At 71.8% G+C, this 114,264-nt stretch carries 102 protein-coding genes, 1 pseudogene and 1 riboswitch (1 of these 104 running past the window's edge); of the genes and pseudogenes, 37 read left to right on the top strand and 66 right to left on the bottom strand.

The window, feature by feature from the left end:
- Together ACFY0K_RS09000 and ACFY0K_RS08995 are read right to left on the bottom strand one after the other, a co-directional pair.
- On the bottom strand, positions 1 to 297 hold the 5' portion of the coding sequence (locus tag ACFY0K_RS09000; protein ID WP_382732666.1) for a TetR/AcrR family transcriptional regulator. The gene continues 315 nt to the left of window position 1, outside the view; the window shows 297 of its 612 coding nt (coding positions 1–297); its start codon is at positions 295 to 297; the stop codon falls past the left edge of the window.
- Positions 298 to 312: 15 nt separating this feature from the next.
- On the bottom strand, positions 313 to 1,101 hold the full coding sequence (locus ACFY0K_RS08995) for an SDR family oxidoreductase (protein ID WP_390639251.1): 789 nt from the start codon (positions 1,099 to 1,101) through the stop codon (positions 313 to 315).
- A gap of 53 nt (positions 1,102 to 1,154) precedes the next feature.
- On the opposite strand from ACFY0K_RS08995, the gene ACFY0K_RS08990 reads away from it, so the two are divergent.
- Both ACFY0K_RS08990 and ACFY0K_RS08985 read left to right on the top strand, forming a co-directional pair.
- On the top strand, positions 1,155 to 2,294 hold the full coding sequence (locus ACFY0K_RS08990; RefSeq protein WP_390639469.1) for an acyl-CoA dehydrogenase family protein: 1,140 nt from the start codon (positions 1,155 to 1,157) through the stop codon (positions 2,292 to 2,294).
- A 1-nt stretch (position 2,295) separates the two neighbouring features.
- Entirely contained in the window at positions 2,296 to 3,255 is a 960-nt protein-coding gene (locus ACFY0K_RS08985; RefSeq protein ID WP_390639250.1) for an acyl-CoA dehydrogenase family protein, read from the top strand.
- A 56-nt stretch (positions 3,256 to 3,311) separates the two neighbouring features.
- Here the strand turns inward: ACFY0K_RS08985 and ACFY0K_RS08980 are convergent, their stop codons facing one another.
- From ACFY0K_RS08980 to ACFY0K_RS08960, 5 genes are all read right to left on the bottom strand, one after another.
- The gene (locus tag ACFY0K_RS08980; protein WP_390639249.1) at positions 3,312 to 4,970 is read right to left on the bottom strand and encodes a cytochrome bc complex cytochrome b subunit; all 1,659 of its coding nucleotides are present in this window, start codon (positions 4,968 to 4,970) and stop codon (positions 3,312 to 3,314) included.
- A gap of 77 nt (positions 4,971 to 5,047) precedes the next feature.
- The gene (locus ACFY0K_RS08975; RefSeq protein WP_390639248.1) at positions 5,048 to 5,785 is read right to left on the bottom strand and encodes a vWA domain-containing protein; all 738 of its coding nucleotides are present in this window, start codon (positions 5,783 to 5,785) and stop codon (positions 5,048 to 5,050) included.
- 152 nt (positions 5,786 to 5,937) lie between these two features.
- Positions 5,938 to 7,398: a glutamate synthase subunit beta gene (locus tag ACFY0K_RS08970; RefSeq protein WP_390639247.1), complete on the bottom strand. Its 1,461-nt coding sequence runs from the start codon at positions 7,396 to 7,398 to the stop codon at positions 5,938 to 5,940.
- Positions 7,391 to 11,929 carry a glutamate synthase large subunit gene (gene gltB / locus ACFY0K_RS08965; RefSeq protein ID WP_390639246.1) on the bottom strand — a complete coding sequence of 1,513 codons (4,539 nt, stop codon included), beginning with the start codon at positions 11,927 to 11,929 and terminating at the stop codon, positions 7,391 to 7,393. Before gltB ends, ACFY0K_RS08970 begins: the two co-directional genes overlap by 8 nt.
- A 431-nt stretch (positions 11,930 to 12,360) precedes the next feature.
- On the bottom strand, positions 12,361 to 13,092 hold the full coding sequence (locus ACFY0K_RS08960; RefSeq protein ID WP_352355340.1) for a VIT1/CCC1 transporter family protein: 732 nt from the start codon (positions 13,090 to 13,092) through the stop codon (positions 12,361 to 12,363).
- Positions 13,093 to 13,389: 297 nt separating this feature from the next.
- Between ACFY0K_RS08960 and ACFY0K_RS08955 the strand changes: the two genes are divergently transcribed.
- The 7 genes from ACFY0K_RS08955 to ACFY0K_RS08925 are packed head-to-tail and all read left to right on the top strand — an operon-like array spanning position 13,390 to position 21,675.
- Positions 13,390 to 14,829, top strand: coding sequence for an ADP-ribosylglycohydrolase family protein (locus ACFY0K_RS08955; RefSeq protein ID WP_390639245.1), 1,440 nt, complete (start codon positions 13,390 to 13,392; stop codon positions 14,827 to 14,829).
- Positions 14,826 to 15,944 carry an ADP-ribosylglycohydrolase family protein gene (locus tag ACFY0K_RS08950; RefSeq protein WP_390639244.1) on the top strand — a complete coding sequence of 373 codons (1,119 nt, stop codon included), beginning with the start codon at positions 14,826 to 14,828 and terminating at the stop codon, positions 15,942 to 15,944. The genes ACFY0K_RS08955 and ACFY0K_RS08950 overlap by 4 nt, the downstream gene beginning before the upstream one ends.
- Before the next feature lie 8 nt (positions 15,945 to 15,952).
- Complete coding sequence (locus ACFY0K_RS08945) at positions 15,953 to 17,128, top strand: ADP-ribosylglycohydrolase family protein (protein ID WP_390639243.1); 1,176 nt, start codon at positions 15,953 to 15,955, stop codon at positions 17,126 to 17,128.
- Entirely contained in the window at positions 17,116 to 18,732 is a 1,617-nt protein-coding gene (locus ACFY0K_RS08940; RefSeq protein WP_390639242.1) for an ADP-ribosylglycohydrolase family protein, read from the top strand. The genes ACFY0K_RS08945 and ACFY0K_RS08940 overlap by 13 nt, the downstream gene beginning before the upstream one ends.
- Positions 18,729 to 19,622: a ribokinase gene (gene rbsK / locus ACFY0K_RS08935; protein ID WP_390639241.1), complete on the top strand. Its 894-nt coding sequence runs from the start codon at positions 18,729 to 18,731 to the stop codon at positions 19,620 to 19,622. The genes ACFY0K_RS08940 and rbsK overlap by 4 nt, the downstream gene beginning before the upstream one ends.
- Positions 19,619 to 20,857 (top strand): CaiB/BaiF CoA transferase family protein, encoded by a 1,239-nt coding sequence (locus ACFY0K_RS08930; protein ID WP_390639240.1) that lies wholly within the window; start codon positions 19,619 to 19,621, stop codon positions 20,855 to 20,857. The genes rbsK and ACFY0K_RS08930 overlap by 4 nt, the downstream gene beginning before the upstream one ends.
- Positions 20,854 to 21,675, top strand: coding sequence for an HpcH/HpaI aldolase/citrate lyase family protein (locus tag ACFY0K_RS08925; RefSeq protein ID WP_390639239.1), 822 nt, complete (start codon positions 20,854 to 20,856; stop codon positions 21,673 to 21,675). The genes ACFY0K_RS08930 and ACFY0K_RS08925 overlap by 4 nt, the downstream gene beginning before the upstream one ends.
- 388 nt (positions 21,676 to 22,063) lie before the next feature.
- On the opposite strand, the gene lgt is transcribed toward ACFY0K_RS08925, so the two are convergent.
- The 11 genes from lgt to hisI form a co-directional block, all read right to left on the bottom strand.
- Positions 22,064 to 23,077 (bottom strand): prolipoprotein diacylglyceryl transferase, encoded by a 1,014-nt coding sequence (lgt, locus tag ACFY0K_RS08920; RefSeq protein WP_390639238.1) that lies wholly within the window; start codon positions 23,075 to 23,077, stop codon positions 22,064 to 22,066.
- A gap of 92 nt (positions 23,078 to 23,169) precedes the next feature.
- Positions 23,170 to 23,946, bottom strand: coding sequence for a thioredoxin domain-containing protein (locus ACFY0K_RS08915; protein WP_351954432.1), 777 nt, complete (start codon positions 23,944 to 23,946; stop codon positions 23,170 to 23,172).
- A gap of 117 nt (positions 23,947 to 24,063) precedes the next feature.
- On the bottom strand, positions 24,064 to 24,882 hold the full coding sequence (trpA, locus tag ACFY0K_RS08910) for a tryptophan synthase subunit alpha (protein WP_388710767.1): 819 nt from the start codon (positions 24,880 to 24,882) through the stop codon (positions 24,064 to 24,066).
- Positions 24,879 to 26,162 (bottom strand): tryptophan synthase subunit beta, encoded by a 1,284-nt coding sequence (gene trpB, locus ACFY0K_RS08905; protein ID WP_351954434.1) that lies wholly within the window; start codon positions 26,160 to 26,162, stop codon positions 24,879 to 24,881. Before trpB ends, trpA begins: the two co-directional genes overlap by 4 nt.
- 70 nt (positions 26,163 to 26,232) lie before the next feature.
- Positions 26,233 to 26,457, bottom strand: a complete 225-nt coding sequence (gene trpM / locus ACFY0K_RS08900) for a tryptophan biosynthesis modulator TrpM (RefSeq protein ID WP_390639468.1) — start codon at positions 26,455 to 26,457, stop codon at positions 26,233 to 26,235.
- A 33-nt stretch (positions 26,458 to 26,490) separates the two neighbouring features.
- Positions 26,491 to 27,300: an indole-3-glycerol phosphate synthase TrpC gene (trpC, locus tag ACFY0K_RS08895; RefSeq protein ID WP_351954435.1), complete on the bottom strand. Its 810-nt coding sequence runs from the start codon at positions 27,298 to 27,300 to the stop codon at positions 26,491 to 26,493.
- A gap of 147 nt (positions 27,301 to 27,447) precedes the next feature.
- The gene (locus ACFY0K_RS08890) at positions 27,448 to 27,897 is read right to left on the bottom strand and encodes a DUF2752 domain-containing protein (protein ID WP_382725575.1); all 450 of its coding nucleotides are present in this window, start codon (positions 27,895 to 27,897) and stop codon (positions 27,448 to 27,450) included.
- Between the two features lie 76 nt (positions 27,898 to 27,973).
- Positions 27,974 to 28,237: an HGxxPAAW family protein gene (locus ACFY0K_RS08885; protein ID WP_351954437.1), complete on the bottom strand. Its 264-nt coding sequence runs from the start codon at positions 28,235 to 28,237 to the stop codon at positions 27,974 to 27,976.
- 226 nt (positions 28,238 to 28,463) lie between these two features.
- Positions 28,464 to 29,108: a TIGR02234 family membrane protein gene (locus ACFY0K_RS08880; protein WP_390639237.1), complete on the bottom strand. Its 645-nt coding sequence runs from the start codon at positions 29,106 to 29,108 to the stop codon at positions 28,464 to 28,466.
- Positions 29,109 to 29,159: 51 nt separating this feature from the next.
- Positions 29,160 to 30,638 carry an anthranilate synthase component I gene (locus ACFY0K_RS08875; protein ID WP_390639236.1) on the bottom strand — a complete coding sequence of 493 codons (1,479 nt, stop codon included), beginning with the start codon at positions 30,636 to 30,638 and terminating at the stop codon, positions 29,160 to 29,162.
- Positions 30,639 to 30,649: 11 nt separating this feature from the next.
- Positions 30,650 to 31,090: a phosphoribosyl-AMP cyclohydrolase gene (gene hisI, locus ACFY0K_RS08870; RefSeq protein WP_382725617.1), complete on the bottom strand. Its 441-nt coding sequence runs from the start codon at positions 31,088 to 31,090 to the stop codon at positions 30,650 to 30,652.
- Positions 31,091 to 31,163: 73 nt separating this feature from the next.
- Here hisI and ACFY0K_RS08865 point away from each other — a divergent pair, with 73 nt between their 5' ends.
- Together ACFY0K_RS08865 and ACFY0K_RS08860 are read left to right on the top strand one after the other, a co-directional pair.
- On the top strand, positions 31,164 to 31,799 hold the full coding sequence (locus ACFY0K_RS08865) for a TIGR03085 family metal-binding protein (protein WP_351954440.1): 636 nt from the start codon (positions 31,164 to 31,166) through the stop codon (positions 31,797 to 31,799).
- Between the two features lie 10 nt (positions 31,800 to 31,809).
- Positions 31,810 to 32,209: pseudogene (locus ACFY0K_RS08860) on the top strand (VOC family protein).
- Between the two features lie 5 nt (positions 32,210 to 32,214).
- Here the strand turns inward: ACFY0K_RS08860 and ACFY0K_RS08855 are convergent.
- From ACFY0K_RS08855 to hisD, 10 genes are all read right to left on the bottom strand, one after another.
- Positions 32,215 to 33,465: an MFS transporter gene (locus tag ACFY0K_RS08855; RefSeq protein WP_390639235.1), complete on the bottom strand. Its 1,251-nt coding sequence runs from the start codon at positions 33,463 to 33,465 to the stop codon at positions 32,215 to 32,217.
- Between the two features lie 38 nt (positions 33,466 to 33,503).
- Positions 33,504 to 34,094 carry an ArsR/SmtB family transcription factor gene (locus ACFY0K_RS08850; protein WP_390639234.1) on the bottom strand — a complete coding sequence of 197 codons (591 nt, stop codon included), beginning with the start codon at positions 34,092 to 34,094 and terminating at the stop codon, positions 33,504 to 33,506.
- A gap of 122 nt (positions 34,095 to 34,216) precedes the next feature.
- On the bottom strand, positions 34,217 to 34,972 hold the full coding sequence (gene hisF / locus ACFY0K_RS08845; RefSeq protein ID WP_390639233.1) for an imidazole glycerol phosphate synthase subunit HisF: 756 nt from the start codon (positions 34,970 to 34,972) through the stop codon (positions 34,217 to 34,219).
- Entirely contained in the window at positions 34,969 to 35,373 is a 405-nt protein-coding gene (locus ACFY0K_RS08840) for a RidA family protein (protein WP_390639232.1), read from the bottom strand. Before ACFY0K_RS08840 ends, hisF begins: the two co-directional genes overlap by 4 nt.
- Entirely contained in the window at positions 35,370 to 36,095 is a 726-nt protein-coding gene (priA, locus tag ACFY0K_RS08835) for a bifunctional 1-(5-phosphoribosyl)-5-((5-phosphoribosylamino)methylideneamino)imidazole-4-carboxamide isomerase/phosphoribosylanthranilate isomerase PriA (protein ID WP_351954444.1), read from the bottom strand. The genes ACFY0K_RS08840 and priA overlap by 4 nt, the downstream gene beginning before the upstream one ends.
- Positions 36,092 to 36,742, bottom strand: a complete 651-nt coding sequence (gene hisH / locus ACFY0K_RS08830; protein WP_390639231.1) for an imidazole glycerol phosphate synthase subunit HisH — start codon at positions 36,740 to 36,742, stop codon at positions 36,092 to 36,094. Before hisH ends, priA begins: the two co-directional genes overlap by 4 nt.
- Entirely contained in the window at positions 36,739 to 36,903 is a 165-nt protein-coding gene (locus tag ACFY0K_RS08825) for a hypothetical protein (RefSeq protein ID WP_351704898.1), read from the bottom strand. The genes hisH and ACFY0K_RS08825 overlap by 4 nt, the downstream gene beginning before the upstream one ends.
- Positions 36,904 to 36,906: 3 nt before the next feature.
- Positions 36,907 to 37,500, bottom strand: coding sequence for an imidazoleglycerol-phosphate dehydratase HisB (gene hisB / locus ACFY0K_RS08820; RefSeq protein WP_028422551.1), 594 nt, complete (start codon positions 37,498 to 37,500; stop codon positions 36,907 to 36,909).
- On the bottom strand, positions 37,497 to 38,606 hold the full coding sequence (locus tag ACFY0K_RS08815) for a histidinol-phosphate transaminase (RefSeq protein WP_390639230.1): 1,110 nt from the start codon (positions 38,604 to 38,606) through the stop codon (positions 37,497 to 37,499). The genes hisB and ACFY0K_RS08815 overlap by 4 nt, the downstream gene beginning before the upstream one ends.
- A complete protein-coding gene (hisD, locus tag ACFY0K_RS08810; RefSeq protein WP_390639229.1) occupies positions 38,603 to 39,928 on the bottom strand; it encodes a histidinol dehydrogenase in 1,326 nt (441 codons plus the stop codon). The genes ACFY0K_RS08815 and hisD overlap by 4 nt, the downstream gene beginning before the upstream one ends.
- A gap of 248 nt (positions 39,929 to 40,176) precedes the next feature.
- Between hisD and ACFY0K_RS08805 the strand changes: the two genes are divergently transcribed.
- The 4 genes from ACFY0K_RS08805 (at position 40,177) to ybaK (ending at position 44,252) form a co-directional block, all read left to right on the top strand.
- A complete protein-coding gene (locus tag ACFY0K_RS08805) occupies positions 40,177 to 41,754 on the top strand; it encodes an oxidoreductase (RefSeq protein WP_390639228.1) in 1,578 nt (525 codons plus the stop codon).
- Between the two features lie 155 nt (positions 41,755 to 41,909).
- Positions 41,910 to 42,974, top strand: coding sequence for a hypothetical protein (locus ACFY0K_RS08800; RefSeq protein WP_390639227.1), 1,065 nt, complete (start codon positions 41,910 to 41,912; stop codon positions 42,972 to 42,974).
- An 11-nt stretch (positions 42,975 to 42,985) separates the two neighbouring features.
- Complete coding sequence (locus ACFY0K_RS08795; protein ID WP_390639226.1) at positions 42,986 to 43,726, top strand: LON peptidase substrate-binding domain-containing protein; 741 nt, start codon at positions 42,986 to 42,988, stop codon at positions 43,724 to 43,726.
- Positions 43,727 to 43,742: 16 nt separating this feature from the next.
- The gene (gene ybaK, locus ACFY0K_RS08790; protein WP_390639225.1) at positions 43,743 to 44,252 is read left to right on the top strand and encodes a Cys-tRNA(Pro) deacylase; all 510 of its coding nucleotides are present in this window, start codon (positions 43,743 to 43,745) and stop codon (positions 44,250 to 44,252) included.
- Positions 44,253 to 44,499: 247 nt separating this feature from the next.
- Here ybaK and ACFY0K_RS08785 read toward each other — a convergent pair whose 3' ends face one another.
- The 4 genes from ACFY0K_RS08785 to ACFY0K_RS08770 form a co-directional block, all read right to left on the bottom strand.
- A complete protein-coding gene (locus ACFY0K_RS08785) occupies positions 44,500 to 45,156 on the bottom strand; it encodes an AAA family ATPase (RefSeq protein ID WP_390639224.1) in 657 nt (218 codons plus the stop codon).
- A gap of 34 nt (positions 45,157 to 45,190) precedes the next feature.
- Complete coding sequence (locus ACFY0K_RS08780; protein ID WP_351954454.1) at positions 45,191 to 46,018, bottom strand: ABC transporter permease; 828 nt, start codon at positions 46,016 to 46,018, stop codon at positions 45,191 to 45,193.
- Positions 46,019 to 46,118: 100 nt separating this feature from the next.
- Positions 46,119 to 47,138 carry an ABC transporter ATP-binding protein gene (locus ACFY0K_RS08775; protein ID WP_390639223.1) on the bottom strand — a complete coding sequence of 340 codons (1,020 nt, stop codon included), beginning with the start codon at positions 47,136 to 47,138 and terminating at the stop codon, positions 46,119 to 46,121.
- 179 nt (positions 47,139 to 47,317) lie between these two features.
- On the bottom strand, positions 47,318 to 48,541 hold the full coding sequence (locus ACFY0K_RS08770) for an NYN domain-containing protein (RefSeq protein ID WP_390639222.1): 1,224 nt from the start codon (positions 48,539 to 48,541) through the stop codon (positions 47,318 to 47,320).
- Positions 48,542 to 48,762: 221 nt separating this feature from the next.
- On the opposite strand from ACFY0K_RS08770, the gene ACFY0K_RS08765 reads away from it, so the two are divergent.
- Positions 48,763 to 48,942, top strand: a complete 180-nt coding sequence (locus ACFY0K_RS08765; RefSeq protein ID WP_390639221.1) for a hypothetical protein — start codon at positions 48,763 to 48,765, stop codon at positions 48,940 to 48,942.
- Positions 48,943 to 49,055: 113 nt separating this feature from the next.
- Here ACFY0K_RS08765 and dnaE read toward each other — a convergent pair whose 3' ends face one another.
- Positions 49,056 to 52,595, bottom strand: a complete 3,540-nt coding sequence (dnaE, locus tag ACFY0K_RS08760) for a DNA polymerase III subunit alpha (protein WP_390639220.1) — start codon at positions 52,593 to 52,595, stop codon at positions 49,056 to 49,058.
- A 223-nt stretch (positions 52,596 to 52,818) separates the two neighbouring features.
- Here dnaE and ACFY0K_RS08755 point away from each other — a divergent pair, with 223 nt between their 5' ends.
- The 4 genes from ACFY0K_RS08755 (at position 52,819) to ACFY0K_RS08740 (ending at position 57,660) form a co-directional block, all read left to right on the top strand.
- Positions 52,819 to 54,168, top strand: a complete 1,350-nt coding sequence (locus tag ACFY0K_RS08755; protein ID WP_390639219.1) for a DUF2252 domain-containing protein — start codon at positions 52,819 to 52,821, stop codon at positions 54,166 to 54,168.
- Positions 54,169 to 54,235: 67 nt separating this feature from the next.
- Complete coding sequence (locus tag ACFY0K_RS08750; protein ID WP_351954459.1) at positions 54,236 to 54,928, top strand: hypothetical protein; 693 nt, start codon at positions 54,236 to 54,238, stop codon at positions 54,926 to 54,928.
- 154 nt (positions 54,929 to 55,082) lie between these two features.
- Positions 55,083 to 55,892 carry a thioredoxin domain-containing protein gene (locus ACFY0K_RS08745; protein ID WP_390639218.1) on the top strand — a complete coding sequence of 270 codons (810 nt, stop codon included), beginning with the start codon at positions 55,083 to 55,085 and terminating at the stop codon, positions 55,890 to 55,892.
- A 106-nt stretch (positions 55,893 to 55,998) separates the two neighbouring features.
- Positions 55,999 to 57,660 (top strand): alkaline phosphatase D family protein, encoded by a 1,662-nt coding sequence (locus ACFY0K_RS08740; RefSeq protein ID WP_390639217.1) that lies wholly within the window; start codon positions 55,999 to 56,001, stop codon positions 57,658 to 57,660.
- 7 nt (positions 57,661 to 57,667) lie between these two features.
- On the opposite strand, the gene ACFY0K_RS08735 is transcribed toward ACFY0K_RS08740, so the two are convergent.
- The gene (locus tag ACFY0K_RS08735) at positions 57,668 to 58,237 is read right to left on the bottom strand and encodes a dienelactone hydrolase family protein (protein WP_390639216.1); all 570 of its coding nucleotides are present in this window, start codon (positions 58,235 to 58,237) and stop codon (positions 57,668 to 57,670) included.
- 101 nt (positions 58,238 to 58,338) lie between these two features.
- Here ACFY0K_RS08735 and ACFY0K_RS08730 point away from each other — a divergent pair, with 101 nt between their 5' ends.
- Positions 58,339 to 59,460 (top strand): mechanosensitive ion channel family protein, encoded by a 1,122-nt coding sequence (locus ACFY0K_RS08730; protein WP_390639467.1) that lies wholly within the window; start codon positions 58,339 to 58,341, stop codon positions 59,458 to 59,460.
- Between the two features lie 25 nt (positions 59,461 to 59,485).
- Here the strand turns inward: ACFY0K_RS08730 and ACFY0K_RS08725 are convergent, their stop codons facing one another.
- From ACFY0K_RS08725 to ACFY0K_RS08700, 6 genes are all read right to left on the bottom strand, one after another.
- Entirely contained in the window at positions 59,486 to 60,226 is a 741-nt protein-coding gene (locus ACFY0K_RS08725; RefSeq protein ID WP_390639215.1) for an SDR family NAD(P)-dependent oxidoreductase, read from the bottom strand.
- Between the two features lie 181 nt (positions 60,227 to 60,407).
- Positions 60,408 to 61,994, bottom strand: coding sequence for a Na+/H+ antiporter (locus ACFY0K_RS08720; protein WP_382725510.1), 1,587 nt, complete (start codon positions 61,992 to 61,994; stop codon positions 60,408 to 60,410).
- A 56-nt stretch (positions 61,995 to 62,050) separates the two neighbouring features.
- Positions 62,051 to 62,521, bottom strand: a complete 471-nt coding sequence (locus ACFY0K_RS08715) for a GNAT family N-acetyltransferase (RefSeq protein WP_390639214.1) — start codon at positions 62,519 to 62,521, stop codon at positions 62,051 to 62,053.
- Positions 62,518 to 63,462 carry an RluA family pseudouridine synthase gene (locus ACFY0K_RS08710; RefSeq protein WP_390639213.1) on the bottom strand — a complete coding sequence of 315 codons (945 nt, stop codon included), beginning with the start codon at positions 63,460 to 63,462 and terminating at the stop codon, positions 62,518 to 62,520. The genes ACFY0K_RS08715 and ACFY0K_RS08710 overlap by 4 nt, the downstream gene beginning before the upstream one ends.
- Positions 63,463 to 63,550: 88 nt before the next feature.
- Entirely contained in the window at positions 63,551 to 64,165 is a 615-nt protein-coding gene (lspA, locus tag ACFY0K_RS08705; protein ID WP_390639212.1) for a signal peptidase II, read from the bottom strand.
- A gap of 67 nt (positions 64,166 to 64,232) precedes the next feature.
- Positions 64,233 to 65,096, bottom strand: coding sequence for a TraR/DksA C4-type zinc finger protein (locus ACFY0K_RS08700; protein WP_390639211.1), 864 nt, complete (start codon positions 65,094 to 65,096; stop codon positions 64,233 to 64,235).
- 593 nt (positions 65,097 to 65,689) lie between these two features.
- Between ACFY0K_RS08700 and ileS the strand changes: the two genes are divergently transcribed.
- Positions 65,690 to 68,827: an isoleucine--tRNA ligase gene (ileS, locus tag ACFY0K_RS08695; protein ID WP_390639210.1), complete on the top strand. Its 3,138-nt coding sequence runs from the start codon at positions 65,690 to 65,692 to the stop codon at positions 68,825 to 68,827.
- Between the two features lie 289 nt (positions 68,828 to 69,116).
- Here the strand turns inward: ileS and ACFY0K_RS08690 are convergent, their stop codons facing one another.
- The 16 genes from ACFY0K_RS08690 to rsmH all read right to left on the bottom strand — a co-directional run bounded on the left by ACFY0K_RS08690 (position 69,117) and on the right by rsmH (position 87,166).
- Positions 69,117 to 70,376: a DivIVA domain-containing protein gene (locus tag ACFY0K_RS08690; RefSeq protein ID WP_390639209.1), complete on the bottom strand. Its 1,260-nt coding sequence runs from the start codon at positions 70,374 to 70,376 to the stop codon at positions 69,117 to 69,119.
- A 55-nt stretch (positions 70,377 to 70,431) separates the two neighbouring features.
- Entirely contained in the window at positions 70,432 to 70,716 is a 285-nt protein-coding gene (locus ACFY0K_RS08685) for a YggT family protein (protein ID WP_046729537.1), read from the bottom strand.
- Positions 70,717 to 70,768: 52 nt separating this feature from the next.
- A complete protein-coding gene (locus ACFY0K_RS08680) occupies positions 70,769 to 71,410 on the bottom strand; it encodes a cell division protein SepF (RefSeq protein ID WP_352365951.1) in 642 nt (213 codons plus the stop codon).
- 126 nt (positions 71,411 to 71,536) lie between these two features.
- Positions 71,537 to 72,256 (bottom strand): YggS family pyridoxal phosphate-dependent enzyme, encoded by a 720-nt coding sequence (locus ACFY0K_RS08675; RefSeq protein WP_390639208.1) that lies wholly within the window; start codon positions 72,254 to 72,256, stop codon positions 71,537 to 71,539.
- A 6-nt stretch (positions 72,257 to 72,262) separates the two neighbouring features.
- Entirely contained in the window at positions 72,263 to 72,991 is a 729-nt protein-coding gene (gene pgeF, locus ACFY0K_RS08670; protein WP_390639207.1) for a peptidoglycan editing factor PgeF, read from the bottom strand.
- 10 nt (positions 72,992 to 73,001) lie between these two features.
- Entirely contained in the window at positions 73,002 to 74,198 is a 1,197-nt protein-coding gene (ftsZ, locus tag ACFY0K_RS08665) for a cell division protein FtsZ (protein WP_390639206.1), read from the bottom strand.
- A 278-nt stretch (positions 74,199 to 74,476) separates the two neighbouring features.
- Entirely contained in the window at positions 74,477 to 75,274 is a 798-nt protein-coding gene (locus ACFY0K_RS08660; RefSeq protein WP_388597500.1) for a cell division protein FtsQ/DivIB, read from the bottom strand.
- A 29-nt stretch (positions 75,275 to 75,303) separates the two neighbouring features.
- Positions 75,304 to 76,392, bottom strand: a complete 1,089-nt coding sequence (murG, locus tag ACFY0K_RS08655; RefSeq protein WP_093504093.1) for an undecaprenyldiphospho-muramoylpentapeptide beta-N-acetylglucosaminyltransferase — start codon at positions 76,390 to 76,392, stop codon at positions 75,304 to 75,306.
- Between the two features lie 6 nt (positions 76,393 to 76,398).
- On the bottom strand, positions 76,399 to 77,754 hold the full coding sequence (gene ftsW / locus ACFY0K_RS08650) for a putative lipid II flippase FtsW (RefSeq protein ID WP_390639205.1): 1,356 nt from the start codon (positions 77,752 to 77,754) through the stop codon (positions 76,399 to 76,401).
- Between the two features lie 249 nt (positions 77,755 to 78,003).
- Complete coding sequence (murD, locus tag ACFY0K_RS08645) at positions 78,004 to 79,422, bottom strand: UDP-N-acetylmuramoyl-L-alanine--D-glutamate ligase (protein ID WP_390639204.1); 1,419 nt, start codon at positions 79,420 to 79,422, stop codon at positions 78,004 to 78,006.
- Entirely contained in the window at positions 79,404 to 80,474 is a 1,071-nt protein-coding gene (gene mraY / locus ACFY0K_RS08640; RefSeq protein WP_093504086.1) for a phospho-N-acetylmuramoyl-pentapeptide-transferase, read from the bottom strand. Before mraY ends, murD begins: the two co-directional genes overlap by 19 nt.
- The gene (gene murF, locus ACFY0K_RS08635; RefSeq protein WP_390639203.1) at positions 80,474 to 81,886 is read right to left on the bottom strand and encodes a UDP-N-acetylmuramoyl-tripeptide--D-alanyl-D-alanine ligase; all 1,413 of its coding nucleotides are present in this window, start codon (positions 81,884 to 81,886) and stop codon (positions 80,474 to 80,476) included. The genes mraY and murF overlap by 1 nt, the downstream gene beginning before the upstream one ends.
- Positions 81,887 to 81,914: 28 nt before the next feature.
- The gene (locus ACFY0K_RS08630) at positions 81,915 to 83,579 is read right to left on the bottom strand and encodes a UDP-N-acetylmuramoyl-L-alanyl-D-glutamate--2,6-diaminopimelate ligase (protein ID WP_390639202.1); all 1,665 of its coding nucleotides are present in this window, start codon (positions 83,577 to 83,579) and stop codon (positions 81,915 to 81,917) included.
- A gap of 42 nt (positions 83,580 to 83,621) precedes the next feature.
- Entirely contained in the window at positions 83,622 to 85,622 is a 2,001-nt protein-coding gene (locus ACFY0K_RS08625) for a peptidoglycan D,D-transpeptidase FtsI family protein (protein ID WP_390639201.1), read from the bottom strand.
- Positions 85,619 to 86,176 (bottom strand): septum formation initiator family protein, encoded by a 558-nt coding sequence (locus ACFY0K_RS08620; RefSeq protein ID WP_390639200.1) that lies wholly within the window; start codon positions 86,174 to 86,176, stop codon positions 85,619 to 85,621. Before ACFY0K_RS08620 ends, ACFY0K_RS08625 begins: the two co-directional genes overlap by 4 nt.
- Positions 86,177 to 86,209: 33 nt before the next feature.
- On the bottom strand, positions 86,210 to 87,166 hold the full coding sequence (gene rsmH / locus ACFY0K_RS08615) for a 16S rRNA (cytosine(1402)-N(4))-methyltransferase RsmH (protein ID WP_390639199.1): 957 nt from the start codon (positions 87,164 to 87,166) through the stop codon (positions 86,210 to 86,212).
- 354 nt (positions 87,167 to 87,520) lie between these two features.
- On the opposite strand from rsmH, the gene ACFY0K_RS08610 reads away from it, so the two are divergent.
- The 4 genes from ACFY0K_RS08610 to ACFY0K_RS08595 all read left to right on the top strand — a co-directional run bounded on the left by ACFY0K_RS08610 (position 87,521) and on the right by ACFY0K_RS08595 (position 93,462).
- A complete protein-coding gene (locus tag ACFY0K_RS08610) occupies positions 87,521 to 88,069 on the top strand; it encodes a beta-class carbonic anhydrase (RefSeq protein ID WP_390639198.1) in 549 nt (182 codons plus the stop codon).
- 622 nt (positions 88,070 to 88,691) lie between these two features.
- Complete coding sequence (locus ACFY0K_RS08605) at positions 88,692 to 89,732, top strand: AAA family ATPase (protein WP_390639197.1); 1,041 nt, start codon at positions 88,692 to 88,694, stop codon at positions 89,730 to 89,732.
- A complete protein-coding gene (locus tag ACFY0K_RS08600) occupies positions 89,732 to 91,081 on the top strand; it encodes a DUF58 domain-containing protein (protein WP_390639196.1) in 1,350 nt (449 codons plus the stop codon). The genes ACFY0K_RS08605 and ACFY0K_RS08600 overlap by 1 nt, the downstream gene beginning before the upstream one ends.
- Positions 91,078 to 93,462, top strand: a complete 2,385-nt coding sequence (locus ACFY0K_RS08595; protein ID WP_390639195.1) for a DUF3488 and DUF4129 domain-containing transglutaminase family protein — start codon at positions 91,078 to 91,080, stop codon at positions 93,460 to 93,462. The genes ACFY0K_RS08600 and ACFY0K_RS08595 overlap by 4 nt, the downstream gene beginning before the upstream one ends.
- Positions 93,463 to 93,733: 271 nt before the next feature.
- Here the strand turns inward: ACFY0K_RS08595 and ACFY0K_RS08590 are convergent, their stop codons facing one another.
- From ACFY0K_RS08590 to ACFY0K_RS08580, 3 genes are all read right to left on the bottom strand, one after another.
- Complete coding sequence (locus ACFY0K_RS08590; RefSeq protein WP_351954486.1) at positions 93,734 to 94,120, bottom strand: DUF3040 domain-containing protein; 387 nt, start codon at positions 94,118 to 94,120, stop codon at positions 93,734 to 93,736.
- Positions 94,121 to 94,398: 278 nt separating this feature from the next.
- Positions 94,399 to 95,169 carry a methyltransferase gene (locus tag ACFY0K_RS08585; protein WP_390639194.1) on the bottom strand — a complete coding sequence of 257 codons (771 nt, stop codon included), beginning with the start codon at positions 95,167 to 95,169 and terminating at the stop codon, positions 94,399 to 94,401.
- A 147-nt stretch (positions 95,170 to 95,316) separates the two neighbouring features.
- Positions 95,317 to 95,880 carry an SAV_6107 family HEPN domain-containing protein gene (locus ACFY0K_RS08580; protein ID WP_390639193.1) on the bottom strand — a complete coding sequence of 188 codons (564 nt, stop codon included), beginning with the start codon at positions 95,878 to 95,880 and terminating at the stop codon, positions 95,317 to 95,319.
- Positions 95,881 to 96,054: 174 nt separating this feature from the next.
- Between ACFY0K_RS08580 and ACFY0K_RS08575 the strand changes: the two genes are divergently transcribed.
- From ACFY0K_RS08575 to ACFY0K_RS08555, 5 genes are all read left to right on the top strand, one after another.
- Complete coding sequence (locus tag ACFY0K_RS08575; protein ID WP_390639192.1) at positions 96,055 to 96,906, top strand: ATP-binding cassette domain-containing protein; 852 nt, start codon at positions 96,055 to 96,057, stop codon at positions 96,904 to 96,906.
- A complete protein-coding gene (locus ACFY0K_RS08570; protein WP_390639191.1) occupies positions 96,878 to 98,962 on the top strand; it encodes a YhgE/Pip family protein in 2,085 nt (694 codons plus the stop codon). Before ACFY0K_RS08575 ends, ACFY0K_RS08570 begins: the two co-directional genes overlap by 29 nt.
- A gap of 62 nt (positions 98,963 to 99,024) precedes the next feature.
- Positions 99,025 to 99,651 carry a TetR/AcrR family transcriptional regulator gene (locus tag ACFY0K_RS08565; protein WP_093504057.1) on the top strand — a complete coding sequence of 209 codons (627 nt, stop codon included), beginning with the start codon at positions 99,025 to 99,027 and terminating at the stop codon, positions 99,649 to 99,651.
- Positions 99,652 to 100,040: 389 nt separating this feature from the next.
- Entirely contained in the window at positions 100,041 to 100,655 is a 615-nt protein-coding gene (locus ACFY0K_RS08560) for a DUF4126 domain-containing protein (RefSeq protein ID WP_390639190.1), read from the top strand.
- A gap of 47 nt (positions 100,656 to 100,702) precedes the next feature.
- Entirely contained in the window at positions 100,703 to 102,241 is a 1,539-nt protein-coding gene (locus ACFY0K_RS08555) for a phytoene desaturase family protein (protein WP_390639189.1), read from the top strand.
- A gap of 19 nt (positions 102,242 to 102,260) precedes the next feature.
- Here the strand turns inward: ACFY0K_RS08555 and ACFY0K_RS08550 are convergent, their stop codons facing one another.
- From ACFY0K_RS08550 to ACFY0K_RS08530, 5 genes are all read right to left on the bottom strand, one after another.
- Positions 102,261 to 103,265: a hypothetical protein gene (locus ACFY0K_RS08550; RefSeq protein ID WP_390639188.1), complete on the bottom strand. Its 1,005-nt coding sequence runs from the start codon at positions 103,263 to 103,265 to the stop codon at positions 102,261 to 102,263.
- 56 nt (positions 103,266 to 103,321) lie between these two features.
- On the bottom strand, positions 103,322 to 104,245 hold the full coding sequence (metF, locus tag ACFY0K_RS08545) for a methylenetetrahydrofolate reductase [NAD(P)H] (RefSeq protein WP_390639187.1): 924 nt from the start codon (positions 104,243 to 104,245) through the stop codon (positions 103,322 to 103,324).
- A 175-nt stretch (positions 104,246 to 104,420) separates the two neighbouring features.
- Positions 104,421 to 105,068 carry a thiamine phosphate synthase gene (gene thiE / locus ACFY0K_RS08540; protein ID WP_390639186.1) on the bottom strand — a complete coding sequence of 216 codons (648 nt, stop codon included), beginning with the start codon at positions 105,066 to 105,068 and terminating at the stop codon, positions 104,421 to 104,423.
- A gap of 33 nt (positions 105,069 to 105,101) precedes the next feature.
- Positions 105,102 to 105,467 carry an Rv2175c family DNA-binding protein gene (locus ACFY0K_RS08535; protein ID WP_093504045.1) on the bottom strand — a complete coding sequence of 122 codons (366 nt, stop codon included), beginning with the start codon at positions 105,465 to 105,467 and terminating at the stop codon, positions 105,102 to 105,104.
- A 122-nt stretch (positions 105,468 to 105,589) separates the two neighbouring features.
- Positions 105,590 to 106,822: an NAD(P)/FAD-dependent oxidoreductase gene (locus ACFY0K_RS08530; RefSeq protein WP_390639185.1), complete on the bottom strand. Its 1,233-nt coding sequence runs from the start codon at positions 106,820 to 106,822 to the stop codon at positions 105,590 to 105,592.
- A 177-nt stretch (positions 106,823 to 106,999) separates the two neighbouring features.
- Positions 107,000 to 107,111: riboswitch (TPP riboswitch) on the top strand.
- Here ACFY0K_RS08530 and thiO point away from each other — a divergent pair.
- From thiO to ACFY0K_RS08505, 5 genes are all read left to right on the top strand, one after another.
- Entirely contained in the window at positions 107,109 to 108,278 is a 1,170-nt protein-coding gene (thiO, locus tag ACFY0K_RS08525) for a glycine oxidase ThiO (protein ID WP_390639184.1), read from the top strand. It overlaps the preceding riboswitch by 3 nt.
- The gene (thiS, locus tag ACFY0K_RS08520; RefSeq protein WP_390639183.1) at positions 108,275 to 108,487 is read left to right on the top strand and encodes a sulfur carrier protein ThiS; all 213 of its coding nucleotides are present in this window, start codon (positions 108,275 to 108,277) and stop codon (positions 108,485 to 108,487) included. Before thiO ends, thiS begins: the two co-directional genes overlap by 4 nt.
- 5 nt (positions 108,488 to 108,492) lie before the next feature.
- Positions 108,493 to 109,287, top strand: coding sequence for a thiazole synthase (locus ACFY0K_RS08515; protein WP_390639182.1), 795 nt, complete (start codon positions 108,493 to 108,495; stop codon positions 109,285 to 109,287).
- Between the two features lie 299 nt (positions 109,288 to 109,586).
- On the top strand, positions 109,587 to 111,509 hold the full coding sequence (pknB, locus tag ACFY0K_RS08510; RefSeq protein WP_390639181.1) for a Stk1 family PASTA domain-containing Ser/Thr kinase: 1,923 nt from the start codon (positions 109,587 to 109,589) through the stop codon (positions 111,507 to 111,509).
- A gap of 34 nt (positions 111,510 to 111,543) precedes the next feature.
- Positions 111,544 to 112,422, top strand: a complete 879-nt coding sequence (locus ACFY0K_RS08505) for a deoxyribonuclease IV (RefSeq protein ID WP_390639180.1) — start codon at positions 111,544 to 111,546, stop codon at positions 112,420 to 112,422.
- Between the two features lie 21 nt (positions 112,423 to 112,443).
- Here the strand turns inward: ACFY0K_RS08505 and ACFY0K_RS08500 are convergent, their stop codons facing one another.
- On the bottom strand, positions 112,444 to 113,076 hold the full coding sequence (locus tag ACFY0K_RS08500; RefSeq protein ID WP_382725414.1) for a sulfite oxidase-like oxidoreductase: 633 nt from the start codon (positions 113,074 to 113,076) through the stop codon (positions 112,444 to 112,446).
- 182 nt (positions 113,077 to 113,258) lie between these two features.
- Between ACFY0K_RS08500 and bfr the strand changes: the two genes are divergently transcribed.
- On the top strand, positions 113,259 to 113,741 hold the full coding sequence (gene bfr, locus ACFY0K_RS08495) for a bacterioferritin (RefSeq protein ID WP_351954501.1): 483 nt from the start codon (positions 113,259 to 113,261) through the stop codon (positions 113,739 to 113,741).
- Here the strand turns inward: bfr and ACFY0K_RS08490 are convergent.
- A complete protein-coding gene (locus ACFY0K_RS08490) occupies positions 113,738 to 114,037 on the bottom strand; it encodes a bacterioferritin-associated ferredoxin (protein WP_390639179.1) in 300 nt (99 codons plus the stop codon). The genes bfr and ACFY0K_RS08490 overlap by 4 nt on opposite strands.
- Positions 114,038 to 114,264 lie beyond the last annotated feature (227 nt).

The following is a 114,264-nucleotide window of genomic DNA, read 5'->3' as shown; positions in this document are numbered from 1 at the left end:
GAAGGACTCGGTGACCAGGGCTTCGAGGGTCTCGCGGGGACCGAGCCCGGCACCCAGGACGGTGTCGTAGCCGTCCCAGAGCTCGTCGAGGAAGGTCCGCAGGATCTCCTCCAGCATCGACTCCTTGGAGTCGAAGTGGTAGTAGAGGCTGCCCGCGAGCATGCCCGCGTGGTCCGCGATCTTGCGCACGGTGGTGGCGTTGTAGCCCTGCTCGGCGAAGACCTCGGCGGCGGTCTCGAGGAGTTCGCGGCGCCGGGCGGGGGCGGCGGTCACCTGGGGCTTCTTCTTGGTCGGCACGGGTACATTCTCGTCCTACGGGTGCTGGCTGCTGACGGAGACGACCTCTCCGGTGAGGTAGGAGGAGTAGCCGGACGCCAGAAAGACGATCGCGTTGGCCACCTCCCAGGGTTCGGCGTACCGCCCGAAGGCCTCGCGGGCGGTGAGCTCCTCCAGCAGTTCGGCCGAGGTCACCTTCACCAGGTGCGGATGCATGGCGAGGCTCGGCGCCACCGCGTTGACCCGCACGCCGTACCCGGCGGCCTCGATCGCCGCGCACCGGGTCAGCGCCATCACCCCGGCCTTGGCGGCGGCGTAGTGGGCCTGTCCGGCCTGGGCGCGCCAGCCGACGACGGAGGAGTTGTTGACGATCACCCCGCCCCGCCCGCTCTCGCGGAAGTGCCGCAGGGCGGCGCGCGAGCACCGGAAGGTGCCGTTGAGGGTGACGTCGAGGACCCGCGTCCACTGGTCGTCCGTCATGTCGACGAGGGCCGAAGTGCCGCCGAGACCGGCGTTGTTGACCACGATGTCCAGCCGCCCGTGCTCCCGCACGGCGGTGTCGAAGAGCCCCTGGACCTGGGCCTCGTCGGTCACGTCGCACGGGACCGCGGTCACGGCGCCCGGATGCTCGCCGGCCAGCTCGGCCGCGTGCTCCTTCAGGCGCCGCGCGTGTGCGTCGCTGATCAGCACGCGGGCACCCTCCTCCAGGAAGCGGCGCGCGGTCGCCCCGCCGATCCCCGCCCCGGCCGCGGCGGTGACGACGGCGGTGCGCCCCTTGAGCAGCCCGTGCCCGGGCACGTACTCCGGACTCTCGACGCCTGTCATGAGCCCACGCTAACCTACCAAACACTTGTTAGGGAAGGACGGTGACGGCGACCGTGGACCTGACCCACAGCCCGGCGGACGAGGAGTTCCGCGCCGAGGCCCGCGCCTGGCTGGCGGAGCACGTGCCCGACCCCCCGCTCCCGTCCCTGGAGACCGCCGCGGGCTTCGCCGCGCACCGCGCCTGGGAGGCCGAACTGGCCGCGGACCGCTGGTCGGTGGTGTCCTGGCCCGAGGAGTACGGCGGCCGGGGCGCGGGACTGACGCGGTGGCTGGTCTTCGAGGAGGAGTACTGGGCGGCGGGCGCGCCGGGCCGGGTCGGCCAGAACGGCATCAGCCTGCTCGCACCGACCCTGTTCGACCACGGCACCGAGGAGCAGCGCGCGCGGGTGCTGCCGCCGATGGCCGGCGGGGAGGTGGTCTGGGCGCAGGCGTGGTCCGAGCCCGGGGCGGGTTCCGACCTGGCCTCCCTCACGTCCAGGGCCGCGCGGACGGCCGGCGGCTGGCTGCTGACCGGCCAGAAGACCTGGTCGTCACGGGCGGCCTTCGCCGACCGCGCGTTCGGCCTGTTCCGCAGTGAGCCCCACACGCCGAAACCGCATCAGGGGCTCACCTACCTGATGTTCGACCTGCGCGCGCCCGGGGTGACCGTGCGCCCGATCGGCCGTCTCGACGGGAAGCCGGCGTTCGCGGAGCTGTTCCTGGACGAGGTGTTCGTGCCCGACGAGGACGTGATCGGCGAGCCGGGCCAGGGCTGGCGGATCGCCATGTCGGCCGCGGGGAACGAGCGGGGGCTGACGCTGCGGTCGCCGGGACGGTTCCTGGCCGCCGCCGGCCGGCTGCGGGACCTCTGGCGGGCGCGGGGTGAACCGGAGTCGGCAGCGGCCGGGGTGGCCGACGCCGTCGTCGGCGCCCGCGCGTACCAGCTGTTCACCTACGCGGCGGCCGCCCGCTTCCTGGACGGCGAGTCGCTCGGCCCCGAGTCCAGCCTGAACAAGGTGTTCTGGTCGGAGCTGGACCTGGCGCTGCACGAGACGGCGCTCGACCTGCTGGGCGCGGAGGGCGAACTGGCCGACACACCCTGGTCGGAGGGCTATGTCTTCTCCCTGGCCGGTCCGGTCTACGCGGGCACCAACGAGATCCAGCGCGACATCGTCGCCGAGCGGCTGCTCGGCCTGCCGAAGGGACGCCGCTGACATGCGTTTCCTCCTGGACACCGGGCAGCGGGACTTCGCCGACGCCCTGCGGGCGCTGCTGACGGCCGCGGACACACCGGCGGTGATACGCGACTGGAGCCGCGGCGAGCAGGCGAGCGGGCGGGCGTTGTGGGGCCGTGTCGGCGCGGCCGGGGTGTTCGGGCTCGCGGTGCCGGAGGCGTACGGCGGGGCGGGGCGCCGGGCCGTCGAACTCGCCGTCGCCTTCGTCGAGCTGGGGCGGTTCGCGGTGCCGGGGCCGCTGGCGGAGACGGTGGCGGCGGCGGTGCTGCTCGACGACGGCGCCGGCCTCGCCAAGCGGTTCCTGCCGGGGATCGCGTCGGGCGGGACGCTGGCGACGGTGGCGTTCGAGCAGCACGGCTACGGGTTGGCGCTGGACGGGGACGCGGCCGATGTGCGGCTCGCGGCCGCGCCGGAGGGCCTGCTGTCGTCCTCCGAAGCCGGGGCGGTGCGCCGGTCCCTGGACCCCGCCCGCCGGCTCGCCCCGCTGTTTCCGGTCGGTGAGCTGCTCAGCGCGGAGCCGCCGTGGGCGGAGGCGCTGACCTGGGCCCGGCTGGCCACGGCCGCGCAGGCGCTGGGGGTGGGGCTGGCCCTGCTCGACAGAACGGTGGCGTATGTCAAGCAGCGGACCCAGTTCGGTGTGCCCGTCGGGTCGTTCCAGGCGGTCAGGCACCGGCTGGCCGACGTGAAGATCGCGCTGGAGTTCGCGCGGCCGATGGTCTTCGGGGCGGCGGTCACGATGAGGCCGGCGGATGTGGCGGCGGCCAAGCTGCGCGCGTGCGAGGCGGCGTATGCCGGGGCTCGGGCCGCGCTGCAGCTGCACGGGGCGATCGGTTACACGGCGGAGTACGACCTGTCGTTGTGGGCGACCAAGGCGCGTGCGCTGCGGGGTGCTTGGGGGGCGCCGGATGAGTGTCGGAGGGTGGTTCTGGAGCGTCGTTAGCCGCGGGTTGTGTGTGGCTTGTCGCGCAGTTCCCCGCGCCCCTGAAGGGGCGCGTCTCAGTGCTCCTTGTTCGATAGTTCCCGGTATTCCTGCCTCGTCGGCTTCTTGATGTGGGTGTCCGGGCCGAACATGCCCTTCGACATGCTCGCCCGTACCCGCTGGGCGAGCGTGACCCTGCGTCGTACGCCGTTCGCGTCCTCCAGGGGACCGATCTCGTACGGCGGGTTCTGTTCGTGCTGGGTCAGGACGAACAGGCGGTCCTGGCTGAGGGGTTCGTGGACCTCGATGTACTCGCCGTGCGGAAGCATCTTGATGAGGCCGGTCTCCCTGCCGTGCAGGACCTTGTCACGGTCCCGGCGCTGCAGGCCCAGGCAGATGCGTTTGGTCACGACGAAGGCCAGGACGGGGACGACGAAGACGGAGATCCGGACGAACCAGGTGATCGAGTTGATGGAGAGGTGCAGGTGGGTGGCGACGATGTCGTTGCCGCCGCCGATCAGCAGCACGAAGTACTCGCTGAGCCAGGCCACGCCGAGGGCGGTGCGGACGGGGACGTTGCGCGGGCGGTCGAGGATGTGGTGCTCGCGCTTGTCGCCGGTGATCCACGCCTCGATGAACGGGTAGACGCCGATGGCCAGGAGGAAGAGCGGGAAGAGCGAGAAGGGGATGAGGACGCCCAGTTCCAGGGTGTGGCCCCAGGCGTTGATCTCCCAGCCGGGCATCACGCGGATCAGTCCCTCGGAGAAGCCCAGGTACCAGTCGGGCTGGGCACCCGTGGTCACCAGGTCGGGGCGGTAGGGGCCGAAGGCCCACACCGGGTTGATGGTGGCGATGCCGCCGATGAGCGCGAGGATCCCGAAGACGAGGAAGAAGAAGCCGCCGGCCTTGGCCATGTAGACCGGCAGGAAGGGCATGCCGATGACGCTCTTCTGGTCGCGTCCTGGCCCGGCGTACTGGGTGTGCTTGTGGTAGAAGACCAGGATCAGGTGGGCGACGACCAGTCCCAGCATGATCCCGGGCAGCAGCAGCACGTGGATCGGGAAGAACCGGGAGATGATGTCGTGGCCCGGGAACTCCCCGCCGAACAGGAAGAACGAGATGTACGAGCCGACGATCGGGATCGACAGGATCGCGCCGTCGGCGAACCGGACGCCGGTGCCGGAGAGCAGGTCGTCGGGGAGCGAGTAGCCGGTCAGGCCGGTGAGGATGGCGAGGAACAGCAGGGTCCAGCCGAACAGCCAGTTGACCTCGCGGGGCTTGCGGAAGGCTCCGGTGAAGAACACCCGCATCATGTGGACGACCATGCCGGCCACGAAGACCAGCGCCGCCCAGTGGTGGATCTGCCGGATCAGCAGGCCGCCGCGCACGTCGAAGCTGATGTGCAGCGTCGACTCGTACGCCTTGGTCATGATGATGCCGTTCAGCGGCTGGTAGGTGCCGTGGTAGACGACCTCGGCGCCGCTGGGCTCGAAGAAGAGGGTGAGGTAGATGCCCGTGAGGATCAGGATGAGGAAGCTGTAGAGGCAGACCTCGCCCAGCATGAAGGACCAGTGGTCCGGGAACACCTTGCGCATGTTCGCCTTGGCCAGGGCGTAGATCCCGAGCCGGCCGTCCGCCCAGTCCGCGAGCTTCTCACCCTTGCCGGGCGGTTCCACGCGGTCCGCGGAACTTCCCACCCGTGCCTGTCCGTTCACCGTTCGTGCCGCGTCGTCCATACGTCGCGTCGCCTCCCCGCCGGATCACCCCTCAGGGTGGCACGACGGAGCGCTACAGCCAACGGGGCGACGTAAACTCAGCCCGCCCCGACGCCCGCCCCGACGATGCCCGCCGCCCGCGCCGCCGCCAGCCACTGCGGGAACTCGCCGACGAGCCGGTCGTACAGCTCGCCGTCCGGCACCTTCCGCGGGTCCGAGCCGGCGTGGAAGAAGCCCGCGTTGTCCACCACGCGCTTGCCCGGCACCGCCAGTTCGTCGAGTTTGCGCAGGAAGTCGAACTGTGTGCTGTGCGGGTCGCCGAAGCCGACGAACTGCCAGAACAGCGGCAGCCTGGCCGCCTTGCACAGGTAGCGTTCCGCGGCGAGCTTGTTGACCGGGCCGCCGTCGGTCTGGAAGACGACCAGGGCGGGCACCGTGGACCCGCTGTCCAGGTAGTGGTCGATCACGGCGTCCATGGCCAGGTGGTAGCTGGTTTTGCCCATGTGACCGAGCCCGGCCGCGATCTTCTCGATCCGGCCCGTGTGGTCGGCGAGCCTGATGTCGGTGACCGCGTCGATGCCGGTGGAGAAGAAGACGACGGGAACCAGGCCGTCGTCGTCCAGGTGCGCGGAGAGGCCGAGGACCCGGTCGGCGAGCGCCTGCACGCTGCCGTCCGCGTAGTAGGGCTTCATCGAGCCGGAGTAGTCGACGACCAGGTAGACGGCGGCCCGCAGTCCGTCGAGGCCGTGTTTGGTGAGGGAGATCCCGGCCGACCTGTACGAGCCGACCAGCGCGGGCGCGGTCTGCTCCAGCTTGCTGAGACTGATCGCGGCCATGTCCCGTTCCCCCTCGCCCGTGGTTCAGGAGGCCGAGGTTACTTGATCGCGGAAAGGCGGCGGCGCCTGCCCAGTCGTCCGGTCGGGGACTGGCGGGCAGGCGCCGTCTTGGTGTTCCGTACGCCTTTGTACGGGACGTTCTTCGGGGTGGGTCAGACCATCAGCGAGCGGTCCGTCGGGCGGATCGGGGCCGGGAGGTCGCTGGCGCCGGTGAGGAAGCGGTCGACGCCCTTGGCGGCCGAGCGGCCCTCGGCGATGGCCCAGACGATCAGGGACTGGCCACGGCCGGCGTCACCGGCGACGAAGACGCCCGGCACGTTGGTCTGGAAGTCGGCGTCGCGGGCGATGTTGCCGCGCTCGTCGAGTTCGAGACCGAACTGGTCCACGACCCCGTTCACCCGGTCGGTGCCGGTGAAGCCCATGGCCAGGGTGACCAGCTGGGCCGGGATCTTCCGCTCGGTGCCCGGCTTCGGGGTCAGCTTGCCGTCGACGAACTCCACCTCGGTGAGGTGCAGCCACTGGACGTTGCCGTCCTCGTCGCCCTCGAAGTGGGTGGTGGAGACGGAGTAGACCCGCTCGCCGCCCTCCTCGTGCGCCGAGGTGACCTTGTAGAGCATCGGGAAGGTCGGCCACGGCTGGTGCGGCGCCCGGTCCTCGCCCGGCCGGGGCATGATCTCCAGCTGGGTGACGGAGGCCGCGCCCTGGCGGTGGGCGGTGCCCACGCAGTCCGCGCCGGTGTCGCCGCCGCCGATCACGACCACGTGCTTGCCCTCGGCCGAGATGGGCGACACCACGTAGTCGCCCTCCTGGACCTTGTTGGACAGCGGCAGGTACTCCATCGCCTGGTGGATGCCCTTGAGCTCGCGGCCGGGGACCGGGAGGTCACGGGCGGTGGTGGCTCCCGCGGCGATGACGACCGCGTCGTACCGCTTCCTCAGGTCGGTCGCCTTGAGGTCGCGGCCGATCTCGATGCCGGTACGGAAGCGGGTGCCCTCCGCGCGCATCTGCTCGATACGGCGGTTGATGTGCCGCTTCTCCATCTTGAACTCGGGGATGCCGTAGCGGAGCAGGCCGCCGATGCGGTCGGCGCGCTCGTAGACGGCGACCGTGTGGCCGGCCCGGGTGAGCTGCTGGGCGGCGGCCAGGCCCGCGGGGCCCGAGCCGATGACGGCGACGGTCTTGCCGGACAGGCGCTCGGGGGCCTGTGGGGCGACGGTCCCGGCCTCCCACGCCTGGTCGATGATGGAGACCTCGACGTTCTTGATGGTGACGGCCGGCTGGTTGATGCCGAGCACGCACGCCGACTCGCACGGGGCCGGGCACAGGCGGCCCGTGAACTCCGGGAAGTTGTTCGTGGCGTGCAGGCGCTCGGACGCGGCGGTCCAGTCCTCGCGGTAGGCGAAGTCGTTCCACTCGGGGATCAGGTTCCCGAGCGGACAGCCGTTGTGGCAGAACGGGATGCCGCAGTCCATGCACCGGCTGGCCTGCTTGCTGATGATCGGCAGCAGCGAGCCCGGGACGTAGACCTCGTTCCAGTCCTTGACGCGCTCGGTGACGGGACGGGTCTTGGCGACCTCACGGCCGTGGTTCAGGAAGCCCTTCGGGTCAGCCATTGATCGCCGCCTCCATCATCTTCTCGTGGGTCTCGGTCTCCGAGAGACCGGCTCGCTCGGCGGCGTCCTTGGCGGCGAGCACTGCCTTGTAGGTGCTGGGGATGATCTTGCTGAACCGCTGCACGGCCGTGTCCCAGTCGGCGAGCAGCTTGTCGGCGACCGTCGAGCCGGTGTCCTCGGCGTGGCGGCGCACCACGTCGTGCAGCCACTGCTTGTCCGCGTCGTCCAAGGCCTCGATCGCGTCCACGTTGCCGGCGTTGACGTTGTCGCGGTTCAGGTCGATCACGTAGGCGACACCGCCGGACATGCCGGCCGCGAAGTTGCGGCCCGTCTCGCCGAGGACCACCGCGTGGCCGCCGGTCATGTACTCGCAGCCGTGGTCGCCCACGCCCTCCGAGACCACCAGCGCACCGGAGTTGCGGACGCAGAACCGCTCACCGGTCCGGCCGCGCAGGAACAGCTCGCCGCCGGTCGCACCGTAGGCGATGGTGTTGCCCGCGATGGTGGAGTACTCGGCGAGGTGGTCGGCCGCCCGGTCCGGACGGACGATGACGCGGCCGCCAGAGAGGCCCTTGCCGACGTAGTCGTTGGCGTCGCCCTCCAGGCGGAGCGTGACACCGCGCGGCAGGAAGGCGCCGAAGGACTGGCCGGCCGAGCCGGTGAAGGTGATGTCGATGGTGTCGTCGGGCAGGCCCGCGCCGCCGAACTTCTTCGTCACCTCGTGGCCGAGCATGGTGCCGACCGTGCGGTTGATGTTGCGGACCTTGATCTGGGCGCGCACCGGCTGGGCGTCGGTGGCGCTGGAGGCGGCCAGGGCGTCCGAGGCGAGCTTGATCAGCTCGTTGTCCAGGGCCTTCTCCAGGCCGTGGTCCTGGGCGACGGTCCGGTGCAGGGCCGCGCCCTCGGGCAGCTCGGGCACGTGGAAGAGCGGGGCCAGGTCCAGGCCCTGCGCCTTCCAGTGGTTCACGGCACGGGTGACGTCGAGCGCCTCGGCGTGGCCGACGGCCTCCTCGATGGAGCGGAAGCCCAGCTCGGCGAGGATCTCGCGGACCTCCTCGGCGATGAACTTGAAGAAGTTCACCACGTACTCGGCCTTGCCGGAGAAGCGGTCGCGCAGCACCGGGTTCTGGGTGGCGACGCCGACCGGGCAGGTGTCGAGGTGGCAGACGCGCATCATGATGCAGCCGGAGACGACGAGCGGCGCGGTCGCGAAACCGAACTCCTCGGCGCCGAGCAGCGCGGCGATGACCACGTCACGGCCGGTCTTCAGCTGGCCGTCGGTCTGCACGACGATGCGGTCCCGCAGGCCGTTGAGCAGCAGGGTCTGCTGGGTCTCGGCGAGACCGAGCTCCCAGGGACCGCCCGCGTGCTTCAGCGAGGTCAGCGGGGAGGCACCCGTACCGCCGTCGTGGCCGGAGATGAGCACGACGTCCGCGTGCGCCTTGGACACACCGGCCGCGACCGTGCCGACGCCGACCTCGGAGACCAGCTTGACGTGAATCCGCGCCTGCGGGTTCGCGTTCTTGAGGTCGTGGATCAGCTGGGCCAGGTCCTCGATGGAGTAGATGTCGTGGTGCGGCGGCGGGGAGATCAGGCCGACGCCCGGGGTGGAGTGCCGGGTCTTGGCGACCCACGGGTAGACCTTGTGGCCGGGCAGCTGGCCGCCCTCGCCGGGCTTGGCGCCCTGGGCCATCTTGATCTGGATGTCGTCGGCGTTGACCAGGTACTCGGAGGTGACGCCGAAGCGGCCGGAGGCGACCTGCTTGATGGCGGACCGGCGGGCCGGGTCGTACAGGCGGTCCGGGTCCTCGCCGCCCTCACCGGTGTTGGACTTGCCGCCCAGCTGGTTCATGGCGATGGCGAGGGTCTCGTGGGCCTCGCGCGAGATGGAGCCGTAGGACATGGCGCCGGTGGAGAACCGCTTGACGATCTCGGAGACCGGCTCGACCTCGTCGATGGAGATCGAGGGACGGTCGCTCTTGAAGCCGAAGAGGCCGCGGAGCGTCATCAGCCGCTCGGACTGCTCGTTCACGCGGTCCGTGTACTTCTTGAAGATGTCGTAGCGGTTGGCCCGCGTCGAGTGCTGGAGGCGGAAGACCGTCTCCGGGTCGAACAGGTGCGGCTCGCCCTCGCGACGCCACTGGTACTCGCCGCCTATGTCGAGGGCGCGGTGCGCCGGGGCGATGCCGGAGGCCGGGTAGGCCTTGGCGTGACGGGCGGCGACCTCCTTGGCGATGACGTCGATGCCGACGCCGCCGATCTTGGAGGCGGTGCCGTTGAAGTACTTCTCGACGAAGCCCTCTTCGAGACCGACGGCCTCGAAGACCTGGGCGCCGCGGTAGGAGGCGACCGTGGAGATGCCCATCTTGGACATGACCTTCAGGACGCCCTTGCCGAGGGCGTAGATCAGGTTGCGGATGGCCTGCTCGGCCTCCATGCCCGGCAGGAAGGTGCCCGCGCGGGTCAGGTCCTCGACGGACTCCATGGCCAGGTACGGGTTGACGGCCGCGGCGCCGAAGCCGATCAGCAGGGCGACGTGGTGGACCTCGCGGACGTCACCGGCCTCGACGAGCAGGCCCACGTGGGTGCGCTGCTTGGTGCGGATGAGGTGGTGGTGGACGGCCGCGGTGAGCAGCAGCGACGGGATCGGCGCGTGCTCGGCGTCCGAGTGCCGGTCCGACAGGACGATCAGGCGGGCGCCGTTCTCGATGGCCGCGTCGGCCTCGGCGCAGATCTCGTCGATGCGCGCGGCGAGCGAGTCGCCGCCGCCGGAGACCCGGTACAGGCCGGACAGGGTCGCGGCCTTGAAGCCGGGCATGTCGCCGTCGGCGTTGATGTGGATGAGCTTGGCCAGCTCGTCGTTGTCGATCACCGGGAAGGGCAGCACGACCGAGCGGCAGGAGGCGGCCGTCGGGTCGAGCAGGTTGCCCGAGGGGCCGAGGGACGAGCGCAGACTCGTCACCAGTTCTTCCCGGATCGCGTCCAGCGGCGGGTTGGTGACCTGCGCGAAGAGCTGGGTGAAGTAGTCGAAGAGCAGGCGCGGGCGCTCGCTCAGCGCGGCGATGGGCGAGTCGGTGCCCATGGAGCCGATCGGCTCGGCGCCGGCCTTGGCCATCGGCGCGAGGATGACGCGCAGCTCTTCCTCGGTGTAGCCGAAGGTCTGCTGGCGGCGGGTGACCGAGGCGTGGGTGTGGACGATGTGCTCACGCTCGGGCAGGTCGCCCAGCTCGATCTCGCCGGCCTCCAGCCACTCCGCGTACGGCTGCGCGGCGGCGAGACCGGCCTTGATCTCGTCGTCCTCGATGATGCGGTGCTCGACGGTGTCGACGAGGAACATCCGGCCGGGCTGCAGCCGGCCCTTGCGGACGACCTTGGCGGGGTCGATGTCGAGGACGCCGACCTCGGAACCGAGGACGACCAGGCCCTCGTCGGTGACCCAGTAGCGGCCGGGACGCAGACCGTTGCGGTCGAGAACGGCACCGACCTGGGAGCCGTCGGTGAAGGTGACGCAGGCGGGGCCGTCCCAGGGCTCCATCATCGTGGAGTGGTAGCCGTAGAAGGCGCGGCGGGCCGGGTCCATGGAGTCGTGGTTCTCCCACGCCTCCGGGATCATCATCAGCACGGAGTGCGGCAGCGAACGCCCGCCCAGGTGCAGGAGCTCAAGCACCTCGTCGAAGGAGGCCGAGTCGGAGGCGTCGGGCGTACAGATCGGGAAGATGCGGTCCAGCTTCTCCTGCGGGCCGAACAGGTCGGAGACCAACTGGGACTCGCGGGCCACCATCCAGTTGCGGTTGCCCTTGACGGTGTTGATCTCACCGTTGTGGGCGACGAACCGGTAGGGGTGCGCGAGCGGCCACGACGGGAAGGTGTTGGTGGAGAATCGGGAGTGCACGAGCGCGATCGCGGATGCGAAGCGGCGGTCGGACAGGTCCGGGAAGAAGGGCTCCAGCTGGCCGGTGGTCAGCATGCCCTTGTAGACGATGGTCCGCGCGGACAGCGAGGGGAAGTAGACGCCCGCCTCGCGCTCGGCGCGCTTGCGCAGCACGAACGCCCTGCGGTCCAGCGCGATGCCCTCGCTGGCCCCGTCGGTGACGAAGATCTGCTTGAAGACCGGCATGGTGGAGCGGGCGGTGGCGCCGAGCAGCTGCGGGGCGACCGGAACCTCGCGCCACCCGAGGACGGTGAGGCCCTCCTCGTCCGCGATCGTCTCGATCTGCGAGACGGCGTCCTGGCTGCCGTCCTCGGGGAGGAAGGCGATGCCGACGGCGTACGAACCGGCGGCAGGCAGCTCGAATCCGGCCACCTCACGGAAGAAGGCGTCGGGCACCTGGGAGAGCAGGCCCGCGCCGTCGCCGGAGTCGGGCTCGGAGCCGGTCGCGCCGCGGTGCTCCAGGTTGCGCAGAACCGTGAGCGCCTGCTCGACCAGCGCATGGCTCGCCTCGCCGGTGAGGGTGGCCACGAAGCCGACGCCGCAGGCGTCGCGCTCGTTGCGGGGGTCGTACATACCCTGCGCAGCAGGGCGAGCATCCATGAACGACCAGTTTCGGCCGTTCGTGGAGTGCTGGGACGGCTGGCGCGGCGTACGCATCGGCTCTCCCGTCGTCGTCAGTGGCGTATAGCAGGTGCCGAGGGACGACGCTGGCCCTCTGCGTTTTTTGTTGCGAAATTTCACGCAGGTTACATGATGGAGCGGTTCTCGGGAACTGGATACACCGTTCCAACATGCGGACGCCGCAGGGGTTTACGGCGGGGTGCCGCTCAAGGCGGTCAAGGTGGTGGGGGACCGATCCGGACAGATCCGTGTCCATCGGTCCGCGGGGCGGGGGTGAGCGTCGCGCCACCCCACAGGTGCATGGCAGGCGTCATTGCCTGCGGCGCTTACGGCTCATGCCCAGCGGTTAAGCATTCGAAACCAGCGAGTAACGGGTACTTATGCGGCCCAACGCATAGCTACCAGTTTTCCTATCCTACGGCCGTCCCGAACAGGGTGCCCAGGGCGTACGTCACACCGGCCGCCGCACCCCCCAGCGCGAGCTGCCGCAGACCGCTGAACCACCAGCTCCGCGCGGTCACCTTGGCCACCACGGCACCGCAGCCGAACAGCCCGGCCAGGGCCAGCAGCAGGGCGGGCCAGAGCGCGGTGGCGCCGAGCAGGAACGGCAGCACGGGCAGCAGCGCACCCAGCGCGAACGACCCGAAGGAGGAGACGGCCGCGACCAGCGGCGAGGGCAGGTCGCCGGGGTCGATGCCCAGCTCTTCCCTGGCGTGTATCTCCAGCGCCTGCTCGGGATCGGCGGACAGCTGCCGGGCGACCTCCCGGGCCAGCCCCGGCTCTACGCCTCGCGCCTCGTACAGCGCGGCCAGCTCGGCCTCCTCGTCCTGCGGGTGCTTGCGCAGCTCCCGCCGCTCGACGTCCAGCTCGGCCTCGACGAGCTCACGCTGCGAGGCGACGGAGGTGTACTCACCGGCGGCCATCGAGAAGGCGCCGGCGGCCAGCCCCGCGAGCCCGGTGATCACGATGGTCTGGTGACCGACGGCCCCGCCGGCCACTCCGGTCATCAGGGCGAGGTTGGAGACGAGTCCGTCCATGGCGCCGAAGACGGCGGGCCGCAGCCAGCCCCCGTTCACATCCCGGTGGGTGTGGTTGTCGCGGTGGGCTTCGTGCAGAGTCGCCTGCGTCTCGATGACGGCCATGAAGGGTCCCCCAAGGGTCTCGCCGCATGCCCCGAATAAGCTGAGGCAAAGCTAAGTTTGGACAAGTTCTATCTTTCGACAACGCTGACGTTACGCCCCCGCATTCCCTGTCGCCAGCAAGGAAAGGCTCGGCTAACCTGCGGTTTTACCTCTTACCGCTCACACGTGCGAGGTGCTGCACAGATGTCGACCGGGTGATGTAGAGGCCGTCCAGGCTGCGGTCAACCGCCGTTGGTGGGACACATCCGCAAACGGCTGCGCGCCCCGGCGCGAAGCCCCTCCCGGAGAGGCCCGCCCATGTCATCGATCGTCTGCACCCCGCCGGTCCCCGCCCCCGACGAGCGCGCCCGGGAGCTGCACGACCGGGCGCGGGGGGCGCTCCTGGGACTGGCCGTGGGAGACGCGCTCGGGGCACCGGCGGAGAACATGAAGCCCTCCGAGATCCGCGCCCGCTGGGGCCGCATCACGGGATACGTGACCGACCGTCCCGCCGGTACGGACGACACCGAGTACGCGATCTTCTCCGGCCTCCTCCTCGCCCGGCACGGCTCGGCGCTCACCCCGGCCCATGTCGAGGCGGCCTGGCACGAGTGGATCGCCGACCGTGCCGAGGGCCCCTTCAAGGGCGCCGGCTTCAGCGAACGCGGCACCCTGGAGAACCTCCGCCGCGGCCTCGCCGCCCCCATCTCCGCCCAGCACCGGCACGCCTGGAGCGACGGCCTCGCCATGCGGGCGGCACCGTTCGGCGTCTTCGCGGCGGGCCGCCCCGCCGAGGCGGCCCGGCTCGTCGCCGTCGACGGCTCGGTGAGCCACGAGGGCGAGGGCATCTACGGCGGCCAGGCGGTGGCGGCGGGGGTCGCGGCGGCGATGGCGGGAGCCCCTCCGACGGCGGTGGTCGCGGCGGCGCTCGCGGTGATCCCGGACGACTCCTGGACGGCCCGCTCCCTGCGCCGGGCCGTCTCGGTGGCCCACCGCGGCGAACGGGCGGTCCGCTCCGCGGTGGTCATCGGCGGCTACCCGTGGACCGACCTGGCCCCGGAGGCGGTGGCCCTCGCCTTCGGCGCGTACGCCGCGGCGGACGGCGACTTCCGCGACGCGGTGCTGACGGCCGTCAACATGGGTCGCGACGCGGACACCACGGCCGCGGTCGCCGGCGCGCTGGCCGGAGCGACGCGGGGGGCGGCGGCGATCCCGCACGAGTGGGGGGCGGCGATCGGCCCGGTACGGGGGAGCTGCCTGCCGTCGATGGCGGGCCACCATGTACTGGAGGTGGCGGAACTGCTGACGGCAGCGGCTGGAGTCGCGACCGGGGCTGGAGCTGCGACTGCGGCTGCGACTGGGGCTGCGGCTGCGGCTGCGGCTGGGGCTGGGGCTTCGACTGGGGCTGCTGCTGCGGGGCAGACGGATCCGCGGTCCGCCACCACGCCGGCGTTCGTGCCGAGCGATCCGCGGTCCGTCACGTCAGCCTTCGTGCCGAGCGATCCGCAGTCCGTCACGTCAGCCTTCGTGCCGACCGAGCCACCCGCCCTCACTCTCACCCTCGCCGAGCCAAAACCCACCACGTCAGCCCTTCTGCCGACCGAGCCACACCCCGAACCTCCCGTCCTCACTCCCTCCGAGCCGCAACCCCCGACGCGCGCCTGTCTGCCGACCGAGTCGGGTGGTGGGTGGGCGAGGTCTCGGGGGTCCAGGGGGCGGAGCCCCCTGGGGGCCGGCTGCGGCGAGGGGGGCCGGTGAACCGGCGGCGCATCGAGGGCCTCCTGCTGGGCCTCGCCGCAGGCGACGCCGCAGGCTGGCCTTCCGCGCGGCACCGCGCATCCCGCATGCCCGAGTGGACCCGCCGCCTCACCCGCGAGCTCGACACCTTCGCCGAGCACAACGCGACCACCACCCTCCCCGTCCCCATCGCCCTCAACCAGCCCCCCGAACCCCTCCGCCTCGGCCCCTCCGACGACGCCGAGTGGGCGGCCTTCGCCGCCGAGGCCGTCCTGCGCGCCGGCGACGACGCCCTGCTCGGCGACCTCAGCCGTGAGCTCCGTACCCGCGCCGCCATCGACCTCACCTGGACCGCCGTCGCCTCCGAGGTCGCCGCCGCGGCCGAACGCGCCCCGGAGATCGAGTCGGCCGTACTCCCCCTGCGCGCCCGCATCTCCGTCCGCGCCGGCCTCGGCAACCTCGCGGCCGGCCTGCGCCCGCCCGCCACCGGCCACGACAACCCGCACTACTTCGACGACGCCGCCTGCGTCCGCGCCTGCGCCCTCGCCGTCGCCCACCCCGGCGACCCCCAACGCGCCGCCGACCTCGCCGAGTTCGACGCCCGCTACACCCAGGACGGCGACGGAGTGCACGGCGCCCGCGCCATGGCCGCCGCCCTCGCCCTCGCCCTCGTCGGCGCCGAGGTCGAGACCTGCGTGGCCGCGGCCCTCGCCGAACTCCCCGAGGCCACCGAGATCGGCCGCAACGCCCGGCACGCCCTCACCCTCGCCGGCACCGCGGACTCCGCGTTCGCCCTGATCCCTCTCCTCGAACACCAAATCGTCGACCACGTCTACAGCTACGGCATCGCCGCCGCGGAAACCGTCCCGGTCGCCCTCGCCCTCGCCACCGCCACGCGCGGCCGGATCGCCGAGGCCGTGCCCGCCGCCGCCTGCCTCTCCCGGGTCGCCGACTCCGCCCCCGCCCTGACCGGCGCGCTCACCGGCGCCCTCGGCGGCGCGACAACGATCCCGCCGTCCTGGCGGGACGCCTGCCGCACCCTCTCCGGCTGTGCCCTCCCCCGCCTCACCGGCACGGACCTCGTGGAACTCGCCGAACTCCTGGAAGCCACACGACCGGCCCGTCCAGGTGGATGATTCGGTGCATGACGCCCAAAGGAGAAGAAAGCGCCGGAGCTTCGCTCGCCGACCGGATCACCGGAGCACTGGTCGGGGCCGCCGTCGGCGACGCCCTCGGCGGTCCGGTCGAGGGCTACTCCCCCGACCAGATCATCGAACGCCACGGTGGCCGCGTCCACGGCATCGTCGGCCCCTGGAACGGCGACGCCTGGCGCACCGCCCGCCCCGTCGCGCCGTACCACAAGGGCGACGGGCACGTCACCGACGACACCTTGATGACGCACGCCCTGGTACGGGTGTACGACCGCGTCCGCGACCACCTCGACGCGTACGCGATCGCCGACCACCTGGTCCCCGACCTGATGACCAACCCCCGCTGGATCCCGGAACTGGAGACGGAGACCATCCCCCTGCACCGGATCTTCCTCGCGGAGAAATGGCTCGCGGCCCGCCTCCACTACGGCCACGTCGATCCCCGGGAGGCCGGCGTCGGCAACATCGTCAACTGCGGTGCGGCGATGTACATGGCCCCGGTCGGCCTGGTCAACGCGGCGAACCCGCGGGCGGCGTACGCCGAGGCCCTGGACATCGCCGGCGCCCACCAGTCGTCGTACGGCAGGGAGGCGGCGGGCGTCTTCGCGGCGGCGGTGGCGGCGGCGACCGCGCCCGGCGCGACACCGGACTCCGTGGTCGGCGTCTGCCTGTCCGTGGCGAAGGACGGCACCCGCGAGGCGATCGAACGCGTCTGTGAAACGGCGGCACACCACTCCGACTTCGAGTCGGCGCTGGTTCCGCTCCGCGAGGCGATCGCCCCCTACGACACGGTGGGCCCCGACTACCGGTCCCCCTCCCTCGGCGCCCGCCGCCCCTCCCGCCTGCACGCCATCGAGGAACTCCCGGTCGCCCTGGGCATGTTGCTGGTGGCCGGCGGCGACTACCGGCACGCCGTCCTCGGTTCCGTCAACTACGGCCGGGACTGCGACTCCATCGCGACGATGGCGGGCGCGATCACCGGGGCGCTGGGCTCACCGGTCCCGGAGGACTGGTCGAAGCGGGTCGCCGAGGCCAGCCGCCTCGACCTCTGGGAACCACCCCGTGTCCTGGCCGACGTGACCCGGGAGGTCTTCGCCCGCGACGTCGAACGCCGCCGCACCCACGAGGAGTCCTTCGCCCGCCTCGGAGGTCCGAGTTGCTCCGGCTGACCTGGGTGCAGCCGGAGGACCTGCTGGGCCACGAGCTGCGCCAGGCCCGGCAGGACGGGCGGGAGCCGTCGGCGATCGCTGCGCGCTGGCGGGCGGCGGGGGGCGCGGACGCGCCGGACCGGGCGGGCGCGTCGCCGGACCGGGCGTCCCGCTATCTCCGCCAGCTGGCGGAGGACCTCCTCGACGAACTCGCGGACCTGCCGAGTCGGTTGACCGAGCCGACGGATCTGGCCGAGATCAAGGCGCTGTGTCCCGAGTGGCCGTCAGCGCCCCGGGGAGGCCGGTGCGGACCGTCGTGCGACTGCGGGTGCGCGGGGGCTGATCGCGCAGTTCCCCGCGCCCCTGACGGGGCGCCGCCCAGCCGCCGCCCTCATCCAGCCGCAGGCATCGCGTCAGCTCACCCAGCCGCGGGCAGTCGTGCCGCTGGGGCGATGGGGGTCCCCCCGCTCGAGCGAAGCCGAGAGTGGGTGAGGGTGGGCGCTGGGGGTACCCCCTCTGGGGGAGGCACCCGGCAAGCGCCGGTGAGCGTCCCTGCCCCCCGGCCCCCGCACCCCCGCGCCTACCACGCCGCCTGGCTCGGCCGGGCCGTCGGCTGTCTGCTCGGGAAACCCGTCGAGAAGCTTCCCCTGCACGCCATCCGCGAACTCGCCCGCGCCACCGGCAACTGGCCGCTGAACCACTACTTCACGGCCCACGGCGTGCCCGCCGAACTCCTCTCCGCCCACCCCTGGAACCGCCGCTCGGCCCCCACCTCCCTCGCCGAGAACATCGACGGCATGCCCGAGGACGACGACCTCAACTACCCCCTCCTCAACCTCCTCCTGCTCCAACGCCACACCAGGAACTTCACCACCGCCGACGTCGCCGCCCTCTGGCTCGACGAACTCCCCGCCGGCCGCACCTTCACCGCCGAGCGCGTCGCCTACCGCAACCTCCTCACCGGCGTCGAACCCCCGCACACCGCCCGCCACCGCAACCCCTTCCGCGAGTGGATCGGCGCCCTCATCCGCGCCGACGCGCACGGCTGGACCAACCCCGGCGACCCGGCCGCGGCCGCCGAACAGGCGCACCGGGACGCCACCCTCACCCACACGGCCAACGGCGTCTACGCGGCGATGTTCACCGCGGCCGTCATCGCCACCGCCGCCACCGGCAGCCACGACGTCCACGCCTGCCTGCGCACCGGCCGGTCCGTGATCCCACCCCACTCACGCCTCGCCCGCGCCGTCGACCACGCCATCCGGCTCGCCGGGGAACACCCCGACTTCGACACCGTCGTCGACGAACTCCACGCCGCCTACTCCCCCACCCACCACTGGGTGCACGCCATTCCCAACACCGCCCTGATCGCCGCCGCCCTCACCCACGCCGACGGCGACTTCACCGGCTCCGTCTGCCGCGCGGTGAGCGGCGGCTGGGACACCGACTCGAACGGCGCGACGGCGGGATCCGTCGCGGGACTGCTCGCCCGTGACCCCGACGCGCTCCCCGACCGCTGGACGATCCCGCTCAAGAACCGGCTCGCCACCTCCGTCGCCCGCTTCGACGGCACCGGCTTCGACACCCTCGCCCACCTCACCCACCTGGAGGCGAACCGCTCATGACCCACATCGCCGTACTCGGCAGCATGAACATGGACCTCGTCGCGTACGCCGAGAAGGCACCACAGCTCGGCGAGACCGTGACGGGACGGGCGTTCCGCACGATCCCCGGCGGCAAGGGCGCCAACCAGGCGATCGCCGCCGCCCGCGCCGGCGCCACCGTCTCGATGATCGGCGCGGTCGGCCACGACGCCTACGGCGCCCGGCTGCGCGAGACCCTTGAACACTCCGGCGTGGACACGGACTCGCTGCGCACGATCGAGTGCCCGTCCGGCACCGCGCACATCGTCGTGGACGACGAGGGCGGCAACGCGATCGTCGTGATCCCCGGGGCCAACGGCACCGTCGACCATCTCTCCCCCGGCGACGAGGGCGTCATCGCCTCCGCCGACATGCTCCTGCTCCAGCTGGAGATCCCGCTCGCGGCGGTCGTGGCCGGCGCGCAGGCCGCCCGCCGCCACGGCATCCGGACGGTCCTCACCCCGTCCCCCGCCCGCCCGCTGCCGTCCGAACTCCTCGACAGCATCGACCTGCTGGTGGCGAACGAACGGGAGGCGGCCACCCTCACCGACCGCACCGACCCGCGCGACGCGGCGACCGCGCTCCTGGACCAGGTGCCGCAGGTCGTCGTCACCCTCGGTGCGGCCGGCAGCCTCTACCTCACCCGCGACGCCGCCCCGCTCGTCATCCCCGCACCCCATGTGACCGCCGTCGACTCGACAGGGGCGGGCGACACCTTCGTCGGCGCCCTCGCGGTGGCCCTGGCCGAGGAGAAACCGATCCGCGAGGCCCTGTCCTGGGCGGCGGCAGCGGCGGCGATCTCCGTCCAGCGGGAAGGGGCGACGGAGTCGATGCCGTACCGCCCGGAGATCGAAACCCAGTACACCGCATGAGTACGACACCCAAGGCACCCACGACGCCGACGACACCCACGACGCCCACGTCCCCGCCCCTCACCGGTCTGCGTGTCCTCGATCTGGCCACCCTCTTCGCCGGTCCCCTCGCCGCCACCCTGCTCGGTGACTTCGGCGCCGAGGTCGTCAAGGTCGAGCACCCCACCAAGCCCGACCCCTCCCGCGGCCACGGCCCGGCCAAGCAGGGCGTCGGACTGTGGTGGAAGCTGCTCGGCCGCAACAAGCGCACCCTCACCCTCGACCTCTCCAAGCCCGGCGGCCGTGCCACGCTGCTCCGGCTGGCCGCCACCGCCGACGTGATCATCGAGAACTTCCGCCCCGGCACCCTGGAGAAGTGGGACCTCGGCTGGGAGGAGCTGTCCGCCGCCAACCCGCGCCTGGTGCTGGCCCGGGTCACCGCCTTCGGCCAGTTCGGCCCCTACGCCCGCCGCCCCGGGTTCGGCACCCTCGCCGAGGCGATGAGCGGCTTCGCGGCGATCACCGGCGAACCGGACGCCCCGCCGACGCTGCCGCCGTTCGGGCTCGCCGACTCCATCGCGGCGCTGGCCACCGCGTACGCCGTGATGACCGCGCTGGCGGCCCGGGACCGCACCGGCGAGGGCCAGGTCGTCGACATGGCGATCATCGAGCCGATCCTGGCCGTCCTCGGCCCACAGCCCCTCTGGTACGACCAGCTCGGCTACGTCCAGACGCGCACCGGCAACCGGTCCGCCAACAACGCCCCGCGCAACACCTACCGCACGGCGGACGGCAGCTGGGTCGCGGTGTCCACCTCGGCCCAGTCGATCGCCGAACGGGTGATGGGCCTGGTCGGGCGCCCGGAGCTGATCGACGAGCCGTGGTTCGCGACCGGAGCCGGCCGGGCCGCGCACGCCGACGTCCTCGACGCGGCCGTCGGCGGCTGGGTCGCCACCCGCTCCCGCGCCGAGGTGCTGGCCGAGTTCGAGAAGGCGGAGGCGGCGGTGGCGCCGATCCAGGACGTGCGGGACGTCATGGAGGACCCCCAGTACCAGGCACTGAACACGATCACGACCGTCCCCGACCCCGACTTGGGCCCCCTGCGCATGCAGAACGTCCTCTTCCGGCTCTCGGCCACCCCCGGCGCGATCCGCTGGACCGGCCGCCCGCACGGCGCCGACACGGAGGAGGTCCTGGCCGAGCTGGGCCTGACCCCGGCCCAGGTACGGGCCCTGCGTGCGGAGGGCGCCGTATGACCACCGCGGCGTTCCCCCTGACCTGGCTGTACGCCCCCGGCGACCGGCCGCACGTCGTCGCCAAGGCGCTGGCATCCGGTACCGACGTGGTGGTGATCGACCTGGAGGACGCGGTCGCCCCGGACCGCAAGGACTACGCCCGCGCCGCCACCGCCGAGCTCCTCGCCCACCCCCAGCCGGTCCCGGTGCACGTCCGGATCAACGCCCTGGACACCCCCTGGGCAGGGACCGACATCCAGGCCCTCCGCGCCCTCCCCGGCCTCGCCGGGGTACGCCTCCCGAAGGTCACGAGCCCCGAGGACGTCCGCCACCTCGCGGCCCGGACCGCGGCCCTCCCCTTGTACGCCCTGCTCGAATCGGCCCTCGGCATCGAACACGCCTACGCCATCGCCGCCGCCCATCCCGCCCTGCGGGGCATCTCCCTGGGCGAGGCGGACCTCCGGGCCGACCTCGGCGTACGGGACGACATCGGCCTCGACTGGTCCCGTTCCCGGATCGTGGTCGCCGCGCGGGCGGCGGGCCTCGCCCCACCGCCCCAGTCGGTCCACCCCGACACCCGTGACCTCAACGGCCTCGCCGCGTCCTGCGCCCACGGGCGCGCCCTGGGCTTCCTGGGCCGCGCCGCGATCCACCCCCGCCAGCTCCCGATCATCGAACGGGCCTACCTCCCCACCGAGGCCGAAATCGAACAGGCGGAGACGGTCATCAAGGCGGCCACCACCGAACAGGGCGCCCAAGCCCTCCCCGACGGCAGCTTCATCGACGCAGCGGTAGTCGCAGCAGCCCGCAGAACCCTGTCCCTACTGAACCGCCGCTGACCCCTCCCACCGGCGGAAAAGGGAGCCGGCGGAAAAGGCGGCCGAGGGAAGGGGAGCGGGCGGAAAAGGCGGCCGACGGAAAGGGAGCCGGCGGAAAAGGCGGCCGAGGGAAGGAGAGCGGGCGGAAAAGGCGGCCGACGGAAGGGGAGCCGACGGAAAAAAGGCGGCCGGCGGGACAAGGGTGCCGGCGGAGGCAGGCTGCGGGTGAGGCCAGGCGCCGGTGAGGGGGGAGGTCAGTGGCGGGGGTGTGATTTCTTTCCGTCGCGACGGCGAGAACCACGACGGTGCTGTCCGGCGGTGCCGCACCCGGCGCAACCCCCAGCGGCCCCGGACACGAAGAGGGCGCCCGGTTCGATCCCGGGCGCCCTCTTCGTCGTACAGCAGCAGGTCAGCTCTTCGTGGTCCCCGACCCGGCCTCGTCCTTGACCTCGTCCTTGGCCTCGTCCCTGACCTCGTCGTCGGCGGCGTCCTCGACCTCGGCCTGTTCGGCGGATGCCTTCGGCTCACCGGTACCGTCGGCCTCACGGTCGGAGACCGCCTCACCGTCGGAGACCGCCTCACCGTCGGAGACGCCCTCGTCGGAGGCGCCCGGCTCGACCACCGCCTCCCGGCCCGGCCGCTTCTTCGCGGAGACCACGATGTACAGCACCGCGAGCAGGAACACGATCATCGCGGTCCAGTCGTTGAGCCGCAGGCCGAGGATGTGGTGGGCGTCGTCGACGCGCATGTACTCGATCCAGCCGCGGCCCACGCAGTACGCCGCGACGTACAGGGCGAACGCCCGCCCGTGCCCGAGCTTGAAGCGGCGGTCGGCCCAGATGACCAGGAAGCCGACGCCGATGCACCACAGCGACTCGTAGAGGAAGGTCGGGTGGTAGTAGCCGGGAACGCGGCCGCCCTCGGAGGAGGTGATGTGCAGGGCCCACGGGAGGTGGGTCTCGCGGCCGTAGAGCTCCTGGTTGAACCAGTTGCCCCAGCGGCCGATCGCCTGGGCGAAGGCGATGCCCGGGGCGATGGCGTCGGCGTAGGCGGGCAGCGGGATGCCCCGGCGCCGGCAGCCGATCCAGGCGCCCACCGCACCGAGCGCGATCGCGCCCCAGATGCCGAGGCCGCCCTGCCAGACCTTGAACGCGTCGACCCAGTCACGGCCTGCGCTGAAGTACAGCTCGTAGTCCGTGATCACGTGGTAGAGACGCCCGCCGACCAGGCCGAACGGCACGGCCCAGACCGCGATGTCGGCCACGGTGCCGGCCCGCCCGCCCCGGGCGAGCCAGCGCTTGTTGCCGAGCCAGACGGCTACGAAGACACCGATGATGATGCAGAACGCGTAGCCGCGCAGCGGGATGGGTCCGAGATGGATCACTCCGCGCGACGGGCTGGGAATGTAGGCAAGTTCTTCCATGGCAGGGTCGACGCTACCGTGCCGGGCCGGGCCGACGGCAACCAGCCCGGCTACGGCTCCATAACGGGGGCGTGAGAAACGCCTACTCCCCTCTACTGCTTGTTCGCGTCCTCGACCAGCTGCTTCAGCTTGGCCGGGGTCATGGTCTGGTCCTGGTAGATGTTCTTGCCGTCGAGCAGGACGGTCGGCGTGCCGTCGAACTTGGCGGCCTGGAAGGCCTGGTTGGACTTGACGACCCAGGAATTGTGCGTGCCGTCCTTGACACACTTCTGGAACGCCGGCGTGTCCAGCCCCTGCACCTTGCCGGCGAGCGCGATCAGCTTGTCGTTGCTCGCGAACGCGTCGTCGGTCTCCTTGGGCTGGTTCTCGTACAGCACGTCGTGGAAGTCGCGGAACTTCCCGGCGTCCTGGGCGCAGGCCGCCGCGTTGGCCGCGTTCCGGGAGCCGGTGCCGCCGAGGTTGCCGTCGATCAGCGTGACCAGGTGGTACTCGATTCTGAGCTGGCCCGCGTCGACGAGCTGGTGGAGCGTCGGGCGGTACGCCGTCTCGAAGGCCTGGCAGGCCGGGCAGCGGAAGTCCTCCCAGACGGTGAGCGTCGCCTTGGCGCCGTCCTTGCCGACCGGGATCGCGAGGCTGTCCTTGCCCTGCGCGCCGGAGGGCGCCACGACCGGGCCGGAACTCGCGCTGCCCTTGTTCTTGCCCGCGTTCGCGGCGACCACGCCGATCACCGCCGCCAGGCCGAGGACGCAGACGACGCTCGCGCCCACGATCAGCGCGCGCCGTCGCTTGTCCGCGGCCCGCTGCTTCTCACGCTCGGCCGCCAGCCGCTCCCGGGCCATCCGCTTTCCGTCACGATTCTTCTCGCTCACACCCCCAGAACGAACCGGGGAGGCGCACCGCGCCTCCCCGGTCTCAGGTCCACCCGTTCGAGTGACCGAATGTTCTGTTGTGTCCGGCGCCGCCCCGGTGGGTCTGCACCTCCCGGCCTACGCCTGTCCGCGCACGCCCTTCGCCAGGTCCCCGGCGAGTTCGCGGACGGCCGCGACGCCGGCCGCGTGGTCCGGCGCGTCCAGCATCCGCTTCACGAAGGCCGAACCGACGATCACGCCGTCGGCGAAGCCGGCGACCTCGGCGGCCTGGGCGGCGTTGGAGACCCCGAGGCCGACGCAGACGGGCAGTCCGGTGCCGGTGGCCCGGGTGCGCCCGACCAGGTCCTGGGCCTGCGCCCCGACCGATTCACGCGTACCGGTGACGCCCATCAGCGAGGCCGCGTAGACGAACCCGCTGCCCGCCGCCGTGATCGTCGCGAGCCGCTCGTCCTTGCTGCTCGGTGCCACGACGAAGACCGTCGCGAGTCCGTGCTTCTCGGCGTGCTCCCGCCACAGGGCCGACTCCTGGACCGGCAGGTCGGGCAGGATGCAGCCCGCGCCGCCGGCCTCGGCGAGCTCCGCGGTGAACCGTTCCACGCCGTAGCGGTCGATGGGGTTCCAGTACGTCATGACGAGGATCGGCTTGCCGGTGGCCTCGTGGGCCTCCCTGACCGTCCGCATGACGTCCGCGATCCTGACGCCGCCGCGCAGGGCGATGTCGTCGGCGGTCTGGATGACCGGGCCGTCCAGGACCGGGTCGCTGTGCGGCAGCCCGACCTCGACGACGTCCGCACCGCCGTCCAGGGCGGCCTTGACCGCCTCGATGCCGCCGTCCACGGTCGGGAACCCGGCCGGGAGGTAGGCGATGAGCGCGGCCCGGCCCTCGGCCCTGGCACCGGCGAGGGTGTCGGACAGCAGCTGAATGTTCCCGCTCACTTGGCGTCCCCCTCGATCTCGGCGGTGTCGGCGGCGTCGGCCGCGACCTCGGCGTCGGTGTCGTACAGCCCGAAGTAGCGCGCGGCGGTGTCCATGTCCTTGTCGCCGCGGCCGGACAGGTTGACGACGATCAGCCCGTCCTTGCCGAGTTCCTTGCCGACGTCCAGGGCGCCGGCGAGGGCGTGGGCGCTCTCGATGGCCGGGATGATGCCCTCGGTGCGGGAGAGCAGGCGCAGGGCCTGCATGGCCGCGTCGTCGGTGACCGCGCGGTACTCGCCGCGGCCGGAGTCCTTGAGGTAGGAGTGCTCGGGACCGATGCCGGGGTAGTCCAGGCCGGCCGAGATCGAGTACGGCTCGGTGATCTGGCCCTCGTCGTCCTGCAGCACGTAGGACCGGGAGCCGTGCAGGATGCCGGGCTCGCCGGCGGTCAGGGTGGCCGCGTGCTCGCCGGTCCCGATGCCGTGCCCCGCCGGCTCGCAGCCGATGAGGCGGACGCCCGCATCGGGGATGAAGGCGTGGAAGAGGCCGATGGCGTTGGAGCCGCCGCCGACGCAGGCGATCGCGGCGTCGGGGAGCCGGCCGGCCCGCTCCAGGAGCTGGCGGCGGGCCTCGACGCCGATGACCCGGTGGAAGTCGCGGACCATGGCCGGGAAGGGGTGCGGGCCCGCGACCGTACCGAAGAGGTAGTGGGTGTGGTCGACGTTGGCGACCCAGTCGCGGAACGCCTCGTTGATGGCGTCCTTGAGGGTGCGGCTGCCGGACTTCACGGCGATGACCTCGGCGCCGAGCATGCGCATCCGGGCCACGTTGAGGGCCTGCCGCTGGGTGTCGATCTCGCCCATGTAGATGGTGCAGTCGAGGCCGAAGAGCGCGCAGGCGGTGGCCGTCGCCACGCCGTGCTGGCCGGCACCGGTCTCCGCGATCACGCGGGTCTTGCCCATGCGCTTGGTGAGCAGGGCCTGGCCGAGCACGTTGTTGATCTTGTGCGAGCCGGTGTGGTTGAGGTCCTCGCGCTTGAGGAAGATCCGGGCGCCGCCTGCGTGTTCCGCGAAGCGGGGGACCTCGGTGAGGGAGCTGGGGCGGCCGGTGTAGTTGACCAGGAGGTCGTCGAGTTCGCGGGCGAACTCGGGGTCGTGCTTGGCCTTGTCGTACTCGACGGCGACCTCGTCCACGGCGGCGACGAGGGCCTCCGGGATGAACTTGCCGCCGAAGGCGCCGAAGTAGCCCTCCGGGGAGGGCACCTGGCCCTCTGGGTCAGGGAAGAAGTAGTCGCTGGGCATGCGGAAACCTCACGGTGAGTGCCGGTGGAAAAACACTATTCGCCGTGGGGGCGGAGTCCGTCGTACGACCTCAGGCCGGGTGTGGCTGGTCGCGCTCACGCGGCGGCAGCCGCAAATCGAACAGAGCCCCGCGCCCCTGAGGGGCGCGCTGCCATCGACGTCCGTTCACCTGACCAGGCTCATCACCGATGACATACCGGACCCGGCGGCCGTGCACCCTGCGCGCCGGTGCACGGCAACCGCGGGGACGGCAGCCGCGCGCCAGGCGGGCGTACCGGTCCACTGCTGTCGTCATCGGGAGAGTCATCGGGATCAGCCTACCGGGCGATCAGCCCCGGCCGTGCCGCAGCGCGGGGTGTTCGCCGGCCGCCACCAGGTCGGCCACCGCCGACTTGGGGTCGCGGCCGGTGACCAGGGACTCGCCGACCAGGACCGCGTCGGCGCCCGAGTTGGCGTACGCGATCAGGTCGTGCGGGCCGCGGACGCCGGACTCGGCGACCTTGACGACGTGGGCCGGGATCTCGGGGGCGACCCGCTCGAAGGTGGCGCGGTCGACCTCCAGGGTCTTCAGGTTGCGCGCGTTGACACCGATCACCTTGGCGCCGGCGTCCACGGCGCGCTCGACCTCGTCCTCGTCGTGGACCTCGACGAGCGGGGTGAGGCCGATGGACTCGGCGCGCTCGATCAGGGACTCCAGGGCCGGCTGGTCGAGGGCGGCGACGATCAGCAGCGCGAGGTCGGCACCGTACGCGCGGGCCTCCCACAGCTGGTACGAGGTGACGATGAAGTCCTTGCGCAGCACCGGGATGTCCACCCGGGCCCGGACCGCCTCCAGGTCGGCCAGCGAGCCACCGAACCGGCGCTGCTCGGTCAGGACCGAGATGACGGCCGCGCCGCCCGCCTCGTAGTCCGCGGCGAGCGCGGCCGGGTCGGCGATCGCGGCCAGCGCGCCCTTGGACGGGCTGGAGCGCTTCACTTCGCAGATGACCTTGACGCCCTCACCGCGCAGCGCGGCCACGCCGTCCTTGGCGGCCGACGCCTTCGCCGCGCGCTCCTTGAGCTCGTCGAGGCTGACGCGCGCCTGCCGTTCCGCGAGGTCGGCACGGACGCCGTCGATGATCTCGTCGAGCACACTCACGAGAGCGGCCCCCTTCCGGACGGTTCTTCCAGGCGGTCACAAACCCATGGGCCGAAAACTCATGGTCACTGCGATGGTATCCGGAGGACGGGGTAGGCCTCACATCCGGTTGACGCCGGTCCCAGTACCTGGACGTCCGCCGGTTGATCAAGGATGCAACCAGCCACCGAAGGGCAGGTTCCGGACAACGGTGAAAACCAGGAGCAGCACGCCAAGGCTCCACATCTGCACCGGCCTGAGCTCGATCCGGGCGGGCCGGCCGCGTGCCGCGCGCACCACCCAGACGGTCCACACCACGGCGAAGGCCAGGTAGGCGAGGACGCCCGCCGCGTTGTCCCGCAGCGCGGCCAGGAAGTCGCCGTGGACGAAGGCGTGCGCACTGCGCAGGCCGCCGCAGCCGGGGCAGTACAGGCCGGTGAGCCGGTAGAGCGGGCAGACCGGGTAGTGGCCGGGCCGGCCGGGGTCGACGGTGCCGACGTAGGCGAAGGCTCCGACGACGGCGCCCAGCACGGAGACGGGCACGGCCAGCCGGCCCCGGAGGGAGGGTGTCACCGGCGGGGCGGCTGCGCTGTGGCTGTCGGCGTTCACGCCTCGCATTGTGCCCCGTACGGTCGGCACACGCGCGCGAGGGGCGCCCCGATGTCTCGGGGCGCCCCTCGGGAGGTGGCGCGGGTCAGCTCTCGGCTGCGGCCGGCTCGCGGGTGGCGGCCGGGGCGGTGGTGGTGTACGCGAGGGCGCCGCTCTGCTTCGGCTGGCCGAGGCCCATGGAGCGCATGATCATGCCGACCACGCCGCCGAGGAGCACGATCGCCATGCCGGCCCAGAAACCCACGGGCTGCGCCATCACCATGAAGGCGCCCGCGACGCAGAAACCGATGAAGGCGATGGTGACGCCGGTCCAGGCGGCCGGGGTGTGACCGTGGCTGCTGCCCGCCATGACTTGCTCCTCGTTGCTGGTACGTGTCGTACGGGCCCGAGCTCGTACGTGTCCTTCCGGACGCTCGCCCTCCATTGTCCCGTACCCGGGTGTGTGCCCGGAGCTGGGGTGGCGTCTGATTCGCCACATCGGCCACAGCGCCCCGTAAGGGGCGCGGGGAACTGCGCGACCAGCCCCCACCGGCCGTCAGCCGACCAACGACCTGTCACGGTGCCCCGGCGAAGCCTCACGCCCCAGTGGGATCCTCGCCCCGGTCCAGCGCCTTCCAGATGTCCTCCGGCCGGTCGGGATCCACCGGCTTCGGCGCCCGCCGCGGCCGCTCCGTCCCCGTACCGCGCTCGTAGCGCCCTGACATGGCGGGCCACAGCCGCCCGTAGCGCAGCGCCAGCAGCCCGGCGACCAGGATGAGCGCGCCGCCGGCCGCGGCGACGTACGGCCAGCCGGTGTGGCTGAGCGCGTCGACGGTGGCGGACGTGTCCCCGCTGGCCTCGGCGGCCTTGTCGTCGAGCGCGGAGCCGTCGGCCGCGCCCAGCAGGGCCGCGGCGACGATGCCGGCGCCGGAGAGCGCGAGGAGGCCGGAGACCAGGAAGCGGCCGGCCTTGCGGACGGCGAAGACGGCGACGAGCGCGGCGAGGCCCACTATGGCGAGGGCCGCGGGGACGCCCGTGACGTCGCTGCCCTTGGCGGTCAGCGGGAAGTTGCCGCCTGCCACCGTCGCGGTGCCCGCCGCCCAGCGCTGCCGGGTGGACAGCAGGGCCACGGCCGCGCCGAGCGCGCCGAAGAGCAGCGCGACGGCGAGGCTGCGGCGGCCGGACCGGGCGGGTTCGCCGGCTTCGGAAGAGGGGTGAGGAACAGCAGTCACGTACTCCACTATCGCCTGAACCGCGCGCGAACGGTCACCCGGGGTCGGGTGATAAGCGCCCTACTTGCCCAGTCTGTTGGCCGTGTGCACCGCCCGCAGGACCGCCGCCGCCTTGTTGCGGCACTCCTGGTCCTCGGCGACCGGGTCGGAGTCGGCGACGATGCCGGCGCCGGCCTGGACGTACGCCGTGCCGTCGCGGAGCAGGGCGGTGCGGATGGCGATGGCGGTGTCGGAGTCGCCGGCGAAGTCGAGGTAGCCGACGCAGCCGCCGTACAGCCCCCTCCGGGACGGCTCCAGCTCGTCGATGATCTGCATCGCGCGGGGCTTGGGGGCGCCGGAGAGGGTGCCGGCCGGGAAGCAGGCGGTGAGGACGTCGAAGGCGGTGCGCCCGTCGGCGACCTTTCCGGTGACCGTCGAGACGATGTGCATGACGTGCGAGTACCGCTCGACGGACATGAAGTCGACGACCTCGACGGAGCCGGGCTCGCAGACCCGCCCCAGGTCGTTGCGCCCGAGGTCGACGAGCATCAGGTGCTCGGCGCGCTCCTTGGGGTCGGCCATCAGCTCGTCGGCGAGGGCCTGGTCCTCCTGCGGGGTGGCCCCGCGCGGCCGGGTGCCGGCGATGGGGTGCACCATGGCCTGCCCGTCCTCGACCTTGACGAGGGCCTCCGGGGAGGATCCCACGACGTCGAAGCCGTCGAAGCGGAAGAGGTACATGTACGGCGACGGGTTGGTGGCCCTCAGGACCCGGTAGACGTCCAGCGCGCTCGCCGTGCACGGGGTCTCGAAGCGCTGGGAGGGGACGACCTGGAAGGCCTCGCCCGCGCGGATGCGCTCCTTGATGTCCTCCACGGCCACCTGGAAGTCGGGGCCGCCCCACAGGGCCGTGTACTCGGGGAGTTCGGAGGGCGGCAGGACGGCGGGCGGCTGGGCGACCGGGCGGGAGAGGTCGGCCTCCATGGCGTCCAGGCGGGCCACGGCGTCCGCGTGGGCCTCGTCGACACCCGTGTCGAGGTCGTTGTGGTTGATCGCGTTGGCGATCAGCAGGACCGAGCCCTCCCAGTGGTCCATGACGGCGAGGTCGCTGGTGAGGAGCATGGTCAGCTCGGGGAGCCGGAGGTCGTCGCGCTCCCCCGGGCCGATCTTCTCCAGGCGGCGCACGATGTCGTAGCCGAGGTAGCCGACCATGCCGCCGGTGAAGGGGGGCAGTTCCTGGTCGTGGGGGGTGTGCAGGGCCTCGATGGTGGCGCGCAGGGCGGCCAGCGGATCGCCGTCGACGGGCACGCCGACGGGCCGGGTGCCGAGCCAGTGGGCCTGGCCGTCGCGGGCGGTGAGGGTGGCGGCGGAGCGGACGCCCACGAAGGAGTACCGGGACCAGGAGCGCCCGTTCTCGGCGGACTCCAGCAGGAAGGTGCCGGGGCGCTCGGCGGCGAGCTTGCGGTAGAGCGCGACCGGGGTGTCGCCGTCGGCGAGGAGCTTGCGGGTGACCGGGATGACGCGCCGGTCGGTCGCGAGCTTGCGGAAGGTCTCGAGGTCCATGGCGGCAGACCTTACTGATCGGAGGCGGGTACGCCGGAATCGGCGGCCTCGTGACCGTGCTCGGCGTCCTTGAGGAGCACGTCGGCGTCGAAGCAGGTTCGGTCGCCGGTGTGGCAGGCGGCGCCCACCTGGTCGACCTTGACCAGCACGGTGTCGGCGTCGCAGTCGAGGGCGACCGACTTCACCCACTGGAAGTGGCCGGAGGTGTCGCCCTTGACCCAGTACTCCCGGCGGCTGCGCGACCAGTAGGTGCAGCGGCCGGTGGTGAGGGTCCGGTGCAGCGCCTCGTCGTCCATCCAGCCGAGCATCAGCACCTCGCCGGTGTCGTACTGCTGGGCGATGGCGGGGAGGAGTCCGTCGGCGCTGCGCTTGAGGCGGGCGGCGATCTCCGGGGCGAGGCCACTGGACGGGGGCGTACCCGTCGTACCGGTCGTACTGGTCATGGGTGCCATTGTGCCGCGCGGCACCGACAGTCACGGTCCGTGTCCACTGTCCGGACGGTGCGGGTGGCCGTAGGCTGGCGGTATGTCGACCTTCGCCAAGCGTGAACGGCTCCTGCTCGCCGACCTCTTGGAGACCGCCGGTCCCGAGGCTCCGACCCTCTGCGAGGGCTGGGTGACCCGTGATCTGGCCGCGCACGTGGTGGTGCGCGAACGCCGGCCGGACGCGGCCGGGGGCACGATGATCAAGCAGCTGGCGCCGCGCCTGGAGAAGGTGACGGCCGAGTTCGCCGCGAAGCCGTACGAGGAGCTGATCCAGCTCATCCGCACCGGTCCGCCGCGGTTCTCGCCGTTCCAGCTCAAGCAGGTGGACGAGGCGGCCAACACCGTCGAGTTCTACGTGCACACCGAGGACGTCCGCCGGGCCCAGCCCGACTGGTCGCCGCGGGAGCTGGACCCGGTCTTCCAGGAGGCCCTGTGGACCCGGCTCGAGCGGACGGCCCGGCTGCTCGGCCGGGGCCTGCCGACGGGCCTGGTGCTGCGCCGCCCGGACGGCCAGACGGCGGTCGCCCATCGCGGCGCCCCCGTGGTGACGGTGACCGGTGAGCCCTCCGAGCTGCTGATGTACGCGTTCGGCCGGCAGAACACGGCGAAGGTCGAGGTGGCCGGCGACGAGAACGCGATCGCCAAGCTGAACGAGTCCAAGAAGCTGGGCATCTGAGGAGCCCGCGGTGATCCGGGTCGCGATGACCAGCGTGTACGTGGACGACGTGCCGAAGGCGCACGCGTTCTACACGGACGTCCTCGGCTTCGAGACCCGCACCCGCCTGGACCTGGGCGACGGCACCCTGTTCGTCACGGTCGGCGCCCCGCAGGGCGCGCAGCCGGACCTCCAGCTCCTGCTGGAGGTCCGGCGAGGGTCCCCTCGCGGACCCGTACCGCAAGGCCGTCTACGAGGCGGGACTGCCGGCCATCGTGTTCTCCGTCGACGACATCCGTTCCGAGTACGACCGCCTGCGCACCCTGGGCGTCCGCTTCCCCCACGAACCCCGGGACCAGGGCCCGGCGATCGCCGCCGTCCTGGACGACACGGTCGGCAACCTGATCCAGCTGACCCAGCCGAAGGGCTGACCGCCTCAGCGGGGCAGTTCGGCCCGGCGCAGCCCCGGTACGGCCAGCGCGACGACCCCGCCGAGTCCGCAGACGGCGGCGCTGACGACGTAGACCGGGCCGAGCCCGAAGGCGCCGATCGCGGCGGCCGTGAACGGCATGCTGAGCGGGGTCAGGCCCAGGCTGATCAGGCCGGAGACGGCGGTGACCCGGCCCAGGTACGCGGGCTCGGCCTGGGTCTGCAGCAGGGCCCCGCACATGGCGCCGCTGAGCCCGGCGAGCAGTCCGATCAGCACGGCGACGCCGACGGCCGCCAGGACGCTCGGGACGTAGACCAGGGCGCCGATGGCGACGGAACCGGCGATGACCGACCAGCCGACGACCTGACCGGCATGCGGCATCCTGCCGCGCACGGCCAGCAGCAGCGAGACGGCCCCCGCACCCGTCCCGAACCCGGCGAGCACCCAGCCCATGCCGGCGGCACCCCAGCCGCGTTCGTCGGCGAGGAGGATCAGGCCCACGTTGAGCGGCGCGACGAACCCCAGGTCACCGAGGGCGATGGCGAGCGTCAGAGGAGCGAGGACACGGTGACCGCGGATGTAGCGGAGACCGGCGACCAGGTCGCGTCGGCCAGTGGTCGAGCCGGCGCCGGCCGTGCCGTCCGGCGGGAGCTCCCGGACGCGCAGGGTCATCAGCAGCGGTATCGACAGCGCGATCAGCAGCCCGGCCGCCCCGAACGCGGCCGCCGCACCTCCGAACGCCACCCCGAGGCCCCCGAGCGGGGCGCCGGCGATCTCGGCGAACCGGTATGCGAGGCCCCGCATGCCCTGGACCCGGGCGAGCTGCCCCTTTCCGGTGAGACGCGCGGGCAGCGCACCCACGGCGGGGACGAAGACGGCGTCCACGATGCCGAAGACCAGGGCAAGCGCGGCGAGCGGCCACAGCCCAGGACCGGTGAGCATCAGCAGGCCCGCCACCGCGAGCACGGCGACGCAGCGCACGGCGTCACTCCCGATGACGACCCTGCGCGGGCCGAAGCGGTCGGCGATCACTCCCCCGCCCAGCATCAAGACCGCGCGCGGCAGCGCGCTGACCGACATCACCAGGCCGGCCTGCGCCGGGGACGCGACCTGGACGGCGGCCCAGGAAAGTGCGACGTAGTAGACGCCGTCGCCGGTCATCGACGCCCCGTAGGCGCCGAGCCAGCGCAGCACGTTGGGATCTCGGTGCGCCGGCCGGTCGTCCGGGCCGGTCTGGAGAGCGAGCGCGGTGGTCACGGCGGACCGTCCTCTCGGACACAGGATCAGGTGCGGGATCAGACCCGGAAGGGGAACCCGTACGTGTGCACCGCGACGTTCTCGCGGCCCTCGGTGTCACCGGCGGCCACGGCGGCCCGGCCGCGCTCCTCGTACCGGCGGACGACCTCGTTCATCTCCTTGGCCAACTCGCCCAGTTCGGCCGGGGTGAGCCGCAGCAGCCACTCGGAGTTGTCGGACGCCGACGTCCACGCGTCGCTCCAGTAGGCACGCTCGTCGAGGTAACGCCGGTACATGTCGACGCGCTGGTCGAAGAACATGCGGCTGGCCGCGGTGTGCGCGGCGGCCTTCTCCGGGGCGTCGCGGAAGTCCTCGTCACGGATGCTCAGCCCGTCCGAGGCGGGCTGCCACCACCGCTCCCGCCCGTCTCCGCTGCGCGGCTCGGCCTCCTCGATGAGCCCGTGCTCGGCCAGCTTGCGCAGGTGGTAGCTGACCAGTGAAACGGCCTCGTCGGCCTGCTCGGCGAGCTGAGAGGCGGTCGCCACCCGGTTGAGGATCAACAGCCGGTACAACTGGGCCCGCAGCGGGTGCGCGATGGCCTTGAGCGTTCCCACATCCTTGATGCGACGGTCTCTTTCCCTGTCAGCCATTCGCCCAGGCTAAATACGAAAGGGAAGTTGCGCAATATATTTTGCGCAACTTCCCTTTCGTATCTGCCCGACAAAAAGCCCCGGCCGCCCTCAGGCGCCCGGGGCTCAAGCCGACCGAGAGGTCACCGCACGGGGTGTCCCGCCCTCCGCAACGTCTCCTTGACCTCGCCGATCCGCAGGTCGCCGAAGTGGAAGACGGAGGCGGCTAGCACCGCGTCCGCGCCCGCGGTGACGGCCGGGGGGAAGTGGGTGAGGGCGCCGGCGCCGCCGGAGGCGATGACCGGCACGGTCACGTGCTTGCGCACCGCCGCGATCATCTCCAGGTCGTAGCCGTCCTTGGTGCCGTCCGCGTCCATCGAGTTCAGCAGGATCTCGCCCGCGCCCAGCTCGGCGGCCCGGTGGGCCCACTCGACGGCGTCGATGCCGGTGCCGCGGCGGCCGCCGTGGGTGGTGACCTCGAAGGAGCCCGACTCGGTGCGACGGGCGTCGACCGAGAGGACCAGGACCTGGCGGCCGAAGCGTTCCGCGATCTCGCGGATCAGGTCCGGCCGGGCGATGGCCGCCGTGTTGACGCCCACCTTGTCGGCGCCGGCGCGCAGCAGCTTGTCGACGTCCTCGGCGGTGCGGACGCCGCCGCCGACCGTCAGGGGGATGAAGACCTGCTCGGCGGTGCGGCGGACCACGTCGTAGGTGGTCTCCCGGTTGCCGGAGGACGCGGTGATGTCCAGGAAGGTCAGCTCGTCGGCGCCCTCCGCGTCGTACACCTTGGCCATCTCGACCGGGTCGCCCGCGTCGCGCAGGTTCTGGAAGTTGACGCCCTTGACGACCCGGCCGTTGTCCACGTCCAGGCAGGGGATGACTCGGACCGCCAGGGTCATGAATCCACGGCTCCTCTGTATGCCTCTAGCTCTGCCTCGACCAGGATGCGCGGGTCGACGAAGCCGGTAACCACGACGAACGTGCTCACCGGGCGCACCGTGTCGAAGACTTCCTTGTGGGCGCGTCCCACCGCGTCCATGTCGCGCGCGTGCGCAAGGAACAGGCGGGTGCGGATCACCGACTCCGGTCCCAGACCGAACTCGGCGATCGCCTCCAGGGCGGTGGTGAAGGCCACCTTGGCCTGCTCGTACGGGTCGCCCTCCCCGTACAGCACGGTGCCCTTGAAGGACGTCGTACCGCCCACCACCACACGGTCGCCCGCCGCGACGGCGCGGGCGAAACCGAAGCTCTCCTCCCAGGGACTTCCGCTCTGCACGCGCCGTACGGCATCGGACGTCATCGTGACACTGCCTCCAGTGCTTCTTCCAAGGTGAACGCCTTGGCGTACAGGGCCTTCCCGACGATGGCGCCCTCGACACCGAGGGGTACCAGGCCGGCCAGCGCGCGGAGGTCGTCCAGCGACGACACGCCGCCGGAGGCCACGACCGGCCGGTCCGTCGCCGCGCACACGTTCTTCAGGAGCTCCAGGTTCGGGCCCTGGAGGGTGCCGTCCTTGGCGATGTCGGTGACGACATAGCGGGCGCAGCCCTCCTTGTCGAGGCGGGCGAGGGTCTCGTAGAGGTCGCCGCCGTCGCGGGTCCAGCCTCGGCCGCGCAGGGTCGTACCGCGTACGTCCAGGCCGACCGCGATCTTGTCGCCGTGCTCGGCGATGACCTTGGCGACCCATTCCGGGGTCTCCAGGGCGGCCGTGCCGAGGTTCACGCGGGTGCAGCCGGTGGCGAGGGCCGCGGCGAGGGTGGCGTCGTCGCGGATGCCGCCGGAGAGTTCGACCTTGATGTCCATGGCCCCGGTGACCTCGGCGACCAGCGCGCGGTTGTCGCCGGTGCCGAACGCCGCGTCCAGGTCGACCAGGTGCAGCCACTCGGCGCCCGAACCCTGCCAGGCGAGGGCCGCCTCCAGCGGGGAGCCGTAGGAGGTCTCGGTCCCGGACTCGCCGTGCACGAGGCGGACGGCCTGGCCGTCGCGGACGTCGACGGCGGGAAGGAGTTCGAGCGTGCTCACAGTGTTCCGATCCAGTTGGTGAGGAGCTGGGCGCCGGCGTCGCCGGACTTCTCGGGGTGGAACTGGGTGGCCCACAGGGCGCCGTTCTCCACGGCGGCCACGAACGGCTTGCCGTGCGTCGACCAGGTCACCCTGGGGGCCTGCATGGCCGCGTTGTGCGTCTCCAGGGCCCAGTCGTGGACGGCGTAGGAGTGCACGAAGTAGAAGCGCGCGTCGGCGTCCAGGCCGGCGAACAGCTCGGAGCCGGCCGGCGCGTCCACGGTGTTCCAGCCCATGTGCGGGACGATCTCGGCCTGGAGCGGCTCGACCGAGCCGGGCCACTCGTCGAGGCCCTCGGTCTCCACGCCGTGCTCGATGCCGCGCGCGAACAGGATCTGCATGCCGACGCAGATGCCCATCACCGGGCGCCCGCCGGACAGCCGGCGGTCGATGATCCAGTCCCCGCGCGCCCCGCGCAGGCCCTCCATGCAGGCGGCGAAGGCGCCGACGCCGGGCACCAGCAGGCCGTCCGCGTTCATGGCCCGGTCGAAGTCACGGGTGATCTCGACGTCGGCCCCGGCGCGGGCGAGGGCGCGCTCGGCGGACCGGACGTTGCCGAAGCCGTAGTCGAAGACGACGACTTTCTTGGAAGCCGCGGATCCGCTCAATTCCACACCTCCAGCCTCATGACGCCCGCCACCAGGCACAGGGCGGCGCTGATCGAGAGCAGCACGATCAGGCTGGTGGGCATCTTCTGCTTGACGAAGGAGATGATTCCGCCGACCAGGAAGAGGCCGACGACGATCAGTATGGTCGAGAGGCTGTTCATCGCTTACAGCGCGCCCTTCGTCGAGGGGAGGATGCCGGCCGCGCGCGGGTCGCGTTCGGAGGCGTAGCGCAGCGCCCTCGCCAGCGCCTTGAACTGGCACTCCACGATGTGGTGCGCGTTACGTCCGTACGGTACGTGCACGTGCAGGGCGACCTGCGCCTGGGCGACGAAGGACTCCAGGATGTGCCGGGTCATGGTGGTGTCGTACTCGCCGATCATCGGCGCCATGTTCTCCGGCTCGGTGTGCACGAGGTACGGGCGGCCGGACAGGTCGACCGTGACCTGGGCGAGCGACTCGTCCAGCGGGACCGTGCAGTTGCCGAAGCGGTAGATGCCGACCTTGTCGCCGAGGGCCTGCTTGAAGGCGGCGCCGAGGGCGAGGGCGGTGTCCTCGATGGTGTGGTGCGAGTCGATGTGCAGGTCGCCGTCGGTCTTCACGGTGAGGTCGAACAGACCGTGCCGGCCGAGCTGGTCGAGCATGTGGTCGTAGAAGCCGACGCCGGTGGCGATGTCGGTCTTGCCGGTGCCGTCGAGGTCGATCTCGACGAGGACCGAGGTCTCCTTGGTGGTGCGCTCCACGCGCCCTACGCGGGTCATGCGTCCAGCTCCTTCTTGACTTCACGTACCGCGTCGAGGAACGCGTCGTTCTCTTCGGGGGTTCCGGCGGACACCCGCAGGAAGCCGGGCACGCCGTTGTCCCGGACGAGGACTCCCCGGTCGAGGATCCGCTGCCACACCGCGTGCGGGTCCTCGAACCGCCCGAACTGCACGAAGTTGGCGTCCGACTCGGTGACCTCCAGGCCCGCCGCCCGCAGCTCGGCTACCAGCCGGTCCCGCTCGGCCTTCAGCTGCTCGACGTACTTCAGCAGCGTGTCGGTGTGCTCCAGGGCGGCCAGCGCGGTCGCCTGGGTGATCGACGACAGGTGGTAAGGCAGCCGGACCAGCTGGACGGCGTCCACCACCGCGGGGTGCGCGGCGAGGTAGCCGAGGCGCAGGCCGGCCGCGCCGAAGGCCTTCGACATGGTCCGGGAGACGACGAGATTCGGCCGACCTTCGAGCAGCGGCAGCAGCGAGGCGCCGTGGCTGAACTCGATGTAGGCCTCGTCGACGACGACCATCGAGGGTTTGGCGGCCTGGGCGGCCGCGTAGAGCGCGAGGACCGTCTCGGCCGGTACCGCGTTGCCCGTGGGGTTGTTGGGGGTGGTGATGAAGACGACGTCCGGCCGGTGCTCGGCGATGGCCGCCGCGGCCGCCGCGACGTCGAGGGTGAAGTCCGCGTTGCGGGGGCCGGAGATCCAGCGGGTGCCGGTGCCGCGCGAGATGAGCGAGTGCATCGAGTACGACGGCTCGAAGCCGATCGCGGTGCGGCCGGGTCCGCCGAAGGTCTGCAGCAGCTGCTGGATGACCTCGTTGGAGCCGTTGGCCGCCCACACGTTCTCGATGGTGAGCGGGTGGTTGCCGGTCTTCGTCAGGTACCTGGCCAGCTCGGTGCGCAGCTGCACCGCGTCCCGGTCGGGGTAGCGGTTCAGGTCCCGGGCGGCCTCGCGCACCCGCTCCGTGATCCGCTCGACCAGCGGCTCGGGCAGCGGGTAGGGGTTCTCGTTCGTGTTCAGCCGTACGGGGACGTCCAACTGGGGCGCGCCGTAGGGGGACTTGCCGCGCAGCTCGTCCCGTACGGGGAGATCGTCGATGCCGAAGCTCACTTGCCCGTCGGTACCTTCCATCCGAACCTTGCCTTGATCGCCGCGCCGTGCGCGGGCAGGTCCTCCGCCTCCGCCAGCGTGACCACGTGGTGCGCGACCTCGGCCAGCGCGTCCCGCGTGTAGTCGACGATGTGGATGCCGCGCAGGAAGGACTGGACGGAGAGCCCGGAGGAGTGGCAGGCGCAGCCGCCGGTGGGCAGCACGTGGTTGGAGCCGGCGGCGTAGTCGCCGAGGGAGACCGGCGCCCAGGGTCCGATGAAGATCGCGCCCGCGTTCCGCACCCGGTCGGCCACGGCGGCGGCGTCGGCCGTCTGGATCTCCAGGTGCTCGGCGCCGTACGCGTCGACGACCCGCAGGCCCTCGTCGATGCCGTCGACCAGGACGATCGCGGACTGCCGGCCCTCGAGTGCGGGCACGATCCGGTCGTCGACGTGCCTGGTCGCCGCGACCTGCGGCGCCAGCTCCTTCTCGACCGCGTCGGCAAGCTCGACGGAGTCGGTGACCAGCACCGCGGCCGCGAGCGGGTCGTGCTCGGCCTGGCTGATCAGGTCGGCGGCGACGTGCACCGGGTCGGCGGTGGCGTCCGCGAGGACGGCGATCTCGGTCGGGCCGGCCTCGGCGTCGATGCCGATCCTGCCGGTGAAGTAGCGCTTGGCGGCGGCCACCCAGATGTTGCCGGGGCCGGTGACCATGGTGGCGGGCGGGCAGGACTCGGTGCCGTACGCGAACATGGCGACGGCCGTGGCGCCGCCGGCCGCGTACACCTCGTCGACGCCGAGCAGGGCGCAGGCGGCGAGGATCGTCGGGTGCGGCAGGCCCCCGAACTCGGCCTGCGCGGGCGAGGCGAGCGCGATCGACTCGACGCCGGCCTCCTGCGCGGGCACCACGTTCATGATCACGGAGGAGGGGTAGACGGAGCGTCCGCCGGGCGCGTACAGCCCGACCCGCTCGACCGGCACCCACTTCTCGGTGACCGAGCCGCCGGGCGCGACCTGCGTGGTGTGCGTCGGACGCCGCTGCTCGCGGTGGACGAGCCGGGCGCGCCTGATGGACTCCTCCAGGGCCGCGCGCACGGCCGGGTCGAGCTGCGCCAGCGCGTCCGTGAGCGCCTGGGCCGGGACCCGTACCGACTCCAGGCGTACGCCGTCGAACCTCTCGGCGAAGTCGATCAGCGCCGCGTCGCCCCGATGATGCACGGCCTCGCAGATCGGACGCACCTTCTCCAGGGCGGCCGAGACGTCGAAGTCGGCTCGGGGCAGCAGGTCGCGCAGAGCGAGGCCCTCGGGGAGGGCGTCGCCGCGCAGATCGATTCGGGAGATCACAGGCTCAATTCTCTCAGACGGCACTCCGAGCCCGTCCGCGCGTATCAATGGCTGATACAGAACGTGAGCCGGCGACCGCACCGACCGCGGCTCCGTGGCTTGATACGGGGCGGGGGGCGGCGCCCGGCACATAGCCTGACCGGAACCCGGAAGATCACCGTCACCAACTGTGTTCGAGGGCTCACGCACCGGGCATCACCGGTTGTACCGAACATGACCCGCGAGTAGTTGAGGAAGAAGGAAAAGCCGTGACCCAGGGGGACGGCGTCCGCGACGGGGATCTGCCGGACGATCTGACCGCGGCCGAGGCCGGTATGTGGCAGGCGTTCCGCAACGGCAGCGTGTACGACCTGAGCAGCGGCGACCTGCACGTGGACGATCCGCACGGCGGCCACCCGTGGGGGCCCGAGCGGACCGTGCGGGCCCGGATCGTGTGCTGGCTGCTGCTCGACGGGCCGCCGGCGCTGGACGGCCGGGTCGCCTCGCTGAAGCTGGCCGGCGTCCGGATCACCGGAACCCTGGACCTGGCGGGCGGCACGGTCCTGCCGTACATGGAGCTGCGCGGCTGCCGGTTCGACGACGAGATCCTGCTGCCGGAGGCGCACTTCACGACGGCGCGGTTCGTGAACTGCGCGGCGCCGCGCCTGGAGGCGGCCCGGCTGCACACGGAGGGTGACCTGCATCTGCCACGCTGCCGGTTCCTCGGCGGGGTCCGGCTGACCGACGCGCACATCGGCACCGATCTGCTCTTGAACCAGGCGGTGGTGTACCGGGACCGCAGCGGGCGGTCGATCGCGGCGGACGGCATGACCGTCGGCCAGGACCTGACGGCGGAGCTCCTGGAGACGCACGGGGAGCTGAGCCTGCGCAGTGCCAAGGTGGGCGTCTCGCTGAGCCTGCGCGGGGCGCGGCTGCGCAACCCCGACGGGCGGTTCGCGCTGAACGCGCCCCAGCTGACCGTCGGCCGGACGCTGTACCTGACCCCGGCCGGGGTGGGCGGCCCCTGGCAGAGCGGGACGACCCCGGCGCGCGGTACGCGGATCCAGCGGTTCGAGTGCCAGGGCGGGGTCCGCCTCGACGACGGGCGGTTCGGGGACGCGGTGGACCTGGAGCGGGCACGGCTGACCTTCACGGACGACCAGGAGCTGTCGCTGCGCCGGGTGCAGGCGCCGGAGCTGCGGTTCCTCGGGGAGGAGCCGCAGCGCGGGCGGGTGGTGCTGTCCGGCGCCCGGGTCGTCAACCTGGTGGACCGGGCGACCAGCTGGCCGGGGCCCGGGCGGCTGCACATGGGCGGCTTCGGCTACGAGAACCTGGTGCCGCAGGGCCCGTTCCCGCTGACCCGGCGCCTGGACTGGGTGGCGGCGGCGACCGCCGAGTACAACCCGGAGCCGTACGAGCGCCTGGCGACCGTGCTGCGGGCCGCCGGCGAGGACGAGGACGCACGCGAGGTGCTGCTCGCCAAGCAGCGGCGGCGCCGCGAGACGCTGCCGCCGGCCGCCAAGCTCTGGGGGTTCGCGCAGGACCTGACGGTGGCCTACGGCTACCGGCCGGGCCGGGCGGCGGTGTGGATGGCGGTGCTGTGGGCGGCGGGCACGCTGGCGTTCGCGCACGCCCCGCATCCGCCGATGAACTCGGGCGGCCACCCGGCCTGGGACCCGGCGCTGTTCGTCCTGGACCTGCTGCTGCCGGTGATCGACCTGGGCCAGGTCGGGCAGTGGCGGCTCACCGGGGGCTGGCAGTGGGCGGCGGCGGCGATGATCCTGCTGGGCTGGATCCTGGCCACGACCGTGGCGGCGGGGGCGACGCGGCTGCTGAGGCGGGGGTGACGGCCGGCGTCTCCCGGGGCAGCCGAGGTGGGTGGCACTGACAGGTACGGAACAGGTGAGCAATAGTCAGCTTTTACCGCTCCTTGACCGGCGACCGTACAACTTTCGTGGAGTTGGCCATACCGTCTGGCGCTGCCCCGACCTGCGGACTTTCAATGGTCAACGCCATGGCTTCGCTGCGCGCGCTCTTCCGTTCCGGACGGAGGGCAACGAACGCTCCGCCTCTCGCCGCCGGACCGCTCCCGGCCGACGACGAGGTGTTCCTCGACGCGCCCGACGACCGGCTCGCCCCCGCGCTGGTCGCGGCCGGCCGGGGCGAGCACGAGGCGGCGGCGGCACTGCTGGCCGGCACCGGGGACGCGGCCGAGTGGGAGGAACGCGACCGGTACGTGCGCCGGCTCGCGCTCTTCGCCCGCTCCCGCGCCGAGTGGCTCGGCCAGTGGGCCGCGGCCGCCCCGCACGACCCGGACCTGCTGCTGGTCCAGGCCCAGCTCGGGGTGGACCAGGCCTGGGACTCGCCCGCCCGCGCGGAGCTCCTGCGCCCGCTCAGCCCGCTGATCACGGCTGCCGCGCGCGGCGACGACCGGGACCCGGTGCCGTGGCGGATCGCCCTCGACCACGCCCGCGGCACGAACGCAGGGCACCGCTACTTCGAGGAGCTGTGGGAGGCGGCGGTCCGCCGCGCCCCGCACCACTACGGCTGCCATGTGGCGGCGCTGCGCTACCTGGGCACGTACTGGCACGGCTCGCACCGCGAGTGCTTCGACTTCGCCGACCTGGCCGCCCAGGACGCCCCGGCCGACTCCCTCGTCCAGGCCCTCCCCGCCCGCGCCGCCTTCGCCTACCTCACCGACGGCTGCGGACCCGAGGTGCCGCGGGCCCGCCTGGACGCGGCGGCCGACCGGGCGATCGCGCTCTCCGCGCGGTTCCCGGCGGCCGACACCTGGCCGGCCGAGATCCGCAACAAGCTGATGTACCTGCTGGTCCGCCTGGAACGCTGGGAGGCCGCCCGCGCCCAGCTGGACCTGATCGGCCCGTACGTCACGTCCTTCCCCTGGGGGCGGCTCTCCGACGACCCGCTGGGCCATTTCGTACGCCTGCGCGCCCACCTGCTGGCCGGTACGGAACCGCCCCCCGAGGCCGTGCTGATCCCCTCACCGAGGGCCACGGGGCGACCACGGGCCGAGCACGGCGGACATGTTCCCGCCGATGACCACTAGGCTGTGGCGCCGTGACCACCGTCCGTCTCCCCCTCTTCCCGCTGAACTCGGTGCTGTTCCCGGGGCTCGTGCTGCCGCTGAACGTCTTCGAGGAGCGCTACCGCGCCATGATGCGCGACCTGCTGAAGACGCCCGAGGAAGAACCACGCCGGTTCGCCGTCGTGGCGATCCGCGACGGCCACGAGGTGGCGCCGAGCGCGCCGGGCATGCCGGACCCGACGGCGCAGCCCGACCGGGGCCCGGCGGCCGGCTTCGGGCCCGACCCCCTCAAGTCCCTGCACCGGGTGGGCTGCGTGGCGGACGCGGCGACGATCCGGGAGCGGGCGAACGGCACGTTCGAGGTGCTGGCCACGGGTACGAACCGGGTGCGGCTGCTCTCCGTCGACGCGTCGGGGCCGTTCCTCACGGCCGAGCTGGAGGAGCTCACGGAGGAGCAGGGCGACGAGGCCGGGGCGCTGGCCGAGGGCGTGCTGCGGGCCTTCCGCCAGTACCAGAAGCGCCTGGCGGGCGCCCGAGAACGCTCCCTCTCCACGGGTGCCGACCTCCCCGACGAACCGTCGGTCGTCTCCTACCTGGTCGCCGCCGCGATGATGCACGACACCCCGACCAAGCAGCGCCTGCTCCAGGCCCCCGACACGGCGTCCCGCCTCCGCGACGAGCTGAAACTCCTTCGCTCCGAGACGGCGATCATCCGTAACCTGCCGTCACTGCCCGCGGCGGAGCTGACGCGGGCACCGACGAGCCTGAACTGACCCGGGGTCTTCCTGAATGCCGAAGAAATCAAAGAAACAGCAGCAGTCCGGCGGCGGTGGCACCCCGGCGACGGTGGCCCTTACCGCGGCAGGCGTGGACTTCACGGTCCACGCCTACGACCACGACCCCGCCCACCCGTCCTACGGCGAGGAGGCGGCGGAGGCGATGGGCGTGTCCCCCGACCGTGTCTTCAAGACCCTGGTCGCGGACGTCGACGGCGCGCTCACGGTCGCGGTCGTGCCGGTGGCCGGCACCCTGGACCTCAAGGCCCTGGCCACGGCGGTCGGCGGCAAGCGGGCGGCGATGGCAGACCCGGCCCTGGCCGAGCGCACGACGGGCTACGTCCGCGGCGGCATCTCCCCGCTGGGCCAGCGCAGGAAACTCCCCACGGTCCTGGACGCCTCCGCCTCGGCCCACGCCACGATCTGCGTCTCGGCGGGCCGCCGCGGCCTGGAGGTGGAACTCGCCCCGACCGCCCTCGCGAGTCTGACGAACGCGACACTGGCCCCGATCGGACGTGCGTGACCCCTCGACGAAGTCTCGGCACTGCGTTAAGTACGGAAGACATGTCGAAGAAGACACGGAAAAGGAAGTGGCGCCTGAAGAAGGGCCGCTCGAACCACGGTCGCCGTCCGGCGTAGCCGGCCGGTCGGCACCACATCTCAGCCCGTCCGGCGTTTGAGGACAAGGCCGAAGGCCGGGGCGGGGGTCGAAGGGGGCGCGGCGCCCCCTGGAGGATGGGACGGGTAGGGGGCGGCGGGGGCGGGAAAAGTCATGCCGGTGGAGCGGCGTAGGGGCCGTCCTCGTACGGGGGCTCCGGGTCCCGGGGACCGAACAGCGCCGTCAACCCGAGGTGCACCACCAACGCCGACAACGACCACGCCAGCAACGCCCCCTTCGCCCCGAGCTTCAGCGGCGCCGAGAACGTCACCCCCTTACCCACGGCCCTCGCGTGAGCGATCACGTCCGACTCCGGCCCCAGCCACATCCCGAGTCGCCAGGCCAGCACCGACGCCAGCAGCCCCCCGACCCCCAGCGCCACCACCAGCGGCACGCCCCCACGCCGCCGCCACAGAAACACCACCCCTGCGCTCACCACCCCGAACGCCAGCGCCAGCAGCGTGAACGTTCCGTCCACCCCGGCCGCCTGCTCCCCCTCGCTGTCCTTGAGGTAGACCGCCCAGTTCTTGCCGGACTGCTCCCCCACCAGCGGCACATGCGGCGCCAGCCACAGCCACAGCAGCCCGAGCAGCACCCCGCTCACCGCCACCGCGACGGCGATCACGGCGCCTTCCCGCAGCTCGGTCTTCATCCCTGGACCGTCCTGTCCGTACTCCCCCGCGCCCGCCCCGGCAGGCGGCGGAGCCTGCCAGGCCTGGTGCGGGGACTGGTCGTGCGGTGGCGGAGGCGGCGTCAACGGTGCGGTCACGTTGCCATCGTGCCAGGTCGGCCTGTGGGGCGCGTCACCGGACGGCGGCCCTGCGATACGCCCAGGTGGCGACGGCCAGCGAGACGACACCCACCCCGGCGCACACCCCCAGGTCAGCGAGGACGACGGCCCAGTCCGGCCGCGCCCCGAAGGTCCGGGCGTAGGCCTCGACGCCGTACGTCGACGGCAGCAGGTCCCGCGCGAACTGGATGATCCCCGGCATCCGGTCCGGCGGCAGCACGCCGAGCAGCAGCGCCGCCGACATGCCCAGCTGCCCGAGCAGGGTGGCGAGTTCGGGACGGGGCGCCAGCAGTCCGCAGGCCGCGCCCAGCCCCGCCAGGGCTGCCCCGGCGAGCGGGATCACCGCGACGAGGATCCACAGGTTCCCGAGCGGCAGCCCGAACAGCACGCACCCGAAGACGGCCGTGACCAGCGTCCCCGGCACGGTGAAGGAGGCGTACGCCGCGGCCGCCCCGAGCACCACCGAGGCCGGCGGCACGGGCAGCGTGGCGTAGTGGTCGAGCCCGCCGCTCGCCCGCAACTGCCCGAAGTACTGCGCGAGCAGGTTCAGCGCCACGTAGGCGACGACGACGACCGACGAGCCCGCCACCACGGACTGGGCCTCGCCCCGCGAGTCCACCACCCCGCGCATCATGACCATGATGCCGACGGACTGGAAGGTCGCGACGAACAGCAGCGGGATCCGCGCCACCCGGGCCCGGGACAGCTGCGCGCGGTAGACGGCCACCAGCGACGGCCACAGCCGCGCCCGCGGGCCCAGCTCGGCCGCCGGGCCGCCCGGCGCCGTCTCTTCCACGGCCAGGGCACCGCCCGGCAGAACCTCAGCGGGTACGACACTCACGTCGCGCTGCTCCCTTTCCGTGCGGCACCTGCGACCGGTACTGCTGCCGCGTCTTTCCGTACGCGCCCGGCCGCCGTCCTGTTCATCCACGCGCTCGCCGTCACGCCTTCACCAACCCCTGCCGGGCGGCGCCGCCCAGCGCCAGGTAGACGTCCTCCAGGCTGGGCGTGGCGAGGGTGAAGTCGTCGAGGGCGGCGAAGGCGGCCCCGCCGGTCACCGTGGCGACGACGGCACGCGCCTCCTCGGGCACGAGCCGCAGCGTCCAGCGCCGGCCGGACTCGACGGCGCGCTCCCGCAGGGCGGCCACCTCGGGCACCTCCAGCGGCGCCCGCTCGCGCCACACCAGCTCGACCCGCACCTCGCCGGCCACTCGCTCCTTGAGCCCGGCGGGGGTGTCGCAGGCGATGACCCGCCCCTGGTCGAGGACGGCGACCCGGTCCAGGACCGTCTCGGCCTCGATGACGTTGTGGGTGACGAGCACCACGGTGGCGCCCTGTTCGGCCCGCCGCCGGTCCACGGCGGCCCACACGGCCCGCCGGGCCACGGGGTCCATCCCGGTCGTCGGTTCGTCGAGCACGAGCAGCGGCCGCTCCCCGACCAGCGCGGCGGCGAAGCAGGCGAGCCGCCGCTGTCCGCCGGAGAGCTTCTTGAGCGCCCGCCCGGCGATCGGCGTCAGGCCCAGCTCCTCGAGGACGGCGTCGCGCTCGCGCCGCGCCTCGCGCACGTCCAGTCCGCGCAGCCGACCGGTGGTCTCGGCCGCGAGGGACACGGTCAGCTCGTCGAGGGCGCTGGACTCCTGCCCGAGGTAGGCGAGGATCCGCGCGGCCCGTTCCGGGTGCCGCACGATGTCGTGCCCGAGGATCTCGACACTGCCCGCGTCGGGCCGCAGCAGCCCGGTGAGCTGCCGTACGAGCGTCGACTTGCCGGCCCCGTTCGGCCCGAGCAGCCCGAAGACCTCCCCGCGCCGGACGTCGAGCTCCACCCCGTCGGTGGCCCGCACCTCGGGCACGGCGGCGGCACCACGCCGCCCTTTGACCGCGGCGTAGGTCTTGGTCAGCCCACGCACGGCACATACGACATCACCCTGCCGCCGAAGTGCCCGACCCACGCCCGTACTCACAAGAAACGAGGGTACGGGGTCGCCCCCGTTTACTCGCCTTTGGGGCGCCCCGCTTCCCGGCTCCGTAAGGACGGCGCCCCGAAGGGGCGCGGGGCTGCATCACCTATGCGGGTCCGCCGCTTGGGCGCGACGAGCCCCCCACCGGCCCGCACCCGAAATGAGGTCCGCAGCCCCGTCGCTCACTCCGCAGACGCATGCTCCCCGGCCCCCGCCGGCACATCGAACTCTCTCCAGAACCCCGCCCGAATGGCGTACCGGTCGTGCTCGTCGATCTGGTCGTCCTTGTGCGCCAGCAACCCGAACCGCGCCGCGTACCGCAGCAGCTCCCCGTCGATCCGGTGCGGAATCCGCGGATACATCCCCGACAGCTTGTGCAGGTGGCTCTGGTCCCCGAGCCGTGACATCCACCGCCGGGCGAACACCTGCCCGACCTCGTACGGATCCCCCCCGACGGTCGTGATGTCCTCCTCCCGGTCGGCCCACCGCTGCTCCGCCGTGGTCAGCTGCGCCAGCGTCGGCATGGAGGCCGCCTCGGCCGGCTCCGCCGCCACCCCCGGCCGGTCCACCCACCCCTTGTCGGAGGACCACCGCAGGGTGGCCGTGGTCGCCGGATGCTGGACCGGCTGCGCGCCCGGCGCGCGCAGGGCGGCGAGGTCCTTGGGCGTCGGCACCCCCTTCGGCGCCGGCACCCGCTCCTGCGCCCCGTTCTCCACCACGCTCGCCGCGGGCGCCCGCTCCGTGTCCTCGGTCCCCGGCTCGGGGGCCGCCGCCAGCGACGACTCGGGCAGCGGCGCCGAGAGGATCGCGGCGATCTCCGGCCGCGGCACCGGCGGCGGCGCGCAGACCGCGGTCAGCTCCTTGGCCCGGACCGCCTGGGTGATCCACGCCCGGTCCAGCACCCGCCGCTCGTCGGCCTCGGCGACCAGGTCCTCGGACTGGTTGTAGTCGCCGTCGGCGGCCTGCACGGCCCACAGGTGCACGGCGACCCCGTGCTCCTTGGCGGCCATCATGCCCGGCAGCAGGTCCCCGTCGCCGGTCACGAGGACGACGTCGGAGCAGGCCCTGTTCCTGGCCAGCTCGGTCAGCTCGGCGTGCATGGCCGCGTCCACGCCCTTCTGTGCCCAGCGCCCGTCGCTGCGGGTCAGCGCGCCGAGCCGGACGGTCACCCGGGGCATCACGCGCAGCCTGCGGTGTTCCGGCTGGGGGACGCGGTCGGGGGCGCCGTCGAACCAGTAGATGCGCAGCAGTGGACGCTCGGTGTCGGACTCCGCGCGGTCGCGCAGCGCCTGGATCAGCGCGGCGTGGTCGACGGTGATGCGGGATCGGGAGGGCTCACCGGCGAGGAGACTGGCGGCGGCACCCAGCAGATACCCGGCGTCCACCAGGACGATGCAGCGGTCCACGCGACTCACCCTCTTTCCGGGAGGTTTGCTTTTCGGGGCTTCCTTCGAGTCTGCCCGACCACGCGGGGGTTAACGGCCCGAACTCGATCTTCGGCGTGGCGTTTCGGGCCCTCGCTCTCCGACAAGCCCTGTTACAGACGGTAATTATCCGAAATGCGTCTGTTGTCAGCCTATGTGAATCTGAATTCGGCCCCTAGATCCCCCACAGGAGGCAGATCACCATGGCCAAGAACAAGAACCGCAAGGGTGGCACCCAGAACCGCACCCCGCAGAGCGAGCAGACCCACGAGCAGCACGGGCAGCGTACGTCGGGCGAGTCCCAGGACTCGCCGGTGTCGCACATCCAGGGCAGCCCGGCGGACGTCGCCCGCAAGAAGCAGAAGAGCTTCGGCCACAACTGAGCGACCGACCAGGTCCCCCCGGGCTGTTGAAGCCCAGGCACGCAGGAGGGGCGCACCCGTTGCGGGTGCGCCCCTTCCGCGTGCGTACCGGCCGGCGGGCCGGGAGCCGGGGCCTATCCGGCCAGGCAGGACGGGCCGAGCAGCACCTTGAGGTCGCCGAAGAGCGCCGGGTCCGGCTTCACCCGGTGCCGGTCGAGGCGGAGCACGGTGGTCTTGGTCGGGCCCTGGAGCTTGATCCGGACCTCGCTGTCGCCCTTGTGGTGGCTGAGGATCTCGCCGAGGCGGCTGACCATCGGCGGGGTGACCCGGGTGGCCGGGATGGTGAGGATCACGGGCGCGTTGGTGCCGGCGTTGGAGAGGTCCGGGACGGTCAGCTCCATCCCCACCAGCCGGGGCACGTCCTCACGCTTGTCGAGGCGGCCCTTGACGAACACCACCGCGTCCTCGACCAGTTGGGTCGAGATGAGCTGGTAGCTGGCCGGGAAGAACATGCACTCGATGGAGCCCGCGAGGTCCTCCACGGTGGCGATCGCCCAGGCGTTGCCCTGTTTGGTCATCTTGCGCTGCAGGCCGGAGATGATCCCGCCGATGGTGACCACCGCGCCGTCCGCGTGCTCGCCGCCGGTGAGCTGGGCGATACCCGCGTCGGCCTTGTCCGAGAGCACGTGCTCCAGGCCGAAGAGCGGGTGGTCGGAGACGTACAGACCGAGCATCTCCCGCTCCTGGGCGAGCAGATAGGTCTTGTCCCACTCCTCGGTGGTGAACTCGACGTCCAGACCGAAGCCGGGCTCGCTGCTCTCCTCCTCGCCCATCCCGCCGAAGAGATCGAACTGGCCCTCGGCCTCCTTGCGCTTGACCGCGACCACGTTGTCGATCATCGAGTCGAAGTGCGCGGTGAGGCCCTTGCGGGTGTGCCCCAGGGCGTCGAAGGCGCCCGCCTTGATCAGCGACTCCGTGGTGCGCTTGTTGCAGGCGACCGCCTCGACCTTGTCGAGGTAGTCGGGGAAGGAGTTGTACTTGCCCTTGGCCTTGCGGCTCCTGATGATCGACTCGACCACGTTCGTACCGACGTTGCGGACGGCTTCGAGGCCGAAGAGGATCACGTCGTCGCCCTGCGCGGCGAAGTTGTGCACCGACTCGTTGACGTTCGGCGGCAGCACCTTGATGCCCATGCGCCGGCACTCGTTGAGGTAGACGGCCGACTTGTCCTTGTCGTCCTTGACCGAGGTGAGCAGTCCGGCCATGTACTCGGCGGGGTGGTTGGCCTTGAGGTAGGCGGTCCAGTACGAGACCAGGCCGTACGCGGCGGAGTGCGCCTTGTTGAAGGCGTAGCCGGCGAACGGGACCAGCACGTCCCACAGGGCCTGGATCGCCTCGTCGCTGTAGCCGTTCTTCCGGGCGCCGGCCTGGAAGATGGTGAAGTTCTTGGCCAGTTCGTCGGGCTTCTTCTTGCCCATCACGCGCCGGAGGATGTCGGCCTCGCCGAGCGAGTAACCGGCGATGATCTGCGCGGCCTTCTGCACCTGCTCCTGGTAGACGATCAGGCCGTAGGTGACGGCCAGGACCTCTTCCAGGGGTTCCTCCAGCTCCTTGTGGATCGGGGTGATCTCCTGGAGCTTGTTCTTGCGCAGCGCGTAGTTGGTGTGCGAGTCCATGCCCATCGGGCCGGGACGGTAGAGCGCCGACACGGCGGAGATGTCTTCGAAGTTGTCGGGCTTCATCAGGCGCAGCAGGGAGCGCATGGGGCCGCCGTCGAACTGGAAGACGCCCAGGGTGTCGCCGCGCTGGAGGAGGTCGAAGGTCTTCGGGTCGTCGAGCGGCAGGGACAGCAGGTCGAGGTCGATGCCCTTGTTGGACTTCACCATCTTGACGGCGTCGTCCATGATCGTCAGGTTGCGCAGGCCGAGGAAGTCCATCTTCAGCAGGCCGAGCGACTCGCACTGCGGGTAGTCCCACTGCGTGATGGTCACGCCGTCCGTGTGCCGCACCCAGATCGGGGCGTGGTCGACGATGGGCTCACTGGACATGATCACGCCGGCCGCGTGCACACCCATCTGCCGCACCAGGCCCTCGACGCCCTTGGCGGTGTCGATGACCTTCTTCACGTCCGGCTCGTTCTCGTACATCCCGCGGATCTCGCCGGCCTCGTTGTACCGCGGGTGCGAGGGGTTGGTGATGCCGTCGAGGTCGATGCCCTTGCCGAGGACGTCGGCGGGCATCGCCTTCGTGAGGCGGTCGCCCATCGCGTACGGGTAGCCCAGCACGCGCGCGGAGTCCTTGATGGCGTTCTTCGCCTTGATCTTGCCGTAGGTGCCGATCATGGCGACCTTGTCGGCGCCGTACTTCTCGGTCACGTACCTGATCACCTCGACGCGCCGACGCTCGTCGAAGTCGATGTCGACGTCGGGCATGGAGACGCGCTCGGGGTTGAGGAACCGCTCGAAGATCAGGCCGTGCGGGATCGGGTCGAGGTCGGTGATGCCCATGGCGTAGGCGACGATCGAGCCGGCCGCGGAGCCTCGGCCGGGGCCGACCGCGATGCCGTTGTTCTTCGCCCACATGATGAAGTCGGCGACCACGAGGAAGTAGCCGGGGAACCCCATCTGGATGATGACGTCCATCTCGTAGTCGGCCTGCTTCTGACGGTCCTCGGGGATGCCGCCGGGGAAGCGGCGCTCCATGCCCCGGCGGACCTCCTCCTTGAACCAGGTGACCTCGGTGTAGCCGTCGGGGATGTCGAACTTCGGCATGAGGTCGCGCTTCTCGAACATGCCGGTGGTGTCGACCATCTCGGCGATCAGGAGGGTGTTGGCGCAGCCCTCCTGCCAGGCGTCCGAGGAGTCGATGGCGTACATCTCCTCCGTGGACTTCAGGTAGTAGCCGGTGCCGTCGAACTTGAAGCGGTCCGGGTCGGAGAGGTTCTTGCCGGTCTGGATGCACAGCAGGGCGTCGTGGGCGGCCGCCTCGTGCGCGTACGTGTAGTGCGAGTCGTTCGTCACCAGCGGCGGGATGCCGAGCTTCTTGCCGATCTCCAGGAGGCCGTCGCGGACCCGGTGCTCGATCTCGATGCCGTGGTCCATCAGCTCCAGGAAGTAGCGGTCCTTGCCGAAGATGTCCTGGTAGTCGGCGGCCGCCTTCAGCGCCTCGTCGTACTGCCCGAGGCGCAGCCGGGTCTGCAGCTCGCCGGAGGGGCAGCCGGTGGAGGCCACGATCCCCTCGGACCACTGGGCGATGGTCTCCTTGTCCATCCGGGGCCACTTCTGCAGCCAGCCCTCGGCGTACGCGTCCGAGGAGAGCCGGAAGAGGTTGTGCAGCCCCGTGTTGTTCACGGCCCACATCGTCTTGTGGGTGTAACCGCCGGAACCGGAGACGTCGTCCCGCTTCTGGTGCGGCTGGCCCCACTGGATCTTGCGCTTGTTGCGCCGGGACTCGGGGGCGACGTACGCCTCGATTCCGATGATCGGGGTGACCCCGGCCTTCTTCGCGGAGTGGAAGAAGTCGTACGCCCCGTGCAGGTTGCCGTGGTCGGACATGGCGATGTGTGTCATGCCCATCTCGTTGCAGGCGTTGAACATGTCCTTGAGCCGCGCGGCACCGTCCAGGAGCGAGTACTGGGTGTGGACGTGCAGGTGCGTGAAGGGCGGCTTTGACACGGTTTCGGCCTCCGAAGGAAAACAGGCGTCGACGATCTTCCGACCGGCTGCGGACAGTCTGGTGGGACAGCGGAATCCTATGCCTCGGCACTGACACCGGGCGGGCTGCCCCGCGTACCTTCATGCCGGGAAAGCGGGCACTCCCCGGGACCTTCGCACGTTGGTCCGGGCGAGAGATCCGCGCCACATGTCAGGCACCACACGCACCAGGAGGCACCCAGCGATGTCGGTCCCCCAGCTCAACGGCGAGCAGCGCGGCGAGGAGATCCTCGCCGTCTTCGACACCGCCTTCGGCGAGCTCCTGGCCGCCGACCCGGCCGCGTTCCGCGTGAAGTTCCGGAAGATGGCGGCCTCGGCCTTCGCCTTCTACCGGGGCACGGCGGCGCTCTTCTACCACGACCTGGACGCCGGTCACGCCGGTCCGGGCGGCGGGCGCATATACACCGGGCCGTACCTGGACGAGCGCACCTCACGGGTGTGGATCCACGGCGACCTGCACGCGGAGAACTTCGGCACGTACATGGACTCCAACGGCCGCCTGGTCTTCAACGTCAACGACTTCGACGAGGCCTACGTCGGCCCGTTCACCTGGGACCTGAAGCGCTTCGCCGCCTCCATCGCGCTGATCGGGTACGCGAAGGCGCTCAGCGACGAGCAGATCACCGAGCTGGTCGAGGTGTACGCGGACGCGTACCGCGAGCGCATCCACGCGCTGGCGACGGGGGCCAAGAGGGACGAGGTGCCGCCGTTCACCCTGGACACCGCCGAGGGCCCGCTGCTCGGCGCGCTGCGCGCGGCCCGGTCGCTGACCCGTTTCGAGCTGCTGGACTCGATGACGGAGATCCGCGACTGGGAGCGCCGCTTCGCCTCCGGCGGCGGCTCCATCGAGCTGGACGCGGCCACCCGCTACAAGGTCCTCGCCGCCTTCGACGGCTATCTGGAGACCCTCCCCGAGTCGTCCCTCTCCCGCCCGGACTCCTACCGCGTGAAGGACGTCGTGGGCCGCCGCGGGATCGGCATCGGCTCGGCCGGCCTGCCGTCGTACAACATCCTCCTGGAGGGCGCCACGGACGCCCTGGAGAACGACGTGGTGATCTACATCAAGCAGGCGCAGACCCCGGCCGTCTCCCGGCACGTCACGGACCCGGCGATCCGGGACTACTTCCAGCACGAGGGCCACCGCACGGTCATCTCGCAGCGCGCCCTGCAGGCGCACGCCGACCCGTGGCTGGGCTGGACCGAGCTGGACGGCGCGGGTCAGCTGGTCGCCGAGGTGTCGCCGTACGCGGTGGACCTGGACTGGAGCGACATCGACGACCCGGAGGAGATCGCGGCGGTGGTCGCGGACCTCGGCCGGGCCACGGCGTCGATGCACTCGGCGGCCGACGACACCTCCGGCGAGTCCCTGGTGCCGTTCTCCACCGAGCGGGCGATCGACGCGGCGATCGCGGCGGACGAGGACGGTTTCGCCGGTCTGCTCACCGAGTTCGCGCACAGCTACGGCGCACGCGCGCGTGCCGACCACCAGATCTTCGTCGACCTGTTCCGCAACGGCCGCATTCCAGGGCTGTAACCTTCGCCGATTCTCAGGGCCTTTTTAGGGGTCCCTTACATGAGTACGTGACAGACTCTCCACCGCTATGGACATATCCGGGACCCAGCTCAGAGCCGTGCGCGCGGCGCTGTTCACGGCCTTCGTCGTGACGCTCAGCACCGCGTCGCACGTGCTGCTGTCCCGGGCGCCGCTGCCGTTCACGACGGTGGCCGCGGTCGCCGCCGGCGTGTTCGGCACGGCGTACGCGCTGGCGGGCCGCGAGCGTGGCTTCGGCCGGATCGCGGCCCTGCTGATCCCGCTGGAGCTGGCCGCCGACACGGTCTTCACCACCGGTCAGCACGCCTGTTACGGCCGGGCGGGCGGCCCGGTCGCCGGCCCGCTGCGCGCCGTCGGTTTCGACGTGCTGTGCCACGGCGGCACGGTCGGTACCCCGCTGGCCCGGATGACCGGCGGGTCCCGCACCGCCGCGGCCCTCACGCAGGCCGACCCGGCCGCAGCCTGGCTGCTGCTCGCCGCGCACGTCGGCGTCGGCCTGCTGGCCGCCGCCTGGCTGCGCCGCGGCGAGCGCGCCCTGACCCAGCTGCTGCGCGCCGTCGCCGCCACCACCTTCCGCCCGCTGCTCCTCGCGGCCGCCGCGGGGACCGCCCGGCCGGCCCCGGTACGACGGCTGCCCCGCCCGGCGCCCCGTCCGGCCGCCGTCCGCGACCTGCTCCTCGCGCACTCCCTGGGACGGCGCGGACCGCCGTGCTCCGGGGCGCTCGCCCTGCCCTTCGCCTGAGCGCCCCGCCCGCCCGAGCACGCCCCTCGTCCGAGTACTTCGAGCACTCCGAGTTCTCCGAGCACTCCGAGCACTCCGAGTTCCCCGAGCACGACGAGTCCCCCACACGTATCCCGCGTACGACATGTGCGCGTCCCCTATGGAGATCACCAACATGAGCAAGCGGAACAGCGCAGCTGCCAAGAACGCGGCCCGGGAACGGCTGCGCGCCGAGCGCGAGAAGCAGGCCAAGCGCGCCAAGGTCAGGCGGCAGGTCATCGTGGCCTGCTCGGTCGTGGCCGTGCTGGCCGCGGCGGGCGGCATAGGCTACGCCGTCGTCCAGGCCAACAAGCCCAGCCACTGGGAGGCCGTGAAGGACGAGAAGGTCGTCGCCCCGGCCAACACGACGGGCACCGACGGCACCACCGTCGTCATCGGCAAGTCCACCGCCAAGAAGACCCTCAAGGTCTACGAGGACCCGCGCTGCCCGGTGTGCGCCCAGTTCGAGCAGACTGTCGGTGACACCTTCAAGAAGGACATCGCCGACGGCGAGTTCAAGTTCCAGTACGTCGGCGCCACGTTCATCGACAACAAGGACAACGGCGAGGGCTCCAAGAACGCCCTGAGCGCCCTGGGCGCGGCGCTGAACGTCAGCGACCAGGCCTTCCTCGACTACAAGACCGCGCTGTACTCGACGAAGTGGCACCCGGACGAGACGACCGACAAGTTCAAGGACGACAGCTACCTCATCAAGGTCGCCCAGACCGTGCCCGCGCTGAAGGACAACACGAAGTTCCAGGACGCCGTCAAGAAGGGCACCTACGACGCCTGGGCGATGGCCATGTCGAAGCAGTTCGACGACAACAAGGACGGCGTGACCGGCACGCCCGGCTTCGTCATGGACGGCAAGCAGCTCAACGGCGGCTCCCCGCTCCTGACGGTCGCCGACTTCGACAAGGTGGTGGGCGCGGCCCTCAAGGCCTGACCCGAAGACCGGCCGCGAGCCTCGGCCGGCGACCACGAGAAGAAGAGCGGGCGAACTTCACCGGTTCGCCCGCTCTTGTTAATACCCGTCAGTAACCTGGTCCTTCATGACCAGTCGTTACAGAGCCGACGAGGGCTCCAACTCGCTTACCCCCCGCCGCCGTACGGTCGTCAAGGCCGCGGCGGCGACCGCTGTCCTGGCCGCACCGCTGGCCGCCGCGCTGCCGGCCCGGGCCGCCACGGACGCGCCCGCCTTCCTGCACGGCGTCGCCTCCGGCGACCCGCTGCCCGACGGCATCCTGCTGTGGACGCGGGTGACGCCGACCGCCGACGCGACGCCGGGCTCCGGGACCGGCCCGGACACCGAGGTCAGCTGGGTGGTCGCCACCGACAAGTCGCTGACGAACGTCGTCTCCAAGGGCTCCGTCACCGCGACCGCCGCCTCCGACCACACCGTCAAGGCGGACATCCGCGGCCTGGCCCCGGCCACCGACTACTGGTTCCGCTTCTCGGCCGGCCCCACGGACTCCCCGGTGGCCCGCACCCGCACCGCGCCCGCCACCGACGCCACCGTCTCCGGCCTGCGCTTCGGCGTGGTCTCGTGCGCCAACTGGGAGGCCGGCTACTTCGCCTCCTACCGGCACCTCGCCGCGCGGAGCGACCTCGACGCCTGGCTGCACCTCGGCGACTACATCTACGAGTACGGCACCGGCGAGTACGGCACCCGCGACACCGTGGTCCGGCAGCACGCGCCCACCCACGAGATCATCACGCTCGCCGACTACCGCATACGGCACGGCAAGTACAAGACGGACACCGACCTCCAGGCCCTGCACGCCAAGGCGCCGGTCATCGCCATCTGGGACGACCACGAGTTCGCCAACGACTCCTGGTCCGGCGGTGCCGAGAACCACACCGAGGGCGCCGAAGGCACCTGGACGGCCCGTCAGGCCGCCGCCAAGCAGGCCTACTTCGAGTGGATGCCGGTCCGCCCGGCCATCGCCGGCACCACCTACCGCCGGCTGCGCTTCGGCAAGCTCGCCGACCTCTCCCTGCTCGACCTGCGCTCCTTCCGCTCCCAGCAGGTGTCCACGGGCAGCGGCTCGGTGGACGACCCGGACCGCACCATCACCGGCCGCGCCCAGCTCGACTGGCTCAAGGCCGGTCTGAAGGCCTCCGACACCACCTGGCGGCTGGTCGGCAACTCGGTGATGATCTCGCCGTTCGCCATCGGCTCGCTCTCCGCCGACCTGTTCAAGCCGCTCGCCAAGCTGCTCGGTCTGCCCCAGGACGGCCTCGCCCTCAACACCGACCAGTGGGACGGCTACACCGACGACCGCCGCGAGCTGCTGGCCCACCTGCGCTCCAACGCGATCGCCAACACGGTGTTCCTCACCGGCGACATCCACATGGCCTGGGCCAACGACGTGCCCGTGGACGCCGGGACCTACCCGCTGTCCCCCTCGGCCGCCACCGAGTTCGTGGTCACCTCGGTGACCTCCGACAACCTCGACGACATCCTCAAGGTCTCCCCCGGCGTCGTCTCCACCGTCGCCGCCCCGGTCATCCAGCTGGCCAACCGCCACGTGCACTGGGTCGACACCGACCGGCACGGCTACGGAATCCTGGACATCACGGCCGCGCGGGCGCAGATGGACTACTACGTCCTCTCCGACAAGACGAAGGCCGACGCCACCTCGTCCTGGGAGCGCTCGTACCGCACCCGCACGGGCACACAGAAGGTGGAGCGGACGTACGACCCGGTGTAACCGGCCCCTACAGCGTGTCGAGGAAGCCGAGCGCCACCCGCCAGGTGGCCTCGGCGGCCTCCTCGTCGTAGTCCGGCAGACCGGGGTCGGTGTAGAGGTGACCGGCCCCCGGGTACCGGTAGATCTCCACGTCGGCGCCGGCCCGGCCCATCTGCAGGTACCAGGCGCTCAGCCAGTCGTCCGTCTCGAAGGCGTCCGGCTCGGCCACGTGCAGCTGCACCGGCAGCTCGTCCACCGAGGCACTGGGCGCGATGTCCGACGTGCCGTGCAGGAGCAGCAGCCCCCGCGCCCGCTCGTCGCCCAGCGCCAGCGTCTGCGCGATCGAGGCCCCCAGCGAGAACCCCGCGTACACCAGCCCTCGCTCCGAGTACGGCGCCGCAGCCAGCACGGCCCGCTTCAGCAGCTCGTCCTTGCCGATCGACTCGTTGAACTCCATGCCCTCCTCGACCGTGTCGAACGTGCGCCCCTCGAAGAGGTCCGGCGTCCACACCTCGTGCCCGGCGGCACGCAGCCGGTCCGCGGCCTCGCGCACGGCGGCCCTGAGCCCGTAGGTCGAGTGAAAGAGCATGATGTTCATGAGGCCATGGTGCCAGCCCGCCGGGTGACGCCTGTCACCCCGTTCATGCCGATCGGCATGTTCAGGACCCCGCCGAAGCGGTTACGTTCGGATCCATGGACATGGAGAACGTACTCCGCCCGCTGATCGTGGTCGGCGGCGCCGTCGTCCTCACCCTGCTGATCGGCTGGGCGACCGACCTGCTGCTGCGCAAGGCCGATGCCCGGCACAGCGAGACACCCCTGTGGGGCCTGCTGCGGCGCGGCCGCATCCCCTATCAGCTGGTGCTGTGCGCGGCCCTGCTCAGAGGCTCCTACGACCAGGCCGAGCTGATCCTGGACCACCGGGTCGCCGTCGGCCAGATCCTCACCCTGGTCCTGATCGGGTCGGTCGCCTGGCTGGTGGTGCGGATCGCGGCGGCCGTCGTGCAGACGAGCTACGACCGCTACGCCCGCGCCCACCACGACGCGGCCCGGGTCCGCCGGGTGCGCACCCAGGTGTCCCTGATCATGCGGGTGGTGACTGCGGTCGTCGGCGTGATGGCCGTGGCGGCGATGCTGCTGACCTTCCCGGCGATGCGCGCGGCCGGCGCCTCGCTGCTGGCCTCCGCCGGAATCCTCGGCATCGTCGCCGGTGTCGCCGCCCAGTCCACCCTGGCGAACATGTTCGCCGGCCTGCAGATCGCCTTCGGTGACATGGTGCGCCTCGGTGACACGGTCGTGGTCGACGGCGAGTGGGGCACGGTCGAGGAGATCACCCTGACCTTTCTGACGGTACGGACCTGGGACGAGCGCCGGATCACCATGCCGGTGTCGTACTTCACCTCCAAACCCTTCGAGAACTGGTCGCGGGGCACCCCGCAGATGACCGGGATCGTCTACTGGCACGTCGACCACTCGGCGCCGGTCGAGGCCATGCGGGACAAGCTCAAGGACATCCTGCGCGAGTGCCCGGCCTGGGACGGGCGGGCCTACGGCCTGGTGGTCACCGACTCGACGCCGAACACCATGCAGGTGCGGGCGCTGGTGACCGCCAAGGACGCGGACGACATCTGGACGGTCCGGGTGACCGTCCGCGAGCAGATGATGACCTGGCTGTGCGCGGAGCACCCGTACGCCCTGCCACGGGTCAACACGGCCGACGCGGTCCTGCCGCCCGGCGGGATCATCCCCTCCCAGGACGGGGCGGCGGCGGCCGGCACCAACCGGCGCCTGTACGAGCCGCCCCGCACCGGCCCCCGCTGACCGCTCCGCTTCCCTTCCCTCGCCCTCAGTGACCGCGTTCGGCGCCGCCGTTGACCTGAATGACCTGCGAGGTGACGTGCCCTGCGGCCGGGGAGGCCAGCCAGTGCAGGGTGGCGGCGACGTCGCCGGGTGTCCCGGCCCGCCCGGTGGACGTCTCGGCGACGAGCTGCTCCCGTCGCTCCTCCGCCACCGGCCCGCCGAAGAAGTCGGTGTCCTCGATGTACCCGGGCGCGACCACGTTCACGGTGACCCCGCGGGGGCCGAGCTGCCGGGCCAGGTCGTGGGCGTACGGGTGCAGGGCCGCCTTGGAGGCGGCGTAGGACCCGCTTCCCGAGCCCCGGAAGGCCGCTATGGAGCTGATGAACAGCACCCGGCCGCCGGGATCGGCGAGCCGGTCCTTCAGCGCCTCCGTGAGCAGCACGGCGGTCAGCGTGTTCTGCCGGAAGTTGCCGCTCCAGACGCGGGCGACGGCGTCGAGCGGGTCACCGGCCTCCGCGTTGGGCGCGAACGCCGCGTTTCCCCCGGCACTGTGGACGAGCACGTCCACGGTCCCGAACTCCTCGGCGACGAACCGCGCGACCGCGCGCACCTGCTCGGGTTCGGCCAGATCGGCGGCGTACACCTCCGCCCCGGGCACCCGCGCCTTCTCCAGCACCTCTCTGCGCCGCCCGAGCAGCAGCACCCGGTCCCCGTCCCCGGCGAACACCCGCGCCGCGGCGAGCCCGATCCCGGTTCCTCCACCACTGATCACAATGTTCCGAGCCATGATCCGAGACTACGAGGACGGAGCCGACCGCGCCTGTGACTGTCCACAGGCGCCATGTACTTGTATTACTGCCGCAGCGCAGCGCGCCCGCAGGGGCGCGGGGACCTTCGCGACCAGCCACGACGCGCCGTAGCCGACCGACGGCACATCACGACACATCACGGCGCTTCCAGCGGAGCGCTCAGCGCAGGCTGCGCACGTCCAGGTGGCGCAGCACCCGGTCCACGATCTCCGGATCCGCCCCCGGCTCACTGCGCGCCGCCAGCACCTCGTGCCGCGCCGCACTCAGCATCTCCTGCTGGATCCGCCGCAACCGCTTCAGCCGCCGCATCCGCTTGTCGTGGCCCTCCCGCCGCTCGTCCTCCACCACGTCGGGGCTGATCCGGAACCCGATCTCGAAGGCGCGCCGCAGCATCTGCTCCGTCACGTCCTCCGGCAACTCCTCGACCTGCTCGATCTCCTTCAGGCGCCGCCGTGCCGCCTTCGCCGCCCGTACCGCCAGCTCCTTCTCGATCTCCTTCTCGCGGTCGATGTCGGCCCGTACCCCCAGCCGTTTCACCAGCCACGGCAGGGTCAGCCCCTGGAGGACCAGCGTCGCCATGATCACGCCGAAGGCGATGAAGACGATCTCGTCGCGGTCGGGGAAAGCGGAGCCGTCGTCCGTCTTCAGGGGGATGGCCAGAGCCAGCGCCACCGACGCCACCCCGCGCATCCCGGACCACCACATCACGATGGTCTCCCGCCAGCTGGTCGGGATCTCCTCGTCGTAGTCCCGCCGCGCGTGCAGCCGCTTGGTCAGCCAGGTCGCCGGCAGCAGCCAGACCAGCCGCACCACGACCACCACGCCCACGATCGCGGCCGCCCAGCCGAGCAGCTCGCCCCAGCGGCCGGACGCCGTGCGGATCGCGTTGTGCAGCTCCAGGCCGATCAGCCCGAACGCGACGCCGGTGACGAGCGTGTCGACGATGTCCCAGAAGGTGTATCCGGCGAGCCGGGTCATGACGTCGTCGGCGTCGGTGGCGTACTCGGCGATGAACAGCGCCGTGGTGAGCACGGCGAGCACCCCGGAGCCGTGCAGTTCCTCGGCGATGACGTACGAGGCGTACGGGACGATCAGGGTCAGGCCGATCTGCAGGGTGGCGTCGCCGAGCACGTCCATCAGCTTGTTCGCGCCCCAGCCGAGCACCAGCCCCACGACGACCGCGACCACGGCGGAGAGCAGGAAGTCCAGCCCGGCCCGCCAGGGCGAGAAGGTGCCGCTGACCACGGCGGCGATCGCCACGTGGTACAGGACGATGGCCGTGACGTCGTTGAAGAGACCCTCGCCCTCCAGGATCGACACCAGCCTGCGGGGCAGCCCGAGCTGTCCGGCGACCGCGGTCGCGGCGACCGGGTCGGGCGGGGCCACCAGCGCGCCCAGCGCGAGCGCGGCGGCGATCGGCAGTCCGGGCACGATCGTGTTGGCGACGACGGCCACGCACAGCGTCGTGACGAAGACCAGGGCCACGGCGAGCAGGAAGATCGGCCGTTTGTTGGCCGTGAACTGCCGCCACGAGGTCCGCCGTACGGCGGCGTACAGCAGCGGCGGCAGCAGACCGGGCAGGATCAGCTCGGGCGGGATGTTCACGTTCGGCACGAAGTCGGCGACCGCGAGGACGATCCCGAACAGCGTCATCAGCACGGGCGCCGGCAGTCCGAACCGGTCCCCGACCGGCACGCTCACCAACGCCCCGAGCAGCAGCACGAACAGCAGGGCCAACTGATCCACGGCCAGCGCTCCGGGTGTAGACGATCACACAGCGGGCCTCCAGCGTGCCATGCCGGCTACAGAACCCTGCGCATCCCCCGGTGCGGGATGCCGGCCTCCTCGTACTCGGTGCCGTACGGCTCGTAGCCCAGCCGCTCGTAGAAGCCCAGCGCGTGGGTCTGCGCGTGCAGGTCCACCGCGGTCAGGCCACGCGCGCGTGCTGCCTCCTCGATGGCCCGGACCAGGGCGATGCCGATGCCGAGGCCGCGGGCCTCCGCGGAGACCGCGAGCCGGCCCAGGGAGCCGAGGGACGGGTCGCCGCCGGTCTTGGCCGCGGCCACCGCGCCGTGCAGCAGCCGGCCGGTGCCGAGGGGCACGCCGTCCTCGCGGACCGCCAGGACGTGCACGGCGACGGGGTCGTACGCGTCGTACTCCAGGTCCTCGGGGACGCGCTGTTCGACCACGAAGACCTGCTTGCGCACCGCGAAGCACGCCTCCAGGTCGGCCGGGTCCTCGGCGATCCGGACCGTGTACGCGCGCGTGCTCATCCGTACGTCTCCTCGCGGACCTGGTCGAGCGCCTTCTGCAGGTCGGCCGGGTAGTCGCTGGCGAACTCGACCCACTCGCCGTCCCCGGGGTGCTCGAAACCGAGCCGGACGGCGTGCAGCCACTGGCGGGTCAGGTGCAGCCGCTTGGCGAGCGTCGGATCGGCGCCGTAGGTGAGGTCGCCGACGCAGGGGTGGCGGTGGGCGGCCATGTGGACGCGGATCTGGTGGGTGCGGCCGGTCTCCAGCTTCACGTCGAGCAGGGAGGCCGCGCGGAACGCCTCGATGAGGTCGTAATGGGTCACGGAGGGCTTGCCGTCGGCCGTGACCGCCCACTTGTAGTCGTGCTGCGGGTGGCGGCCGATCGGGGCGTCGATGGTGCCGCTGGTCGGGTCGGGGTGGCCCTGCACGAGGGTGTGGTAGCGCTTGTCGACCGTGCGCTCCTTGAACTGGCGCTTCAGCGACGTGTACGCCCGCTCCGACTTGGCGACCACCATCAGGCCGGACGTGCCGACGTCGAGGCGGTGCACGATGCCCTGGCGCTCGGCGGCGCCGGAGGTGGAGATCCGGTAGCCGGCGGCGGCGAGGCCGCCGATCACGGTCGGGCCGGTCCAGCCGGGCGAGGGGTGCGCGGCCACGCCGACCGGCTTGACGATCACGACGACGTCCTCGTCGTCGTGCACGATCTCCATGCCCTCGACGGGCTCCGCGACGATCTGCACGGGCGCGGGCGCCCCCGGCATCTCGACCTCCAGCCAGGCCCCGCCGTGCACCCGCTCGGACTTGCCGACCACCGAGCCGTCGACCTGGACCTTGCCCGCCGCGGCCAGCTCGGCCGCCTTGGTGCGGGAGAAGCCGAACATGCGGGAGATGGCGGCGTCGACGCGCTCGCCCTCCAGGCCGTCGGGCACGGGCAGGGCTCGGATCTCGGGAAGCGTACTCACCCGTCGAGTATGCCGGACAGCGCCGACGGCCCCGTACGCAAGCCCCCGCGGGCGTCTGTGGACCGCCGCGGGCCCCTGCGCGCCCCCGTCAGTCCTTGTGGACGGTCCCGTCCGGGTCCAGGCCGCGGAAGGAGAGCAGCACGATCAGGATGCCGCCGCAGACGATGGCCGAGTCGGCCAGGTTGAACACCGCGAAGTGCTTGGGCGCGATGAAGTCGACGACCTGGCCCTCGAAGATCCCCGGCGAGCGGAAGATCCGGTCGGTGAGGTTGCCGAGGGCGCCGCCGAGCAGCAGGCCGAGCGCGACCGCCCAGGGAAAGCTGTACAGCTTGCGCGCCAGCCGGAAGATCACGACGATCACGGCCGCCGCGATCAGCGTGAAGATGATCGTGAAGGCGCCGCCGAATCCGAACGCCGCGCCCGGGTTGCGGATCGCGTGGAACTCCAGCCAGTCGCCGATGACCTCGATCGGGGCGTGGTGCTCCAGCTTCGCGACCACGATCATCTTGCTGACCAGGTCGAGGGCGTACGCGAAGGCGGCCACCGCGAACAGCACGGCGATCCGGCGCCCGCGGCCGGGCCGCGGGTCCGCGGTGGACTGCTGATCCGCACCGGACGTGTCGGACGCGCCGGGCGCCACCGTCCGCTCGCCGCCGTCGTCCGGGGTGCCCGGCGTACCGATGATGCGTTCCGCCTCTGCCACGTGAGTCCCTCAACCTAGGTGCCTGCCTCGGGACGAGACTACGGCACGCCCCAGGAGACCCCGATGCTCAGTAGCGGCGTTCCTGCTTCTGCTTGCACTCCACGCACAGGGTGGCCCTGGGGAAGGCCTGCATCCGGGCCTTGCCGATGGGGTTCCCGCAGTTCTCGCAGAGGCCGTAGGTGCCCGCGTCGAGCTTCTGCAGGGCGCGCTCGGTCTGTTCGAGCATCTCGCGCGCGTTGGCGGCCAGCGCCAGTTCGTGCTCGCGGGTGATGTTCTTGGTGCCGGTGTCGGCCTGGTCGTCACCCGCGCCGTCCCCGGAGTCCCGCATCAGTCCGGCCAGGGCGCTCTCCGACGCGTCGAGCTCGGCGCGCAGCCGCGTCGCCTCGGCCGTCAGCTCGGTGCGCGCCTCCTCGACCTCCTCCGGCGTCCACGGGTCCTCGCCGGCACGCACCGCGAGTTCGCCCGGAGCCGTCGTGGCGATCCGCGCCTTGGGAACGGCGGTGTCCGCCGCCGTGGCCGTGCCAGGAGTCTTCTTCGCAACCACCGTCGTGGCTCCCGTCTGCTTCGCGACCCGCGCCGCGCCCGCTTTCTTGGCCGTGCTCTTCTTGGCCGTGCTCTTCGCCGCCGTGCTCTTCGCCGCCACGGTCTTCGTCGCCGCGGCCTTGGACGCGCTCTTCTCCGCCTTCGCCGACTTCGCCCCGTCGGCCTTCTTCGCGACGGCCTTCTTCGCGGCCGTCTTCCTCACGGGTGCCTTCTTCTCGGCCTCTTTCCCGGCGGAGGCCTTTTCACCCGGCGCTTTCCTGGAAGGAGCCGCCGCTCTCGCGCGCGTGCCCTGCCTTCCGCGGCCCTCTTCGGTGTCGCCGCCGGTGGCGGCCGCGCCCCTGGACCGGCCGGACGCCGGCTGCTGTACGGCGGTCTTCTTCGCCACCATGGCCGCAGCCCCTTCACATATTGTGATTTTGCACGCGAATCGTGCTGGGACGATAAATCGACTTGAGTCCCGCGGCAACGGGGCACGCCGCCCGATCCGCCTGCCCCGCACCCCCCACGCAGCAGGTATGCATCCGTTGTGCCCAGCTCCCCGCGCGGTAATCCGCCGAGCCGGACATCACAGGATGCGAACACGCGTACCGCGCCATTCGGGTCATCTCGGCAGGCGGGCCACCGCACCCCGGCGGCGTCCGGAAAACGGGTCGGCCGCTGTCCGTGCGGCGCCGTACACTGGGCGGAGCGAGAAGCGTGGATGGGGACGAGTAGCGGCGTACGCAGCCCAGAGCGACCCGGGGACGGTGGAAGCCCGGGGGCGAGCGCGACGTGAAGATCACCCCGGAGCCGCCGGAAGAAAGCCCTGAAAGGGTCGGTAGAACCGGCTTCGCGACCCCAATGAGGGGGCTCACCGGCGCGCAAGGCGTCCGGAGGGCCAAGGAGGGTGGTACCGCGGGAGCGCGCCGCACACGGCGTAGGCAGGACAAGGCTCTCGTCCCTCCGACGGAAGGCAGCAAGTCCGTTGGAGGAAGCTCGCAGATGACAGCGCCGACGTACCGCCAGGTGCCCGCACAGGTCGACCTGCCCGCCCTCGAGCACGCCGTGCTCGACTTCTGGCGCGAGCAGAAGATCTTCGCCAAGACCCTGGAGCAGTCCGAGGGCCGCCCCGAGTGGGTGTTCTACGAGGGCCCGCCCACCGCCAACGGCATGCCCGGCGCCCACCACATCGAGGCGCGCGTCTTCAAGGACGTCTTCCCCCGCTTCCGCACCATGCGCGGCTACCACGTGGCCCGCAAGGCCGGCTGGGACTGTCACGGCCTGCCCGTCGAGCTGGCGGTCGAGAAGGAGCTGGGCTTCAGCGGCAAGCCGGACATCGAGAAGTACGGCATCGCCGAGTTCAACGCCAAGTGCCGGGAGTCGGTGACCCGCCACACCGACGCCTTCGAGGCGCTGACGACCCGCATGGGGTACTGGACCGACCTGGACGACGCCTACCGCACGATGGACCCCGAGTACATCGAGTCGGTCTGGTGGTCGCTGAAGACGATCTTCGACAAGGGTCTGCTGGTCCAGGACCACCGCGTCGCCCCCTGGTGTCCGCGCTGCGGCACCGGCCTGTCCGACCACGAGCTGGCGCAGGGCTACGAGACGGTCGTCGACCCCTCCGTGTACGTCCGTTTCCCGCTCACCTCCGGTCCGCTCGCCGGCCAGGCCGCGCTCCTGGTGTGGACGACCACCCCGTGGACCCTGGTGTCCAACACGGCGGTCGCCGCGCACCCGGAGGTCACCTACGTCGTCGCGACCGACGGCGAGGAGAAGGTCGTCGTCGCCGAGCCGCTCGTCGCCAAGGCGCTCGGCGAGGGCTGGGAGACCACGGGCCAGTCCTTCACCGGCACCGAGATGGAGCGCTGGACCTATCAACGTCCGTTCGAGCTCGTGGAGTTCCCGGAACCGGCGCATTACGTCGTGAACGCGGAGTACGTCACGACCGAGGACGGTACGGGCCTGGTCCACCAGTCCCCCGCCTTCGGCGAGGACGACCTCAGGGTCTGCCGCGCCTACGGCCTGCCGGTGGTGAACCCGGTCCGCCCGGACGGCACCTTCGAGGAAAGCGTGCCCCTGGTCGGTGGCGTCTTCTTCAAGAAGGCCGACGAACGGCTCACCGAGGACCTCAAGCAGCGCGGCCTCCTCTTCAAGCACCTGCCGTACGAACACAGCTACCCGCACTGCTGGCGTTGCCACACCGCGCTGCTCTACTACGCGCAGCCGTCCTGGTACATCCGCACGACGGCGATCAAGGACCGCCTGCTCGCGGAGAACGAGGGAACGAACTGGTTCCCCGAGACGGTCAAGCACGGCCGGTACGGGGACTGGCTGAACAACAACATCGACTGGGCACTGTCCCGGAACCGCTACTGGGGCACTCCGCTGCCGATCTGGCGCTGCGAGGACGACCACCTCACCGTGGTCGGCTCCCGCGCGGAGCTGACCGAGCTGACCGGCACCGACCAGTCGGAGCTGGACCCGCACCGCCCGTTCATCGACGAGGTCACCTTCGCGTGCCCGCAGTGCGCGAAGACGGCCACGCGCGTACCGGAGGTCATCGACGCCTGGTACGACTCGGGTTCGATGCCGTTCGCGCAGTGGGGCTACCCGTACAAGAACAAGGACCTGTTCGAGTCCCGCTACCCGGCGCAGTTCATCTCCGAGGCGATCGACCAGACGCGCGGGTGGTTCTACACCCTCATGGCCGTCGGCACGCTGGTCTTCGACAAGTCGTCGTACGAGAACGTGGTCTGCCTGGGGCACATCCTCGCCGAGGACGGCCGCAAGATGTCCAAGCACCTGGGCAACATCCTGCAGCCGATCCCGTTGATGGACCAGCACGGCGCGGACGCGGTGCGCTGGTTCATGGCGGCCGGCGGCTCGCCGTGGGCGGCCCGCCGGGTCGGGCACGGCACGATCCAGGAGGTCGTCCGCAAAACTCTGCTGACCTACTGGAACACGGTCGCCTTCCAGGCGCTGTACGCCCGTACGTCGAACTGGGCGCCGTCCGCGGCGGACCCGGCCCCGGCCGACCGCCCGGTCCTGGACCGCTGGCTGCTCTCCGAGCTGCACGCGCTCACCGACCAGGTGACGCAGGCGCTGGAGGCGTACGACACCCAGCGCGCCGGCAAGCTGCTGTCGGCGTTCGTCGACGACCTGTCCAACTGGTACGTGCGCCGTTCCCGGCGCCGGTTCTGGCAGGGCGACAAGGCCGCGCTGCGCACGCTGCACGAGGTCGTGGAGACCGTCACCAAGCTGATGGCCCCGCTGACCCCGTTCATCACCGAGCGGGTGTGGCAGGACCTGGTGGCACCGGTGACCCCGGGTGCGCCGGAGTCGGTGCACCTGGCGTCGTGGCCGGAGGCCGACCTGTCGGCGATCGACCCGGAGCTGTCCAAGCAGATGGTCCTGGTCCGACGGCTCGTGGAGCTCGGCCGGGCCACGCGCGCGGAGTCGGGTGTCAAGACGCGGCAGCCGCTGTCCCGGGCGCTGGTGGCGGCGGTCGGCTTCGACGCGCTCGACCCGGAGCTGCACGGGCAGATCACCGACGAGCTGAACGTGTCGTCGCTGGCGTCCCTCTCCGAGGTGGGCGGCTCGCTGGTCGACACGACCGCGAAGGCCAACTTCCGGGCGCTCGGCAAGCGGTTCGGCAAGCGGGTGCAGGAGGTCGCCAAGGCGGTCGCCGCGGCGGACGCGGCCGCGCTGTCGCTGGCGCTGCGCGAGGGCACGGCGTCGGTGGAGGTCGAGGGTGAGACGGTGACACTCGCCCCGGACGAGGTGATCATCACTGAGACGCCGCGTGAGGGCTGGTCGGTGGCGTCGGACTCCGGTGCGACCGTCGCGCTCGACCTGGAGATCACGGAGGAGCTGCGCCAGGCGGGCCTCGCCCGGGACGCGATCCGGCTGATCCAGGAGGCGCGCAAGAACAGCGGGCTGGACGTCGCCGACCGGATCGCGCTGCGGTGGGTGTCGACCGACCCGGCGGTGATCGCGGCGCTGGCGGAGCACGCCGGGTTGATCGCCGACGAGGTGCTGGCGACGGACTTCGCGCAGGGCGAGGCCGACGGCGGCTACGGCGAACCGTTCGTGGACGAGGGGCTGTCTCTGACGTTCCGGCTGCGGAAGGCGTAAGCGCCGGCCTGTTCGAGAAGGGCCCGGTCTCCACGGTAGGTGGGGATCGGGCCCCTTTCGTAGGTGCGGGTCGGAGCAGGTACCGTGCGCGGTTCCCCGCGCCCCTCCAAGCACGGTTCCCCGCGCCCCTCCAAGCACAGGTCGGTGTCCGCCCCCCTTCAAGCACCGCCTTCTCGCGTCCCTTGGGTGCTTGCGCAACCCGCGTAAAAAGGGCGGGGCCCCGGATCGGAAATCCGGGGCCCCGCCCTGTGGTGCTCTGCCGACGGCTACGCGCGCTACGCGCCCGCCGTCAGTTGTCGTCCTCGTCGATGAGGAAGCCGCGCATCGGGGACGGCGCCTGGCCCATCGGAGAGGGGCCCTGCGGGCGTACCGGTGCCATCGGCTGGGTCATCGCCGGCGTCATCTGCTGCTGGCCGCCGTAGGACGGGCCGGCGGGGGACGGGCCGCCCATCGACGGGTTGCCGCCGTAGGACGGGGCGCTCGCGCCGGCCGGGGCCATGGAGGGCGCCGGGAGGGAGGCCGTGGCCGGGGTGCGCGGCGGCGCCAGGGAGTCGTCGGCCTGGGTTTCCAGCTGACGCAGCTGCGACTCCAGGTACGACTTCAGACGCGTGCGGTACTCGCGCTCGAAGCCGCGCAGGTCCTCGACCTTGCGCTCCAGCGTGGCGCGCGCGGACTCCAGGGAGCCCATGGCGACGCGGTGCTTCTCCTGCGCGTCCCGCTCCAGCGCGTCGGCCTTGGCACGGGCGTCACGCTCCAGACCCTCGGCGCGGCTGCGGGCCTCGCCGACGATCTTGTTGGCCTCGGAGCGGGCCTCGGCGATCGCCTGGTCGGCGGTCTGCTGGGCCAGCGAGAGGACACGGGCGGCGCTGTCGCCACCGGGGCCCTGACCGGGGCCGCCCATCGGACCGCCCATGGGGCCGCCCATCGGGCCACCCATCTGCTGCTGCATGGGGGGCTGGCCACCCATCGGGCCCATGCCCTGACCCATCGGGCCGGGACCCTGCATGCCCTGACCCATCGGACCGGGACCCTGGCCCATCGGACCCTGGCCCATCGGACCCTGGCCCATCGGACCCTGGCCCATCGGACCGGGACCCTGCGGACCGCCCTGGCCACTGGGACCGGCCGGCAGCTGCGGGGCGCCGCTCGGCAGCTGCGGGGGACCGCCCATGGGGCCACCCATCTGCTGCTGCGGCGGGCCCGATATGCCGGCGGGCACCGGAGCGCCGGGACCTCGCATGCCCTGCTGCGGCATCCCGCCCTGCGGCATGCCCTGGGGCATCCCGCCCTGCTGGGGCATCCCGCCCTGAGGCATGCCGCCCTGCTGGTCCTGCGGCTCCGGAGGCTTGCGCATGTTCTGCTGGTTCTGGGCAGCAGCGCGCGTGGCCGCGGCCAGCTTGGCGCGCAGGTCCTCGTTCTCGCGGAGCAGGCGCGTCAGTTCGGCTTCGACCTCATCGAGGAAGGCATCGACCTCGTCCTCGTCATAGCCTTCTCGGAGGCGGACGGTCGTGAACTGCTTGTTCCGCACGTCCTCGGGGGTCAACGGCATCTCTTCACCTCAACGTAGTCGTCGGCATCGGCAAGACGGTAGGTCACATCGCTCATCACAGCCGACCAACGATCGCGATCAGGATGTAGACGATGATCATCAGTACGAAGAAGGACAGGTCGAGCGCCACGCCCCCGAGACGCAGCGGCGGAATGAACCGCCGCAGAAGCTTGAGCGGTGGATCGGTGACAGTGTAGGTGGCCTCAAGTACGACCACCATCGCCTTGCCGGGTTGCCATGAGCGGGCGAACTGGAACACGTAGTCCATGACCAACCGGAAGATGAGCACGATGAGGAAGCACATCAGCGCGATGTAGATCACATCCAGGAACACGCTCATGGTCCGTGCTTTCCCTCTCCCCTGTTTCCGTGCCTAGTACCGGTCTTGCGTCTCAGCTCTGGTTGAAGAACCCGCCCTCTGCGATGCGGGCCTTGTCCTCCGCCGTGACATCGACGTTAGCAGGCGACAACAGGAACACCTTCTGCGTCACCCGCTCGATGCTGCCGTGAAGACCAAACACCAAACCGGCCGCAAAGTCGACAAGTCGCTTCGCGTCTGTGTCATCCATCTCAGTCAGATTCATGATCACCGGGGTGCCCTCACGGAAGTGTTCCCCGATGGTACGGGCCTCGTTGTAGGTCCGGGGGTGAAGCGTGGTGATCCGGTAAGGCTCTCGTTCCGACACGACCTTGGGCATGATCACCGGTGCGTTCTTCTCCAGGCTTGCGCGTTCTTGTGTGATGGACGCCACGGGGGCGATGCGCGCCGGGCGTCCCGATTCCGCGGGGAGCCCGGCGGAATGCGACACCGGCTCGCGCGGGGGCGACGGCTGTACCACTCGTACCGAATCGTCCCTTTGGGACTGGTGTGAACCGTGGGACTGGTGTGACGGCTCGTGCCGTCGATGGTCCCGCTCGGGCTCCGGGTCCAGTTCGGGCTCGAAGTCGTCGTCGGGGTCGAATCCGCGGCCGTCGTACCCATCGTCCTCCACGAGGCCGAGGTAGACCGCCATCTTGCGCATCGCGCCGGCCATGCTCTGAGTCCTCCGCTCTGTGGTGGATCGGTGACGACTGCCAAGTCCCGCGATCCACACGGCCGTTGTGCCCGTATTGGGCGGCATTGACCATATTTTCTGCTGTGGTCCGACTTCCTGGCGACGTTACCCGAGCCTGGGGCGGACTCCGAGTACCGCGGTGCCGACGCGTACATGTGTCGCCCCGGCGGCCACGGCTTCCTCAAGGTCCGCACTCATCCCTGCGGAGACCATGTTCGCAGCCGGATGGGCTCGGCGCAGGTCGGTCGACAAATCCATCAACCGCCCGAACGCCGCGCGTTGGCGCCCCGCGTACTCCCCGGCGAGCGGAGCGACGGTCATGAGGCCGTCGAGCCTCAGCCCCGGCGAGCCGGCGACGAGGGCGGCCAACTCTTCGATTCCGCCCGGAGCCACGCCGCCGCGCTCCCCTCGGCCGCTCGCGCCCGCGTCGAGCGCGACCTGGAGGAGGCACCCGACCTCGCGCCCGGCCCGCACCGCCTCCCTGGACAGTGCGTCCACGAGCCTGGCGCGGTCGACGGACTGCACGACATCCGCATAACCCACTACGGATCGCACTTTATTGGTCTGCAATTGACCGACAAAGTGCCAAAACAAGGGCAGATCCGAACATTCGGCGGCCTTGGGGGCCGCGTCCTGGTCCCGGTTCTCGGCGACGTGGCGCACCCCGAGCCCCGACAGGATCCGCACGTCGCTCGCCGGGTAGGTCTTGGTGACCACGATCAGGGTCACCTCCTCCCGCTTGCGCCCGGCCGCCGCACAGGCGGCGGCGATGCGCTCCTCCACTTTCGCCAGGTTTCTGGCGAGTTCGGTCTTACGGTCCGTCATGCCCCATCAGTCCAGCCACACATAGCCGGCGAGCCGCCCGGTGGTGCGGTCCCGCCGGTACGAGAAGTGATCACCCGACTCCAGCGTGCACACCGGCGACTGCGCCCGGTCGAGCACTCCGGCGCGCGCGAGCTGTGCGTGCACCCCGGCGGCCACGTCCACGGCCGGAGTGCCCCAGCTGGTCTCGGCGTGCGCCGTCGGCTCGACGGCGGCCACCTCGGCGCGCATCGCCTCCGGCACCTCGTAGCACCGGCCGCACACGGCGGGTCCGGTGCGGGCGACGATCCGGGCCGGGTCGGCGCCGAGCGACTCCATGGCGTCGATCGCGGCCGGCACGATCCCCTTGACCATGCCCGGCCGCCCGGCATGGGCGGCGGCGGCCACTCCGGCCACCGGGTCCGCCAGCAGGACCGGCACGCAGTCGGCGGTCAGCACGGCGAGGGCGAGCCCGCGGACCGCGGTCACCAGCCCGTCGACCTCCGGGGTGAGCCGGGTGGTCCACGGTCCCTCGACCTCGGCCACGTCGTTCCCGTGCACCTGGTTCATCCAGACCACCCGGCCGGGGTCCAGTCCGAGCGACCTGGCGGCGAGCTCCCGATTGGTCCGTACCACTCCGGGGTCGTCGCCGACCGCCCCGCCCAGGTTGAGCTCCTCGTACGGAGCGGCGCTCACCCCGCCCCACCTGTCGGTGAAGGCGAAGTGCGCGCCGCTCACGGTCTCGCGCTGTCCTATCACGTCGTAAGGATCACTTGAGGAAGTCCGGTACGTCCAGTTCCTCGGCCGCGCTGTCCGTGTAGGAACGGGACTGCGGGACCGGCGGGGCGACCGGGATGTCGGCCACCGGCTCGGGCACCGGCTCCGGCTCCTCCTTCGGCGTCACGCTGCCGAGCGAGCCGAAGGAGGGGCGCTCGGGCTCCCGGCGGGCCGGAGCGGGCTCGTCGCGGCGGGCGCCGGCCGAGGACGAGCCGAGGACGTTGTCCCGGCGGGCCGGGGGCTGGCCGCCGTCGAAGCCGGCCGCGATGACGGTGACGCGGACCTCGTCGCCGAGGGCGTCGTCGATGACCGCGCCGAAGATGATGTTGGCCTCGGGGTGGGCGGCCTCGCTGACCAGCTGGGCGGCCTCGTTGATCTCGAACAGGCCGAGGTCGGAGCCGCCGGAGATGGAGAGCAGCACGCCCCGGGCGCCGTCGATGGAGGCCTCCAGGAGCGGCGAGGAGATCGCCATCTCGGCGGCGGCCACCGCGCGGTCGTCGCCGCGGGCCGAGCCGATGCCCATGAGGGCCGAGCCGGCCTCGGACATGACCGACTTGACGTCGGCGAAGTCGAGGTTGATCAGGCCGGGGGTGGTGATGAGGTCGGTGATGCCCTGGACACCGGAGAGCAGGACCTGGTCGGCCGACTTGAAGGCGTCGAGCACGGAGACCTGGCGGTCCGAGATGGACAGCAGCCGGTCGTTCGGGATGACGATGAGGGTGTCGACCTCTTCGCGGAGTTCGGCGATGCCGTCCTCGGCCTGGTTGGCCCGGCGCCGGCCCTCGAAGGTGAACGGGCGGGTGACCACGCCGATGGTGAGGGCGCCCAGCGAGCGCGCGATGTTGGCCACGACGGGCGCGCCGCCGGTGCCGGTGCCGCCGCCTTCACCGGCCGTCACGAAGACCATGTCGGCCCCCTTGAGGACCTCCTCGATCTCCTCGCGGTGGTCCTCGGCGGCCTTGCGGCCGACGGCCGGGTTGGCGCCGGCGCCGAGTCCGCGGGTGAGTTCACGGCCGACGTCGAGCTTGACGTCGGCGTCGCTCATCAACAGCGCCTGTGCGTCGGTGTTGATGGCGATGAACTCGACGCCCTTGAGGCCGACCTCGATCATCCGGTTGATGGCATTGACACCACCGCCGCCGACACCGATGACCTTGATGACTGCGAGGTAGTTCTGCGGTGCTGCCACGTCGAAGGCCTCTCGCCTCGAATTACGTTGCCGTCCACGTGCGGTGTCCCGCGCGGGGCGACAGATGCCGATTGGGACGGTCCGTAGCGCCGACCCGAACCCTAACGTTGAAGTTTAGGGTTACCAGTGTGTCCGTTCCTTGAAGTCTTCTGAACAGGACACTAAGTCGACAAGTGGCGCCCGTTCAACGAACACGCCGAACCTCCCGTTTTTCTTTTCACCCTATGTGATCAGCCGTAGCAGTGCCCAACCAGGGTGCTGGCCTGCGCTGATGTGCGTCAACTCGCCGCTGACGCAGGGGCGGTGGGAACACTCACGTCGAAGTGCCGGGCACCGGATGCGGCTTTCAGGAGTGCGGTGAGGGTGCGCGCCTTCGCGGCACCGTTCTCGGAACTGCCCCACTCCACGACGCGGCCGCCGCTCAACTCCAGCGAGATGTCGTCGTAGGAACGGACCTTGAGGGTCCGGGTGTCCCGGCGGACGGCGGCCGGAACGGCGCGCGCGACGTCGACCGCCTCCCGCACCAGCCGGTCGGTGCCGAACCGGCGCAGGCTCGCGGTCGCCGAACCCGACCGGGCCGGACTCAATTCCAGCTCCGGAACGCCTTTCGGCGCCTGCGAAACCGTGGCGAACCGGACGCCTTTCCTGTCCACTTCGGTGAAATTTCCGCCCTTTTCGATGAGCAGCACGGGGGTGCGCTCGGTCACTTTCAGCCCGATTCCGCGGGGCCAGGAACGGACCACGTCCACCGTGTCGATGCGGGGCAGCCTCCGGCGCAGCCGGGCCTCGATCCCGTCGGTGTCGACGGTGACCAGCGGCGCCCCGACCGGCACGTCGGCCGCCTCCAGGACGTCCTCGGGGGTCAGAACCGCCGTACCGGACACGGAGACATGGCGCACCCGCAGCCACGGGGAGCCGTACAGGAGCCAGGCGGAGCCGGAGCCGAGGAGCACCACGGCCAGCACCAGAATGACCATCCTACGAAAGCGGCGGTTCCGTAGCCGCCGGACGAGCGGCGGGCCGGACGACTCCTGCTGGCGCTCACCGCGTTCCGCGGTGGTGGTCGGTCCGGCCACGCTGCTCACTTGCCTTTCGTCATACGGTCCTACCGGCTTGAGGCGATCGCCTCGTACACCATGCCGACGAGCAGGTCGTCGGCGTCCCGGCGGCCGAACTCGCTTGCCGCACGCGACATCTCGTACAGCCGGTGCGGGTCGGCGAGCACCGGCAGGACGTTCTGCTGCACCCACTCCGGGGTGAGTTCGGCGTCGTCGACCAGCAGACCGCCGCCGGCCTTGACCACCGGCTGGGCGTTCAGCCGCTGTTCGCCGTTGCCGATGGGCAGCGGGACGTAGGCGGCCGGGAGCCCGACGGCGGAGAGTTCGGCGACGGTCATCGCGCCCGCACGGCAGAGCATCATGTCGGCCGCGGCGTACGCGAGGTCCATCCGGTCCAGGTAACTTACCGGGATATAGGGCGGCATCCCCGGCATCTGGTGCACCTGCGGCAGTTCGTTCTTCGGGCCGACCGCGTGCAGGATCTGGATGCCGGCCTGCTGCAGCCAGGGCGCGACCTGCTGGACGACCTCGTTGAGGCGGCGGGCGCCCTGGGAGCCGCCGGAGACCAGCAGCGTGGGCAGGTTGGGGTCGAGGCCGAAGCGGTGCCGGGCCTCGGGGCGGGCGGCGGCCCGGTCCAGGGTGGCGATGGAGCGGCGCAGCGGGATGCCGATGTAGCGGGCGTCGCGCAGCTTGCTGTCCGGCGTGGAGACGGCGACCCTGGCGGCGTACCGGGAGCCGATCTTGTTGGCGAGGCCGGGGCGGGCGTTGGCCTCGTGGATCACGATCGGCACGCCGAGGCGCTTGGCGGCGAGGTAGGCGGGCAGGGCGACGTAGCCGCCGAAGCCGGCGACGCAGTCCGCCTTGGTGCGCTCCAGGACCTGCTCGGCGGCCTTGATGGTGCCGCGCAGCCGGCCGGGGACGGTGATCAGCTCAGGAGTGGGCCTGCGGGGCAGCGGCACCGCCGGGATCAGCGCCAGCTCGTAGCCGCGCTGCGGGACGAGCGTGGTCTCCAGGCCGCGTTCCGTGCCCAGGGCCGTGATCCCCACGGTGGGGTCCTGCCTGCGCAGGGCGTCCGCGAGGGCGAGCGCGGGCTCGATGTGGCCGGCGGTCCCCCCACCAGCGAGTACGACATGCACCGAAATTCACCGCTCTCCGGACGAGCGCGCCGCCGAGGCACGCCGTCGCATCGTGTTCCATCTCCGAGGCCCCTGAGGGCCCCCGGCTCCCCGCTTTCTACCAAAGCGAGGTTGCCGCATCGCAAGCGCCGCCCGCGCAGCGGGCTCGTCGCGCGCGAAGGCGATCAGCAGCCCGATGGCGAACATGGTCGGCAGCAGGGCGGAGCCTCCGTAGGAGAACAGCGGGAGGGGGACGCCGGCGATCGGCAGCAGACCGAGCACCGCACCGATGTTGATCACCGCCTGGGCGGTGATCCAGGTGGTCACGCCTCCCGCGGCGTACCTCACGAAGGGGTCCTCCGTGCGTCCGGCCACGCGGATACCCGCATAGCCTAGAGCCGCGAAGAGGGCCAGTACCGACAGCGTCCCCGCCAGGCCCAGTTCCTCACCGGTGACGGCGAAGATGAAGTCGGTGTGGGCTTCGGGGAGTTGTCCCCATTTCTCCACACTCGCACCGAGGCCGGATCCGAAGAGTCCGCCGGAGGCCAGGGCGTAGATGCCATGAACCGCCTGCCAGCAGTCGGCGACACCGCTCCTCGGCTCGGTGGCGCCGATGCAGGCGAGCCGGGCCATGCGGTTGGGACTGGTCTTGATGAGGATCACACCGAGCACGCCCGCGATGGACAGCACACCGGCGAACAGCCGGGTCGGCGCCCCCGCCAGCCACAGCACGCCGAACAGGATCGCGGTCAGGATGATCGCCGTGCCCATGTCCCCGCCGAGCATGATCAGCCCGAGCAGCAGGAAGCTCACCGGAACGAGCGGCACCAGCATGTGCTTCCACTGGTTCAGCAGCCGCTTCTCCTGTTTGCGCGCCATCAGGTCGGCGCCCCACAGCACCAGCGCGAGCTTGCCGAACTCGCTGGGCTGGATCTGGAAGGAGCCGCCCAGGGAGATCCAGTTCTGGTTGCCGTTGACGGACATCCCTATCCCCGGCACCTGCACCAGCGCCATCAGGAAGACGGCTCCGGCGAGGATCGGGTAGGCGAGCGCCCGGTGCAGCTTCACCGGCATGCGGGACGCCACGAACAGCAGCACTCCCCCGATGCAGGCGGCCAGGAACTGCTTCCGGAAGAAGAACGAGCCCGGCAGCGACATCTGCAGCGCGGTGATCTGGGAGGCCGAGTAGACCATCACCAGGCCCAGCACGATGATGAGCAGACTGCCGCCGAGGATCAGGTAGTACGCGGTGAGCGGCCGGTCCCAGGCCCGGTGGGCGCGCATGTAGAACCGCCGCAGCGAGTTGTCGCGCGCGGCGCGGGGCGCGACGGGCCGGCGCACCGCCCGCTGTACGGGCGGCCGGCCGGTGCGGCTACCGGACATCAACGCCTCCGCTGAGAGCCTGTGTCATATCCCTGGTCGGATGAGCGCACGTCGTCATGGGGGTGCCCCCGCGCGAGGTTGTTCGAGCGTGGGGGAGGAGCCACGTGGGCGTTTCGGCAACGCGGCTGGGGGTCCCCCCTCCGGGGGAGTGCGTGCCAGGCGGCGTGCGCCCGGCCGGGGATGTGACACAGGCTCTGCACGTCGACCGTCCCACGCGTCCCTCCCAAGGTCGCCCGGCAGGCGGCCGGGTCAGGCGCCGAGTTCGCGAACCGCCTGGGCGAACGCGTCACCGCGCTTGTTGTAGTTGGCGAACATGTCCATGGAGGCACAGGCGGGTGCCAACAGCACCGTGTCTCCGGCGGTGGCGAGCCGCCGGGCCTCCTGGACCGCCGCGAGCATCGCCCCAGTGTCGGTCCGGTCGAGGTCGACGACCGGGACTTCCGGCGCGTGTCGCGCGAGGGCCTCCAGGATGAGGGCGCGATCCGCACCGATGAGTACCGCGCCGCGAAGTCGCTTTGCCGACTTGGCGACCAGTTCGTCGAAGGTCGCGCCCTTCGCCAGACCGCCCGCAATCCATACGATCGACTCATATGACGCCAACGAGGCTTCGGCCGCATGGGTGTTGGTGGCCTTGGAGTCGTCCACGTAGGAGACCCCGTCCACGTCGGCGACGTGCGCGATGCGGTGGGCGTCCGGCGTGAAGGCCCGCAGCCCGTCCCGTACGGCCGTGGGGGGCACCCCGAAGGCGCGCGCGAGGGCCGCGGCGGCAAGGGCGTTGGCGATGTTGTGCGGGGCCGGCGGGTTGACGTCGGCCACCTCGGCCAGCTCCTGGGCGTTCTTCTGCCGGTTCTGGACGAAGGCGCGGTCGACCAGGATGCCGTCCACGACGCCGAGTTGGGAGGGGCCCGGGGTGCCGAGGGTGAAGCCGACGGCCCGGCAGCCCTCCTCGACGTCGGCCTCGCGGACCAGGTCCTCGGTGAGCTTGTCGGCGACGTTGTAGACGCAGGCGACCCGGTTGCCCTCGTAGATGCGGCCCTTGTCCTTGGCGTACGCCTCCATGGAGCCGTGCCAGTCGAGGTGGTCGGGGGCGAGGTTCAGCACGGCCGCCGAGTGGGCGCGCAGCGAGGGCGCCCAGTGCAGCTGGTAGCTGGACAGCTCCACCGCGAGGACGTCGTACTCCTCGTCCCCGAGGACCGCGTCGAGCAGCGAGACGCCGATGTTGCCGACGGCGGCCGTGCGCAGGCCGGCGGCCTTGAGGATGGACGCCAGCATCTGGACGGTGGTGGTCTTGCCGTTCGTGCCGGTGACGGCCAGCCAGGGAGCCGCGTCGGGACCCCGGAGCCGCCAGGCGAGTTCGACGTCGCCCCAGATCTCGATGCCGGCCGCGCGTGCCGCCTGGAACAGGGGCTTGTCCGGTTTCCAGCCGGGCGCGGTGACGATGAGCTCGGTGCCCTCCGGCAGGGTCGCGCCGTCGCCGAGCCGTACCGTGACGCCCAGGGCCTCCAGTTCGGCGGCCTGTTCACGCGCGCGTGCGTCGTCGCCGTCGTTGACGACCGTGACGATTGCCCCGCGCGCGTGCAGCACCTTGGCCGCCGGGACACCGGAGACGCCGAGCCCGGCGACGGTGACGTGCTTGCCCTGCCAGTCGGTCACTTGTCCGCTGCCCATCCTGCATAGAAGAGGCCGAGTCCGACAATCACACAGATGCCCTGGATGATCCAGAAGCGGACCACCACAAGGACTTCGGACCAGCCCTTGAGTTCGAAGTGGTGCTGGAGTGGTGCCATCCGGAAGACGCGCTTGCCGGTGAGCCGGAAGGAGCCGACCTGGATGACGACCGACATGGTGATGAGGACGAACAGGCCGCCCATGATGGCGACGAGCAGCTCCGTGCGGGAGAGGATCGCCAGGCCCGTGAGGACGCCACCGAGCGCGAGCGAACCGGTGTCGCCCATGAAGATCTTGGCCGGCGAGGTGTTCCACCACAGGAAGCCGAGGCAGGACCCCATCAGCGCGGAGGCGATGACCGCGAGGTCCAGCGGGTCGCGCACCTCGTAGCAGGCGTTGGGGTTGGTCAGGGTCGTCGCGTTGGCGCAGGACTCCTGGAACTGCCAGACGCCGATGAACGTGTAGGCGCCGAAGACGAGCACGGAGGCGCCGGTGGCCAGACCGTCCAGACCGTCGGTCAGGTTCACGCCGTTGGACATCGCGAGGATCATGAACAGCGCCCACACCACGAACAGCACCGGGCCGATGGTCCAGCCGAAGTCCGTGATGAAGGACAGCTTGGTGGAGGCCGGGGTGTTGCCGCGGGCGTCGGCGAACTGCAGCGACAGCACCGCGAAGGAGATGCCGACGATCAGCTGCCCGGCCATCTTCGCCTTGGCCCGCAGACCGAGCGAGCGCCGCTTGACGATCTTGATGTAGTCGTCCAGGAAGCCGACCAGGCCCATCCCGCACATCAGGCCGAGCACCAGCAGACCCGAGTAGGTGGGGGTGTAGCCGGTGATCACCTTGGACAGGAAGTAGGCGGCTACCGTCGACAGGATGAAGGCGATACCGCCCATCGTCGGCGTACCGCGCTTGCTGGCGTGCTCGCGCGGGCCGTCGTCCCGGATGTACTGGCCGTAGCCCTTGCGGGCGAGGAGCTTGATCAGCAGCGGGGTGCCGATCAGCGTCAGGAAGAGACCGATGACGCCCGAGAAGAGGATCTGCTTCATCATCGGGCATCAACACCCTCGGCACCGGGCTCCAGGAGCGCCTGCGCAACGCTCTCCAGGCCCACCGACCGTGACGCCTTCACGAGGACGACGTCCCCCGGGCGCAACTCGCTGCGCAACAGGTCGACCGCCGCCTGTGCGTCGGACACGTGCACCGACTCCTCACCCCACGAACCCTCGTTATATGCGCCCAGTTGCAGCCAGGAGGCTTCCACTCCCCCGACGGCGACGAGCTTGCCGACATTGAGCCGGACGGCGAGCCGTCCGACCGCGTCGTGCTCGGCGAGCGCCTCGTCCCCGAGCTCGGCCATCTTGCCGAGCACCGCCCACGTGCGGCGCCCCTGTCCCATGGCCGCGAGCGCGCGCAGTGCGGCTCGCATGGACTCGGGGTTGGCGTTGTAGGCGTCGTTGACGATGGTCACGCCGTCCGGGCGCTCGGTGACCTCCATACGCCAGCGGGAGAGGGAGCCCGCCTCGGAGAGCGCGAGGGCGATCTCTTCCGCGGACATGCCCAGCTCATGGGCGACGGCGGCCGCGGCGAGCGCGTTCGACACGTGGTGCTCACCGTACAGGCGCATGGTCACATCGCTTGCACCGGAGGGTGTGTGAAGGCTGAACGCGGGCTGTCCCGTGTCCGTGAGTCGCACGTTCTCGGCCCGAACGTCCGCTTCGGCCGACTCTCCGAAAAGGACCACCTTCGCCTTGGTACGGGAGGCCATGGCCCGCACCAGCGGGTCGTCGGCGTTGAGGACCGCGACCCCGCCGTCCTCGGCCGCGGGCAGCGCCTCCACCAACTCGCCCTTCGCCTGGGCGATCTGCTCCCGGCCGCCGAACTCGCCGATGTGGGCGGTGCCGACGTTGAGGACCAGACCGACCTTCGGGGGCGTCAGATCGGTGAGGTAGCGGATGTGGCCGATGCCGCGGGCGCCCATCTCCAGCACCAGGAACTTCGTCTCCTCGGTGGCGGACAGGGCGGTCAGCGGCAGTCCGATCTCGTTGTTGAGCGAGCCGGGCGTGAAGACGGTCGGCGCCTTGGTGCGCAGCACCTGGGCGATGAGGTCCTTGGTGCTGGTCTTGCCGGCCGAGCCGGTCAGCGCCACGAGGGTCGCGCCGAGCCGTCGTACGACATGACGCGCGAGGGCGCCGAGGGCGGTCTGGACGTCGTCCACGACGATCGCGGGCACGCCGACGGGGCGCGACGCCAGGACGGCGACCGCGCCGGCGGCCACGACCTGCCGGGCGAAGTCGTGGCCGTCCACGCGCTCGCCCACGAAGGCGGCGAACAGGCTGCCCGGCCCCGCTTCGCGGGAGTCCCGGACGACCTCCCCGGTGACCTGGACGGACGGATCCGGTATGTCGTGCGTCTGCCCGCCGACGACTTCTGCGATCTCGGCGAGAGAGAGGGCGATCACAAGTTCATCCCCTGGGTCTTCTGGATTTTCATCCCTGGGTTTTCCGGATGGCTTCGCGGAGGACCTGGCGGTCGTCGAAGGGGCGGATCACGCCGGCGATGTCCTGGCCCTGCTCGTGGCCCTTGCCGGCGACCAGCACGGTGTCACCGGGGTGCGCGCGGGCGACGGCGGCCTCGATCGCGGCGGCCCGGTCCTCGAAGAGGAGCACCTCGCCGCGCTCGTGGGCGGGCACCGAGGCGGCACCCTCGAGCATGGTCGCGAGGATGGCGAGGGGGTCCTCGGAGCGGGGGTTGTCGGAGGTCAGCACGGCGATGTCGGCGAGCCGGGCCGCGGCGGCGCCCATCGGGGCCCGCTTGGTCCGGTCGCGGTCGCCGCCGCAGCCGAGGACGATGTGCAGCCGGCCCTTGGTGACCTTGCGCAGGGCCCTGAGGACCGACTCGACGGCGTCCGTCTTGTGGGCGTAGTCGACGACCGCGAGATAGGGCTGCCCGGCGTCCACGCGCTCCAGGCGGCCCGGCACGCCCGGTACGGCGGCGATGCCGTCGGCGGCGGTCTGCGGGTCGAGCCCGGCGACGGCGAGGGCGACGATCGCGGCGAGGGTGTTCGCCACGTTGAAGGGGCCCGGCAGCGGCGACTTGGCGGCGATCCGGACGCCCTCGGGCCCGGTGACGGTGAACGTCGAGTCCATCGGGCCGATGTGCACGTCCGCGGCCCGCCAGTCGGCGTCGGGGTGGCCCTCGGCGGAGTAGGTGACGACCGGGACGGAGGCCTCCCGGGCGAGCCGGCGGCCGTACTCGTCGTCGACGTTGACCACACCCCGTCTGCTGCGTTCCGGGGTGAACAGCTGTGCCTTGGCCCGGAAGTAGTCCTCCATGTCGGAGTGGAACTCCATGTGTTCCGGGCTGAGGTTGGTGAAGACGGCGATGTCGAAGACGCAGCCGTCGACCCGGCCGAGGACCAGGGCGTGGCTGGAGACCTCCATGGCGACCGCCTCGACTCCGCGCTCGCGCATCACCGCGAACAGGGCCTGGAGGTCGGTGGCCTCGGGGGTGGTGCGCTCGGACTTGATGCGCTCGTCGCCGATGCGCATCTCGACGGTGCCGATGAGACCGGTGCTGTGTGCGGTCTTCAGGCCGCCCTCGACCAGGTACGCCGTGGTGGTCTTGCCCGAGGTGCCGGTGATGCCGATCTGCAGCAGGTCGCGGCCCGGACGGCCGTAGATGGTGGCCGCCAGCTCGCCCATCCGCCCACGCGGGTCGTCGACGACCAGGACCGGCAGGCCGGTCGCGACTGCGCGCTCGGCGCCCGCCGGGTCGGTCAGCACGGCGACCGCGCCGAGGCCGGCGGCCTGGACGGCGAAGTCGGCGCCGTGCAGCCGGGCGCCCGGCAGGGCGGCGTACAGGTCGCCGGGTCGGACCGCGCGCGAGTCGTGGGTGATGCCCGTGACCTCGACGGTCCTCTCCGCGGGTTCCGGCTCGGCGGCACCCAGCTGATCGGCGAGTTCCGCGAGGGGTGTTGCGGAGACCTGGACCGGCCTGGGCGGCCCCGGATATGTCACGGATGCGCCCTTCTGGGTGGTTTGGGACTGATCAGCGTGTGGCACGGCGGTGAGCGTACCGGGCGCACCCGCTCCGGAGCGAAGCGAGGGGCGCGGCGTCCCGTGGTTCCCGGGATCAGGGGTGATCGTTGTCACGAGCTCGTTCCTGGTGGTCTGTGCGAGGTGCTGAAGTGCTGATCAGGGCTTGTAGTCGACGGGCAGGTTCGCCGCCTTGGCGCCGGTCGGCGGGATCTGCAGGGTCTTGAGGGCGAACTCCATCACCTGCTTGTAGATCGGGCCGCAGATCTGGCCGCCGAAGTAGCTGCCGGCGGTCGCGTTCTGGATGGCGCAGTAGACGGTGATGCGGGGCTTGTCGGCGGGTGCGAAACCGGCGAACGACGAGGTGTAGCCGCGGTACCTGCCGGTGGCCGGATCCACTCGGTTGGCGGTACCGGTCTTACCCGCGACGTTGTACCCGGGAATGGCCGCCTTGGCACCGGTGCCCTGCTCGTCGTCCACGACGGACTCCAGCATCTCGGCCAGGGTCTTCGCCGTCTTCTGGCTGATCACTCGGCTCTTCTTCGGCTGGGCGGCCGGGGTGAAGCGGCCGTCGGCGCCCTTGGCACCGCGCACCAGGGTCGGCTCGACCCGGACCCCGCCGTTCGCGATCGTCGAGTAGACGGAGGCCGCCTGCATGGCGTTGATGGAGAAGCCCTGACCGAAAGGAATCGTGTACTGCTGCGAGGTCGACCACTTGCCCGGGGCGGCCAGGATGCCCTTGGTCTCGCCGGGGAAGCCAAGCCCGGAGTAGCTGCCGATGCCGAACTTGCGCAGGTACGAGTAGAGGACCTGGTTGGCCTGTTGCTGGGTCCTGCCGAGCTGGCCGGCGGCGAGGATGGTGCCGATGTTGCTGGACTTGGCGAGCACGCCGTTGAGCGTGAGGTACCAGGTGTCGTGGTCGACGTCGTCCTTGAAGAGCCGGTCGCCGCGGTGCAGCCGGTTGGGCACCACCACGTGCGTGAGCGGGGTGGCGGCGTTCTCCTCCAGGACGGCCGCCATCGACATCACCTTGGCGGTGGAGCCGGGCTCGTAGGCGTCCTGGACGGCCGCGTTGCCCATCGCGTCGGCGTCGGCCGTCGACAGGTCGTTCGGGTCGAAGCCCGGCGAGTCGGCCATCGCCAGGATCTGCCCGGTCCTGGTGTCCTGGACGACCACGTAGCCGCGGTCCGCCTTGGACTTCTTGACCTGTTCGGTGATGGCGTTCTGCGCGGCCCACTGGATGTCCCGGTCGATGGTCAGCTCGACGTCGGAGCCGGGCACGGCCGGGGTCTCGGTGGAACCCGCGGTGGGCACCTCGCGGCCGCCGGACTGGGCGTAGCGGATCTTGCCGTCCTTGCCGGTCAGCTCCTTGTCGAGCTGCTGCTCGATGCCGCCGCCGCCCTTGCCGTCCGCGTTGACCCAGCCCAGTATCCCGGCGGCCAGGTCGCCGTTGGGGTACACGCGCTGGCTGCTCGGGTCGGCGAAGACACCGGCCAGCACGTTGACGGTGCTGTCGCCGGTCGCGGCCTTGGCGGTGAGCGCGGCCTTCAGGTCCTTGATCTGCTTCCAGACCTGCGGGGTCTGCCGGGTGGCGAGCCGGACGTAGCGCAGGTCCTTGTTCGCGGGCCGCAGCAGCTTGACGAGGTCGGCCTGGCTCTTGCCGAGGATCGGGGCGAGCAGCGCGGCGGCCTGCTCGGGCCCGTCGGACACCTTGAGCTGCTTGCCGGTGAACATCGTGGGGTCGGCGGTGATGTCGTACGCGTCCTCGCTGATCGCCAGCGCCACGCCGTTGCGGTCGGTGATCCCCCCGCGCTCGGCGGCCAGGGTGTGCACGACGTACCGGTTCTGCTCGGCCTTCGCCGCGTACGCGCTGGCGTCGACGGCCTGGACCTGGAGCAGACGGCCGACGAAGACCAGCAGCACCAGGGTCAGGGCGAGGCCGACCATGCGCAGCCGGGGCCGGGGGCTGCCGAGCCGCAGGGGAGGTGCGGCCGGGGGGCGCGGCCCGCCCGGGCGGCGGACCGGGCGGGCGCCGGGACCGGGGGCGGACCGGCTCCGGACGGCGCCCCTGGGGTCCCGGGGGCGGGGCGGCTTGGCGGGGCCGGGCACGCGGCGGCGCGGCGGCTGCCTGTTTCCAGAAGTGTCGGGCACTTCCGTCACCTGCCGGGGGTCGTGGTCGGGGCTGTGCCGGGCGTGAAGGACGGGGTGGGCGTCGGTCCGGCCGCCGTCACCGGCGCGGAGGCCGCGGGAGCCGTCGCCGTCGCGGAGCCGGTGGGCGTCGGGGCGGGCGCGCCCGCGGACTGCGTGCCGAGCGCCTCGGGAGCGGGCGGCACGGTGGTCTGCCGGAGGGCGGCTGGGCTGGGAACACCCTTCACGGTGCCGTCCGGACCGAGGAAGACCGGGTCGCCGCCGGGGACCATGCCGAGCTCGTGGGCGCGGCGCTGGAGGGCGTCGGGGGCGGAGTAGGCGTCGATGTCCCGTTGCAGCGCCTGTTCCTCGTCGGTGAGGTTCTTCGTCTGCTTCTGCAGGTCGTCGAGTTTGAACGAGCCCTCGCTGAGCGCCGAGTTCAGCACCAGCAGGCCGATCAGGCCGCCGCCGAGGAGCAGGACGACGAGCAGGACGAACGGGGTGCGGGCGGCCTGGCGGGCACGGCCGGCCGGGAAGAGCCGGGCGAGCCGGGCCGCCCGCCCCCGCAGCTCGGGTTTCCTACTCACGTGTCCTCCGGTGGGTCCGCGAACCCCGCTCGCTCACTCGGCTTCCTCCCTGATGCGCTGGGCCCCCCGAAGACGCGCCGGAGCGGCCCGGCGGTTCTCGGCGACCTCTTCCTCGGTGGGAAGTTCGGCACCGCGCGTGAGCAGCTTGAGCCGGGGCTGGTACTGCTCGGGCACGACCGGCAGCCCGGGCGGCGCGGTGGTGGCGGCGCCGGCCGCGAAGACCTGCTTGACGAGGCGGTCCTCAAGCGAGTGGTACGACAGCACGGCGATCCGGCCGCCGACCGCCAGGGCCTTCACGGCGGCCGGGATCGCCCTTTCCAGGACGGCGAGTTCGCCGTTGACCTCGATGCGCAGCGCCTGGAAGGTGCGCTTGGCCGGGTTGCCGCCGGTGCGCTTGGCGGCCTGCGGCAGGGCGTCCCGGATCAGCTCGACGAGCCGGGCGCTGTTGCTGAACGGCTCCTTCTCGCGCTCCCGGACGATCGCCGAGACGATCCGCTTGGCCTGCTTCTCCTCGCCGTACTGGTACAGCACGCGGACGAGATCGCCGGCCGGGTAGGTGTTGAGGACCTCAGCGGCGCTGATGCCGGTCGACTGGTCCATGCGCATGTCCAGGGGCGCGTCCTGGGCGTAGGCGAAGCCCCGGTCGGCCTCGTCGAGTTGCATGGAGGAGACGCCGAGGTCGAAGAGGACGCCCTGCACGCGCGCGATGCCGAGGCGTTCGAGTACGGCGGGGAGCTCGTCGTAGACGGCGTGCACGAGGGTGGCGCGGTCACCGAAGGGGGCGAGCCGCTCGCCGGACAGGCGCAGGGCCTCCTTGTCGCGGTCCAGGGCGATCAGGCGGGCCTCGGGGAAGCGGGTCAGCAGCGCCTCGCTGTGGCCGCCGAGGCCGAGGGTGCAGTCGACGACCACGCTGCCCGGCCGCACCAGGGCGGGTGCCAGCAGGTCCAGGCACCGCTGGAGCATCACCGGGACGTGTCGACTCTCGCTCAAGGGGGCCTCTCAGTTCCGGCACGGGGACGCACCGCCGGGTCCCCGCCCGCTCGGTACGCGCACCGCGCACGTGGGGAGACGGCCCGGGCACCGTGCCGGGGTCTCCAGGGGATTTCACCAGCGGGGAGAGCCTCGCCTCCCGCTTCGCGTCACTTTAGTCCACCGTGTCGCGCGGTCAATCAACCGGCCTGCGCGGCGCGTACGGCGTCCCGGCCGGGGTGGGGATTCACCGGGAATCACCCGTGCGGGTCCGTTTTGCCCTCCGTGTGGGTTAGCTCACAACAAGCCACGATGACGTTCTTTGTCCCCTCTCACCGGAGGCCGTGACCGCACGTGACCAGTAACGTCTTGACTATGACGACTTCCGCAGCAGTTCCCACTGGATCCGAAGGCGCCATAACCACGGACGGCACCGTGACGGACCGCCTGGTGGAGGCCAACCGGACCTACGCGTCCGCCTTCACCGACCCCGGCATGGACGCCCGGCCGGTGCTGCACGTGGCCGTGGTGGCCTGTATGGACGCCCGCCTCGACCTGCACAAGGCGCTCGGCCTGCAGCTCGGCGACTGCCACACCATCCGCAACGCCGGCGGCGTGGTCACCGACGACGTGATCCGTTCCCTCACCATCAGCCAGCGCAAGCTCGGCACCCGCAGCATCGTGCTGATCCACCACACCGGCTGCGGTCTGGAAGCCCTCACCGAGGACTTCCGCACCGAGCTGGAGATGGAGGTCGGCCAGCGCCCGGCCTGGGCGGTGGAGTCCTTCCGGGACGTCGACCAGGACGTACGGCAGTCCATGCAGCGGGTGCGCACCTCGCCGTTCCTGCAGCACACCGACGACGTACGCGGCTTCGTCTTCGACGTCCGCACCGGCCTCCTCCGCGAGATCGACCCGGCCTGACCGGGGCCCGGTCCGGTCCGCGCGCGCCGAAGACCTCACCCGGCCGACCGGTCCGCCGGCGACGACCGCCGGCCGCCGGGCGCGCGACCACAGCGGCCGGAGCCTCCCGCACCGTGCCGACCAGCTCGGCCCGGTCCCGGCGGATCACGGGCGGCGCGGGCCACCCGCGTCGCCTCACCACCGGGCCGGCAGAACGTTCGGGTCCGCTCCGGCCCGGCCTGCCCTCTCTCCGCCGGTCCGGCGGTCGGCGGCACCCCACGCCCCCCGCCCGCTTCGGCGTGATCGCCTCGGCCGCCCTGCCCCGCCCCGATCGCCCCGCCATGCGGCCGGCCGTTTCGCCGCGCACCCATCCGGTCACCTCACCCGCGCGGAGCGGACCGCGCGCCCCGGAACGCGCCCGCCGTAAGCTGTCGGCTCCCTGTCGAATAGGCGGTCGAAAGACCGTAAGACCGACATACTGCAGGCAGTTGTCCACAGGCGAGTGACACGAATCGGTAACGGCAGCAAGAATGCGGTGTGAGACGTCGCGCGGAACCATTCACGCGTGGTGTCCGTGATTCGGGGTGGGCCGGTTGTGCGAGACGATGCGCCGGCCGGGCAATGACGGGCCGAGGAGGGCCGGGTGACGACCTATGACGATCGAGCGAGCCTCACTGATCTGACCGCCACTGTGGAGCGTGTCCGCAGTTCGGTGGAGGGTGTGATCGAGGGCAAGCCCGAGGTCGTACGGCTTTCGCTGACCGTGCTGCTCGCCGAGGGGCATCTTCTGATCGAGGACGTCCCGGGCGTGGGCAAGACGATGCTGGCGAAGGCGTTGGCGCGGTCCATCGACTGCACGGTGCGGCGCATCCAGTTCACGCCCGACCTGCTGCCGTCGGACATCACCGGCGTGTCCATCTGGGACCAGCAGCGCCGGGACTTCGAGTTCAAGCCGGGCGCGATCTTCGCGCAGATCGTGATCGGCGACGAGATCAACCGCGCCTCGCCCAAGACCCAGTCCGCGCTGCTGGAGTCGATGGAGGAGCGGCAGGTCACCATCGACGGGCAGACCTACGAACTGCCCAGCCCGTTCATGGTGGTGGCGACCCAGAACCCGGTCGAGATGGAGGGCACCTACCCGCTGCCCGAGGCCCAGCGCGACCGCTTCATGGCCCGCGTCTCGGTGGGCTACCCCAGCGTGGAGGCCGAGTTGCAGATGCTCGACGTCCACGGCGCGGTCAACCCTCTCGACGACCTCCAGCCGGTCGCGCACGCCCATGACGTCGTGAAGCTGATCGAGGCGGTGCGCGGGGTGCACGTCGCCGAGCCGGTCCGCAGGTACGCGGTGGACCTGGTCTCCGCCACCCGCACCCACCCCGACCTCAGACTCGGCGCCTCCCCGCGCGCGACGCTGCACCTGCTGCGCGCGGCGAAGGCGTCCGCGGCCCTGAGCGGCCGGGAGTACGCACTGCCGGACGACGTGCAGGCCCTCGCCGTGGCCGTCCTGGCGCACCGGCTCCTGCCCACCGCCCAGGCCCAGCTCAACCGGCGCACCGCGGAGCAGGTCGTGCAGGAGATCCTGCAGTCCACCCCGGTGCCCGCGGCCCCCCAGCAGCAGACCGGCTTCGGCGGTCCGGGCCGGGGCGTGCCGGCGTATCCCCAGCAGCCCCCGCGGAGTCTGTGATGGGTGCTCCGGCGGAGGCCGACCGCGGGGAGACGGGCGGGATCCGCACGGCCCTGGCCGGGCTGACCACCCGCGGCCGTTCCTTCCTCGCGGCCGGCATCGCGGCGGTGATCTGCGCGTACATCCTCGGCCAGGCCGATCTGCGCCGGGTCGGGCTGCTGCTCGCCGTGCTGCCGCTGCTCTGCGCGGCCGTGCTGCACCGCACCCGCTACCGCGTGGCCGGCAGCCGCCGGCTCTCCCCCGCGCGGGTGCCGGCCGGCAGCGAGGCCCGGGTGCACCTGCGGATGGACAACGTCTCGCGACTGCCCACCGGCCTGCTGATGCTCCAGGACCGGGTGCCCTACGTCCTCGGCCCGCGCCCCCGCTTCGTCCTGGACCGGGTGGAGCCGGGCGGCCGCCGCGAGGTGTCCTACCGGGTCCGCTCGGACCTGCGCGGCCGCTATCCACTGGGCCCGCTCCAGCTGCGCCTGACCGACCCGTTCGGCATGTGCGAACTGACCCGCTCCTTCTCGACGTTCGACACCCTGACCGTCATCCCGAAGGTCGAGCCGCTGCCGCCGATCCGGCTCAGCGGCGAGGCGAAGGGGTACGGCGACGGGCGGCAGCGTTCGCTGGCCCTGGCCGGCGAGGACGACGTGATCCCGCGCGGTTACCGCCACGGCGACGACCTGCGCCGGGTGCACTGGCGTTCCACCGCCCGCTACGGCGAGCTGATGGTGCGCCGCGAGGAGCAGCCGCAGCGGGCCCGCTGCACGGTCCTCCTCGACACCCGGGGCGGCGCGTACGAAGGAGCGGGCCCGGACTCGGCCTTCGAGTGGGCGGTGTCCGGTGCCGCGTCGGTCCTGGTCCACATGCTCGAACGCGGCTTCTCGGTCCGGCTGTTGACGGACACCGGCAGTTCGGTGCCCGGCGAGGGCGCCGAGGGTTTCGCGGGCAGCGGCCAGGAGTCGGCGGAGGCGGCCGGGCTGATGATGGACACCCTCGCGGTGGTCGACCACTCGGACGGCACGGGCCTGTCCCGCGCCTACGACGTGCTGCGCGGCGGGAACGAGGGGCTGCTGGTGGCCTTCCTGGGCGACCTCGACGAGGAGCAGGCGACGGTGGCCGCGAAGATGCGCCGGCGCAGCGGCGGTGCCGTGGCCTTCGTGCTGGACCCGGACACCTGGGTCAGGGAGCCGGCCGACGTGCCCGCCGCCGGCGACGCGCACGAGGAGCGGCTGCGGATGCTGCGCGAGGCCGGCTGGACGGCCGTGAGCGTGCCACGCGGCGCAGGCGTGGCCGAGCTGTGGCGGCAGGCCGACCGGGAACGCACCGGCGCGGCCGCGCTGAGCGGGGAGGCGTGGCGATGAGCGGCCGCGCCCGGCTAGCCCTCACCGCGGCTGCGGCGACGCTGATGGCGTCCTGCGCGCTGCTGCCGCTGGTCTCCCCGGTGACCTGGCTGTTCCAGGCGGCGTTCCTGCTGACGGTCCAGACGGGCGTGGGCGCGGCCGCCCGGCGGGTGCCGCTGGCCCGGCCGCTGACCGTGGCCGCGCAGGCCCTGGCCACGCTGCTGATGCTGACCGTGGTCTTCGCCCGGAGCCACGCGATAGCAGGGGTGATCCCCGGCCCGGACACCTTCCGCTACCTCGGCGACCTGCTCCAGCAGGGCTCGGACGACGTCAGCCGGTACGCGATACCCGCGCCGCTGACGCCCGGCATCCGGTTGATGGTGCTCGGCGGGGTCCTGGTCGTCGGGCTGGTCGTGGACACCCTCGCGGTGACCTTCCGCAGCGCGGCTCCGGCCGGGCTGCCGCTGCTCGCGCTGTACTCGGTGGCGGCGGGGCTCTCCGACGGGCCGACCGACTGGCTGTGGTTCCTGGTGGCGGCGGCCGGCTATCTGATGCTGCTGCTCGCCGAGGGCCGGGACCGGCTCTCGCAGTGGGGCCGGGTGTTCGGCGGGGCCGCACGCACCCCGGGCGGCCAGGAGAGCGGGGCGGTGGCCCCGGTGCGCACCGGGCGCCGGATCGGTTTCGCCGTGCTGAGCCTCGCCCTGTTCGTGCCGTTGGTGATGCCCTCGATCCAGGGCGGCCTGCTGGACGGTGCCGGGACCGGGGTCGGCGTGGGCGACGGGAACGGCGGCACCATCTCCGCGGTCAACCCGCTGGTGTCGCTGCGGGACAGCCTCAACGTGGACGAGGACCGCCAGGTGCTGTCCGTGCGGACCAGCAGCGACGACGTCTCCGACCTGTACCTGCGGATCGTCTCCCTGGACGACTTCGACGGCACCACCTGGAAGCCGGCCCAGCGGCACATCACCGGCGTGCCGGACAAGTTCCCGACCCCTGCGGGACTGGGCGCCGACGTCCGGCGGACGACGGTGACGTCGTCGATCGCTGCCGCCGACTGGTACGCCCAGGACTGGCTGCCGATGCCGTACCCGCCGAGCAGGGTGAAGGTGGCCGGCACCTGGCGCTACGAGCCGGTCGGGATGACCCTCGTCGGCGACCACGGACAGAACACGCGCGGTGAGACCTACCTCGTCACCAGCCTGGACGTGCAGCCGACGGCGGAGCAGCTGGCCGCGGCGCCCGAGGCCTCGGCGGCGATGAAGAAGGAGTACACCAAGGTGCCCTCCTCGCTGCCGTCGGTGGTGGCGCAGACGGCGAAGGAGGTCACCGCGGGCTCGGCCAACCACTACGAGGAGGCGGTGAAGCTCCAGGACTACTTCGCGGTGACGGGCGGCTTCCAGTACGACACCCAGGTGGAGGTCGGCCGGGGCGAGGGCGCGATCGCGAACTTCCTGAAGCAGAAGCGTGGTTTCTGCGTGCACTTCTCCTTCGCGATGGCCGCGATGGCCCGGACGCTGGGCATCCCGGCCCGGGTCGCGGTGGGCTTCGCACCGGGCACCCCGCAGGCCGACGGCACGGTGTCGGTGGGCCTGAAGGACGCGCACGCCTGGCCGGAGCTGTACTTCGAGGGCGTGGGCTGGACCCGCTTCGAGCCGACCCCGACCCGGGGCACGACCCCGTCGTACACGGTGTCGCAGACGCCCGGTTCCTCGGTGCCGGACGAGACCCTGCCCTCCAAGGGCGCCTCGGCGGCGCCGTCGGCCTCGGCCTCGCAGAGCGAGAGCTGCACGCCGCAGCAGCGCAGGCAGGACGCCTGCGGAGGCCCGTCGGCGGCGGCCGCGGTGCCGAGCGGCGACGGCGGCCCGCCGTGGTGGCAGCTGGCGCTGTGGGCGCTCGGCGGTCTCGCCGTCCTGGCGGTGCCGCTGTCACCGATGCTGTACCGGCAGCGGGCGCGGGCGGTCCGGCTCGGGGCGCACGACCGTACGCCTTCGGGCATGGCGGCGCACACGCTGGCGGTCTGGCTGGAACTGACCGACACCGCCTGGGACTTCGGCATCCTCCCGGACGAGTCGCAGACCCCGCGCAACGCGGCCGCCCGGATCGTCCGGCTCGGCCGTCTGGATCCGGACGCCGCGGCGTCGGTGCACCGGGTGGCGGACGCGGTCGAACAGGTGCTGTACGCGCCGCGGCCGCAGCCGACGGCGGGCCTCGCGGACGACGTCCGCCGGGTGACGGCCGCGTTCAACGGGACGGTCGGTGTCCCCGCACGCCTGCGGGCCCTGTTCGCTCCGCGGTCGAGCGTGCGCGCGGTGTGGGCGACGTCGGCGGGCTGGGCCCGGCTGCGGGAACGGGTGCTGGCCGCCCGGCCGACCCTGCGAAAGCCGTCGGAGCAGGAGGGCTGACGGGGGGCGGGCCGGGGGTGGGGACGCTTGCCGGCGCTTGCCGGGTGCCTCCCCCAGCCTTCGGCCGGGTGGGCGCAGCTAGGTAGCTGTGACGCGCCCCGTCAGGGGCGCGGGGAACTGCGCGACCAGCCCCCACGCACCCGCAGTGACGCACGGCCCGCAGCACGGTCCTCGCTCCGGCCGGCCGAACAACACCTGAGGGGTGACCGTCCATTGACGGTCACCCCTCAGTCACGCTCTGCTCAGCCTGTCGGCCCCACCGGCGGAGCCCTCAGCGGCCCTGCTCGTCACGCCGCCGCTGCCAGCGCTCCTCGATGCGGTCCATCATCGACCGCTTCGGCCGGCCCTGGCGCCGGGGCTGCGGGCCCGCGGGCTGCTCGCCGGGCTTGGGGGCCTTGCGCCAGCCGGTGACGGCGAGGACCGCGCAGCCCAGCATGACGAGGAAACCCACCACGCTGACCCAGACCTGCTGGACGACCATTCCGGCGATGAGGAGCGCGATACCCACGAGGAAGCCGGCCACCGCCTGGTAGACCCGGCGCCGGGTGTACGTCCGCAGGCCGCTTCCCTCAAGCGCTGTCGCGAACTTGGGGTCTTCGGCGTACAGCGCTCGCTCCATCTGCTCAAGCATTCGCTGCTCGTGCTCCGAGAGCGGCACGGCGTCCTCCTCATCGTGCAGTCGCCGGGGCGACCCGGGGGGTCCCTTCAGGATAGGCAGGGAATCGCCCCCGTGAAACCCGCCCCTCTAGGCCAATTGGCCAACCGGAGCCCGCCATGGCAGTCCCGGCTCGCTGAGGCTTCCATTCCCCGGCAGCCGACCCGTCATGCCGGGCTGGTCTCCCTCGATCATACGGCGCAAACCCCTCGATCGGGGGGCTTGTGGCGTACTCCATCCGCTGTCGAGGCCCTGATCAGCGGGCTCGTCTCAGGAGAATCTCAGACCCCGGTGGCACCCGGCGTCTCGCCGAGCACGTGCAGCTGGGTGGCGAGGGCCTGGAAGGCGGGGATCTCGGCGGCGGCGGCCTCCAGCGTGAGCAGCGCGTCCAGGGCGCCCGGCTCGGTGTCCACCAGGACGCCGGGGACCAGGTCGGCGAAGACCCGCACGCCGTGCACGGCGGTGACCGCCAGGCCCGCACCCTCGACCAGGCCGGTGAGCTGCTCGGCGGTGAAGCGGCGCGGCATCGGGTCGCCGCTGCCCCAGCGCCCGTCGGGGTCCTCCAGGGCCTGCTTGGCCTCCGTGAAGTGGCCGGCGAGGGCGCGGGCGACCACGGCTCCGCCGAGCCCGGCGGCGAGCAGGCTGAGGACGCCCTCGGAGCGCAGCGCGGCCACCGTGTTGCGCACGCCCGCGGCGGGGTCGTCGACGTGCTCCAGGACGCCGTGGCAGAGGACCACGTCGTGGGCGCCGCGCCCGACCACGTCGAACAGGCCGAGGACGTCGCCCTGGACGCCCTTGACCCGGTCGGCCACGCCGGCCTCGGCGGCCCGGCGCTCCAGCGCGAAGAGCGCGTTCGGGCTGGGGTCGACGACGGTGACGCGGTGGCCGAGGCGGGCCAGGGGAACGGCGAAGTTGCCGCTGCCGCCGCCGGTGTCCAGGACGTCCAGCACGTCCCGGCCGGTGGTCTTGACCCGGCGGTCGAGGGCGTCCTGGAGAACCTCCCAGACCACGGCGGTACGGAGAGAAGCGCGGGGTCGAGTGGGGTCCGGCACGGCAGTTGACTCCTCGGCGCGGCACCGCCTGTTGCCCGGCGGCGCTAACTCGGTGCCTCCCCGGGCCCGGGTGCGGGAGGCGGGAAGGCTTCAGGCGCTGTCCACCCTATTGCCTCCGCCGCCCGTTGCCTCCGCCGCCTTGCCTGGTCATCCCGCGTCGGGCAGCTCCCTTCCCGGGTCGCCGGCCGGCCGCTCCCCCTCCTGCATGCGCGGCTGCGGCAACACCGGCTGGAGGACGAGCATCCGCTCGACGATACGGACGAACATCGCGACGTCCCGTATCAGGTCGTCGGCGTCCCGGCGGCGCGCCGCGCCCTGGATGCCGGCCTCGGCGCGGGCCCGGCGGGCGGCGCCGGAGGCGAACAGGGCGCTCCACTCGGTCAGCTCGGGCGCGACCTCGGGGAGCACCTCCCAGGCGCTGCGGATCCGGGCCCGGCGCCGGGGTGAGGTCTCGGGGCGGGCGCGGGCGGCGAGCACGGCGGCGGCCGTGCGCAGGGCGGCCAGGTGGGCGGTCGCGTAGCGCTCGTTGGGGGTGTCGAGCAGTTCGGCCTCGTCGAGTGCGGCGCGGGCCTGGGTGAGCAGGTCGAGGGCGGCGGGCGGGGCCGTGGCCCGGCGGAGCACGGGGTGCACGTCGCTCGCCGGGCCGGTCAGTGAGGGGGCAGGGCCGGTGGCGCGGCGCCGGTGGGCGGCGGACGCTGACGAGTTGGCCATGACGAACCTCCTGTCGTCTGAGTGACGGCGCCCTCACACGGGGTGCCGTATGTGCCCATCGTGAGGTATGGCACTGACAATCCGTTCTGACCTGGGGTTTTGCTTCGATCGCAGGTTCGGAGTAGTTTTTGCACTGACCAGTCAGTTCAAAAACGATGCCACAGGGGGGAACCTGTGCACGGCGTACCTGTCACGGCCGAGCGCCTCGGGCTCGAGGGCCCACGGGGCTGGGCGTTCCGGGGGATCTCCCTGGACGCCGGGCCCGGCGCGCTGATCGCGGTGGAGGGGCCGTCCGGCTCCGGCCGCACCTGTCTGCTGCTCGCGCTCACCGGCCGGATGAAGGCCACTGAGGGCACTGCGGCCGTCGGCGCGGCCCGGCTGCCCAAGCAGCTCGCGGCGGCACGGCGGATCAGCGCGGTGGCCAACGTGGCCGGGGTCACCGACCTCGAACCCGCCCTGACCGTCGGCGAACACCTGCGCGAACGGGCCCTGCTGCAGCGCCGGTTCGGCGACTCCTTGCGCGATCTGCTGCGGCCGCGCGCGGAACGCCGGGCGCGGGCGCAGCGGCGGATCGACGACGTCCTGGCCGCCGCCGGGCTCGACCTGGAGTCGCTGCCCAAGGGCGCCCGGACCGCCGTACGGGATCTGGAGCGGATCGAGGCGCTGCGGCTGTCCGTGGCGCTGGCGTTGGTCGGCAGGCCGCGACTGCTGGCCGTGGACGACGCCGACCTGAAGCTGTCGGAGTCCGAACGGGCCGAGGTGCGGGCGCTGTTGGCGTCGATCGCCGAGGCCGGGACGACGGTGGTGGCGGTGTGCGGAGAGGCGATGCCGGGGGCCGTCGTCGTCCACACCGGAAACACCGAGAACGCCGAGAACCCCCAGAACGCCGGAGACGCCGAGGCAGCCGGAGCCGCGGAGGCGACGAAGACAGCGAAGCCATCGGAGACAGCGAAGACGGCGAAGACAGCGAAGGCATCGGAAGACGAGGAGGCCGGCGATGCGCTCTCCGCGACTGGCCGCGCTTGAGCTCAGGCGCTTCGGACGGGGCAGGCTGCCGCGCGCGGCCCTGGTGGCCCTGCTGGTGCTGCCGCTGCTGTACGGCGCGCTGTACCTGTGGTCGTTCTGGGATCCCTACGGCCGCCTCGACCGTGTCCCCGTGGCGCTCGTCAACGACGACAAGGGCGCGACCGCGAGCGGGAAGCGGATCACCGCCGGCGACGACATCGTGGCCGGGCTCAGGGACAGCAAGAGCTTCGACTGGCACGAGGTGAGCGCCGCCGAGGCCCGCCGTGGCGTCGAGAACGGCACGTACTACCTGTCGCTGACCGTGCCCGCCGACTTCAGCGCGCGCATCGCCTCCAGCGCGGGCGACTCGCCGGAGACCGGCGCGCTCCAGGTGCGCACGAACGACGCGAACAACTACATCGTCGGGCAGATCTCCCGCACCGTCTTCAACGAGGTGCGCTCGGCCGCGTCGACCAAGGCGTCCCGGTCCTTCCTGGACCGGATCTTCGTCTCGTTCGCCGACATCCACGGGCAGACCGTGCAGGCCGCCCAGGGCGCCGACACCCTGGCCGGCGGCATCGGGAAGGCCGAGAAGGGGTCGAAGGACCTCGCGGACGGCCTGACGGACGCCAAGACCGGCAGCGCGAAGCTCACCAAGGGGATCAGGAAACTGGACACGGGCGCGGGCACCCTGGCGGACGGCTCGCGGCAGGTCGCGGCCGGCACCCAGGCCCTGGCGGACCAGGTCGACGGGGTCTACGCCAAGGTCGGCCCGTACCTGGCGGAGAACGAGAAGACCATCGGCGACACCGCCCGGCTGGTCGCCGACTCGGCGCGGACCGTCCGCGACAACCTGGGCGTCCTGGTGAAGACCGCCCCGGCGGCCGCGAAGACCGCGCACGCGGCCGCGGACACCCTGCACGAGGTCTACACGGCGCGCTGCTCGGCGGACCTGCTGACCGATCCGGTCTGCCCCGACCTGAAGAAGGCCAGGGACGCGGCCGACGACGTGGCCGCCGTCGCCGACGACCTGAACACGCTGATCGCCGACCAGAACGGCGACCTGAAGACGCTCGACAAGAACCTCGGCACGCTCCAGACCCAGGCGCGGGCCCTCGCCGACCGCGCCCCGCACCTCTCCGAGGACGTCGCCGGCGCCGTCAAGAAGATCGACAAGCTGAACGACGGCGCGGCCCAGGTGGCCGCGGGCGCCGTGAAGCTGCACACCGGACTCGGTACGGCCGTCACCGGCGCCACCGGTCTCGACAGCGGCCTCGGCAAACTGAAGTCCGGCGCCTACGACCTCAACGGCGGGATGTACCGGCTCGCCGACGGGTCCAACACGCTCGCCGGCGGCCTGCACGACGGCGCGGCGAAGATCCCCGACTACGACAAGCAGGACCGGGACGAGCGCACCGGCGTGATGTCCGACCCGGTCCAGCTCGCCTCGCACGACCTGCACAAGGCGCCCAACTACGGCACCGGGTTCGCCCCGTACTTCATCCCGCTCTCCCTGTGGGTCGGCGCGATGGTGGCGTACATGCTGATCCAGCCGCTCAACCGGCGTGCGCTGGCAGCCGGTTCCGCGGCCTGGCGGATCGCGCTGGCGGGCTGGCTGCCGGTGGTCGCGGTCGGGGTGCTGCAGACGGCCGCGCTGATGGCGGTACTGCACTGGGCGATCGGCCTGGAGATGGTCCGCGCGGCCGGGACGGTCGGGTTCCTGTTCCTGGTGGCGGCCTGTTTCGCGGCGATCGTGCAGTGGCTGAACGCGCGCTTCGGGGCGGCGGGGCGGATCCTGGTCCTCGCCCTGCTGATGCTCCAGCTGACGTCGGCCGGCGGCACGTATCCGGTGCAGACCAGCCCGGGCTTCTTCAACGCGATCCACCCGTTCCTGCCGATGAGCTATGTCGTGTCGGCGCTGCGGCGGCTGATCACGGGCGGCGGACTCGGGCCGGTGTGGCAGGCCTGTGCCGTCCTGGTGGCGTTCACCGCGGGTGCCCTGGCGCTCACCGCCGTCTCGGCCCGGCGCCGCCAGGTGTGGACGCTGGACCGGCTGCATCCCGAGCTGAGTCTGTGAGGACCTCCATGACCTCGTCCTCCGTGCCCGCGGGGGCCGCTGTTCCTGTGAGAATCGGGACCATGGAAAGCAGCAGCACCACGGGCGGCAGCACACGCCGTGAGGCCACCCGGCAGAAGCTCTACGAGGCCGCCGTCACGCTCATCGCCGAGCAGGGCTTCTCGGCCACCACGGTGGACGAGATCGCCGAACGGGCGGGCGTCGCGAAGGGCACGGTCTACTACAACTTCGCGAGCAAGTCGGTCCTCTTCGAGGAGCTGCTGCGGCACGGCGTGGGCCTGCTCACCGCCTCCCTGAAGGACGCCGCCGAGCAGACCGCGCGCGAGGGCGGCAGCCGGGTCGACGCCCTGGACGCGATGGTCCGCGCGGGCCTGGTCTTCATCGACCGCTACCCGGCCTTCACGCAGCTCTACGTGGCGGAGCTGTGGCGCACCAACCGGGCATGGCAGTCGACGCTGATGGTGGTCAGGCAGCAGGCCGTCGCGGTGGTCGAGGGGGTGCTGCGCGAGGGCGTGGCGAACGGCGAGTTCAGCGACGAGATCGACGTCCAGCTGACGGCGGCCGCACTGGTCGGGATGGTGCTGGTGGCCGCGCTGGACTGGAAGTCCTTCCAGCCGGAGCGCTCCCTGGACGACGTCCACGCGGCGCTGTCCCGGCTGCTCCAGGGGCGGGTGAGCGGCAAGGGCTGAGAGCCCTTGCGGCACCGGCACGCGCGCGTGGGCGGGCGAAAGCGCCGGCCGCCGGCGGCCGCGTCCCCCGCGGGCCGCCGTCGGACCGGCGCCTTCCGTGCACCCCCGTGCTCCCCCGGTTTCCCGCTGTTCCCCCGGGTCCCCTCTCCCCCGTGTCTCGCTTCCGCCGACGCGAATCGGCGGAAGGAGCGGTCGAGGGCGAAGACGCCGTTCCGCCGCCCCGTGTCGGCGGTGCCGGGCCCCGCGCCCCTTTCCGTGCCTCCACTCTCTCGTTCACGCAGGTCGCGGCCCATCCGTGCGCGTACTCAACTCGCTCCCTAGGTACCTGTACTCAGGTCTGCGCACCGAGGCCCGGGACGCGCCGCCCCGGACTGGTTACGATCGCGTCCGTGTCGGTACTCCCCTTGGTCTTCACCAGCGGCTGGGCCAGCGGAATCAACGCGTACGCGGTGGTGCTGCTGCTCGGCCTCTTCGGCGCGACGGGCCTGAGCGACGACGTCCCCGAGACGCTGCAGCGCCCGGAGGTGCTGATCGTCGCGGGCGTGCTGTTCCTGTGCGAGGCGGTCGCCGACAAGATCCCGTACGTCGACTCGGTGTGGGACTCCGTGCACACGGTGATCCGGCCGGTGGCGGGCGCCTGGGTCGGCGCGCTGCTCGCCGGGCACAGCGGCTCGGTCAACGACGTGGTGGCCGGGCTGGTCGGCGGTTCCACGGCCCTGGCCAGCCACACGGTCAAGGCCGGGACCCGGATGGCGGTCAACACCTCGCCGGAGCCGTTCAGCAACATCGTGCTGAGCTTCGCCGAGGATCTCGGGGTCGCCGGGATCGTGTCGTTCGCGATGTTCCACCCGCTGGCGGCGGCGGTCGTCGCGGCGGTGCTGCTGGCGACCGGCCTGATCGTGCTGGTGTTCCTGGTCTCCCGGATCCGGCGCTTCTGGCGCCGCCGGGCCCAGCGCCGGGAGGAACGGCGGCTCGCGGCGCAGGTGGGACGGCCGCCCGGCTGACGGCCCGCCGGTCCGGACTGTCAGTGGCGGTCGATAAAGTCGCGGGCATGGGACGGATTGCGGTGATCGGCGCCGGGATGGGCGCCATGGCGGCGGCCGCCCGGCTGGCCGTCGCGGGCCACCGGGTGACGGTGTACGAGCGTACGGAGACGTACGGCGGCGGGGTGCGCCGGTTCGAGCGCGACGGGTTCGCCTTCGACACCGGCCCGGGCCTGCTGCCGCTGCCCGCCGTCTACCGCGACCTGTTCGTCAAGACCGGCAAGGAACCGCTGGAGGACTGCGTCGAGCTGGTCCAGGTGGACCCGTCGGCCCGGCACGTCTTCGCGGACGGCACCCAGGTGTCGCTGCCGAACGCGTCCCGCGCGGGCGTCGTCACCGCCCTGGACGAGGCCCTCGGCGCCGGTGCGGGGCAGCGCTGGGGCGACTTCCTGGTGCGGGCCCGGGAGGCCTGGGACCGCACCCGGCGCCCGCTCCTGGAGGAGCCGCTGTGGCCGAACTGGCAGGTGCTGGCCGAGCGCGAGCCGTACCCGTCGGTCCCGCACAAGAAGCTGCTCCGCACCCGCCGGGCAAGCACCCTCTACGAGATCGGCGCCTGGGAGCTGCGCGACCTGCGGTTGAGGGAGCTGCTGGACGGCTACGCGCTCGCGCACGGCATCGATCCCGGGATCGCCCCGGCGAGCGCGGCCGTGCTGCCGTACCTGGAGCACGCCTTCGGCACCTGGTACGTGCGGGGCGGCATACGGGAGTTGGCCCGCGCGGTGTACGAGCGGTGTGTGCAGCGGCGGGTCGAGTTCGTCTTCGGCGCCGAGGTCGTACGGATCCTGGAGAAGGACGGCCGGGCGGCCGGGGTGGAGCTGGCCGGGGGCACCTCCCAGGCTCTCGGCTCCGGCGGAACGACGGTGGCGGAGGCCGACTTCGTCGTCGGAACCGGGCCGTGGCGGCTGGGCGGCCTGGTCGCGGGCAGAGAGCTGTACAGCCCACGGGACGTGCGCCCGGAAGCCGAGGACCGCTACCTGGGCCGGGTGGTCGTGTGCCTGGCGCTGCGCGGTGCGCGCGAGCCGGCCGCCGTGCACCGGACGGTGGTGCACGGCCCCGACGCCGAGGGCGACCTGGACATGCTGGGGCACGGGGAGCTGCCCGACCTGCCGACGGTCGTCGTGGACCGGCCCGACGACCCGGCCCTGCGTCCTGACGCCGAGCACGAGTCACTGGTGGTGACGGCGACGGTGCCGTCGGCGGCCGGGTACGACTGGGCCGCTCCGGAGGCCGCCGGCGCCTTCGCGGACCGCATGGTCGCCGCCGCCGAGCGTGCCGTGCCGGGGCTGCGCGAGCGGGTGCTGTGGCGCGAGGTACGCACGCCTGTGGACACCGAGCGGGAGACCGGCGCCTTGGGCGGTGCGGTGCCGCCGCCCGCGCTGGCCGCGCCGGAGGGTGTGCTGCATCCTTCCAACACCACGGCGGTACCGGGCCTGTTCGCCGTCGGCGGCTGGTCGCACCCCGGTGGCGGGCTGCCGCATGCGGGCATGTCGGGGGCGCTGGTGGCCGGGCTGATCGTGGAGGGGCCGGAGTTCCGCGGCTCGCAGTGAGCCGGCGCCGCGGGAAGGCTCAGAAACGGTACTGCTCGTCGTACCCGTTGCCCTGGTGGCCCTGCTGCTGTCCCTGGCCGTCGCCCTGGCCCTGGTAGTACTGCTGCTCCTGCGGGAGTTCGCCGCCGTAGGTCTCGTCGGCGCGCTGCTGCGGGACCCAGACCCCGCCGGCCGGGGTCTCGCCGTAGCCGCCGGTGCCGTACTGGCCCTGGGCGTAGCCCTGCTGGTCGTACTGCTGGCTGCCGTACGACGACGGGTCGTACCCGGTGCCGCCGTAGGCCTGGTTGCCGACGTACGGGTCGGAGTAGTTGGCGTACTGCTGCTGGCCGCCGCTGGTGTCGTAGCCGTACTGCTGCTGGCCGTAGCCGGAGTAGTCGTAGGCGTAGTTCTGGTCGGTGCCCTGGGCGGCGTACGCCTGGTCCTGGCCGGCGGTCGCGTAGGCGGCCTGCTGGTCGCCGGTGGCCGCGTAGCCGGCGTCGCGGTAGACGCCGTAGGAGCCGGTGTCCTCGGGCATCGGCTGCGGTTCGTACACCGTGGTGGTCTCGGCCGCGCCGGGCTCCATGGTGCGGGCCGCCGGGGTGAAGACGTCGTCGCGGTCGTAGTCGTCGCCGTAGGACGGACTGCCGCCGGCCGTGGCGTAGCCGCCCTGCTGTTCGGCGTAGGAGGAGTCGGCCGCGTCCGGGTCGCCTGCCTCCGGCCCCTGGTCCTCGTCCTCGTCGGGCCCGCCGCGACGGCGCTTGGCCAGGCCGCCGCCGTCACCGTCCGCACCGGGGCGCTTGACCGCCCAGCCGGCCTCGAAGCCGCGGCGGAAGGACAGCGTGACGTAGGTCTGGCCGACCGCGAAGGCGATCGCACCCACACCGATCACGACGACCGACGGGATCAGGACACCGAAGACGACGCCGAGGAAGCCCACGAAGGCGAGCAGCCGCCAGCGCAGCCGCGCCTTGTACTGCAGCAGCACCTCGCCCAGCAGCCACAGTGCGACGATGCCGAACGCTACGTAGAGGACCGTCCAGCCCATGTACGCCCCTCTCCCTGTAACCGCTACGCAGTGTGTCGTACTCCGGTGCGGCCGGTCTAGGCCCGCGGAGGTTGGTGCAGGCCCAGGTTCTCGTAGATTTCCAGCGTCGCCGTGGAGTTGTTGAGCGTGATGAAGTGCAGTCCTGGCACTCCCTCGGCCAGCAGCCGCGCGCAGAACTCCGTGGCGTGTTCGATGCCAATGGAGCGTACCGCCGCCGGATCGTCTTTCGCTGTGAGGATCCGCTCTTTCAGGGCGTCCGGGAATACCGCGTTGCTGAGTTTGGGCAGCCGTTCCAGCATCTTCACACTGGTGACGGGCAGGATTTCCGGAATCACCGGAGTCTCGCAGCCGGCCGCCGCGACCCGGTCGCGAAGGCGAAGGTACGACTCGGGCTGGAAGAACATCTGCGTGATGGCGTAGTCGGCGCCCGCGCGGCACTTGTCGACGAAGTGCCGCACGTCGGTGTCCCAGTCGCTGGAGCGCGGGTGCATCTCCGGGAAGGCGGCGACACCCACGCAGAAGTCGCCGGACTCCTTGATGAGACGGACGAGTTCGGCCGCGTAGGTCAGGCCCTGCGGGTGCGCCACCCACTCCCCCATCGGGTCGCCGGGCGGGTCGCCGCGCACGGCGAGCATGTTGCGGATCCCGGCGTCCGCGTACTGGCCGATGATGTTGCGCAGCTCGGCCAGCGAGTGGTCGACCGCGGTGAGGTGGGCGACCGGGGTGAGCGTGGTGTCCGCGACGATCTGCTGGGTCTCCCGGACGGTGCCCGCGCGGGTGGAACCGCCGGCGCCGTAGGTCACGGAGACGAAGTCGGGGGCGACCGCCTCGACACGCCGGAGCGCGCTCCACAGGTTCCGCTCACCCTTGGGGGTCTTCGGCGCCGAGAACTCGAACGAGTACGTGGTCTTGCCGCCGGCGAGCATGTCGCGCACGGTGCGTGCGTGGTCAGTCCTGGTGGATGCGGTTCCGAGGGCCATACCCGCAGGTTAGTCAGGGGCGGCCGGTCACCCAACCGCACTCGGGACATTTGCCCGAATTATCGGCCTCTTGTGGAGCTCGCGTCCGGATACTGGACAAGTTTCCGGACAGCCGGGCCCTGCCGCTCCCACTGCCGCTCCGCCGCACTGCCGCTGCGCCGCACGGCCACTGTGGCTACAGCGACCGCAGCCGCTTCGCGAACTCGGCCGCCGCCGCGCCCGGGTCGTCGGCCGCGGTGAGCGCGCGGACCACGACCACCCGGCGGGCACCCGCGTCCAGCACCTGGTCGAGGTTGCCGAGATCGATCCCGCCGATGGCGAACCAGGGGCGGTCGGTGCCGAGGGCTGCGGTGTGGCGCACCAGGTCGAGGCCGGGGGCAGGGCGGCCTGGCTTGGTGGGGGTGGGCCAGCAGGGGCCGGTACAGAAGTAGTCCACGCCGTCCTGCACGGCGGCCGCGGCGGCCTCGGACTCGGCGTGCGTGGAGCGGCCGATCAGGACGTCCCGGCCCAGGATCGCGCGGGCGGCCGGGACCGGCAGGTCGCCCTGGCCGAGGTGGAGCACGTCGGCGCCGGCCGCGTGGGCCACGTCCGCGCGGTCGTTGACCGCGAGCAGCTTGCCGTGCCGGGCGCAGGCGTCGGCGAACACGGCGAGGTGCTCCAGCTCCTCGGCGGCCTCCATGCCCTTGTCGCGCAACTGCACGATGTCGACACCGCCCGCCAGGACCGCGTCCAGGAACGGGGCCAGGTCGCCCTGCTCCTTGCGCGCGTCCGTGCACAGGTAGAGCCGGGCGTCGGCCAGCTGGGCGCGGGCGGTGTCGGTCATCGGTGGTCCCCCGTTGTGTCGGTACTGGCTGCCTCAGACGGCGAGCGCCTGGGCGCGGCGCTTCACCTCCGTGCCGCGATTCTCGCTGAGCGCCTGCGCGGGGGTGCCGGGCAGGGTCGCGTCGGGAGTGAAGAGCCACTCCAGCATCTCTTCGTCCGTGAAGCCGTCGTCCCGCAGGAGCGTCAGGGTCCCGGTCAGGCCCTTGACGACCTTGTCCCCGTCGATGAAGGCGGCGGGGACGTGCAGTGCCCTGTTCTCACCGCGGCGGACGGCGATGAGCTGGCCCTCCTTGACCAGCTGCCGCACGCGCGTCACCTCGACGTCCATCATCTCTGCGATGTCGGGGAGGGTGAGCCAGGCGGGGACGAGAGCATCGATCTTCGTGTCAATCTCGGTCACGGGATCTAGGGTAGGCGCTTCGTCGGTTCGGCCGCGATGGGTGGCAGCTCGGGTGCGGCGCGGTGGGGGCTGGTCGCGCAGTTCCCCGCGCCCCTTCGGGGCGCGTTTGCGGCAGGGCGCTTTCAGGCAGTCGTGGCGTTCTTCAGCGGATTCCCCGGGTCGGACAGGGCCTCCGCGTCCATGTGGCGGCCTGCCTCGATCAGACGCCGTCCTTGCGCGAGGTCGCGTGGGCGGCCTACCGCCAGCAGAGCGACCAGGCGGTCCTCGCGCAGCCAGCAGACGCTCCACGACGGGCCGGACGGGTCGCCGCGCCAGACCAGGCGGTCGGCGGTGGCGTGGTGGCCGGCGTACTGGACGAAGCGGCCGAACTGTTCGGACCAGAAGTACGGGACCGGGTCGTAGACGGCGTCGGTCTCGCCGAGGATGTTGGCGGCGACCGTGCGCGGGCCCTGGAGGGCGTTGTCCCAGTGGTGGATCAGCAGGCGCTCGCCGTAGCGGCCGGACGGGAAGGACGCGCAGTCGCCGACCGCGTAGACGTCGGGGACGGTGGTGCGCAGGCGGTCGTCGGCGAGCACCTCGCGGTGCGCGCCGAGCCCGATGCCCGAGCCGGTCAGCCAGGCGGTGGCGGGGCGGGCACCGATACCGACCACGACGGCGCCCGCGGGCAGCCGGGAGCCGTCGGCGAGCACCACCGCGCCGGGCTCGACGCCCGCCACGCGCGCGTGCGTGCGCAGATCGGTGCCGCTGTCGGCGTACCAGGCGGTCATCGGCGCGGCGACCTCGGCGGGGAGCGCTCCCGCGAGCGGGCGGTCGGCGGCCTCGACCACGGTGACCGCGCAGCCGGCCTCGCGGGCCGCGGTGGCGAACTCGGCGCCGATCCAGCCCGCGCCGACGACCACGATGTCGTGCTGCCGGGCGAGCACGGGCCGCAGCCGCTCGGCGTCGTCCAGGGTGCGCAGCAGATGGACGCCGGGCACGCCCTCGGTGCCGGGCAGCGTGACCGGCTCGGCACCGGTGGCGAGGACCAGGACGTCGTAGGGCACCGGTCCCGCCTCGGTGTCCAGCTCGTGGTCGGCGGTGCGCACGCCCAGCGCCTCGCGGCCCAGCGCCAGCTCGATGCCGAGCGTCTCGAAGTCCACCTCGAAGGCGGAGCCCTCCGACTTGCCGAGCAGCACGGCCTTGGAGAGCGGCGGCCGGTCGTACGGCTGGTGCGGCTCGGCGCCGATCAGCGTGACGGTCCCGGTGAACCCCTGCTCGCGCAGGGCCACCGCGGTCTGCACCCCGGCCATCCCCGCGCCCACGACGACCACGCGCCGCGTCTGTGACGTGCTCCGTCGCTGCGTCTGCTCGCTCACGTGATCACCATAGACAAGAACGATAGACAACTGACAAAGAGTCAGTCAGGAGTCGTGGCGAGTGACCTGTTCCACAGCACGGCCCGCGGCGCGGGCCGGGGCGCGGGCCGGGGCGCGGGCCGGGGCGCGGGCCGGGGCCGTCTTACGGGGGTGGAGCCCCGCGGGCTAGGGTGGCGGTGAAGCACACGCGGGAGCCCGGACGCACCGGGCTGAGAGGGAGGCTTGCGGCCTCCGACCGTACGAACCTGATCCGGGTCATGCCGGCGAAGGGAGGGGCTGGACGCCCATGTCCTCACGTACGTCCGACGTCCTCGTCATCGGGGGCGGAATCATCGGCCTGGTCACGGCCTGGCGGGCGGCCCGGCGCGGGCTCGCGGTCGCCGTGGTCGACCCCGAACCCGGCGGCGGGGCCGCGCAGGTAGCGGCGGGGATGCTGGCCGCGGTCACCGAGCTGCACTACGGCGAGCAGACCCTGCTGGGGCTCAACCTGGCCTCGGCGCGCCGCTATCCGGCCTTCGCCGCCGAGCTGACCGAGTTCACCGGCCACGATCTCGGCTACCGGCGCTGCGGCACGCTCGCGGTCGCGCTGGACGCCGACGACCGCGCCCACCTGCGCGAGCTGCACACCCTCCAGCAGCAGTCGGGCCTGGAGTCCGAGTGGCTGTCCGGGCGGGAGTGCCGGCGCCTGGAGCCGATGCTCGCGCCGGGCGTGCGCGGCGGGCTGCGGGTGGACGGCGACCACCAGATCGACCCGCGCCGGCTGGCGGCCGCGCTGGTGGCCGCGTGCGAGCGGTCCGGGGTGGTGTTCCACCGCGACTGGGCCGAGCGCCTGGAGGTGGTGCGGGAGCGCGCCGCCGGTGTCCGCACCCGCGCGGGTGACGCCCTGGGCGCCGGGCAGGTGGTGCTCGCGGGCGGCAGCCTGAGCGGGCGGCTGGCGGGCGTGCCCGACGACGTGCTGCCGCCGGTGCGGCCGGTGAAGGGGCAGGTGCTGCGGCTGACGGTGCCCGCGCGGTACGCGCCGTTCCTCAGCCGGACCGTACGGGCCGTGGTGCGCGGCGGGAACGTCTACCTGGTGCCCCGGGAGAACGGCGAGCTGGTCGTCGGCGCCACCAGCGAGGAGCTGGGCTGGGACACCACGGTCACCGCGGGCGGCGTGTACGAACTGCTGCGCGACGCGCACGAGCTGGTGCCCGGGATCACCGAGCTGCCCCTGACCGAGACCCGGGCCGGACTGCGTCCCGGCTCCCCCGACAACGCGCCGCTGCTCGGGCCGACCCGCCTCGACGGGCTGCTGCTGGCCACCGGGCACTACCGCAACGGGGTGCTGCTCACGCCGGTCACCGGAGACGTCATGGCGGAGCTGCTGACCGGCGGCGAGCTGCCGGCGGAGGCCCGTCCGTTCACGCCGAGGCGATTCGACCCCGTCCCCCGCGTCCTTGTGGAGCAGACCGCATGAACCTCTCCGTCACCATCTCCGTCAACGGGGAGCGCCGGGAGATCGCCCCGGGCACCGCTCTCGACTCGCTCGTACGGTCCCTCACCGCCGCGCCCTCCGGGGTGGCCGCGGCCGTCAACGAGACCGTCGTACCGCGCGGGCAGTGGGCGACGACCGATCTCGCCGACGGCGACCGGGTGGAAGTCCTGACCGCCGTGCAGGGAGGCTGAGCACCGTGGCCGACGATCCCTTCGTCCTCGGGGGTACGACGTTCTCCTCCCGGCTGATCATGGGTACCGGGGGTGCGCCCAGCCTGGAGGTGCTGGAGCGGGCGCTCGCCGCGTCCGGGACCGAGCTGACCACGGTCGCGATGCGGCGGGTGGACCCGGGGGTACGGGGCTCCGTGCTGTCGGTGCTCGACCGGCTCGGGATCCGGGTGCTGCCCAACACGGCCGGGTGCTACACCGCGGGCGAGGCGGTGCTGACCGCCCGGCTGGCGCGGGAGGCACTGGGGACCGACCTGATCAAGCTGGAGGTCATCGCCGACGAGCGGACCTTGCTCCCCGACCCGGTCGAGCTCCTTGACGCGGCGGAGACGCTGGTGGACGACGGGTTCACGGTGCTGCCGTACACGAACGACGATCCGGTGCTGGCCCGGAAGCTGGAGGACGTGGGGTGCGCCGCGGTGATGCCGCTCGGGTCGCCGATCGGGTCGGGGCTCGGGATCCGCAACCCGCACAACTTCCAGCTGATCGTCGAGCACGCGCGCGTGCCGGTGATCCTGGACGCGGGGGCCGGTACGGCGTCGGACGTGGCGCTGGCGATGGAGCTGGGGTGCGCCGGGGTGATGCTGGCGTCGGCGGTGACGCGGGCCCAGGATCCCGAGCGGATGGCTCACGCCATGCGGGCCGGGGTGGAGGCGGGGCGGTTGGCCCGGCTGGCGGGGCGGATTCCCCGCCGCTACCTCGCGGAGGCGTCGTCTCCTGCGGAGGGCCTGGCCGTGCTGGACCCCGAGCGCCCCGCGTTCTGAGCCCCCTTCCACTCCCGCCTCCTCTCCCACCCACGCACCACCCGAATCCCTCTGCTGAGAAGCGGGACTCTCCCGCGGGGGCCGACCGCCGTCGGCGACTGCGGGTGGGTGGGCGGCTTGCTCGGGGCCGGGGGCCCGGGGGCGTCGGTGGGAGGCCTGGTTGGGGCCGGGTGGGGGCGGCGGGTGGGGGTGGTGGGTGCATATTTCAGCCAGGTGCAAAGCGTCACAGGTGCGCTGCAAGTCCCCGAGAAAGCGGTCTCACCTGTGGGGGTGTCAGCCGGTGCTCGTACACTCGCTGGGTGGATATGACCCTTCAGGACCCTCTCGTCGGGCAGGTGCTCGACGGCCGGTATCGCGTCGACGCGCGGATCGCCGTCGGCGGGATGGCCACGGTCTACCGGGCTCTGGACATCCGGCTGGACCGTGTGCTCGCGCTGAAGGTGATGCACCCGGCGCTCGCCGCCGACGGGTCCTTCGTCGAGCGGTTCATCCGGGAGGCGAAGTCGGTCGCCCGGCTGGCCCACCCGAACGTGGTGCAGGTCTACGACCAGGGGGCCGACCGCTCGTACGTGTACCTCGCCATGGAGTACGTCGCCGGCTGCACCCTGCGTGACGTGCTGCGCGAGCGCGGCGCGCTGCAGCCGAGGGCCGCGCTGGACATCCTGGAGCCGGTGCTGGCCGCGCTGGGCGCCGCGCACCGGGCCGGGTTCGTGCACCGGGACATGAAGCCCGAGAACGTGCTGATAGGGGACGACGGGCGGGTCAAGGTCGCGGACTTCGGGCTGGTGCGGTCCGTGGACTCCGTCACCAGTACGACCGGCGCCGTGCTCGGCACCGTGTCCTACCTCGCGCCCGAGCAGGTCGAGAGCGGGGCCGCCGATCCGCGCGTCGACGTGTACGCGTGCGGTGTCGTGCTGTACGAGATGCTCACCGGGGAGAAGCCGCACGACTCGGATTCGCCCGCGGTCGTCCTCTACAAGCACCTGCACGAGGACGTGCCGGCGCCGTCCGTCGCGGTACCGGGGCTCGCCTACGAGCTGGACGCACTGGTCGCCCACGGGACCGCCCGGGATCCCGCGGTCCGGCCGCACGACGCCGTCGCACTGCTCGCCCTGCTGCGGCAGACGCGGGGCGCCCTCCGTGCCGAGCAGCTGGACGCCGTACCGCCGCAGGCGCTGGCGGACGGGCACGACATCGCCGAGGACCGGACCAGTGTCATACCCCGGTCGCTGACGGTGCCCCGGCCGCTGCCCGTCAACGAGGAGGACGAGGGCGTGCTGCGGACCAGCAGGTTCGAGGCGCCGCCGGTCCCGGAGCGGCGGCGCGGGGGCCGTCGGTCCCGGCGCGGGCTGCTGACGCTGGTCGTCGCCGTACTGATCGTCCTCGGGGCCGGCGCCGGCGTCTGGTACATCAACTCGGGGCAGTTCACCAAGGTCCCGCCGCTGCTGTCGAAGACGGAGGCCGAGGCCACCGCGCGGCTCAAGGAGGCCGGGCTCGACGTCGGATCGGTCGAGCACGCCTACAGCGACACGGTGAAGCGGGGCACGGTGATCAGCACCGACCCGGCGACCGGCCAGCGCATCCGCAGCAACGACTCGGTGCAGCTCACCATCTCCGACGGCCCCGAGACGGTGAAGGTGCCGGACGTGCAGGGGCGGACGCTGGCCAGGGCCAAGCTGCTGCTGACCGCCGACGGGCTCGAACCGGGCATGGTGACGCGGGAGTTCAGCGAGGACGTGCCCAAGGGGTCGGTCATCTCGTCCGATCCGGGTGCCGGGACCCAGCGGCACGCGGGGACCGCGATCGCGCTCGTCGTCAGCAAGGGCGCCCCGGTCGACGTCCCGGACGTCACCGGCGACGACCTGGACAACGCCCGGCAGGAGCTCCAGCAGGCCGGGCTGAAGGTGACGGTGTCCGCCACCGAGGTCAACTCCGAGTACGACCAGGGGCAGGTCGCCCGGCAGACCCCGGCGGGCGACGCGCAGGCCGCCGAGGGCGACACGGTGACGCTGACGCTGTCCAAGGGCCCGGAGCTGGTCGAGGTGCCGAACGTGGTGGGGGCCACCGTGGACGACGCGACCAAGCTGCTGGAGCAGTCCGGCTTCCAGGTCAAGGAGGACCGCGGGCTGCTCGGGCTGTTCGGCGACACCGTGAGGAAGCAGTCGGTGGACGCCGGGGAGCAGGCGCCCAAGGGGTCGACGATCACGATCACCATCCGGTGACGGGGGCCGGGCCGCGGCGTGACACCCTTGACGGGTGAAGAGCGAGCAGTCAGGTCCTTCCCGCAATCCCGTCGGCGGCCATGTCCCGGTGGCCGGCGGTCTGCACTCCGTGGGGCTGTCCTACGCCCGTGAGCTGCGGGCCGAGACCGTGCAGGTCTTCGTCGCCAACCCGCGCGGCTGGGCCACCCCGGCGGGCAGCCCGAAGCAGGACGAGGCGTTCCGCGCGGCCTGTGCGGAGCAGTCGATCCCGGCCTACGTGCACGCTCCGTACCTGATCAACTTCGGCTCGCACACCGAGGCGACCGTGGAGAAGTCGGTGGAGTCGCTGCGGCACTCGCTGCGGCGCGGCCGGGAGATCGGGGCGCTCGGGGTGGTCGTGCACACCGGGAGCGCGACCGGCGGCCGGGCCCGGGACGTGGCGCTGAAGCAGGTACGGACGCGTCTGCTGCCGCTGCTCGACGAGCTGACCCACGACGACGACCCGTTCCTGCTGCTCGAGTCCACCGCCGGGCAGGGCGCCTCGCTCTGCTCGCGGACCTGGGACTTCGGCCCGTACTTCGAGGCGCTGGACGCCCATCCGAAGCTGGGCGTCTGCCTGGACACCTGCCACATCTTCGCCGCCGGGCACGACCTGACCGGGCCGGGCGGGATGCACCGGACGCTGGACCTGCTCGTGTCGACCGTCGGCGAGGGGCGGCTGAAGCTGATCCACGCCAACGACTCGAAGGACGTGGTGGGCGCGCACAAGGACCGGCACGAGAACATCGGTGCCGGACACATCGGCGAGGACGCGTTCCGCGCGCTGATGACCCACCCGGCGACCGCGGGCGTACCGCTGGTCATCGAGACGCCCGGCGGCAAGGAGGGGCACGCGGCCGACGTGGAGCGCCTCAAGCGGCTCCGGGAGAGCTGAGCCGGCCCGGCGCCGGCGGGCTCAGAGTTCCGGGCCGTCCCCCGGCTCCTCCTGGTAGGAGTAGCGCTGTTCCTTCCAGGGGTCGCCGATGTTGTGGTAGCCCCGCTCCTCCCAGAAGCCGCGGCGGTCGGCGGTCATGTACTCGACGCCGCGGACCCACTTGGGTCCCTTCCAGGCGTACAGGTGCGGGACGACCAGGCGGACCGGGAAGCCGTGCTCGGCGGTGAGCAGTTCACCGTCCTTGTGGGTGGCGAAGAGGACGCCGTCGGCGGCGAAGTCCGCGAGGCGCAGGTTGGAGCTGAAGCCGTACTCCGCCCAGACCATCACGTGGGTGACCTCGGGAGCGGGCGGCGCGAGCTCCAGGACGGTCCGCGCCGGGATCCCGCCCCACTCCGCGCCGAGCATGCTGAACTTCGTCACGCAGTGCAGGTCGGCGACCACGGTGGCGTACGGCAGAGCCGTGAACTGCTCGTGGTTCCAGACGTGCGCGCCCCCGTCGGCGGTGGCGCCGAAGATCCGGAACTCCCAGCGCTCGGGCCGGAACCTGGGGACCGGGCCGTAGTGCGTGACGGGCCATCCGCGCTGGAGTCGCTGTCCCGGCGGAAGCCCGGCTCCCGCGGTTTCCCGAGACGCGCGCTCCACCCGATGACCCATGTTCTCCATCCTGACAGACCACGGGCAGTGCACCTGACCAGGCAGACCCCCCGGAAAACGGCAAATCGGCCAACTGGCACCAACCATGCACTTACTTACTAAGTACGCACTTACTGGACGATCTTCCATGCCGGTGCAATCATGCGCCGCAAGCACCCCAGCCCCTGGAAGGAGCCTCTGCGATGCAGGGCGACCCCGAGGTCATCGAATTCCTCAACGAGCAGCTCACCGGCGAGCTCACCGCGATCAACCAGTACTTCCTGCACGCGAAGATGCAGGAGAACTTCGGCTGGTACAAGCTCGCGAAGTACACCCGGCACGAGTCGTTCGACGAGATGAAGCACGCCGAGGTGCTCACCGACCGGATCCTGTTCCTGGAGGGGCTGCCCAACTACCAGCGACTGTTCCACGTCCGCGTGGGACAGACCGTGAAGGAGATGTTCGAGGCCGACCGGCAGATCGAGGTGGAGGCGATCGACCGCCTCAGGCGCGGGATCAAGGTGATGCGCGACAAGGGCGACATCACGTCCGCGAACATCTTCGAGGACATCCTGGAGGACGAGGAGCACCACATCGACTACCTCGACACCCAGCTGGAGCTGGTGGAGAAGCTCGGCGAGGCGCTCTACATCTCGCAGATCATCGAGCAGCCCGAGACCAGCTAGGCGCTCCGCGGGAACGGCCGAGGCAGGTCGTCGACCGTCCGCGGGCCCGTCGCGGCCGAGCGCGCTTCTCCGGGGCGCTCACCGGCCAGCGCGGTCAGGACCGGCCTGCCCTCGTCCACCAGCTCGCGGCGCGGGCAGGCGCCGCGGCCGAGGATCGCCTGGATGCGGCGGACGCACGAACCGCAGTCCGTGCCGGCCTTGCAGGCGGACGCTATCTGGCGGGGGGTGCAGGCACCGTCCTCCGCGTGCTGCTTGACCTGCGCCTCGGTCACTCCGAAGCAGCTGCAGACGTACACGCGGATTCACCTCCCGCCGGGATCGACCAGTGGTGCCGTCCCGATTGATCGGTGAGGCAAACCTAACCTTACCCATCACTCCGCGGACGCAAAAGTGGGGTGGGGGGGGGGGGGGGGTGTTGGGGGCCCCCCCCCCCACAGGGCGCCCGCCGGGGGGGGGGGGAAAGGCGCCCCCCGGGACGCCCCGGGCCGGGGCGGGGGGGGGGGGGGGCGCGGGGGGGCCGGCG

The sequence above is a fragment of the Streptomyces sp. NPDC001507 genome (assembly GCF_042894765.1).
Lineage (GTDB): Bacteria > Actinomycetota > Actinomycetes > Streptomycetales > Streptomycetaceae > Streptomyces.
This window is presented reverse-complemented; position numbering and strand designations above follow the sequence as displayed.

Excerpts from the sequence above, each read along its gene's own strand:
- ACFY0K_RS08995 (WP_390639251.1), bottom strand. The coding sequence starts at position 1,101 with ATGACAGGCGTCGAGAGTCCGGAGTACGTGCCCGGGCACGGGCTGCTC.
- ACFY0K_RS08985 (WP_390639250.1), top strand. The coding sequence starts at position 2,296 with ATGCGTTTCCTCCTGGACACCGGGCAGCGGGACTTCGCCGACGCCCTG.
- ACFY0K_RS08980 (WP_390639249.1), bottom strand. The coding sequence starts at position 4,970 with ATGGACGACGCGGCACGAACGGTGAACGGACAGGCACGGGTGGGAAGT.
- ACFY0K_RS08975 (WP_390639248.1), bottom strand. The coding sequence starts at position 5,785 with ATGGCCGCGATCAGTCTCAGCAAGCTGGAGCAGACCGCGCCCGCGCTG.
- ACFY0K_RS08970 (WP_390639247.1), bottom strand. The coding sequence starts at position 7,398 with ATGGCTGACCCGAAGGGCTTCCTGAACCACGGCCGTGAGGTCGCCAAG.
- gltB (WP_390639246.1), bottom strand. The coding sequence starts at position 11,929 with ATGGATGCTCGCCCTGCTGCGCAGGGTATGTACGACCCCCGCAACGAG.
- ACFY0K_RS08960 (WP_352355340.1), bottom strand. The coding sequence starts at position 13,092 with ATGGCCGTCATCGAGACGCAGGCGACTCTGCACGAAGCCCACCGCGAC.
- ACFY0K_RS08955 (WP_390639245.1), top strand. The coding sequence starts at position 13,390 with ATGTCATCGATCGTCTGCACCCCGCCGGTCCCCGCCCCCGACGAGCGC.
- ACFY0K_RS08945 (WP_390639243.1), top strand. The coding sequence starts at position 15,953 with ATGACGCCCAAAGGAGAAGAAAGCGCCGGAGCTTCGCTCGCCGACCGG.
- rbsK (WP_390639241.1), top strand. The coding sequence starts at position 18,729 with ATGACCCACATCGCCGTACTCGGCAGCATGAACATGGACCTCGTCGCG.
- ACFY0K_RS08930 (WP_390639240.1), top strand. The coding sequence starts at position 19,619 with ATGAGTACGACACCCAAGGCACCCACGACGCCGACGACACCCACGACG.
- ACFY0K_RS08925 (WP_390639239.1), top strand. The coding sequence starts at position 20,854 with ATGACCACCGCGGCGTTCCCCCTGACCTGGCTGTACGCCCCCGGCGAC.
- lgt (WP_390639238.1), bottom strand. The coding sequence starts at position 23,077 with ATGGAAGAACTTGCCTACATTCCCAGCCCGTCGCGCGGAGTGATCCAT.
- trpB (WP_351954434.1), bottom strand. The coding sequence starts at position 26,162 with ATGCCCAGCGACTACTTCTTCCCTGACCCAGAGGGCCAGGTGCCCTCC.
- trpM (WP_390639468.1), bottom strand. The coding sequence starts at position 26,457 with ATGACGACAGCAGTGGACCGGTACGCCCGCCTGGCGCGCGGCTGCCGT.
- ACFY0K_RS08890 (WP_382725575.1), bottom strand. The coding sequence starts at position 27,897 with ATGCGAGGCGTGAACGCCGACAGCCACAGCGCAGCCGCCCCGCCGGTG.
- ACFY0K_RS08885 (WP_351954437.1), bottom strand. The coding sequence starts at position 28,237 with ATGGCGGGCAGCAGCCACGGTCACACCCCGGCCGCCTGGACCGGCGTC.
- ACFY0K_RS08875 (WP_390639236.1), bottom strand. The coding sequence starts at position 30,638 with ATGGACCTCGAGACCTTCCGCAAGCTCGCGACCGACCGGCGCGTCATC.
- hisI (WP_382725617.1), bottom strand. The coding sequence starts at position 31,090 with ATGGCACCCATGACCAGTACGACCGGTACGACGGGTACGCCCCCGTCC.
- ACFY0K_RS08865 (WP_351954440.1), top strand. The coding sequence starts at position 31,164 with ATGTCGACCTTCGCCAAGCGTGAACGGCTCCTGCTCGCCGACCTCTTG.
- ACFY0K_RS08850 (WP_390639234.1), bottom strand. The coding sequence starts at position 34,094 with ATGGCTGACAGGGAAAGAGACCGTCGCATCAAGGATGTGGGAACGCTC.
- hisF (WP_390639233.1), bottom strand. The coding sequence starts at position 34,972 with ATGACCCTGGCGGTCCGAGTCATCCCCTGCCTGGACGTGGACAACGGC.
- ACFY0K_RS08840 (WP_390639232.1), bottom strand. The coding sequence starts at position 35,373 with ATGACGTCCGATGCCGTACGGCGCGTGCAGAGCGGAAGTCCCTGGGAG.
- ACFY0K_RS08825 (WP_351704898.1), bottom strand. The coding sequence starts at position 36,903 with ATGAACAGCCTCTCGACCATACTGATCGTCGTCGGCCTCTTCCTGGTC.
- hisB (WP_028422551.1), bottom strand. The coding sequence starts at position 37,500 with ATGACCCGCGTAGGGCGCGTGGAGCGCACCACCAAGGAGACCTCGGTC.
- ACFY0K_RS08800 (WP_390639227.1), top strand. The coding sequence starts at position 41,910 with ATGGTCAACGCCATGGCTTCGCTGCGCGCGCTCTTCCGTTCCGGACGG.
- ybaK (WP_390639225.1), top strand. The coding sequence starts at position 43,743 with ATGCCGAAGAAATCAAAGAAACAGCAGCAGTCCGGCGGCGGTGGCACC.
- ACFY0K_RS08765 (WP_390639221.1), top strand. The coding sequence starts at position 48,763 with ATGGCCAAGAACAAGAACCGCAAGGGTGGCACCCAGAACCGCACCCCG.
- ACFY0K_RS08755 (WP_390639219.1), top strand. The coding sequence starts at position 52,819 with ATGTCGGTCCCCCAGCTCAACGGCGAGCAGCGCGGCGAGGAGATCCTC.
- ACFY0K_RS08750 (WP_351954459.1), top strand. The coding sequence starts at position 54,236 with ATGGACATATCCGGGACCCAGCTCAGAGCCGTGCGCGCGGCGCTGTTC.
- ACFY0K_RS08745 (WP_390639218.1), top strand. The coding sequence starts at position 55,083 with ATGAGCAAGCGGAACAGCGCAGCTGCCAAGAACGCGGCCCGGGAACGG.
- ACFY0K_RS08740 (WP_390639217.1), top strand. The coding sequence starts at position 55,999 with ATGACCAGTCGTTACAGAGCCGACGAGGGCTCCAACTCGCTTACCCCC.
- ACFY0K_RS08735 (WP_390639216.1), bottom strand. The coding sequence starts at position 58,237 with ATGAACATCATGCTCTTTCACTCGACCTACGGGCTCAGGGCCGCCGTG.
- ACFY0K_RS08730 (WP_390639467.1), top strand. The coding sequence starts at position 58,339 with ATGGAGAACGTACTCCGCCCGCTGATCGTGGTCGGCGGCGCCGTCGTC.
- ACFY0K_RS08725 (WP_390639215.1), bottom strand. The coding sequence starts at position 60,226 with ATGGCTCGGAACATTGTGATCAGTGGTGGAGGAACCGGGATCGGGCTC.
- ACFY0K_RS08715 (WP_390639214.1), bottom strand. The coding sequence starts at position 62,521 with ATGAGCACGCGCGCGTACACGGTCCGGATCGCCGAGGACCCGGCCGAC.
- ACFY0K_RS08700 (WP_390639211.1), bottom strand. The coding sequence starts at position 65,096 with ATGGTGGCGAAGAAGACCGCCGTACAGCAGCCGGCGTCCGGCCGGTCC.
- ileS (WP_390639210.1), top strand. The coding sequence starts at position 65,690 with ATGACAGCGCCGACGTACCGCCAGGTGCCCGCACAGGTCGACCTGCCC.
- ACFY0K_RS08690 (WP_390639209.1), bottom strand. The coding sequence starts at position 70,376 with ATGCCGTTGACCCCCGAGGACGTGCGGAACAAGCAGTTCACGACCGTC.
- ACFY0K_RS08685 (WP_046729537.1), bottom strand. The coding sequence starts at position 70,716 with ATGAGCGTGTTCCTGGATGTGATCTACATCGCGCTGATGTGCTTCCTC.
- ACFY0K_RS08680 (WP_352365951.1), bottom strand. The coding sequence starts at position 71,410 with ATGGCCGGCGCGATGCGCAAGATGGCGGTCTACCTCGGCCTCGTGGAG.
- ACFY0K_RS08675 (WP_390639208.1), bottom strand. The coding sequence starts at position 72,256 with ATGACGGACCGTAAGACCGAACTCGCCAGAAACCTGGCGAAAGTGGAG.
- ftsW (WP_390639205.1), bottom strand. The coding sequence starts at position 77,754 with ATGTCCGGTAGCCGCACCGGCCGGCCGCCCGTACAGCGGGCGGTGCGC.
- murD (WP_390639204.1), bottom strand. The coding sequence starts at position 79,422 with ATGGGCAGCGGACAAGTGACCGACTGGCAGGGCAAGCACGTCACCGTC.
- mraY (WP_093504086.1), bottom strand. The coding sequence starts at position 80,474 with ATGAAGCAGATCCTCTTCTCGGGCGTCATCGGTCTCTTCCTGACGCTG.
- ACFY0K_RS08610 (WP_390639198.1), top strand. The coding sequence starts at position 87,521 with ATGACGACTTCCGCAGCAGTTCCCACTGGATCCGAAGGCGCCATAACC.
- ACFY0K_RS08600 (WP_390639196.1), top strand. The coding sequence starts at position 89,732 with ATGGGTGCTCCGGCGGAGGCCGACCGCGGGGAGACGGGCGGGATCCGC.
- ACFY0K_RS08595 (WP_390639195.1), top strand. The coding sequence starts at position 91,078 with ATGAGCGGCCGCGCCCGGCTAGCCCTCACCGCGGCTGCGGCGACGCTG.
- ACFY0K_RS08580 (WP_390639193.1), bottom strand. The coding sequence starts at position 95,880 with ATGGCCAACTCGTCAGCGTCCGCCGCCCACCGGCGCCGCGCCACCGGC.
- ACFY0K_RS08570 (WP_390639191.1), top strand. The coding sequence starts at position 96,878 with ATGCGCTCTCCGCGACTGGCCGCGCTTGAGCTCAGGCGCTTCGGACGG.
- ACFY0K_RS08565 (WP_093504057.1), top strand. The coding sequence starts at position 99,025 with ATGGAAAGCAGCAGCACCACGGGCGGCAGCACACGCCGTGAGGCCACC.
- ACFY0K_RS08555 (WP_390639189.1), top strand. The coding sequence starts at position 100,703 with ATGGGACGGATTGCGGTGATCGGCGCCGGGATGGGCGCCATGGCGGCG.
- ACFY0K_RS08550 (WP_390639188.1), bottom strand. The coding sequence starts at position 103,265 with ATGGGCTGGACGGTCCTCTACGTAGCGTTCGGCATCGTCGCACTGTGG.
- metF (WP_390639187.1), bottom strand. The coding sequence starts at position 104,245 with ATGGCCCTCGGAACCGCATCCACCAGGACTGACCACGCACGCACCGTG.
- thiE (WP_390639186.1), bottom strand. The coding sequence starts at position 105,068 with ATGACCGACACCGCCCGCGCCCAGCTGGCCGACGCCCGGCTCTACCTG.
- thiO (WP_390639184.1), top strand. The coding sequence starts at position 107,109 with ATGTCCTCACGTACGTCCGACGTCCTCGTCATCGGGGGCGGAATCATC.
- thiS (WP_390639183.1), top strand. The coding sequence starts at position 108,275 with ATGAACCTCTCCGTCACCATCTCCGTCAACGGGGAGCGCCGGGAGATC.
- ACFY0K_RS08500 (WP_382725414.1), bottom strand. The coding sequence starts at position 113,076 with ATGGGTCATCGGGTGGAGCGCGCGTCTCGGGAAACCGCGGGAGCCGGG.
- bfr (WP_351954501.1), top strand. The coding sequence starts at position 113,259 with ATGCAGGGCGACCCCGAGGTCATCGAATTCCTCAACGAGCAGCTCACC.